The sequence below is a fragment of the Streptomyces antnestii genome (assembly GCF_004005495.1).
GTDB classification, from domain to species: Bacteria; Actinomycetota; Actinomycetes; order Streptomycetales; family Streptomycetaceae; genus Streptomyces; species Streptomyces antnestii.
Window position 1 is genome coordinate 803500 of sequence record NZ_RZYA01000001.1, and the last position, 115343, is coordinate 918842.

The 115343-nt window shown below is 70.7% G+C and carries 90 protein-coding genes, 1 tRNA gene, 1 pseudogene and 1 riboswitch (2 of these 93 only partly in view); of the genes and pseudogenes, 66 read left to right on the forward strand and 26 right to left on the reverse strand.

Annotation, left to right across the window (positions count from 1 at the left end; translation table 11 throughout):
* From EOT10_RS03420 to EOT10_RS03435, 4 genes are all read left to right on the forward strand, one after another.
* On the forward strand, positions 1-979 hold the end of the coding sequence (locus EOT10_RS03420; protein WP_127826504.1) for a Xaa-Pro dipeptidyl-peptidase. 986 nt of this gene lie to the left of the window's left edge; the window shows 979 of its 1965 coding nt (coding positions 987-1965); its start codon lies off the left edge, out of view; it ends in the stop codon at positions 977-979.
* Positions 979-2259: a M14 family metallopeptidase gene (locus EOT10_RS03425; protein ID WP_127826505.1), complete on the forward strand. Its 1281-nt coding sequence runs from the start codon at positions 979-981 to the stop codon at positions 2257-2259. The genes EOT10_RS03420 and EOT10_RS03425 overlap by 1 nt, the downstream gene beginning before the upstream one ends.
* Before the next feature lie 129 nt (positions 2260-2388).
* Positions 2389-3414 carry an oxidoreductase gene (locus EOT10_RS03430; RefSeq protein ID WP_127826746.1) on the forward strand — a complete coding sequence of 342 codons (1026 nt, stop codon included), beginning with the start codon at positions 2389-2391 and terminating at the stop codon, positions 3412-3414.
* 50 nt (positions 3415-3464) lie between these two features.
* Entirely contained in the window at positions 3465-5108 is a 1644-nt protein-coding gene (locus EOT10_RS03435; RefSeq protein WP_127826506.1) for an ABC-F family ATP-binding cassette domain-containing protein, read from the forward strand.
* A 572-nt stretch (positions 5109-5680) separates the two neighbouring features.
* Here the strand turns inward: EOT10_RS03435 and EOT10_RS03440 are convergent.
* The 3 genes from EOT10_RS03440 to EOT10_RS03450 all read right to left on the reverse strand — a co-directional run bounded on the left by EOT10_RS03440 (position 5681) and on the right by EOT10_RS03450 (position 10023).
* The gene (locus tag EOT10_RS03440) at positions 5681-8161 is read right to left on the reverse strand and encodes a Tex family protein (protein ID WP_127826507.1); all 2481 of its coding nucleotides are present in this window, start codon (positions 8159-8161) and stop codon (positions 5681-5683) included.
* 98 nt (positions 8162-8259) lie between these two features.
* Entirely contained in the window at positions 8260-9135 is an 876-nt protein-coding gene (locus tag EOT10_RS03445) for an SCO6745 family protein (protein ID WP_127826508.1), read from the reverse strand.
* Positions 9136-9264: 129 nt separating this feature from the next.
* On the reverse strand, positions 9265-10023 hold the full coding sequence (locus tag EOT10_RS03450) for an enoyl-CoA hydratase/isomerase family protein (RefSeq protein ID WP_127826509.1): 759 nt from the start codon (positions 10021-10023) through the stop codon (positions 9265-9267).
* Positions 10024-10230: 207 nt separating this feature from the next.
* On the opposite strand from EOT10_RS03450, the gene EOT10_RS03455 reads away from it, so the two are divergent.
* A complete protein-coding gene (locus EOT10_RS03455; RefSeq protein WP_389853442.1) occupies positions 10231-10740 on the forward strand; it encodes an ATP-binding protein in 510 nt (169 codons plus the stop codon).
* A gap of 9 nt (positions 10741-10749) precedes the next feature.
* On the opposite strand, the gene idi is transcribed toward EOT10_RS03455, so the two are convergent.
* From idi to galE, 4 genes are all read right to left on the reverse strand, one after another.
* Positions 10750-11343 carry an isopentenyl-diphosphate Delta-isomerase gene (idi, locus tag EOT10_RS03460; RefSeq protein ID WP_127826510.1) on the reverse strand — a complete coding sequence of 198 codons (594 nt, stop codon included), beginning with the start codon at positions 11341-11343 and terminating at the stop codon, positions 10750-10752.
* Between the two features lie 117 nt (positions 11344-11460).
* Positions 11461-12000 carry a GNAT family N-acetyltransferase gene (locus EOT10_RS03465; RefSeq protein WP_127826511.1) on the reverse strand — a complete coding sequence of 180 codons (540 nt, stop codon included), beginning with the start codon at positions 11998-12000 and terminating at the stop codon, positions 11461-11463.
* Positions 12001-12034: 34 nt separating this feature from the next.
* Positions 12035-12970: a cation diffusion facilitator family transporter gene (locus tag EOT10_RS03470; protein ID WP_127826512.1), complete on the reverse strand. Its 936-nt coding sequence runs from the start codon at positions 12968-12970 to the stop codon at positions 12035-12037.
* A gap of 168 nt (positions 12971-13138) precedes the next feature.
* A complete protein-coding gene (galE, locus tag EOT10_RS03475; protein WP_127826513.1) occupies positions 13139-14122 on the reverse strand; it encodes a UDP-glucose 4-epimerase GalE in 984 nt (327 codons plus the stop codon).
* A gap of 278 nt (positions 14123-14400) precedes the next feature.
* On the opposite strand from galE, the gene EOT10_RS03480 reads away from it, so the two are divergent.
* The 20 genes from EOT10_RS03480 to EOT10_RS41065 all read left to right on the forward strand — a co-directional run bounded on the left by EOT10_RS03480 (position 14401) and on the right by EOT10_RS41065 (position 35689).
* Positions 14401-16233 carry a DUF5941 domain-containing protein gene (locus tag EOT10_RS03480; protein WP_127826514.1) on the forward strand — a complete coding sequence of 611 codons (1833 nt, stop codon included), beginning with the start codon at positions 14401-14403 and terminating at the stop codon, positions 16231-16233.
* Entirely contained in the window at positions 16230-16982 is a 753-nt protein-coding gene (locus EOT10_RS03485; protein WP_127826515.1) for a phosphocholine cytidylyltransferase family protein, read from the forward strand. The genes EOT10_RS03480 and EOT10_RS03485 overlap by 4 nt, the downstream gene beginning before the upstream one ends.
* Entirely contained in the window at positions 16970-18034 is a 1065-nt protein-coding gene (locus tag EOT10_RS03490; protein WP_127826516.1) for an iron-containing alcohol dehydrogenase family protein, read from the forward strand. Before EOT10_RS03485 ends, EOT10_RS03490 begins: the two co-directional genes overlap by 13 nt.
* Positions 18012-18791, forward strand: coding sequence for a CDP-alcohol phosphatidyltransferase family protein (locus EOT10_RS03495; protein ID WP_127826517.1), 780 nt, complete (start codon positions 18012-18014; stop codon positions 18789-18791). The genes EOT10_RS03490 and EOT10_RS03495 overlap by 23 nt, the downstream gene beginning before the upstream one ends.
* The gene (locus EOT10_RS03500) at positions 18788-19672 is read left to right on the forward strand and encodes a glycosyltransferase family 2 protein (RefSeq protein WP_127826518.1); all 885 of its coding nucleotides are present in this window, start codon (positions 18788-18790) and stop codon (positions 19670-19672) included. Before EOT10_RS03495 ends, EOT10_RS03500 begins: the two co-directional genes overlap by 4 nt.
* A gap of 96 nt (positions 19673-19768) precedes the next feature.
* Positions 19769-20698 carry an ABC transporter permease gene (locus tag EOT10_RS03505; protein ID WP_127826519.1) on the forward strand — a complete coding sequence of 310 codons (930 nt, stop codon included), beginning with the start codon at positions 19769-19771 and terminating at the stop codon, positions 20696-20698.
* 4 nt (positions 20699-20702) lie between these two features.
* Positions 20703-21479: an ABC transporter ATP-binding protein gene (locus EOT10_RS03510; protein ID WP_127826748.1), complete on the forward strand. Its 777-nt coding sequence runs from the start codon at positions 20703-20705 to the stop codon at positions 21477-21479.
* 433 nt (positions 21480-21912) lie between these two features.
* Positions 21913-22815: a squalene synthase HpnC gene (gene hpnC / locus EOT10_RS03515; RefSeq protein ID WP_127826520.1), complete on the forward strand. Its 903-nt coding sequence runs from the start codon at positions 21913-21915 to the stop codon at positions 22813-22815.
* Positions 22812-23762 (forward strand): presqualene diphosphate synthase HpnD, encoded by a 951-nt coding sequence (gene hpnD, locus EOT10_RS03520; RefSeq protein ID WP_189491039.1) that lies wholly within the window; start codon positions 22812-22814, stop codon positions 23760-23762. The genes hpnC and hpnD overlap by 4 nt, the downstream gene beginning before the upstream one ends.
* Positions 23762-23911: a DUF6380 family protein gene (locus tag EOT10_RS43040; RefSeq protein ID WP_431313249.1), complete on the forward strand. Its 150-nt coding sequence runs from the start codon at positions 23762-23764 to the stop codon at positions 23909-23911. Before hpnD ends, EOT10_RS43040 begins: the two co-directional genes overlap by 1 nt.
* Before the next feature lie 11 nt (positions 23912-23922).
* Entirely contained in the window at positions 23923-25320 is a 1398-nt protein-coding gene (gene hpnE, locus EOT10_RS03525; RefSeq protein ID WP_127826749.1) for a hydroxysqualene dehydroxylase HpnE, read from the forward strand.
* Entirely contained in the window at positions 25317-26447 is a 1131-nt protein-coding gene (locus EOT10_RS03530; RefSeq protein ID WP_127826522.1) for a polyprenyl synthetase family protein, read from the forward strand. Before hpnE ends, EOT10_RS03530 begins: the two co-directional genes overlap by 4 nt.
* Positions 26448-26582: 135 nt before the next feature.
* Positions 26583-28592, forward strand: coding sequence for a squalene--hopene cyclase (gene shc, locus EOT10_RS03535; RefSeq protein ID WP_127826523.1), 2010 nt, complete (start codon positions 26583-26585; stop codon positions 28590-28592).
* Positions 28592-29251 carry a phosphorylase family protein gene (locus EOT10_RS03540; RefSeq protein WP_127826524.1) on the forward strand — a complete coding sequence of 220 codons (660 nt, stop codon included), beginning with the start codon at positions 28592-28594 and terminating at the stop codon, positions 29249-29251. Before shc ends, EOT10_RS03540 begins: the two co-directional genes overlap by 1 nt.
* Positions 29252-29256: 5 nt before the next feature.
* Positions 29257-30279, forward strand: coding sequence for an adenosyl-hopene transferase HpnH (gene hpnH, locus EOT10_RS03545; protein WP_127826525.1), 1023 nt, complete (start codon positions 29257-29259; stop codon positions 30277-30279).
* A gap of 5 nt (positions 30280-30284) precedes the next feature.
* Entirely contained in the window at positions 30285-31451 is a 1167-nt protein-coding gene (gene ispG / locus EOT10_RS03550; protein WP_127826526.1) for a flavodoxin-dependent (E)-4-hydroxy-3-methylbut-2-enyl-diphosphate synthase, read from the forward strand.
* A gap of 25 nt (positions 31452-31476) precedes the next feature.
* Complete coding sequence (dxs, locus tag EOT10_RS03555; RefSeq protein ID WP_127826527.1) at positions 31477-33399, forward strand: 1-deoxy-D-xylulose-5-phosphate synthase; 1923 nt, start codon at positions 31477-31479, stop codon at positions 33397-33399.
* The gene (locus EOT10_RS03560) at positions 33396-34781 is read left to right on the forward strand and encodes an aspartate aminotransferase family protein (protein ID WP_127826528.1); all 1386 of its coding nucleotides are present in this window, start codon (positions 33396-33398) and stop codon (positions 34779-34781) included. Before dxs ends, EOT10_RS03560 begins: the two co-directional genes overlap by 4 nt.
* A 78-nt stretch (positions 34782-34859) precedes the next feature.
* On the forward strand, positions 34860-35522 hold the full coding sequence (locus tag EOT10_RS03565) for a helix-turn-helix domain-containing protein (RefSeq protein ID WP_127826529.1): 663 nt from the start codon (positions 34860-34862) through the stop codon (positions 35520-35522).
* A complete protein-coding gene (locus EOT10_RS41065) occupies positions 35519-35689 on the forward strand; it encodes a DUF6126 family protein (RefSeq protein WP_189491046.1) in 171 nt (56 codons plus the stop codon). Before EOT10_RS03565 ends, EOT10_RS41065 begins: the two co-directional genes overlap by 4 nt.
* Positions 35690-35726: 37 nt before the next feature.
* On the opposite strand, the gene EOT10_RS03570 is transcribed toward EOT10_RS41065, so the two are convergent.
* Positions 35727-36524 (reverse strand): tyrosine-protein phosphatase, encoded by a 798-nt coding sequence (locus EOT10_RS03570; protein ID WP_127826530.1) that lies wholly within the window; start codon positions 36522-36524, stop codon positions 35727-35729.
* A 446-nt stretch (positions 36525-36970) separates the two neighbouring features.
* Positions 36971-37135, forward strand: a riboswitch (cyclic di-AMP (ydaO/yuaA leader).
* Between the two features lie 4 nt (positions 37136-37139).
* Between EOT10_RS03570 and EOT10_RS03575 the strand changes: the two genes are divergently transcribed.
* Positions 37140-37898, forward strand: coding sequence for a M23 family metallopeptidase (locus EOT10_RS03575; protein ID WP_127826531.1), 759 nt, complete (start codon positions 37140-37142; stop codon positions 37896-37898).
* Positions 37899-38080: 182 nt separating this feature from the next.
* Positions 38081-38872 carry an SGNH/GDSL hydrolase family protein gene (locus tag EOT10_RS03580; RefSeq protein WP_127826532.1) on the forward strand — a complete coding sequence of 264 codons (792 nt, stop codon included), beginning with the start codon at positions 38081-38083 and terminating at the stop codon, positions 38870-38872.
* A 293-nt stretch (positions 38873-39165) separates the two neighbouring features.
* On the opposite strand, the gene EOT10_RS03585 is transcribed toward EOT10_RS03580, so the two are convergent.
* A complete protein-coding gene (locus EOT10_RS03585) occupies positions 39166-39786 on the reverse strand; it encodes a TetR/AcrR family transcriptional regulator (RefSeq protein ID WP_127826533.1) in 621 nt (206 codons plus the stop codon).
* A gap of 239 nt (positions 39787-40025) precedes the next feature.
* Here EOT10_RS03585 and EOT10_RS03590 point away from each other — a divergent pair, with 239 nt between their 5' ends.
* On the forward strand, positions 40026-41603 hold the full coding sequence (locus EOT10_RS03590) for an APC family permease (protein ID WP_127826534.1): 1578 nt from the start codon (positions 40026-40028) through the stop codon (positions 41601-41603).
* 66 nt (positions 41604-41669) lie between these two features.
* On the opposite strand, the gene EOT10_RS03595 is transcribed toward EOT10_RS03590, so the two are convergent.
* The 5 genes from EOT10_RS03595 to EOT10_RS03615 form a co-directional block, all read right to left on the reverse strand.
* Positions 41670-42080, reverse strand: a complete 411-nt coding sequence (locus EOT10_RS03595) for a cytidine/deoxycytidylate deaminase family protein (protein ID WP_127826535.1) — start codon at positions 42078-42080, stop codon at positions 41670-41672.
* 150 nt (positions 42081-42230) lie between these two features.
* Complete coding sequence (locus EOT10_RS03600; RefSeq protein ID WP_223280731.1) at positions 42231-44348, reverse strand: acetate--CoA ligase family protein; 2118 nt, start codon at positions 44346-44348, stop codon at positions 42231-42233.
* Positions 44345-45532, reverse strand: coding sequence for a glutamate dehydrogenase (locus tag EOT10_RS03605; RefSeq protein ID WP_127826536.1), 1188 nt, complete (start codon positions 45530-45532; stop codon positions 44345-44347). The genes EOT10_RS03600 and EOT10_RS03605 overlap by 4 nt, the downstream gene beginning before the upstream one ends.
* Entirely contained in the window at positions 45529-47142 is a 1614-nt protein-coding gene (locus tag EOT10_RS03610; RefSeq protein WP_189491049.1) for a 5-guanidino-2-oxopentanoate decarboxylase, read from the reverse strand. The genes EOT10_RS03605 and EOT10_RS03610 overlap by 4 nt, the downstream gene beginning before the upstream one ends.
* An 11-nt stretch (positions 47143-47153) precedes the next feature.
* Complete coding sequence (locus EOT10_RS03615) at positions 47154-48311, reverse strand: acyl-CoA dehydrogenase family protein (protein WP_127826538.1); 1158 nt, start codon at positions 48309-48311, stop codon at positions 47154-47156.
* Between the two features lie 284 nt (positions 48312-48595).
* Here EOT10_RS03615 and EOT10_RS03620 point away from each other — a divergent pair, with 284 nt between their 5' ends.
* From EOT10_RS03620 to EOT10_RS03645, 6 genes are all read left to right on the forward strand, one after another.
* On the forward strand, positions 48596-49807 hold the full coding sequence (locus EOT10_RS03620) for an MBL fold metallo-hydrolase (RefSeq protein WP_127826539.1): 1212 nt from the start codon (positions 48596-48598) through the stop codon (positions 49805-49807).
* Positions 49808-50097: 290 nt separating this feature from the next.
* Positions 50098-50349 carry a hypothetical protein gene (locus EOT10_RS03625; protein ID WP_189491052.1) on the forward strand — a complete coding sequence of 84 codons (252 nt, stop codon included), beginning with the start codon at positions 50098-50100 and terminating at the stop codon, positions 50347-50349.
* A gap of 404 nt (positions 50350-50753) precedes the next feature.
* Positions 50754-52640 (forward strand): sensor histidine kinase, encoded by a 1887-nt coding sequence (locus EOT10_RS03630; RefSeq protein WP_431313250.1) that lies wholly within the window; start codon positions 50754-50756, stop codon positions 52638-52640.
* 144 nt (positions 52641-52784) lie between these two features.
* Positions 52785-53219 (forward strand): roadblock/LC7 domain-containing protein, encoded by a 435-nt coding sequence (locus EOT10_RS03635; RefSeq protein ID WP_127826541.1) that lies wholly within the window; start codon positions 52785-52787, stop codon positions 53217-53219.
* Between the two features lie 2 nt (positions 53220-53221).
* Positions 53222-53593 (forward strand): DUF742 domain-containing protein, encoded by a 372-nt coding sequence (locus EOT10_RS03640; protein ID WP_127826542.1) that lies wholly within the window; start codon positions 53222-53224, stop codon positions 53591-53593.
* Positions 53571-54167, forward strand: a complete 597-nt coding sequence (locus tag EOT10_RS03645) for a GTP-binding protein (protein WP_127826543.1) — start codon at positions 53571-53573, stop codon at positions 54165-54167. Before EOT10_RS03640 ends, EOT10_RS03645 begins: the two co-directional genes overlap by 23 nt.
* Positions 54168-54184: 17 nt before the next feature.
* Here EOT10_RS03645 and EOT10_RS03650 read toward each other — a convergent pair whose 3' ends face one another.
* From EOT10_RS03650 to EOT10_RS03670, 5 genes are all read right to left on the reverse strand, one after another.
* A complete protein-coding gene (locus EOT10_RS03650; protein WP_127826544.1) occupies positions 54185-56128 on the reverse strand; it encodes a DUF2264 domain-containing protein in 1944 nt (647 codons plus the stop codon).
* A 95-nt stretch (positions 56129-56223) separates the two neighbouring features.
* Positions 56224-58647: a polysaccharide lyase 8 family protein gene (locus EOT10_RS03655; protein ID WP_127826545.1), complete on the reverse strand. Its 2424-nt coding sequence runs from the start codon at positions 58645-58647 to the stop codon at positions 56224-56226.
* Positions 58648-58677: 30 nt separating this feature from the next.
* A complete protein-coding gene (locus tag EOT10_RS03660; RefSeq protein ID WP_189491055.1) occupies positions 58678-60024 on the reverse strand; it encodes a M60 family metallopeptidase in 1347 nt (448 codons plus the stop codon).
* A gap of 184 nt (positions 60025-60208) precedes the next feature.
* A complete protein-coding gene (locus EOT10_RS03665) occupies positions 60209-61303 on the reverse strand; it encodes a LacI family DNA-binding transcriptional regulator (RefSeq protein ID WP_127826547.1) in 1095 nt (364 codons plus the stop codon).
* Between the two features lie 95 nt (positions 61304-61398).
* The gene (locus tag EOT10_RS03670; RefSeq protein WP_127826548.1) at positions 61399-62469 is read right to left on the reverse strand and encodes a hydroxyacid dehydrogenase; all 1071 of its coding nucleotides are present in this window, start codon (positions 62467-62469) and stop codon (positions 61399-61401) included.
* Positions 62470-62684: 215 nt separating this feature from the next.
* On the opposite strand from EOT10_RS03670, the gene EOT10_RS03675 reads away from it, so the two are divergent.
* From EOT10_RS03675 to EOT10_RS03715, 9 genes and pseudogenes are all read left to right on the forward strand, one after another.
* Positions 62685-63641 (forward strand): ABC transporter permease, encoded by a 957-nt coding sequence (locus EOT10_RS03675; RefSeq protein WP_223280732.1) that lies wholly within the window; start codon positions 62685-62687, stop codon positions 63639-63641.
* A 94-nt stretch (positions 63642-63735) separates the two neighbouring features.
* Complete coding sequence (locus tag EOT10_RS03680; protein WP_127826751.1) at positions 63736-64596, forward strand: carbohydrate ABC transporter permease; 861 nt, start codon at positions 63736-63738, stop codon at positions 64594-64596.
* A 64-nt stretch (positions 64597-64660) separates the two neighbouring features.
* Entirely contained in the window at positions 64661-66334 is a 1674-nt protein-coding gene (locus EOT10_RS03685; protein WP_127826549.1) for an extracellular solute-binding protein, read from the forward strand.
* On the forward strand, positions 66331-67773 hold the full coding sequence (locus EOT10_RS03690) for a M1 family metallopeptidase (protein WP_127826550.1): 1443 nt from the start codon (positions 66331-66333) through the stop codon (positions 67771-67773). Before EOT10_RS03685 ends, EOT10_RS03690 begins: the two co-directional genes overlap by 4 nt.
* 8 nt (positions 67774-67781) lie before the next feature.
* Entirely contained in the window at positions 67782-70001 is a 2220-nt protein-coding gene (locus EOT10_RS03695) for a galactose-binding domain-containing protein (RefSeq protein ID WP_223280733.1), read from the forward strand.
* 50 nt (positions 70002-70051) lie between these two features.
* A pseudogene (locus EOT10_RS03700) lies at positions 70052-71262 on the forward strand (Gfo/Idh/MocA family protein).
* Between the two features lie 161 nt (positions 71263-71423).
* Positions 71424-72452: an L-threonine 3-dehydrogenase gene (gene tdh, locus EOT10_RS03705; protein ID WP_127826551.1), complete on the forward strand. Its 1029-nt coding sequence runs from the start codon at positions 71424-71426 to the stop codon at positions 72450-72452.
* A gap of 51 nt (positions 72453-72503) precedes the next feature.
* Positions 72504-73718: a glycine C-acetyltransferase gene (locus tag EOT10_RS03710; RefSeq protein ID WP_127826552.1), complete on the forward strand. Its 1215-nt coding sequence runs from the start codon at positions 72504-72506 to the stop codon at positions 73716-73718.
* 43 nt (positions 73719-73761) lie between these two features.
* Complete coding sequence (locus EOT10_RS03715) at positions 73762-74664, forward strand: LysR family transcriptional regulator (protein WP_127826553.1); 903 nt, start codon at positions 73762-73764, stop codon at positions 74662-74664.
* A gap of 18 nt (positions 74665-74682) precedes the next feature.
* On the opposite strand, the gene EOT10_RS03720 is transcribed toward EOT10_RS03715, so the two are convergent.
* On the reverse strand, positions 74683-75696 hold the full coding sequence (locus tag EOT10_RS03720) for a LacI family DNA-binding transcriptional regulator (RefSeq protein ID WP_127826754.1): 1014 nt from the start codon (positions 75694-75696) through the stop codon (positions 74683-74685).
* A gap of 256 nt (positions 75697-75952) precedes the next feature.
* On the opposite strand from EOT10_RS03720, the gene EOT10_RS03725 reads away from it, so the two are divergent.
* The 3 genes from EOT10_RS03725 to EOT10_RS03735 all read left to right on the forward strand — a co-directional run bounded on the left by EOT10_RS03725 (position 75953) and on the right by EOT10_RS03735 (position 78852).
* The gene (locus EOT10_RS03725; protein WP_431313251.1) at positions 75953-76834 is read left to right on the forward strand and encodes an ABC transporter permease; all 882 of its coding nucleotides are present in this window, start codon (positions 75953-75955) and stop codon (positions 76832-76834) included.
* 72 nt (positions 76835-76906) lie between these two features.
* Entirely contained in the window at positions 76907-77935 is a 1029-nt protein-coding gene (locus EOT10_RS03730; RefSeq protein WP_127826555.1) for an ABC transporter substrate-binding protein, read from the forward strand.
* 41 nt (positions 77936-77976) lie between these two features.
* Positions 77977-78852, forward strand: a complete 876-nt coding sequence (locus EOT10_RS03735; RefSeq protein ID WP_127826556.1) for an ABC transporter ATP-binding protein — start codon at positions 77977-77979, stop codon at positions 78850-78852.
* Between the two features lie 135 nt (positions 78853-78987).
* Here EOT10_RS03735 and EOT10_RS03740 read toward each other — a convergent pair whose 3' ends face one another.
* A complete protein-coding gene (locus EOT10_RS03740; protein ID WP_127826557.1) occupies positions 78988-79833 on the reverse strand; it encodes a sugar phosphate isomerase/epimerase family protein in 846 nt (281 codons plus the stop codon).
* Between the two features lie 84 nt (positions 79834-79917).
* Positions 79918-83442 carry a ThuA domain-containing protein gene (locus EOT10_RS03745; protein WP_127826558.1) on the reverse strand — a complete coding sequence of 1175 codons (3525 nt, stop codon included), beginning with the start codon at positions 83440-83442 and terminating at the stop codon, positions 79918-79920.
* Between the two features lie 261 nt (positions 83443-83703).
* Between EOT10_RS03745 and EOT10_RS03750 the strand changes: the two genes are divergently transcribed.
* Positions 83704-84063: an MmcQ/YjbR family DNA-binding protein gene (locus EOT10_RS03750; protein ID WP_127826559.1), complete on the forward strand. Its 360-nt coding sequence runs from the start codon at positions 83704-83706 to the stop codon at positions 84061-84063.
* 354 nt (positions 84064-84417) lie between these two features.
* Positions 84418-85701 (forward strand): MFS transporter, encoded by a 1284-nt coding sequence (locus EOT10_RS03755; RefSeq protein WP_127826560.1) that lies wholly within the window; start codon positions 84418-84420, stop codon positions 85699-85701.
* On the opposite strand, the gene EOT10_RS03760 is transcribed toward EOT10_RS03755, so the two are convergent.
* Together EOT10_RS03760 and EOT10_RS03765 are read right to left on the reverse strand one after the other, a co-directional pair.
* On the reverse strand, positions 85667-86581 hold the full coding sequence (locus EOT10_RS03760; RefSeq protein WP_127826561.1) for a transketolase family protein: 915 nt from the start codon (positions 86579-86581) through the stop codon (positions 85667-85669). The genes EOT10_RS03755 and EOT10_RS03760 overlap by 35 nt on opposite strands.
* Before the next feature lie 98 nt (positions 86582-86679).
* A complete protein-coding gene (locus tag EOT10_RS03765; RefSeq protein WP_127826562.1) occupies positions 86680-87393 on the reverse strand; it encodes a thiamine pyrophosphate-dependent enzyme in 714 nt (237 codons plus the stop codon).
* A gap of 150 nt (positions 87394-87543) precedes the next feature.
* On the opposite strand from EOT10_RS03765, the gene EOT10_RS03770 reads away from it, so the two are divergent.
* Both EOT10_RS03770 and EOT10_RS41070 read left to right on the forward strand, forming a co-directional pair.
* Positions 87544-87617: transfer RNA gene (locus EOT10_RS03770), tRNA-Pro, on the forward strand.
* A 521-nt stretch (positions 87618-88138) separates the two neighbouring features.
* Positions 88139-88453, forward strand: a complete 315-nt coding sequence (locus tag EOT10_RS41070; protein ID WP_189491058.1) for a hypothetical protein — start codon at positions 88139-88141, stop codon at positions 88451-88453.
* A gap of 538 nt (positions 88454-88991) precedes the next feature.
* Here the strand turns inward: EOT10_RS41070 and EOT10_RS03780 are convergent.
* A complete protein-coding gene (locus EOT10_RS03780) occupies positions 88992-89474 on the reverse strand; it encodes a type I restriction enzyme endonuclease domain-containing protein (RefSeq protein WP_127826563.1) in 483 nt (160 codons plus the stop codon).
* Positions 89475-89519: 45 nt separating this feature from the next.
* Between EOT10_RS03780 and EOT10_RS03785 the strand changes: the two genes are divergently transcribed.
* The 13 genes from EOT10_RS03785 to EOT10_RS03845 all read left to right on the forward strand — a co-directional run bounded on the left by EOT10_RS03785 (position 89520) and on the right by EOT10_RS03845 (position 102812).
* Positions 89520-90809, forward strand: a complete 1290-nt coding sequence (locus EOT10_RS03785; RefSeq protein ID WP_223280735.1) for a TadA family conjugal transfer-associated ATPase — start codon at positions 89520-89522, stop codon at positions 90807-90809.
* Positions 90806-91672, forward strand: coding sequence for a type II secretion system F family protein (locus EOT10_RS03790; RefSeq protein WP_127826564.1), 867 nt, complete (start codon positions 90806-90808; stop codon positions 91670-91672). Before EOT10_RS03785 ends, EOT10_RS03790 begins: the two co-directional genes overlap by 4 nt.
* Positions 91672-92571 (forward strand): type II secretion system F family protein, encoded by a 900-nt coding sequence (locus EOT10_RS03795; protein WP_189491069.1) that lies wholly within the window; start codon positions 91672-91674, stop codon positions 92569-92571. Before EOT10_RS03790 ends, EOT10_RS03795 begins: the two co-directional genes overlap by 1 nt.
* Positions 92572-92608: 37 nt before the next feature.
* Positions 92609-92794 (forward strand): hypothetical protein, encoded by a 186-nt coding sequence (locus tag EOT10_RS03800; protein WP_127826756.1) that lies wholly within the window; start codon positions 92609-92611, stop codon positions 92792-92794.
* On the forward strand, positions 92787-93197 hold the full coding sequence (locus EOT10_RS03805) for a TadE family protein (protein ID WP_223280737.1): 411 nt from the start codon (positions 92787-92789) through the stop codon (positions 93195-93197). The genes EOT10_RS03800 and EOT10_RS03805 overlap by 8 nt, the downstream gene beginning before the upstream one ends.
* Before the next feature lie 10 nt (positions 93198-93207).
* A complete protein-coding gene (locus EOT10_RS03810; protein ID WP_127826567.1) occupies positions 93208-93624 on the forward strand; it encodes a TadE/TadG family type IV pilus assembly protein in 417 nt (138 codons plus the stop codon).
* Positions 93621-94079, forward strand: coding sequence for a pilus assembly protein TadG-related protein (locus EOT10_RS03815; protein WP_127826568.1), 459 nt, complete (start codon positions 93621-93623; stop codon positions 94077-94079). Before EOT10_RS03810 ends, EOT10_RS03815 begins: the two co-directional genes overlap by 4 nt.
* A gap of 260 nt (positions 94080-94339) precedes the next feature.
* On the forward strand, positions 94340-96763 hold the full coding sequence (locus EOT10_RS03820; protein WP_189491072.1) for a BTAD domain-containing putative transcriptional regulator: 2424 nt from the start codon (positions 94340-94342) through the stop codon (positions 96761-96763).
* Positions 96764-97414: 651 nt separating this feature from the next.
* Entirely contained in the window at positions 97415-97762 is a 348-nt protein-coding gene (locus EOT10_RS03825; protein ID WP_127826570.1) for a hypothetical protein, read from the forward strand.
* A 339-nt stretch (positions 97763-98101) separates the two neighbouring features.
* A complete protein-coding gene (locus EOT10_RS03830; RefSeq protein ID WP_127826757.1) occupies positions 98102-99172 on the forward strand; it encodes an AAA family ATPase in 1071 nt (356 codons plus the stop codon).
* A gap of 102 nt (positions 99173-99274) precedes the next feature.
* Positions 99275-101116, forward strand: a complete 1842-nt coding sequence (locus tag EOT10_RS03835; RefSeq protein WP_127826571.1) for a VWA domain-containing protein — start codon at positions 99275-99277, stop codon at positions 101114-101116.
* A 93-nt stretch (positions 101117-101209) separates the two neighbouring features.
* Complete coding sequence (locus EOT10_RS03840) at positions 101210-101686, forward strand: hypothetical protein (protein WP_127826572.1); 477 nt, start codon at positions 101210-101212, stop codon at positions 101684-101686.
* A gap of 628 nt (positions 101687-102314) precedes the next feature.
* Complete coding sequence (locus EOT10_RS03845; protein ID WP_127826573.1) at positions 102315-102812, forward strand: hypothetical protein; 498 nt, start codon at positions 102315-102317, stop codon at positions 102810-102812.
* 156 nt (positions 102813-102968) lie between these two features.
* Here EOT10_RS03845 and EOT10_RS03850 read toward each other — a convergent pair whose 3' ends face one another.
* Positions 102969-104693, reverse strand: a complete 1725-nt coding sequence (locus tag EOT10_RS03850) for a stealth family protein (RefSeq protein WP_127826574.1) — start codon at positions 104691-104693, stop codon at positions 102969-102971.
* Positions 104694-105527: 834 nt separating this feature from the next.
* On the opposite strand from EOT10_RS03850, the gene EOT10_RS03855 reads away from it, so the two are divergent.
* The 3 genes from EOT10_RS03855 to EOT10_RS03865 form a co-directional block, all read left to right on the forward strand.
* Complete coding sequence (locus tag EOT10_RS03855; RefSeq protein ID WP_223280739.1) at positions 105528-107090, forward strand: integrin alpha; 1563 nt, start codon at positions 105528-105530, stop codon at positions 107088-107090.
* Between the two features lie 8 nt (positions 107091-107098).
* A complete protein-coding gene (locus EOT10_RS03860; protein ID WP_223280740.1) occupies positions 107099-110788 on the forward strand; it encodes a LamG-like jellyroll fold domain-containing protein in 3690 nt (1229 codons plus the stop codon).
* 127 nt (positions 110789-110915) lie between these two features.
* Positions 110916-115343, forward strand: the 5' portion of a protein-coding gene (locus EOT10_RS03865; RefSeq protein ID WP_127826575.1) for a polymorphic toxin-type HINT domain-containing protein. Its footprint extends 2385 nt past the window's final position; the window shows 4428 of its 6813 coding nt (coding positions 1-4428); the start codon lies at positions 110916-110918; its stop codon lies beyond the right edge, outside the window.

Here is a 115343-nt window from a genome sequence, read left to right on the forward strand (position 1 = left end):
CAAGATCTGGCTCTCGCAGACCGGCCACGTCGACCCGTTCGACTTCCGCCGCGCCGCCTGGGTCGACACCCTGCACCGCTGGTTCGACCATGAGCTCCTCGGCTACGACAACGGCGTGGACCGCGAGCCGATGGCCGACATCGAGCGCACCCCCGACCACTGGACCACCGACCGCGTCTGGCCGCCCCGCCCCACCGACACCGTGCGCCTGAACCCCGGCAAGGGCAGTGCGGCCGGCGTCGGCACCCTCGGCCTGAAGCAGGGCTCGGGCACCGAGACGTTCACCGACGACCCCAAGCTGAGCGAGACCGACTGGGCCGCGCAGATCGACAAGTCGACGCCCGACAAGGCCGGCTTCATCAGCAAGCCGCTCGGCAAGGACCTGCGCCTGTCCGGCTCGTCGAAGGTCACCGTCACCGCGACCCCGTCGACCACCACCGCCCACCTCTCGGCCGTACTCGTCGACCTGGGCCCGGCCACCATCCGTGACTACGCCGCCGACGGCGAGGGCATCACGACGCTCACCGACCGCACCTGCTGGGGCGCCAGCACCGCCGGGGACAGCTCCTGCTTCAAGCGGACCGAGGCCAAGACCGCCGACGTGAACTCCACCGTGTTCAGCCGCGGTTGGGCCGACCTCGGCAACTACGCCTCCGACCGCACGGGCCGGCCGCTCACCCCGGGCAAGCCCTACACCATCACCGTCGACCTGGCCCCCAGCGACCACGTCGTCCCGGCCGGCCACCGCCTCGCGCTGATCGTCGCGGGCACCGACAAGGACCTCATCGACCCGCCGAACACCACACCGACTCTCGCGCTGGACCTCTCGCGTACCGTCGCGCGCGTACCGCTCGTCGGCGGCGCCGACGCCTTCGCGGCCGCGACGTCCGGCTCGGGCAAGGCCACCCCCCGCGCCACCGCACCCGACGGCGTCAGCTCGCTGCGCCCGTCCCGTCCGATCCCGGGAGGAACCCCCTGATGATTCCGCGCCCACGCACCCTCGCCCTCGCGGCGACGGCGGCAGCGCTCGCCGCGCCGCTGCTCACCGCCCCGGCCCAGGCCTCCGCGACGGTGCCCCGCACCGGGTTCGAGCAGAGCCACGGTGCGCACTGGACCACACAGCCCGAGGAGCAGGACTTCCTCGCGGCGGTCGACAAGGCGAGCGACCGCGTCTCCGTGGAGAAGGCCGGAACCACCAAGCAGGGCAGGCCCGTTCAGCTCGTCCGCATCGGCGAGCACCGGACCCCGAACACCGTGCTGCTCATCTGCAGCCAGCACGGCAACGAACCGTCCGGCCGCGAGGCCTGTCTCACCACGATCCGCGACCTCGCCTACGCCAAGGACAGCAAGACACAGACCTTCCTGTCCCGCACCACCCTGCTCGTCGTCCCCACCGCCAACCCCGACGGCCGCGCCGCCAACACCCGCGGCAACTCCGACGGCATCGACATCAACCGCGACCACATCGCCCTGGACACCGCCGAGGCGCGGGCGATGGCGGCCGTCATCCGTGACAACCGGCCCGACGTCATCTACGACCTCCACGAGTACGGCGCCACACCCAAGTACTACGACAAGGACCTCTTCGACCTCTGGCCGCGCAACCTCAACACCGACGCCAAGGTCCACGACGAGGCGCAGACCCTCTCGGAGAAGTACGTCCGCCCCGCCGCCAACACGGGCGGGTACTCGACCGGCACGTACGGCATCTGGACCGACCCGGTGACCGGCGAGCCCGTCAAGCAGACCGCGGGCGACGGGCAGGAGCGGATCCTGCGCAACGTCTCCGGTGTGAAGCACGCGGTCGGACTCCTCATCGAGAGCCGCGTCGACGCGCAGACAGCAGCGGAGAAGGCGGATCCGGCACTGAACAACCGGCGCCGTGTCTCCTCCCAACTCTCCGCGCTCGGCGGTCTGTTCACGTTCACCGACGAGCAGCGCGGCCGTATCGAGGCGGCCACCGGCGCGGCCCGCGCGGTGGGTTACCGCGACAGCGGGCCGGTCTACGTCGGCGGCGCGGACAACGACCCCGCCGAGCCCTCGGAGATCATCCAGAACCCGCCGTGCGGCTACCGCCTCGACGCGGCCCAGTACGCGTCGGTGGCGGACAAGCTGGCGCTGCACGGGATCACCGTACGCAAGGAGGGAGACGGGGCGTTCGTGCCGCTGCGCCAGTCCGAGCGGGCGCTCGTGACACTGCTCCTCGACGCGCGTGCTCCGTACCACCTCGTCGAGGGGGCACCCGAAACCACCTGCTGAACCGGTAGTCCCTGGTGCGACGTTCGGGAGGCGGCGAGTCCGGCCGCCTCCCGGGCGCAGCCCGGGCGGACGGCGGCGGAACGCGTCATGCCGCGCTCCCCTCAGGTCTCCGGTGGGAACACCCAGGACATGTCTGCCGAGTACGCGACCTTCGGCCTGGCACCGGCCATGCGCGCCGGTGGAGTTCTCACGAACGGTGACCACCAGGTCCACCGGGAGTTCCTGGACATCATCGTGAACGGCTCGCCGCTGCTGTTCCAGCTCTCCGACCTCGACGCCGTCTCCCCGCCGGCCTCCGACATCCCGCCCGCCATCTTCACCGCCCACGTCCGCAGCCTGCTCCTGGAGGCGGACGCGCCGCTGCCCGACGGCCGTTACGCCATCTACGGGTGCCCCGAGTGCGAGGGCATCGAATGCGGCGTCGTCACCGCGGTCATCGAGGCGGACGGGCCGGACGTCATCTGGCGGGACTTCGCCTGGCAGACCGGCGAACGCGCCGACCTGGACCTCAACGGCCACCACGGCATCGGCCCCCTGCGCTTCCGCGGCGCCGAGTACCGCGAGACCCTGCGGCCGCTGCTCGACGCCGCCGCCGAGCCCGCGCCCGCCCGCCGCGTCCTCCTCATCGGCGCCCGCGTCGCCGTCCTCGCCAAGCTCGCCGCCGCCCTGCGCACCATCGGCATCGGCGCCGAGATCACCCACGACGCGGCTGGAGTGCCGCCGGAGGAGCTGCGCACCTACGGCGCGGTCGCCTTCGGCCGCGCGGTCGGCGACGCGGACCGGGCCGCGGTGCGCACACAGTTCGAGCGCGCGGGCGCCGAGACCGCCTACGTGGACGGGCTCGCCCCGATCATCCCGCTCCTCGTCGCCCGGACAGAGAGCGCCCTGGACCGCCGTGACACCCGGCAGCGCCGCCTCACCGGGCTCGTCGCCGCCGACGGGGAGGCCGGCCTCGACGTCACCTCCACCTGCCGGGTCCGCCTCACCGCGTACCGCCTCGACCGGCTCCACCGCAGCCACGCCCAGGACGTCTTAGACGCCGTGCTCGAACCCGGCCGGCACCGCATTCCGCTCGACCCGAAGGCCATCAGGGGCGAGTCCTTCGTCGTCGCCCGCACCACGGGGAGCGTCCTGGTCGCGCCCGTGGCGAGGTGACGGGCGGCAGGTGCCCACCGTCCCGGGCGATCGCTAGGATCGACGACCTGATGACTGCCACTCTCGTTGCCAAGAACCTCGCCGCCGGGCACGGCGACCGGTCCCTGTTCTCCGGGCTCGACCTCGTGGTCGCGCCCGGCGACGTGATCGGGCTCGTCGGCGCCAACGGCGCGGGCAAGTCCACCCTCCTCAAGCTGCTCGCCGGCCTCGACACGCCCGAGCAGGGCGAACTGCGGCTCTCGCCGCCCGGCGCCACCGTGGGGCACCTGCCCCAGGAGCCGGAACGCCGGCCCGGCGAGACCGTGCGCGAATTCCTCGCCCGCCGCACCGGCGTCGACGCCGCACAGCGCGCCATGGACGAAGCCACCCAGGCCCTCGTCGACGGGGCGCCGGGCGCCGACGACGCGTACTCCGTGAGCCTGGAGCGCTGGCTCGACCTCGGCGGCGCCGACCTCGACGAACGCGCCGAGGAGATCACCGACTCCCTCGGCCTCGGAGTCGGCCTCGACCAGACGATGACCTCGCTCTCCGGCGGCCAGGCGGCCCGCGCGGGCCTCGCCTCCCTCCTGCTCTCCCGCTACGACGTGTTCCTCCTCGACGAGCCCACGAACGACCTCGACCTCGACGGCCTGGAGCGCCTGGAGGCGTTCGTGCGCGGCCTGCGCGCGGGCACGGTCGTCGTCAGCCACGACCGCGAGTTCCTGACCCGTACCGTCACCAAGGTCCTCGAACTCGACCTCGCCCAGCAGGAGATCAACCTGTACGGCGGCGGCTACGAGGCATACCTGGAGGAGCGCGACGTCGCCCGCCGGCACGCGCGCGAGGAGTTCGACGAGTACGCCGACAAGAAGGCCGCCCTCGAAGGGCGCGCCCAGATGCAGCGCGGCTGGATGGACAAGGGCGTCAAGAACGCCCGCCGCAAGGCGACGGACAACGACAAGATCGGCCGCAAGTTCCGCAGCGAGTCCAGCGAGAAGCAGGCCGCGAAGGCCCGGCAGACGCAGCGCATGATCGAACGGCTCGACGTCGTGGACGAGCCGCGCAAGGAGTGGGAGCTGCGCATGGAGATCGCGGCGGCGCCGCGCTCCGGTTCCGTCGTCGCCACGCTGCGCGACGCGGAGGTGCGGCGCGGCGACTTCACGCTCGGTCCGGTCTCGCTCCAGATCGACTGGGCGGACCGCGTCGCGATCACCGGGGCCAACGGCGCGGGGAAGTCGACCCTGCTCGGCGCGCTTCTCGGCCGGGTGCCGCTGGACTCGGGGCACGCGACGCTCGGCTCGGGTGTCGTCGTCGGCGAGGTCGACCAGGCGCGGGCCCTGTTCCACGGGTCGGAGTCGCTGCTCGACGCGTTCTGCGCGGCCGTGCCGGACACGGAGCCGGCCGAGGTACGCACGCTGCTCGCGAAGTTCGGCCTGAAGGCCGATCACGTCCTGCGGTCCGCGGTCACCCTGTCGCCGGGCGAGCGCACGCGCGCGGCGCTCGCACTGCTCCAGGGCCGGGGCGTCAACCTGCTCGTCCTGGACGAACCGACCAACCACCTCGACCTGCCCGCGATCGAACAGCTGGAGTCGGCACTCGACTCCTACGAGGGCACGCTCCTCCTCGTCACCCACGACCGCCGCATGCTGGACGCGGTCAGAACACAGCGCCGCCTGGAACTCGCGGAGGGCAAGGTGACGGAACTGTCACCGTGAGGTGCGGGGCCTGCACTGACGCGCGCTGAGTGTGCTGACGTGGGCCGCCTGCGCTGACGTGCGGCCTGCGCCGGCGCGCGCGGCCCGTGGTCGGTCGGTGCCGACGTGTGCGGCCCGGCCCGTGGTCGGTCGGCGCCGACGTGGGCTGACTGCGTCGGCGTGTGCCGCGTGTGGTGAGGCGTGCCGCCCGTACCGAGGTATGCGGCCTGCGCCGACGTGGGCCGCCCGTGGGGATATGTGATCCCGTGCTGAAGTGTGCGGCGGCATGCGCTGACTGTGCTGATGTGGGCCGCTTGCGCTGAGGTGTGGCCTGCGCCGGCGCGTGCGGCCCGTGGTCGGTCGGTGCCCGACGTGTGCTGCCTGCGCCGGCGTGTGCCGCTCGTACTGAGGTGCGCGGCCTGCGCCGACGTGGGCCGCCCGTGGGGATATGTGACCCGTGCCGAAGCGTGCGGAGGCCTGCGCCGACGTGGGCCCGCGCATGCCGGCGTGCCTGGTCCGTACTGACGCCCGCCGCAGGCGCACGTGCCGCCCGGGGCCGGTCACCTGCGTGGTGACCGGCCCCGGGCCGCGCGTCAGCGGCCCTTCGGGTCGAGCAGGCCCGCGCGCCGCAGCGCGTCCGCCATCTCGCTGTTCGCGGGCGCCGGCGCGGAGACGCCACCCCGACGCTGCCCCTGCGACTGCTGCCGCTGGCCCTGACTCTGGCCTTGGCCCCGACCTTGTCCCTGACCCTGCTGGCGTCGGCCCTGGCCGCCCTGCGCCTGGCCGCCCTGACCCTGCTGGCGCTGCTGCCCCCGCTGCTGCGGCGGGCGGCCGCCGCGCTCCTTGCGGCCACCACCCCCCGCACCCGGCTCGCCCGGCACCGCCTCGTCGTCGAGACGCAGCGTCAGCGAGACCCGCTTGCGCGGGATGTCCACGTCGAGGACCTTCACCTTGACGATGTCACCCGGCTTCACGACGTCCCGCGGGTCCTTCACGAACGTCTTCGACATCGCGGACACGTGCACGAGCCCGTCCTGGTGCACGCCCACGTCCACGAACGCGCCGAACGCCGCCACGTTCGTCACGACCCCCTCGAGGATCATCCCGGAGGCCAGGTCGGAGATCTTCTCGACGCCGTCCTTGAAGGTCGCCGTCTTGAACGCGGGCCGCGGGTCGCGCCCCGGCTTCTCCAGCTCCCTCAGGATGTCCGTCACCGTCGGCAGACCGAACTTGTCGTCCACGAACTCGGCCGGCCGCAGCGACTTCAGCGCCGCCGCGTTCCCGATGAGCGAGGCGACCTCACCGCCCGTCGACTTCACCATGCGCCGCACCACGGGATACGCCTCAGGGTGCACGGACGACGCGTCCAGCGGGTCGTCGCCGCCGCGGATCCGCAGGAAGCCCGCGCACTGCTCGTACGCCTTCGGGCCGAGCCTGGCCACGTCCTTGAGGCCCTTGCGGGACGTGAACGGCCCGTTCGCGTCGCGGTGCGCCACGATGTTCTCCGCGAGGCCGGAGCCGATGCCGGACACCCGGGCGAGCAGGGGAGCGGACGCCGTGTTCACGTCCACGCCCACGCCGTTCACACAGTCCTCGACGACCGCGTCCAGGGAGCGCGACAGCTTCACCTCGGACAGGTCGTGCTGGTACTGGCCGACGCCGATCGACTTCGGGTCGATCTTCACCAGCTCCGCGAGCGGGTCCTGGAGGCGGCGGGCGATCGACACGGCGCCGCGCAGCGACACATCCATGTCGGGCAGCTCCTGCGAGGCGAACGCCGACGCCGAGTACACCGACGCGCCCGCCTCCGACACCATCACCTTGGTGAGGTTCAACTCCGGGTGCTTCACGATCAGTTCACCGGCGAGCTTGTCCGTCTCGCGGGACGCCGTACCGTTCCCGATCGCGATCAGGTCGACCTTGTGCTCCTGCGCGAGGCGGGCCAGCTTGGCCAGCGCCTCGTCCCACCGGTTCGCCGGCACGTGCGGGTGGATGACGTCCGTCGCCACGACCTTGCCCGTCGCGTCGACGACGGCGACCTTCACACCCGTACGGAAACCGGGGTCGAGGCCGAGCGTCGCGCGCGTGCCCGCCGGGGCGGCGAGCAGCAGGTCCCGCAGGTTCGCCGCGAAGACCTGCACGGCCTCGTCCTCGGCGGTGGTGCGCAGCCGGAGCCGCAGGTCGAGGCCGAGGTGCACCAGGATGCGGGTCCGCCAGGCCCAGCGCACCGTGTCGGACAGCCACTTGTCCCCGGGCCGCCCCTGGTTCCTGATCGCGAACCGGTCCGCGACGATCGCCTCGTAGGAAGAAGGCCCGTCGGTGGGCTCCTCCGGCTCCAGGGTGAGGTCGAGGATCTCCTCCTTCTCGCCGCGGAGCATCGCGAGGATCCGGTGGGAGGGCAGCGCGGTGAACGGCTCCGCGAAGTCGAAGTAGTCGGCGAACTTCGCGCCCGCCTCCTCCTTGCCCGCGCGGACCTTGGCGGCCAGCTGACCGCGGCCCCACATGCGCTCACGCAGCTCGCCGATCAGGTCGGCGTCCTCGGAGAAGCGCTCGGTGAGGATGGCGCGGGCGCCGTCGAGCGCGGCCTGCGCGTCCGCGACGCCCTTGTCGGCGTCGACGAACGCGGCCGCCGCGGCCGCCGGTTCCACCGTCGGGTCGCCGAGCAGCCCCTCCGCCAGCGGCTCGAGGCCCGCCTCGCGCGCGATCTGCGCCTTCGTGCGGCGCTTCGGCTTGAACGGCAGGTAGATGTCCTCGAGGCGCGCCTTCGTCTCGGCCGCGTTGATCTGCGCCGCCAACTCGTCGGTCAGCTTGCCCTGCTCCCGCACGGAGTCGAGGATCGCCGCGCGCCGCTCCTCCAGCTCCCGCAGGTAGCGCAGCCGCTCCTCGAGCGTGCGCAGCTGCGCGTCGTCGAGCATCTCGGTCGCTTCCTTGCGGTAGCGCGCGATGAACGGGACCGTCGAACCGCCGTCGAGCAGCTCGACGGCGGCCGTCACCTGCCGCTCCCGTACGCCGAGCTCCTCGGCAATCCTGCCTTCGATGGACCCCGTGATGGGACCTGCGCTGGGTGTTGCCACGATGCCGTACCGCCTTCTCAACTGAGGGTGCGCGGCAATTGTGGCAGGTGGTGCCGACAACCGGGGGGAGCCCGCCGGACCGGCGGCCGGGGCGCCGCTCAGGCGGCCTTGCCGATGAGATCGGCCGGGAACGCGCCCGCGGCCAGGGCGGTGCCGATGAAGCCCGTCGCCAGCTCGGTGAGCCGGGCCACGCCCGACTCGCCCAGGTGCGCGTACGGCTCCCGGTCGAGGCGGTCCGTCTCGGCCTCCAGGTCGCGGCGCAGCGCGACCCCCAGCTCGGTCAGCTCGCCCGCCGCGTCCAGCACCTTGCGCTCCCGCAGCCGGTCGGCGGCGGCGTCGAACTCCTCGGGCGTCCAGCCGCGCGTGGCGAGCAGCCACTTCGGGGCCATGCCCTTCCCGGTCGCCACGTGGCTCACCAGCGCCTCTACGGGGTCGAGGTCAGCGGCGAGCAGCGCGGCCAGGTGCCCGTCGCCGCGGTGCTCGCGCAGCAGCGTGGCGGCGTGCCAGTAGGCGAGGTGGGGCTCCTCGGGCACGGGCAGATCGGCGTGGGCGGCGTACAGCGGCCGGGCGTGGCGCGTGCAGGCCTCGGTGGCCCGCAGCGCGAGACCGGCGGCCTCGGCCATCTCCGGGGAGGCCAGGATCTCGTCGCCCAGGAGCCGGCGCAGCGTCGCGTCGACGGCACGCGCGCGTGCCGCGAGGACGGTCTCCGGGGAGGCCGTCCGCCATACGGCGGGCACGTGCCGGGCGACGAGCTCGTGCTTGAAGTTGTAGAACGTCGCCGTCACGGTGCCCGCGCCGACGGCCCCCATCGCCGCCGCACGGGCCGCGAAGTAGGCCGCGCTCCGGTCGGTGATCCCGACGGCGGCCAGCTCCTTGCCCAGGTCGGGCGAGAAGTAGTGCGTCGAGTGGAACGGGTTGAGCACGTTGTGACAGTGACGGGCGGCACGCGCGCCGGACGGCGAGGCAGTAGTCATACGGGTACGTTACCGACTGGTTGGTACGTACGGGAACCCGCGTACGGGAACCCGCGGCCGGGAACCCGTACCGGACACGAAGGCCGCCCGCGCGCCGGAGGTCGCCCGCCGGCCCGTAGGCCCGCCGCCTCAGCCCGACGTGGTCCACGTGAAGCTCGGCTTCCTGCGCTCCAGGAACGCGGCGACGCCCTCGGCGGTGTCGCCGCTCGTGCGCGCCTGCTCGGCCCAGTGCGCGGCCCGCTCCACGCGCCCGTCGGCGAACTCCTTCGCCGCCGCCTGCGTCAGCTGCGAACGCTCCCCGAGGATCCGCGCGAACTCCCCGACGCGCTTGTCCAGTTCGTCCTCGGCCAGCACCTCGTCCACGAGCCCGGTCCGCAGGGCCCGCTCCGCGGCGATCAACTCACCCGAGAACAACAGGTACTTGGCCGTCGAGGGCCCCACCAGGGACGCGAGGCGCCGCGTCGAGCCCGCCGGGTACACGATCCCCAGCTTCGACGGGGTGATCCCGAACAGCGCGCTCTCGGCCGCGAAACGCAGGTCACAGGCCGCCGCGAGCTGACAGCCGCCGCCCACGCAGTACCCGCGCACCGCGGCAAGGGTGGGCTTGGCGAAGGCGGCGAGCGCCTCCTCGGCCGCGACCGCGAGATCCTGGGCCCGCGACCCCGCCTCGCCGAGCGTCGAGATGTCGGCGCCCGCACAGAACGTGCCGCCGGCCCCCGTCAGCACCAGCACCCGCACCGCCGGATCGGCGTCGAGCTCGGCGAGGAGGGGCGGCAGCGACCGCCACATGCCGTCCGTCATGGCGTTCCGTTTGGCGGCGTGGTCGATGACGACGGTGGCCACGCCGTCCGTGACCGAGTGCGTGAGCTGCGGCGGTGTGTGCGACATGCGCCGGATGCTATCCGCGGCCTCGAACACGCGATCAACGAGGCTCCCCAACACGTACAACCTGAAGAGCCATGGAAAACGGCACAAGAGCGGCAGGATCGGTCGCCCACCTGACATCGTCATTCGTCAACGGTCAAAAAGCGTCGATAGTCGCCGACTTCTGGTCAGTGATGCGGTCCGGACCAGTGGATTCCCAACACTCGGTGCGTGGTGACAATCGAGCGCAAGGGCGGCGACCGGACGATGAGCGGCCAGGGGGGCGAGCCCCCCGATCAGCCATCGGGCGGTCCGCTGCCGTACGAGGGGGTCTGGCGCTTCACGGCGCAGGCCGTCGACGCGTCGGTGCCGCAGGCCCGGCACGCCGTCCGCGACCTGCTGTTCCGCCAGGGCGTACCGGCCTCGGACGACCTGGTCCAGGGACTCCTGCTCATCGTCTCCGAGCTGGTCACCAACGCCGTACGGCACGCGGCCCTGCTCTCACCCGTCCTCGCGGTCGAGGTCGCCGTGGGCGCCGAGTGGGTGCGGGTCTCCGTCGAGGACGAGCACCCCTACCGCCCGACCGCCCTGGAAGCCACCGACGGGCAGACCGGCGGGCGCGGACTCCTCCTCGTGCGGGAGGTCACCCGCGAGGCGGGCGGGGTGTGCGACGTCGAGCACACCGCGAGCGGGGGCAAGGTGATCTGGGCCGCCCTGCCCCTCAAACCCGCGGACGCCTGAGCCGGCCGGTCACCAGCCCGCGTTCGGCCCCGTCAGTTCCCTGACCGCGGGCCGCGCCGCGTCGAGCACGGTCATGAACCACGCCGAGAACGGGTCCCGGGCGTGCCGCGCGGCCAGCTCGTCCGCCGTCACGAACGCGGTCTCGCCCACCTCGGAGGCATCCGGGCGCAGCGGCGCCTGGACCATCCCCACGAACAGGTGGTTGAACTCCTGCTCCACCAGGCCCGATGCCGGATCCGGGTGGTTGTAGCGCACCGTCCCCGCCTCCGCGAGCAGCGAGGGCGAGACCCCCAGCTCCTCGTACGTCCTGCGGGCCGCCGCGGCGAACGGCGCCTCGCCCGGGTACGGGTGCCCGCAGCACGTGTTCGACCACACGCCGGGGGAGTGGTACTTGCCGAGAGCACGCTGCTGGAGCAGCAGCCGGCCCTGTTCGTCGAAGAGGAACACGGAGAACGCTCTGTGCAGCTGTCCGGGCGCCTGATGAGCGGAGAGCTTCTCCGCCGTGCCGATCGTCCTGCCGTCCTCGTCCACGAGTTCCAGCAAGATCGCTTCTCCGGTGCCGTTCGACGAACTGTTCGCCGCGGTGGCAGGTGTGGTCGGCATACCCATCCTTCGCTTCGGTCCTCGAACCCCAAGTCTGCCGTACGGGGCAGACAGTCCCGGCACTTGGCGGCACCGCCCGCATGTCCCGCCCGGGTGGCCGGGCAGGACACGCTCAGGTCAGACGCCGAAAGCGGCCGGGTAGGTGATCGTGCCCTGCGGAACCCGCCAGAAATCGTCCGCCGCGCCCAGGACGAGCGCCATCATCGCCTCGTCAGGCACCTCGAATCCGGCCCGGACGCCGTACCCGGAGGCGGGCACGAAGCCGAACCTCGAGTAGTAGTCCGGGTGCCCGAGCACGAGGACGAGCCGCTCCCCACGCGCGCGTGCCGCGTCGAGCACCGCGCGGACGACGGCCGAACCGGCGCCCGTGCCCTGGTGGCGCGGCAGCACCCCGACGGGGGCGAGGGCCGCCGCCGGTGAGCCGTCCACCAGGCAGCGGGTGACCAGCGCGTGCGCCGCCACCGTCCCGTCCGGCGCCTCGGCGACGTATGACAGGCCCGGCAGCCACGCGTCGGGGTCCGCCCGCAGTGCGTCCACCAGGTCGGCCTCCGCCACGGTCGGGAAGGCGGCGACATGCACGGCGTGCACGGCCGCGATGTCGGACGGCGCCTCGGGCCGCGTCGGCCAGTTGTCAGTGTTATCGGTGTTGTCGGTCAACGGATCGAACCTTTGGGTGATCTGAAAGGGGGCCTCAGTGGCAGAGCCTTGCCTCGTGTTCCGCGTGGCCGACCGGCTCCAGTTGGAATGTGCAGTGCTCGACGTCGAAGTGGACGCCGAGGCAGCCCTGGAGTTCGTGCAGCATCTTCTCGTGGCCGAGCGCGTTCAGCGTCTCCGAGCTGACGACCACGTGCGCGGACAGGACGGGCATGCCCGACGTGATCGTCCAGGCGTGCAGGTCGTGGACGTCCAGGACGCCGGGCAGCGCCACGATGTGCGCCCGCACGTCCGCCATGTCGACGTTCTTCGGAGCCGCTTCGAGCAGCACGTTGAGCGTCTCCCGCAGCAGCTTCACGGTCCTCGGGACGATCATCAGGCCGATCGCGATCGAGGCGATCGGGTCCGCGGCCTGCCAGCCGGTGGTCAGGATGACCGTCGCCGAGATGATCACGGCGACCGAGCCCAGCGCGTCCGCGGCCACCTCGAGGAAGGCCCCGCGGACGTTCAGGCTCTCCTTCTGGCCGCGCACCAGGACCGACAGCGAGATCATGTTCGCCACGAGGCCGATCACGCCGAAGACGATCGTCAGGCCGCCCTCGGTGTCGGCGGGCGTGATGAACCGCTGGATCGCCTCGACGAGCACGTAGCCGCCGACGCCGAGCAACAGGAGACAGTTGGCGAGGGCGGCCAGGATCTCGGCGCGTGCGAAGCCGAAGGTGCGCTGGTGGCTCGCGGGCCGGTTGGCGAAGTGGATGGCGAGGAGCGCCATGCCGAGACCGAGCGCGTCGGTCGCCATGTGGGCGGCGTCCGCGACCAGGGCGAGCGAGTCCGCGAGGACCCCGCCGACGATCTCGACCACCATCACGGTGAGCGTGATGCCGAGCGCGATGCGCAGCCGGCCCCGATGGGCCGCCGAGGCCGTTCCCGTTGTGGGCCCGTGGCTGTGCCCGTGATCGTGTCCGGCCCCCATGGAAACCGCCCTCCGTCCGTTCGTCGGCGCACAGCCCCCGTATGAGGCGCGCCCGCCCCCGCGATCACAGTGAACTACGGGGAGGGGGTATCTGCAAACACTGCACTGAACACCGTTGTCATGTGCCCTGACCTGCGCAAATGGGCGCAGGTCAGAGCGTCGCGAGGGTCACTTGGCGGCGGTCTCGGGGTGCCGCAGACGCCAGCCCGCCCACGCCGACTCGACCATCTCGCGCACCCCGCGCCGCGTCGACCAGCCGAGTTCCTTCGCCGCGAGTTCCGCGGAGGCCACCGCGCGCGGGGAGTCGCCCGGCCGGCGCGGTTCGACGACGGCCGCGCGCGGGTCCCCGGTGATCTCGGAGATCAGGTCGACGAGCTCGCGCACGGAGACGCCCGTGCCGGAGCCGATGTTCACGGTGAGGTCGCCCGTCGCGCCCGGCTCGGTGATCCGCCGCGCGGCCGCGAGGTGGGCCTCGGCGAGATCGGCGACGTGCAGATAGTCACGTATGCAGGTGCCGTCCGGCGTCGGGTAGTCGGTGCCGAAGATCCGGGGGGCCTCGCCGCGGCTCAGCCGGTCGAAGACCATCGGGATCACGTTGTAGACGCCGGTGTCCGCGAGCTCGGGGGAGGCGGCGCCCGCCACGTTGAAGTAGCGCAGGCACACGGTCGCCATGCCGTGCGCGCGGCCCGCCGCCCGCACCAGCCACTCGCCCGCCAGCTTCGTCTCGCCGTAGGGGCTCATCGGCGCGCAGGCCGTGGCCTCCGTGATGAGGTCCACATCCGGGTTGCCGTACACGGCCGCCGACGAGGAGAAGACGAAGCGCCGCACACCGGCCGCGGCGACCGTCTCCAGGAGCACCGCGAGGCCGCCCAGGTTGTCGCGGTAGTAGAGCTCGGGCCGCTCCACGGACTCGCCGACCTGCTTGCGTGCCGCGAGATGCACCACACCGGTCACCGCGTGCTCCGCGCAGACCCGCTTCACCAGCTCGGGGTTCAGGGCCGACCCCCTGACCAGCTCGATCCCCTCCGGCAGCCGCTCGGCCACCCCGGTCGAGACGTCGTCGAGGACGACCAGGTCCTCCCCGGCACCGGCCATCGCCCGCGCCACGTGCGCTCCGATATATCCCGCTCCACCAGTGATCAGCCATGTCATGGTCGACCACCCTAGGGGGCGGGCTCCCCGGGCGAGGCGGGCGAGGCGGGCGAGGCGGGCGCGGTTTGTGGGCCGGGGCCTTGATCGACAATGATGGCCGGGGCGGTCGTGCAGACGCAGACCGCTCTTATCGGGCCGTAAACGGGCGGTGAACGTCCGCTTCTCATCATCCGATAGCCTCTGCCGACGTGCCGCCCGGCCGCTCTCGGCCCGAGGCGCCCCCACCACGCCTGTGCCCCGTCGCGCCGGTGTGCAGGCAATCCAAGGAGTGAGTTCGTCTGTCGACCGCCATCGTCACCGGCCAGCCGGTACCCGGGTCGTCGCTCGAGGGCGATCTGCGGGCACTCGGCTTCGACGTGCGGCTCGCCCCGGACGCAGCGCAGGCGGGGGCGGCGCTCGCCGCGGTCCCGGCCGGGCAGCGGGTCGCGCTCGTCGACGCGGGCTTCGTGGGCCACGTCCACTCCCTGCGCCTCGGCCTGACCGACCCCCGCTTCCCCGCCTCTGCCGTCCCGGGCGCGCTCACCGTGCAGCCCGCGGGCCGCGAGGCGCTGACCGGCGCCCTGCGGGACACCGCCACCGGCCCGTCCGCGGCGGACTCCGCCGCTCCGGCCGGCACGCTGACCGGTGCCCTCGCCGACCGCGTCGCCGAGCGCCTGACCGCCTCCGGCACCGACGTGCACCGGCCCGAGCTCGGTGAGCTCGTCGCCGCCGTGCCCACCGACCCGCAGGCCCGCAACGAGGCCCGGCAGGCAGTCGCCGCCGTCGACGACGAGGCGATCCGGCTGCGTACGGCGGTCAAGGCCCGTGACGGGTTCTTCACGACCTACTGCATCAGCCCGTACTCCCGCTACATCGCCCGCTGGTGCGCCCGGCGCGGTCTCACCCCGAACCAGGTGACGACCGCCTCACTGCTCACCGCGCTGATCGCGGCGGGCTGCGCGGCCACCGGCACCCGCCCCGGCTTCGTCGCCGCCGGCCTGCTGCTCCTCTTCTCCTTCGTCCTCGACTGCACGGACGGGCAGCTCGCCCGCTACTCGCTGCAGTACTCGACGCTCGGCGCCTGGCTCGACGCGACCTTCGACCGGGCCAAGGAGTACGCCTACTACGCGGGCCTCGCGCTCGGCGCCGCCAACGCGAGCGGCGGCCATGACGACGTGTGGGCGCTCGCGCTCGGCGCGATGGTCCTGCAGACCTGCCGCCACGTCGTGGACTTCTCCTTCAATGAGGCGAATCACGACGCGACCGCCAACACCAGCCCCACCGCCGCCCTCTCCGACAAGCTCGACAGCGTCGGGTGGACGGTCTGGGTGCGCCGGATGATAGTTCTGCCGATCGGCGAACGCTGGGCCCTGATCGCGGTGCTCACCGCGCTGACCACGCCGCGCGTCACGTTCATCGTCCTGCTGATCGGCTGCGCCCTCGCGGCGACGTACACCACGGCCGGCCGCGTCCTGCGCTCGCTGACCCGCCGGGCAACCCGCACCGACCGGGCCGCGCAGGCCCTCGCGGACCTCTGCGACAGCGGTCCGCTCACCGACCTCCTGCGGCGCGCGGTCCGCGGTGTGCCTCGTCACACGGCCCCCGCCCTCGCCGCGCTCGGCGCCCTGGTTCTCGTACTCGCCACGGCCCTGTCCGGCTACGGCAGCTGGTGGCCCGTCCTCGGCGCCGGCGTCTACGCGCTGACCTCCGCCGCGGCCGTCGCGCGCCCCCTCAAGGGCCCCCTCGACTGGCTCGTCCCGCCCGTCTTCCGCGCCGCCGAATACGGCACGATCCTGCTGATCGCCGCGAAAGCGGACGTAAACGGAGCGTTGCCGGCAGCTTTCGGACTGGTGGCGGCGGTCGCCTACCATCACTACGACACGGTGTACCGCATCCGCGGTGGCACCGGCGCGCCCCCGCACTGGCTGGTCCGGGCGATCGGCGGGCACGAGGGCAGGACGCTGGTGGTCACGCTGATCGCCGCGCTGCTCACCGACACAGATTTCCCTGTCGCGCTCACGGTCTGTGCCGTGGCCGTGGCACTGCTGGTGCTCGCCGAGAGCATCCGCTTCTGGGTCACCGCCCATAAACGCGGTGCACCCGCCGTACACGATGAAGGAGAACCCGCATGATCGGCCTCGTGCTGGCGGCCGGCGCCGGACGGCGTCTGCGTCCCTACACCGACACCCTGCCCAAGGCCCTCGTGCCGGTGGGGCCCGAGGGTGACGAGGAGAGCATCACGGTCCTGGACCTGACCCTCGGCAACTTCGCCGAGATCGGTCTGACCGAGGTCGCGATCATCGTCGGGTACCGCAAGGAAGCCGTCTACGAGCGCCGTGAGGCGCTGGAGCAGAAGTACGGCCTCAAGATCACCCTGATCGACAACGACAAGGCCGAGGAGTGGAACAACGCCTACTCCCTGTGGTGCGGCCGTGACGCGATCAAGCACTCGGTGATCCTCGCCAACGGCGACACCGTGCACCCCGTCTCCGTCGAGAAGACCCTGCTCGCCGCCCGCGGCGACGGCAAGAAGATCATCCTCGCCCTCGACACGGTGAAGGACCTCGCCGACGAGGAGATGAAGGTCGTCGTCGGCCCCGAGGGCGGCATGACGAAGATCACCAAGCTGATGGACCCGGCCGAGGCGACCGGTGAGTACATCGGCGTCACGCTCATCGAGGGCGAGGCCGCCGACGAGCTCGCCGACGCGCTGCAGACCGTCTTCGAGGCCGACCCGCAGCAGTTCTACGAGCACGGCTACCAGGAGCTCGTGAACCGCGGCTTCCGCATCGACGTCGCCCCCATCGGCGAGGTGAAGTGGGTCGAGATCGACAACCACGACGACCTCGCCAAGGGCAGGAAGATCGCATGCCAGTACTGACCCGGCTCATGCCGAGCCCGGTTGTCGTCGACATCCGGGCCGGCGCGCTGGACGATCTGGCCGCGATTCTCACCGACCAGCGCATCGCCCCCACGGGCAAGCTCGCGTTCGCGATCAGCGGCGGCTCCGGCAAGGCGCTCATGGAGCGCTTCGCGCCGGCCTTCCCCGACGCGGACTGGTTCGACGACGCCGACGGCACGATCGACGGCGCCGTCAAGCTCGCCGACTCGATCAAGAAGGCCGGCCGCTACGACGCGGTGGTCTCGCTCGGCGGCGGCAAGGTCGTCGACTGCGCGAAGTACGCGGCGGCCCGCGTGGGCCTGCCGCTCGTGGCCGTCGCCACGAACCTCGCGCACGACGGTCTGTGCTCGCCGGTCGCCACTCTGGACAACGACGCCGGCCGTGGCTCGTACGGTGTGCCGAACCCGATCGGCGTGGTCATCGACCTGGACGTCATCCGGGATGCCCCCGTCCGGTTCGTCCGGGCCGGCATCGGCGATGTCATCTGCAAGATCTCCGCCGTCGCGGACTGGGAGCTCTCGCACAAGGTCAACGGCGAGCAGGTCGACGGCCTGGCCGCCGCCATGGCCCGCCAGGCGGCCCACGCGGTGCTGCGGCACCCGGGCGGCGTCGGCGACGACGACTTCCTCAGCGTGCTCGCCGAGTCGCTGGTGATGTGCGGTCTCGCGATGTCCGTGGCCGGGGACTCGAGGCCCGCCTCGGGCGCCTGCCACGAGATCTGCCACGCCTTCGACCTGCTCTTCCCCAAGCGCAACGCGCAGCACGGAGAGCAGTGCGGGTTCGGCGGGGCGTTCGCCACGTTCCTGCGCGGTGACCTCGACACCGCCAAGGAGATGGTCGCGACGCTGCGCCGGCACGGCCTTCCGGTCCTCGCGGAGGAGATGGGCTACAGCAACCAGGACCTGGTGGACGCGGTGCTCTTCGCCCCGCAGACCCGCCCCGGCCGCTACACCATCCTCGAACACCTCGACCTCGACGCCGACCAGATCAGGGACGCATACGCGAACTATGCAAAAGCCATCGGTAGCTGAACTCCGGCCGGTCGTTCACCCCGCGGGTGTGAAGGACCGGCGGAGTGGCGAGCACTGGGGCGGGCGGCTCTACATGCGCGAGATCTCGCTGCGTGTCGACCGCCACCTCGTGAACACCAGGGTCAGCCCCAACCAGCTGACCTACCTGATGACCGTGTGCGGTGTCCTCGCGGCCCCCGCACTGCTGGTCCCGGGTGTCTGGGGCGCCGTCCTCGGGGTCGTCGCGGTCCAGCTGTACCTGCTGCTCGACTGCGTCGACGGCGAGATCGCCCGGTGGCGCAAGCAGTACTCGCTCGCCGGGGTCTGGATGGACCGTGTCGGCGCGTACCTGACCGACGCCGCGGTCCTCGTCGGCTTCGGTCTGCGCGCCGCCGACCTGTGGGGCAGCGGCCGGATCGACTGGCTGTGGGCCTTCCTCGGCACGCTCGCCGCGCTCGGCGCCATCCTGATCAAGGCCGAGACGGACCTGGTCGGCGTGGCCCGCCACCAGACCGGCAAGCCCCCGGTCCAAGAGTCCGCGTCCGAGATCCGCGCCTCCGGCATGGCGCTGGCCCGCAAGGCCGCCGCCGCGCTGAAGTTCCACCGCCTCATCCTCGGCATCGAGGCCTCGCTGCTGATCCTGGTCCTCGCGATCGTCGACCAGATCCGGGGCGACCTGTTCTTCACGCGCCTCGGCGTCGCGGTCCTGGCCGGCATCGCGCTGCTCCAGACGGTGCTGCACCTGGTGTCCATCCTCGCTTCGAGCAGGCTCAAGTGAGTACGCCGATGAAGGTCGGCGCGGTGATCATCACCATGGGCAACCGCCCCGAGGAGCTGCGCGCCCTCCTCGACTCCGTCGCCAAGCAGGACGGCGACCGGGTCGAGGTGGTCGTGGTCGGCAACGGCTCCCCGGTCCCCGACGTCCCCGCCGGGGTCCGCACCGTCGAGCTGCCCGAGAACCTGGGCATCCCGGGCGGCCGCAACGTCGGCATCGAGGCCTTCGGGCCCGGGGGATCCGACGTGGACGTGCTGCTCTTCCTCGACGACGACGGACTCCTGCCGAACACCGACACCGCACAGCTGTGCCGCGAGGCCTTCGGGGCGGACCCGGAGCTCGGCATCATCAGCTTCCGGATCGCTGACCCGGAAACCGGTGTCACCCAGCGCCGCCACGTACCCAGGCTGCGCGCGGCCGACCCGATGCGCTCCTCGCGCGTCACGACGTTCCTCGGCGGCGCCAACGCGGTGCGCACCAAGGTCATCGAGCAGGTCGGCGGCCTGCCCGACGAGTTCTTCTACGCCCATGAGGAGACCGACCTCGCGTGGCGTGCCCTCGACGCGGGCTGGCTGATCGACTACCGGGCGGACATGGTCCTGCACCACCCGACCACGGCTCCCTCCCGGCACGCGGTCTACCACCGCATGGTCGCCAGGAACCGGGTCTGGCTCGCGCGACGCAACCTGCCCGCGCTCCTCGTGCCCGTCTACCTCGGCGTCTGGCTGCTCCTCACGCTGGCCCGCCGCCCCTCGGGACCCGCGCTGAAGGCCTGGTTCGGCGGGTTCAGGGAGGGCTGGACAAGCCCGTGCGGACCCCGGCGTCCCATGAAGTGGCGTACGGTGTGGCGCTTGACCCGACTGGGCCGGCCTCCGATCATCTGACAAGCTCGTGTCCGTGAGCATGCGGCCCGTACCCCGGTCCCTGGCTCCTGCCATGCCCGACCAGGCTGCGCACTTTGAAGACGAAAGTTTCCACTAGTGAGTGAGACAACGCATGACGGCGGTGTCGCGGTGACCGCGCGCCCGTCGCCCGATGACGGGCTCTCCCCGGCCGACCTGGCCGCCAAGTACGGTCTGACCGTCAGCGGCGCCAGGCCCGGCCTGTCCGAGTACGTCCGCCAGCTGTGGGGGCGGCGTCACTTCATCCTCGCCTTCTCGCAGGCGAAGCTCACCGCCCAGTACAGCCAGGCCAAGCTCGGCCAGCTCTGGCAGGTGGCGACGCCGCTCCTGAACGCGCTCGTCTACTACTTGATCTTCGGCCTGATCCTGGGTGCCGACCGGGGCATGGGCAAGGAGGTCTACATCCCGTTCCTGGTGACGGGGGTCTTCGTCTTCACGTTCACGCAGTCCTCGGTGATGGCGGGCGTCCGGGCGATCTCCGGCAACCTCGGCCTGGTGCGGGCGCTGCACTTCCCCCGCGCGTCGCTGCCCGTCTCGTTCGCGCTCCAGCAGCTCCAGCAGCTGCTGTTCTCGATGATCGTGCTGCTGCTCGTGGCGGTGGCCTTCGGCAGCTACCCGAGCCTCGCCTGGCTGCTGGTCATCCCGGCCCTGGCGCTGCAGTTCCTCTTCAACGTCGGCCTCGCGCTGATCATGGCGCGAGCCGGGTCCAAGACCCCGGACCTCGCGCAGCTGATGCCGTTCGTCATGCGGACGTGGATGTACGCGTCGGGCGTCATGTTCTCCATCCCGATCATGCTCAAGGGCAAGCCAGGGTGGATCGCGGACGCGCTGCAGTGGAACCCGGCGGCCATCTACATGGACCTGATGCGCTACGCCCTCATCGACGGCTACCCCCGCGAGAACCTGCCGCCGCACGTGTGGGCGGTCGCGCTCGGTTGGGCCGTCCTCGTCGCGGTCGGCGGCTTCGTGTACTTCTGGAAGGCTGAGGAGCGCTACGGCCGTGGCTGACGACATGAACAACGCCTCCGAGGCGCACATCCCCACCGTCATCGCCGACGGCCTGCACATCGTCTACCGCGTCAACGGCGCCAAGACGGGCAAGGGCAGCGCCACCTCCGCCCTGAGCCGCATCGTCAGGCGCGGCGACGAGCGCGGCGTCCGCAAGGTGCACGCCGTCAAGGGCGTCACCTTCACCGCCTACCGCGGCGAGGCGATCGGCCTGATCGGCTCGAACGGGTCGGGCAAGTCGACCCTGCTGCGCGCCATCGCCGGGCTTCTGCCGGCGGAGAGGGGCAAGGTCTACACCGACGGCCAGCCCTCGCTCCTCGGGGTGAACGCGGCGCTGATGAACGACCTGACGGGCGAGCGGAACGTCATACTCGGCGGGCTCGCGATGGGCATGTCCCGCGAGCAGATCCGGGAGCGCTACCAGGAGATCGTCGACTTCTCGGGCATCAACGAGAAGGGCGACTTCATCACGCTCCCGATGCGCACCTACTCCTCCGGCATGGCGGCCCGTCTGCGCTTCTCCATCGCGGCGGCCAAGGACCACGACGTCCTGATGATCGACGAGGCCCTGGCGACCGGCGACCGCAAGTTCCAGAAGCGCTCCGAGGCCCGCATCCGCGAGCTGCGCAAGGAGGCCGGCACGGTCTTCCTGGTCAGCCACAACAACAAGTCGATCCGGGACACCTGCGACCGGGTCCTGTGGCTGGAGCGCGGCGAGCTGCGCATGGACGGTCCGACAGCCGAGGTGCTCAAGGAGTACGAGAAGTTCACGGGTAAGTAGCGGGGGCCCGGGGAGTCCCGGGCAACCCTTCCCACCCGTTCCTGCGTCTCAAGGCCCCGCCGGGCTCTCTTCGGCGGGGCCTTGAGACGCGTGTAGGTGACAATTGATTCGGGCCGGAGGTCAAGCGGAGGTCAACTTCCTTGCCCGCAGGGAATCTTGACGCCGGGCGGCGTGTTGTGGTGATCCGCGGAACACCCCGACGGGGCGGGGTCGGTTGTACGACGTAAGCTGTACCGGTGCCGATTCGCGGCAAAGGGGCGATAATGCGCGACACTCCGACTCAGGGGTTGGTATGTCGCGCGCAAGGCTGGGCGGCGTGTCCGAAATGGGATGTTTTGGGTCAGCAGTGTAGAACGGGAGATGTGACGGCAATGGCTATGGAAACTCTCCAGCTCCACGATGCTTTCGCCGTCCTCGTACCGGGCAGCGCGTGGTGACAGGGCCCTCTGGAGCGCCCGCCGGATCCCCGGCCGGGGCGACACTCGACAAGGCCGCCGACGAGAACTTTCCGGTGGCCCCCTTCTTCCTGCCCCGCGCCTGGCGCGACGACCTCATGGCGATCTACGGCTACGCCCGCCTGGTCGACGACATCGGCGACGGAGACCTCGCTCCGGGCGGCGCGGACGCCCGTCTCCTCGGCGTGTCACCCGAACGGACCGACGACCGCCTCGCGGTTCTCGACGCCTTCGAGGCCGACCTTCACCGCGTGTTCGACTCGACGCCGCACCACCCCCTCCTGCGCGCCCTCCAGCCCACCGTGCGCCGCCGCGGCCTCACCCCCGAACCCTTCCTCGGCCTCATCCAGGCCAACCGCCAGGACCAGCTCGTCACGCGCTACGAGACGTACGACGACCTCCTGGCCTACTGCGAGCTCTCCGCCAACCCGGTCGGCCGCCTCGTCCTCGCGATCACCGGCACCGCGACCCCCGAGCGCATCCGCCTCTCGGACGCCGTCTGTACCGGCCTGCAGATCGTCGAACACCTCCAGGACGTCGGCGAGGACCTGCGCCAGGGCCGCGTCTATCTGCCGGCCGAGGACATGAAACAGTTCCATGTCCAGGAGTCCGATCTCGCCGCACCAACGGCGGGCGCATCGGTGCGCGCCCTGGTCGCGTTCGAGGCCGAACGCGCCCTCGGTCTCCTGAATGAAGGCACCCCCCTCGTGGGTAGCGTCCACGGCAGGCTGAAACTGCTGCTTGCCGGGTTCGTGGCAGGGGGGAAGGCGGCGGTCACCGCGATCGCCGGGGTGTCGTACGACGTACTTCCTGGACCGCCCAAGCCCACCAAGCTCCGGTTGCTGCGCGAGGTGGGAGCGACTCTGCGAGGAGAGGGGTGAGCCGGACCGTGGAGTCAGATCAGCACGTGTCGGCAGCGGTGCTCGCCGCGTACAGCTACTGCGAGACCGTCACCGGACAGCAGGCCCGTAACTTCGCCTACGGCATCAGGCTGCTGCCGACGGCCAAGCGGCGCGCCATGTCGGCGGTGTACGCGTTCTCGCGCCGCGTCGACGACATCGGCGACGGAGCGCTGCCGCCCGGGACCAAGGCCGAGCGGCTGGACGAGACGAGGGCGCTGCTCGCCCGCGTCCGCGACGGCGACGTGGCCGAGGACGACACAGACCCGGTGGGCGTCGCCCTCGCGGACGCCGCGCGCCAGTTCCCGATCCCGCTCGGCGGCCTCGACGAACTCATCGACGGCGTCCTCATGGACCTGCGCGGCGAGACGTACGAGACCTGGGACGACCTCAAGGTCTACTGCCGCTGCGTGGCGGGCGCCATCGGCCGCGTCTCGCTGGGCGTCTTCGGCACCGAACCCGGCGCGCGCGGCGCCGAGCGCGCCTCCGAGTACGCCGACACGCTCGGGCTCGCGCTCCAGCTCACCAACATCCTGCGTGACGTACGGGAGGACGCGGCGGACGGCCGCACCTACCTGCCCGCCGACGACCTCGCCAAGTTCGGCTGCTCGGCGGGGTTCGACGCCCCGACACCGCCGCCGGGCTCCGACTTCGCGGGCCTCGTGCACTTCGAGGTGCGCCGCGCCCGCGCCCTGTTCGCCGAGGGCTACCGGCTCCTGCCGCTGCTCGACCGGCGCAGCGGCGCGTGCGTCGCCGCCATGGCCGGCATCTACCGGCGCCTCCTCGACCGCATCGAACGCGATCCCGAGGCCGTCCTGCGCGGCCGCGTCTCCCTGCCCGGGCGCGAGAAGGCCTACGTCGCCGTGCGCGGCCTGTCCGGCCTCGACACCCGCAGCGTTTCCCGGCAGTCCCTCAGGAGGCGTGCCTGATGAGCATCCCTGACAGAGCGGTCCCCACGGACGGGAGCCGGCGGGCAACCCTCTGCCACGACGCGGCGTCACTGACTTCAGCGGCCTGCCGTGTGCGTTTCAACCATCACGCGCACACCGACGACGCGACCGGAGGGGAGGGCGCATGAGCACCGGGAACATGCGGCCGGAAGGAGCGGGCGCGGACACCGGCGGCTCCGGGCGGCAGAGCGCGGTCGTCGTCGGCGGAGGGCTCGCCGGAACCACCGCCGCCCTCGCGCTCGCCGACGCGGGCCTCGACGTCACCCTGCTCGAAGGACGCCCCCGGCTGGGCGGTCTCGCCTTCTCCTTCAAGCGCGGCGACCTCACCGTCGACAACGGCCAGCACGTGTACCTGCGCTGCTGCACCGCCTACCGCTGGTTCCTCGACCGCATCGACGCCACGGAACTCTCGCCCCTCCAGGACCGCCTCGACGTCCCCGTCCTCGACGCCGACCGGAACCGCCTCGGCCGGCTGCGCCGCACCGCGCTGCCCGTGCCGCTGCACCTCGCCGCGAGCCTCGCCACGTACCCGCATCTCTCGCTCGCCGAGCGCGCCAAGGTGGGGCGTGCCGCACTGGCCCTCAAGGGGCTCGACCCGGCCGACCCGGCCCTGGACGACCGGGACTTCGGCAGCTGGCTGGCCGAGCACGGCCAGTCACCGCGTGCCGTCGATGCCCTGTGGGACCTCGTGGGCGTCGCCACCCTGAACGCCGTCGCCGGAGAGTCCTCGCTGGGGCTCGCCGCCATGGTGTTCAAGACCGGGCTGCTGTCCGAACCGGGCGCGGCCGACATCGGCTGGGCGCGCGTCCCCCTCGGTGAACTCCACGACACCTTCGCCCGCAAGGCGCTCGACTCCGCGGGCGTACGCACCGAACTCCGTGCACGCGTCACCTCCATCTCCCCTACGGAGAACGGACGTTGGAGCGTGGAGGTTCCCGGGGAGCGGATCGTGGCCGACGCGGTCGTCCTCGCCGTACCCCAGCGCGAGACGTACGACCTGCTGCCCGACGGCGCCCTCGACGACGCCGAACGGCTGCTCGCCATCGGGACCGCCCCGATCCTCAACCTGCACGTCGTCTACGACCGCAAGGTCCTCAAGCGGCCCTTCTTCACGGCCCTCGGCTCGCCGGTGCAGTGGGTCTTCGACCGGACCGACGCCTCGGGTCTCACCGAGGGACAGTACCTCGCGGTGTCCCAGTCGGCCGCGCAGGACGAGATCGACGAGCCCGTCGCCGTACTGCGTGAGCGCTACCTGCCGGAGTTCGAGCGGCTGCTGCCCGCCGCCCGGGGCGCGAAGGTCCTCGACTTCTTCGTCACCCGGGAGCGCACGGCGACCTTCGCTCCGGCCCCCGGCGTCGGCGCCCTGCGGCCCACGGCCCGCACCAACGCCCCCGGCCTGTACCTGGCCGGCGCGTGGACCGCCACCGGGTGGCCCGCGACCATGGAAAGCGCGGTACGCAGCGGTGTCAGCGCCGCCGACGCCGCACTTGCCGCACTCGACCGCCCACGCGGTCATCTGTTCCGGGAGGCGGCATGAAGCTCGATCTCCAGGGGGCGGACCATCCGGCCCCCGGCGACGCAACAAAAGGAGACCCTGTGCCCGCTGTGCCCTCGGCCCAACCGGCCGCCGACGCGGTGGACGTGACCGCGCTGCTCGAGCGCGGCCGGACCCTGGCCACCCCGGTGCTGCGGGCCGCCGTGGACCGCCTCGCACCCCCGATGGACACCGTCGCCGCCTATCACTTCGGCTGGATCGACGCCCAGGGCAACCCCGCCGACGGTGACGGCGGCAAGGCCGTACGGCCCGCGCTCGCCGTCCTGTCCGCCCAGGTCCCGGGCGCGGCACCCGAGGTGGGCGTGCCCGGCGCGGTCGCCGTCGAGCTGGTGCACAACTTCTCGCTGCTGCACGACGACCTGATGGACGGCGACGAACAGCGCCGTCACCGGGACACCGTGTGGAAGGTGCACGGCCCGGCGCAGGCCATCCTCGTCGGCGACGCCCTCTTCGCCCTCGCCAACGAGGTGCTGCTCGAACTCGGCACCGTCGAGGCAGGCCGCGCCACGCGCCGCCTGACCGCCGCCTCGCGCGCCCTCATCGACGGCCAGGCGCAGGACATCAGCTACGAGCACCGCGAGCGGGTCACCGTCGAGGAGTGCCTGGAGATGGAGGGCAACAAGACCGGCGCCCTCCTCGCCTGCGCCTCCTCCATCGGCGCCGTGCTCGGCGGCGTCGACGACCGGACCGCGGACCAGCTGGAGAAGTACGGCTACCACCTCGGTCTCGCCTTCCAGGCCGTCGACGACCTGCTCGGCATCTGGGGCGACCCGGAGGCCACCGGCAAGCAGACCTGGAGCGATCTGCGCCAGCGCAAGAAGTCCCTGCCCGTCGTCGCCGCGCTCGCCGCGGGCGGCCCCGCGTCCGAGCGGCTGGGCGAACTCCTCGCCGCCGACGCCAAGAGCAACGACTTCGACAGCTTCTCCGAAGAGGAGTTCGCGGCCCGCGCCGCCCTCATCGAGGAGGCGGGCGGCCGCGACTGGACCGCCGAGGAGGCGCGCCGGCAGTACGCCGTCGCCATCGAGGCCCTGGACTCCGTCCAGATGCCGGACCACGTGCGGGCGCAGTTCGTCGCGCTCGCGGACTTCGTCGTCGTACGAAAGAGATGATCATTATCGCCGGTATATGCGCCTCTTCTGGGGGGTGACCCCCAGACCCCCAGCGCAGTCGCCGGCCGGTGTCCATCCAGGGCATCGGCCGACGGCGGACCCAGCAGAGATCGAGCACTGCACGAAGGGGAAGCCATGACAGCGACGACCGACGGAAGCAGCGGAGCGGCAGCTCCCGGCGCGACCTCGGCCACCACTGCCCAATTGACCGACACGAGCCCCGGGGCGGCCGGGACGCACGACGCCGCCACCCGCGCCGTCCAGCGCGCCACGGACTTCCTGCTCGCCCGGCAGGACGCCCAGGGCTGGTGGAAGGGCGACCTCGACACGAACGTCACGATGGACGCCGAGGATCTGCTGCTGCGCCAGTTCCTGGGGATCCGCGACGAGGCGACCACCCGCGCCGCCGGGCTCTTCATCCGCGGCGAACAGCGCGACGACGGCGCCTGGGCCACGTTCCACGGCGGCCCGGGCGAACTCTCCACCACCATCGAGGCGTACGTCGCCCTGCGCCTCGCCGGGGACGCCCCCGACGAGCCGCACATGGCGAAGGCCTCCGCCTGGATCCGGGAGCGGGGCGGCATCGCGGCGGCCCGCGTGTTCACCCGTATCTGGCTGGCCCTGTTCGGCTGGTGGAAGTGGGACGACCTGCCCGAACTCCCGCCGGAGCTCATCTACTTCCCGAGGTGGATGCCGCTCAACATCTACGACTTCGGCTGCTGGGCCCGGCAGACCATCGTGCCTCTCACGGTCGTCTCCGCGAAGCGCCCGGTGCGGCCCGCGCCCTTCCCGCTCGACGAGCTCCACACCGACGCGAGGAACCCGAACCCCGCCAAGCCGCTTGCCCCGGTGGCGAGTTGGGACGGGGCCTTCGAGCGGCTCGACAAGGCGATGCACCTGTACCGCAAGGTCGCGCCCCGCAGGCTGCGCAGGGCGGCCATGAACACCGCCGCCCGCTGGATCATCGAACGTCAGGAGAAGGACGGCTGCTGGGGCGGCATCCAGCCCCCGGCCGTGTACTCCGTCATCGCCCTCCATCTGCTCGGATACGACCTCGAACACCCGGTGATGAAGGCGGGGTTGGAGTCGCTCGACCGGTTCGCCGTGTGGCGGGAGGACGGGGCCCGGATGATCGAGGCCTGCCAGTCTCCCGTGTGGGACACCTGTCTCGCGGTCATCGCCCTCGCCGACGCGGGGCTGCCCGCCGACCACCCGGGGCTCGTCAAGGCCGCCGAGTGGATGCTCCGGGAGCAGATCGACCGGCCCGGCGACTGGTCCGTCCGAAGGCCCCAACTCGCCTCGGGCGGCTGGGCGTTCGAGTTCCACAACGACAACTACCCCGACATCGACGACACCGCAGAGGTCGTCCTCGCTCTGCGCCGCGTCCGTCACCCGGACATCGCGCGCATGGAGAAGGCCATCGAGCGGGGCGTGCGCTGGAACCTCGGCATGCAGTCGAAGAACGGCGCCTGGGCCGCGTTCGACGTCGACAACACCAGCCCGTTCCCGAACCGGCTGCCGTTCTGCGACTTCGGCGAGGTCATCGACCCCCCGTCCGCCGACGTCACCGGGCACGTGGTGGAGATGCTCGCCGTCGAGGGCCTGTCGCACGACCCGCGCACCCGGCGCGGCATCGAGTGGCTGCTCGCCGAACAGGAGCCGAACGGCGCCTGGTTCGGCCGCTGGGGCGTCAACTACATCTACGGCACCGGGTCGGTGCTGCCCGCCCTGACCGCCGCAGGGCTTGCCCCCTCGCACCCGGCGATCCGCCGGGCCGTCGCCTGGCTCGAATCCGTCCAGAACGACGACGGCGGCTGGGGCGAGGACCTGCGCTCCTACCGCTACGAGGACTGGAAGGGCCACGGCGCCTCCACCGCCTCGCAGACCGGCTGGGCGCTGATGGCGCTCCTGTCGGCGGGGGAGCGGGACTCAAAGGCCGTCGAGCGCGGCGTCGCCTGGCTGGCCGGGACACAGCTCGCGGACGGTACCTGGGACGAGCCGTACTTCACCGGCACCGGCTTCCCCTGGGACTTCTCCATCAACTACCACCTCTACCGCCACGTCTTCCCGCTCACCGCACTGGGCCGGTACGTCCAAGGGGAGCCGTTCTCCGACCGGGCGTCCCTGCCGGGCAAGGGGAGCTGATGGCCGAAACCCCGGCGGCCCCGCGCCCGCCGGAGCCCGTCCCGCTGCTGGTCGCCTGCGCGCTCGGCATCGAGCACCTCGCCCTGCGCACCGGCGTCCGCACGGGGGCACCGGCCCCCGTGACCGTGCTGCGGACGGGCATGGGCCCCAAGGCGGCCGAGCGGTCCGTGGTCCGGGTCCTCGAAGGGCCCGAGCTGCTCGACGCGGCGGTCGTCGCGACCGGCTTCTGCGCCGGCCTCGCCCCCGGGATGCACCCCGGGGACCTGGTCGTCGCCGAGGAGACCCGCGACCCGTACGGCTCCACGCCGTGCACCGGCACGGAACTCCTCGTGAAGGAGCTGGTCAGGGCGGTGCCGGGCCGGACCGTGCACACCGGTCCGCTGACCGGCTCCGACCATGTCGTCCGCGGTCACGAGCGCGGTGACCTGCTCGCGACCGGCGCGATCGCGGTGGACATGGAGTCCGCCGCCACGCTGCGCGCGGCCACCGCGCGGGGCCCGCGTCCGGTTGCGGCCGTACGGGTGGTCGTGGACGCTCCAGAACATGAACTCGTCCGAATCAGCACGGTGCGCGGTGGAATATCTGCTTTCCGTGTTCTTCGTGCCGTACTTCCCGCATTTTTCGAATGGCACCGTTCTTTGCTGCTCCCCCGGAGGTGAGCCAGATGGCCATGCCGCTTCGTCAGTCCATCAAGGTAGCGACGTACCTCTTTGAACAGAAGCTCCGCAAGCGTGAGAAGTTCCCGCTCATCGTCGAACTGGAGCCGCTGTACGCCTGCAACCTCAAGTGCGAGGGCTGCGGGAAGATCCAGCACCCGGCAGGGGTGCTCAAGCAGCGGATGCCCGTGGCGCAGGCCGTGGGCGCCGTCCTGGAGTCCGGCGCGCCGATGGTGTCCATCGCCGGCGGCGAGCCCCTGATGCACCCCCAGATCGACGAGATCGTGCGCCAGCTGGTGGCGAGGAAGAAGTACGTCTTCCTCTGCACGAACGCGCTGCTGCTGCGCAAGAAGATGGACAAGTTCACGCCCTCGCCGTACTTCGCCTTCACGGTGCACATCGACGGGATGCGCGAGCGCCACGACGAGTCGGTCGCCAAGGAAGGCGTCTTCGACGAGGCGGTGGAGGCGATCAAGGAGGCCAAGAAGCGGGGCTTCCGGGTCACCACGAACTCGACCTTCTTCAACACGGACACCCCGCAGAACATCATCGAGGTCCTGAACTACCTCAACGACGACCTCGAGGTCGACGAGATGATGCTGTCGCCCGCCTACGCCTACGAGAAGGCGCCCGACCAGGAGCACTTCCTGGGCGTCGAGCAGACCCGCGAGCTCTTCAAGAAGGCCTTCGCGGGCGGGAACCGGCGGCGCTGGCGCCTCAACCACTCCCCGCTGTTCCTCGACTTCCTCGAGGGCAAGATCGACTTCCCGTGCACCGCGTGGGCGATCCCGAACTACTCGCTCTTCGGCTGGCAGAAGCCCTGCTACCTGATGGCGGACGGGTACGTCACCACGTACAAGGACCTCATCGAGAAGACCGACTGGGACGCCTATGGGCGCGGCAAGGACGAGCGCTGCAACAACTGCATGGCGCACTGCGGTTACGAGCCGACGGCCGTCCTCGCCACGATGGGCTCGCTGAAGGAGTCCCTCCGCGCCGCTCGCGAGACCGTCTCCGGGAATCGGGGCTGACGGCCATGGCCTCCGGAGAGCCCGTCTCACTGGGGCTCCCTTCGCTTCCGGTCCGACCGATCGCCGACCGCAGGACGAGTCGGCTGATCCACGTCGGGCCGGTGGCCGTGGGGGGCGGAGCGCCGGTGTCCGTGCAGTCGATGACGACGACGCGGACCTCGGACGTAGGGGCCACGCTGCAGCAGATCGCCGAGCTCACGGCGTCCGGCTGCCAGATCGTCCGGGTGGCGTGTCCGACGCAGGACGACGCCGACGCGCTCGCCGTCATCGCGAAGAAGTCGCAGATCCCCGTGATCGCGGACATCCACTTCCAGCCGAAGTACGTGTTCGCGGCCATCGACGCGGGATGTGCGGCGGTCCGTGTGAACCCGGGCAACATCAAGCAGTTCGACGACAAGGTCAAGGAGATCGCGCGCGCCGCGAAGGACGCGGGCACCCCGATCCGTATCGGCGTGAACGCGGGCTCGCTCGACGCGCGGCTCCTGAAGAAGTACGGGAGGGCGACGCCCGAGGCGCTCGTCGAGTCGGCGCTGTGGGAGGCGTCCCTCTTCGAGGAGCACGGCTTCGGCGACATCAAGATCTCGGTCAAGCACAACGACCCGGTCGTGATGGTGAACGCGTACCGGCAGCTCGCCGCCGCCTGTGACTATCCGCTGCACCTGGGGGTGACGGAGGCGGGGCCGGCGTTCCAGGGCACCGTCAAGTCGGCTGTCGCCTTCGGGGCGTTGCTCAGCGAGGGGATCGGCGACACCATCCGGGTCTCGCTGTCCGCGCCGCCCGTCGAGGAGGTCAAGGTCGGCACCCAGATCCTGGAGTCGCTCGGCCTGCGGCAGCGGCGCCTGGAGATCGTGTCGTGCCCGTCCTGCGGGCGGGCGCAGGTCGACGTCTACAAGCTGGCCGACGAGGTCACCGCGGGGCTCGACGGCATGGAGGTGCCGCTACGGGTCGCCGTCATGGGATGTGTGGTCAACGGGCCCGGAGAGGCGCGCGAGGCGGATCTCGGCGTCGCGTCGGGCAACGGCAAGGGCCAGATCTTCGTCAAGGGCGAGGTCATCAAGACCGTCCCCGAGTCGAAGATCGTCGAGACCCTCATCGAAGAGGCGATGAAGATCGCCGAGCAGATGGAGAAGGACGGCGTGGCCTCAGGGGCGCCGGACGTCACCGTGAGCTGAGAACAACCGGAGAGGGGGCCCGAGCGTGACAATCTTGGAGAGTATCCGGGGGCCGCGCGACCTGAAGGCGCTGAGCGAGGAACAGCTCGCCGAACTGGCGGCGGAGATCAGGGAGTTCCTGATCCACGCGGTCGCGAGGACCGGCGGACACCTGGGACCCAACCTGGGGGTGGTGGAGCTCTCCATCGCCCTGCACCGGGTCTTCGAGTCGCCGGTCGACCGCATCCTGTGGGACACCGGCCACCAGAGCTACGTACACAAGATGTTGACGGGACGTCAGGACTTCTCGAAGCTGCGCGGCAAGGGCGGCCTGTCCGGCTATCCCTCGCGCGAGGAGTCCGAGCACGACGTCATCGAGAACAGCCACGCGTCCACCGCGCTCGGCTGGGCCGACGGTCTCGCCAAGGCCCGGCAGGTCCTGGGGGAGCGGGGCCACGTCGTCGCCGTCATCGGCGACGGGGCACTCACCGGCGGCATGGCGTGGGAGGCGCTCAACAACATCGCCGCCGCCAAGGACCGCCCCCTGATCATCGTCGTCAACGACAACGAACGGTCGTACGCGCCCACCATCGGCGGCCTCGCCAACCACCTGGCCACCCTGCGCACCACCGACAGCTACGAGAAGGTCCTCGCCTGGGGCAAGGACGTCCTCCTGCGCACCCCCGTCGTCGGCCACACGGTGTACGAGTCCCTGCACGGCGCCAAGAAGGGCTTCAAGGACGCCTTCGCGCCGCAGGGCATGTTCGAGGACCTCGGGCTCAAGTACGTCGGGCCCATCGACGGGCACGACCTCGGCGCGGTCCAGTCGGCGCTGCGCCGCGCGAAACGGTTCCACGGCCCGGTGCTCGTGCACTGCCTCACGGAGAAGGGCCGCGGCTACGAGCCCGCCCTCGCGGACGAGGCCGACCGGTTCCACAGCGTCGGCGTGATGGACCCGCTCACCTGCGAGCCGCTCGCGCCGTCCAACGGCCCTTCCTGGACCTCGGTGTTCGGCGACGAGATCGTCCGGATCGGGCGGGAGCGGGAGGACGTCGTCGCGATCACCGCGGCGATGCTGGACCCCGTCGGACTCACCAGGTTCGCCGAGGAGTTCCCGCAGCGGGTGTGGGACGTGGGGATCGCCGAGCAGCACGCGGCGGTCTCGGCGGCCGGACTCGCCACGGGCGGCCTCCACCCCGTGGTCGCCGTCTACGCCACGTTCCTCAACCGTGCCTTCGACCAGCTCCTCATGGACGTCGCGCTGCACAAGTGCGGGGTGACCTTCGTCCTCGACCGGGCGGGCGTGACCGGCGTCGACGGCGCCTCCCACAACGGCATGTGGGACATGTCCGTGCTCCAGGTCGTGCCGGGCCTGCGCATCGCCGCACCGCGCGACGCCGAGCAACTGCGGCTGCAGCTGCGGGAAGCGGTGACGGTGGACGACGCGCCGACCGTGCTGCGCTTCCCGAAGGAGTCGGCCGGACCCGAGATCCCGGCGGTCGACCGGATCGGCGGCCTCGACGTACTGCGCCGCGCCGACGCCGCCGATGACGCGGACGTCCTCCTCGTCTCCGTCGGCGTGATGGCGCCGGTCTGCCTCCAGGTAGCCGAACTCCTGGAGGCGCGCGGCATCTACTGCACCGTCGTGGACCCCCGTTGGGTCAAGCCCGTCGACCCGGACCTCGCGCCGCTCGCCGCGCGGCACCGCCTGGTCGCCGTCGTCGAGGACAACAGCCGGGCGGCCGGCGTCGGAGCCGCCGTGGCGCTGGCTCTCGGCGAGGCCGAAGTCGACGTGCCCGTACGGCGGTTCGGGATCCCCGAGCAGTTCCTCGCGCACGCCAAGCGCGGCGAGGTGCTCGCCGACATCGGACTCACGCCCGTCGAGATCGCCGGGCGGATCGGTTCCAGCATGGCCCTGAAGGCCGAGACCGCGGCCGTTGTGGCCGCCAGGGAGAGCGACGACGTATGAGCAAGGACTTCGATCTCGGCAGGCTCCTGGCCGAGCGAGGCGCCGAGCGCTACGAGCTGCACGCGAAGTACCTGAACCACCAGCTCCCGCGCATGCTGCACACCATCGGCTTCGACAAGGTCTACGAACGCGCCGAAGGGGCGTACTTCTGGGACGAGGACGGCAACGACTACCTGGACATGCTCGCCGGGTTCGGTGTGATGGGACTCGGCCGGCACCACCCCGTCGTCCGCAAGGCCCTGCACGACGTCCTCGACGCCTCGCTCGCCGACCTCACCCGCTTCGACTGCCAGCCGCTGCCCGGCCTCCTCGCCGAGAAGCTGCTCACGCACAGCCCGCACCTGGACCGGGTCTTCTTCGGCAACAGCGGCACCGAAGCGGTCGAGACGGCGCTGAAGTTCGCCCGGTACGCGACGGGCAGGACCAGGATCCTGTACTGCGGGCACGCCTTCCACGGCCTGACCACCGGATCCCTGTCCGTGAACGGCGAGTCCGGGTTCCGGGACGGCTTCGCTCCGCTCCTGCCGGACACGGCGGTGCCGCTCGGCGACCTCGACGCCCTGCGGGCCGAACTCGCGAAGGGTGACGTGGCCGCGCTGATCGTCGAGCCGATCCAGGGCAAGGGCGTCCACGCGGCGCCGCCCGGCTATCTGCGTGCCGCCCAGGAACTGCTGCACCGCCACAAGGCGCTGCTCATCGCGGACGAGGTGCAGACCGGCCTCGGCCGGACCGGCGACTTCTACGCCTACCAGCACGAGGACGGCGTCGAACCCGACCTCGTGTGCGTGGCGAAGGCGCTCTCCGGCGGCTATGTGCCCGTCGGCGCGACGCTCGGCAAGGACTGGATCTTCAAGAAGGTCTACTCGTCCATGGACCGGGTCCTCGTGCACTCGGCCAGCTTCGGCTCGAACGCGCAGGCCATGGCCGCGGGGCTGGCCGTCCTGTCCGTGATGGAGGACGAGCAGGTCGTCGCGAACGCCCGGGCGACCGGCGAGCTCCTGAAGTCCCGCCTCGCCGCCCTGGTCGACCGCTACGAGCTGCTGAGCGACGTGCGTGGCCGTGGCCTGATGATCGGCATCGAGTTCGGGCGGCCGAGCTCGCTGAAGCTGCGCAGCCGCTGGACGATGCTGCAGGCCGCGCGCAAGGGGCTCTTCGCGCAGATGGTCGTCGTACCGCTGCTCCAGAAGCACCGGATCCTCACCCAGGTCTCCGGCGACCATCTGGAGGTCATCAAGCTCATCCCGCCGCTGACCATCGGGGAGCGCGAGGTGGACCGCTTCGTCGAGGCGTTCACCGCCGTCATGGACGACGCGCACTCGGGCGGCGGGCTGATGTGGGACTTCGGCAAGACGCTCGTGAAGCAGGCGGTCGCCAACCGCTGAGTTCTTTAAACAAGGTGAGACTTTGCCTCTGGGGCAAGAAATTTGCCCCAGAGGTACGGCTCTGGCTCAATCGACGGTATGAGCCCCGCACTGCCGGAGCCGGCTCCGGCCTCCACCGAGCCCGGCCCGGAACCCGTCGAGCTGCCCGCCGTCGCGCCACAGCTGCGTGACCTGCGCCGCCGCGCCGCCCTCACTCTGGAGGCCGCCGCCCGTGCCGCCGGGCTCTCGCCCGCCCATCTCTCCCGCCTGGAGACGGGGCGCCGTCAGCCCTCGCTCCCGATGCTGCTCGCCCTCGCCCGCACCTACGGTACGACGGTCTCCGAGCTCCTGGGCGAGACGCCCGCCGACCGGGACGCGGTCGTGCGCTCCGGCGACATGGAGGCCACCGAGGCGGGCGGCTGGATCTACCGGCAGGCGGGTTCCCCCGGGCGCGGCATGCAGGCGTTGCGCGTGCACGTGCCGTACGGCGCCCAGGGCGACATCGTGCGGGTCCACCCCGGTGAGGAGTGGCTGTACGTCCTCGAAGGGCGGCTGCGGCTGCGGCTCGGGGACACCGCGTACGCCCTCGAACCGGGGGACAGCGCGCACTTCGACTCGCTGACCCCGCACCGGATCGCCGCCGCCGACCACGGCGGCGCCGAGCTCCTCTTCGTACACACCCTGCTGCAGAGCCCGTCCGCCGCGCTGTGTCTCGGCCCGGCGGCGGGCGGCGGCGAACCGGCCAAGGGAGGACCGCGATGAGCGCGGAGACCGACGACGTGACCGAGCCCGGGCGGCCCGCCCGCCGTGACCTGGAGGAGAAGCTGCCGCGCGGCATCTGGGTGCGCCTGCTCGTCTACGTCTTCGCCGGGCACATCGTCGCGGGCTTCCTCTACCTGCTGTTCACGCTGGGGGCGTCGCACGGGTGACGCCGTATTCCCCGGCAGCTCAGTATTCCCCGGCAGCTCAGTCGAGGAGGTGCTCGCGCAGCCGCTCACGCTCGGCCGGGGTCAGCCCGAGGCCCTCGGTCAGGTAGCGGTCGGTGGAGCCCCAGGTCTCCTCGACCGTCTCGAAGGCGGCCGCCAGATAGCTGGCGCGGGCGTCGAACAGGGGGCTGAGGAGTTCCATGACCTCGGGCGACATCGCGTCCTCCGAGGCGCTGGAGCGGTGCACCTTGTAGCGGCGGTGCGCGGCGTTCGACTCCAGGTAGTCCGCCTCGATGGCGTCGCGCTCGACACCCAGGGCCAGCAGGGTGACCGCTATCGAGAGGCCCGCGCGGTCCTTGCCCGCCGCACAGTGCATGAGCGCGGGCACGCTGTCCTCGGCCATGGCGTGCAGGACGTGGCTGTGCTCGGCCGTCCGCTCCTTGATGATCGTCCGGTACGAGGTGATCATGCGGTCCGCGGCCTGGCCCTCGGACAGGGCGGCGCGCAGCTCGTCGATCTCGCCGTCGCGGACCATCTTCCAGAACTCGGAGCCGTCCGCCGGGTCGGTCAGCGGCAGGTTCACGTTCCGCACGCCGGGCAGCGTGACGTCGGGGCCTTCGAGGCGCTGGTCGGCGGCGTTGCGGAAGTCGAAGATCGTGTGCAGCCCGAGCGAGGCGAGGAACGCGGCGTCCTCCTGCGTGGCGTGCGCGAGGTGACCGCTGCGGAACAGCACGCCCTGCTTGACCCGACGGCCGTCCACGGTCGGGAGGCCGCCCACATCGCGGAAGTTGCGCACTCCGGCCAACTCGGGCTCGGTGGACGGGACCTGCTGCGTCACGGGGGCTCCTCCCGGTCGGCCGCGGCGCTGTTCGCCTGCGGGCTTCGTCGACGATACGACATGGATTCCAGGGGCAACCATCTGTGACGGGGCGGGACGGGACGGCGAAGACGGAGTGGCAGTTGCATGCGTAATGACCGAAATAAGCCAGTAAGGCGCTAGATAGGATATCTGCCCCAAGTCGCCATGAAATGTGGGGACATGCTGGTCGATAGGTGACCAGCTTCATAGCCGTGACCGTGCGTGGCGGAGGGGCCGAGCGGATTTCCCGCAGGTATCGCAGTTGCAAAGATCGTAAATCCACGGAGCGTGACGGCCTCGCCCGGAAAGGATCAACAAAGGATCAAGGAAGGGGCTGTTCAGCGGGTTTGGCGCCTTGTTCTGGCGCTCCCCGCTCGCTTACGTTCGCCGCAATCCGGACGGAACGCCTAATCCTGCCGCCGACCGGAATCCGAACACCGATCCGTGCCGGCAGGAGTGGGGGACCCAGGTGGTACGCCGTTTCCGGGAAACCGGTCGCGGCTCGGGGTGAAGCCGTGCCCGAAAGGGGCGCGGCCGGGCATCTCCAGCCCGAACCCGACAGCTCACCTCGCAGGCGACGGAGAGGAATCCCCCATGCCCGCGAAGGGTAAGCACCGCCGTCCGAAGTCCCTGGGCCTCGCCCGCTCGATCGCCATCGTCGGCGCCGGCGGTGCCGTGCTCGCACTGCCGCTGATCGGTGCCGCCGGCGCCCACGCCGCGACTCCTGCGGCCGCCTCCGCCACGGTCAAGACCTACTCCGTGAAGGCCGGGGACACCCTGGCGAAGATCGCGAGGGACCAGCACCTCGGCGGCGGCTGGCAGAAGCTCTACTCCGACAACCGCTCGGTCATCGGCGCCGACCCGTCGGCCCTCAAGCCCGGCCTGAAGCTGACGCTCGGCGCGCAGGCCGCCGCGCCCAAGACCGCCACGAAGGCCGCGGCCTCCACCGGTTACGGGCTGCCCGTGCAGGGCGCCGCCATCGGCACCGCCTACAAGACCCCGGGCGCCATGTGGTCCAGCGGCTACCACACGGGCGTCGACTTCGTCGTCCCGTCGGGCACCCCGATCAAGGCCATCGCCGCGGGCACCGTCGTCTCCGCCGGCCTCGACGGCGCGTACGGCAACGAGGTCGTCATCCAGCACGCCGACGGCAAGTACTCGCAGTACGCCCACATGACGTCCCTGTCCGTCTCCGCCGGGCAGACCGTGACCGGGGGCCAGCAGATAGGCCTCTCCGGCGCGACCGGCAACGTCACCGGACCGCACCTGCACTTCGAGATCCGCACCACCCCGTACTACGGCTCGGACGTGGACCCGGTCGCGTACCTCAAGCAGCACGGCGTCTCCGTCTGACCCCGGCGGCGTGACATGAAGGGGCGGGTCCGGTTCCGGGCCCGCCCCTTCGGCGTGCCACCCCCCCCGTAGCCCTGCCGTATTCCTGGAATACCGAAACTGACCAGGTGGTCTATATCACCGCCCGTCAACCCCTCCCTACGGTCGCGTAGGTCACATCGCAGGGTGAAGGATGTGTGGTCGTGGCAAACGAATCGAGATCACTCAGCGGCGGCACGATTCGGTCCTACGCGGCGGTGGGGGACAGCTTCACCGAAGGCGTCGGGGACCCCGGTCCCGACGGCACCTTCGTGGGCTGGGCCGACCGTCTCGCCGTCCTCCTGGACGACCGGACCCCCGAGCACACCTTCCGGTACGCGAACCTCGCCGTGCGTGGCAAACTCCTCGACCAGATCGTGGAGGACCAGCTCCCGCGCGCCCTGGAGCTCGCCCCCGACCTGGTGACCTTCGCCGCCGGCGGCAACGACATCATCCGGCCCGGCACCGACCCCGACGACGTCGCGGAACGCTTCGAGAAGGCCGTGGCCAAGCTGACCTCCGCCGTCGGCACCGTCATGGTCACCACCGGCTTCGACACCCGCGACGTCCCGGTCCTCAAGCATCTCCGCGGCAAGATCGCGACGTACAACGGACATGTGCGCGCCGTCGCCGACCGCTACGGGTGCCCGGTGCTCGACCTGTGGTCCCTCAAGACGGTCCAGGACCGCCGCGCCTGGGACGACGACCGGCTGCACCTCTCGCCCGAGGGGCACACGCGGGTCGCGCTGCGGGCGGGGCTGGCGCTCGGCGTCGAGGTGCCGGCCGACCCGGACCAGCCGTGGCCGCCGCAGCCGCCGCGCGGCACGCTCGAGGTGCGGCGCGACGACATCCACTGGGCGCGCGAGTTCCTGGTGCCGTGGATCGGCCGACGGCTGCGGGGAGAGTCGTCGGGGGACCACGTGGCGGCGAAGCGGCCCGACCTGCTGCCGCTCTGACGTTGCGCGCGGCGCCGGTGGCCGGGTGCGCCGGTGGCCGGGTGTGTCGGTGCCGCGTGAGGCGTTTGCCGGGTGTGCCGGTGCCGGGTGCGCCGGTCTGCCGGGTGTGTCGGTGCCGCGTGAGGCGTCTGCCGGGTGTGCTGGTGCCGCGTGACACGTCTGCGTAAGGCGTCTGCCGTGTGAGGCGTCTGCGTGAGGCGTCTTGTGGGGGAGCCTGCCCTTGGGTGGCTCCCCTTCGGCGTGTCCCGGCCGGGTCCGTCAGCCGTGTCAGCCCGTCGGCCCGTGTCGGCCCGTCAGGCCGTCGCCGCCGTCAGGTCGTCGCGCTCCAGGCCCAGCTCGCGGGCCAGCGCGTCATCCACCCACTGCTGCATGCGCACCCGTGACACCGTCCCCGTGTACGCGGTCATCTGCACCGCGAGGCCGTCGAGGAGCGCCGTCAGGCGCAGTGCCGCACCGGCCGGGTCCGGGCAGTGGAACTCGCCCGCGGCCACACCCTCGGAGACGACCTCGGCGAGCGCCGCCTTCCACTGCTTGTCCAGATCGCGGGTGACGTCCCGCAGCGCGGGTTCGCGCAGGGCCGCGGCCCACCCCTCGATCCACAGCCGCCAGCCCTTGGCCTGCCCGGTCGGCGCGTACCAGCGCACCGCCGAACGCAGCCGGCGCAGGGCCGTCGTCCGCTTGCCGAGCAGCTTGCGCAGGTGTGCCAGGTCGCCCTCGGCGGCGTGCGCGAACGCGGCGGCGACCAGCTTCTCCTTGGTCGAGAAGTGGTACAGGACCAGCGCGTTGCTCACCCCGAGCGCGGCGGCCACGTCGGCGATGCGCACGGCTGCCACGCCGCGCGCCTCGATCTGTTCGATGGCGGCCCGCAGCAGCTCTTCGCGCCGCTCGGCCACGCTCAACCGGACTCTTGCCACGCGGTAACCCTACACACGGGGTGCGCCGTGCGGTGCCCGGCGGCGAAGCCCGTGAAACCGGCCCGTGCACGACTCTTGACAGTGCCCGGTGGCGGCCGTCACAGTCTCGCTTACTGACTGGCTGTTCAGTCAATAGCTGATCGGGAGACCGGTCGAAGGCCGGCCGAGAGCCGACCGGAGAACCGTTCGCGAGAAGCAGCGTCGAGCCCCGTGCCCCGCCGTGCAGCAGGAGTATCCCCGTGACCCAAGCGCCGCCGATACCGCCGACCGAGCCGCCCGCGACGGGCGCACCCGACCAGCCCGACCTGCCCGACCTGTCCGAGGGCTGGGGTGAACAGCGTTCCCGGCTCAAGAAGGACCTGCGCAGGCTGGACGTGCTGTTCTTCCTGATCTGCACCCTCGTCGGACTCGACACCATCGGGTCCGTCGCCGCGCAGGGCCCCCAGGGCATCACCTGGATGGCGATCCTCGCCCTGGTGTTCTTCCTCCCCTACGGGCTGCTCGTGGCCGAACTGGGCTCCGCCTTCCCCGTGCAGGGCGGCCCCTACGTGTGGACGCGCCTGGCGTTCGGACGGCTCGTCGCCGGAGTGAACCAGCTCCTCTACTGGATCTCCAACCCCGTCTGGGTGGGCGGCAGCCTGTGCATCATCGCGCTCACGACGTGGGAGGAGTTCTTCACCCCGCTGCCCGGCTTCTGGAAGTACGCGGCCGGCCTCGTCTTCATCTGGGGCGGCGCGCTCGCCGTCGTGCAGTCCGTGCGGATCGGCAAGTGGGTGCCGATCGCGGGCGCCGTCGCCCGGATCGTGCTGCTCGGCTTCTTCCTCGTCTCCGTCGTGGTGTTCGCCGCCGAGCACGGCGTACACGCCCTGCCCGCGGGCGAGTTCGTCCCGACGTACGTCGGCTTCGTGGGGCTTGTCCCCGTCCTGATCTTCAACTACGTGGGCTTCGAACTGCCGAGCTCCGCGGCCGAGGAGATGACGAACCCGCGGCGCGACATCCCGCTCTCCATCCTGCGCTCCGGCCTCGCCTCCGTCGTCCTGTACGGCGGCCCGATCCTCGGCATCCTGTTCGTGCTGCCCGCCAAGGAGATCGGCAGCCTCGGCGGCTTCATCGACGCCTGCAAGGCCGTGTTCACGGTCTACGGCGGGTCGGTCGCCGCCGACGGCACAGTCACCCTCACCGGCCTCGGCTCCGTCTTCGGCGGGGTCGCCGCGGCGGGCCTCATCATCGGCCTGCTCACCTCGGGCGTCACCTGGGCCATGGGCGCCCACCGCGCGCAGGCCGTCGCCTGCGCGGACGGCGCGGGCCCGGCCTGGCTCGGCAAGATCTCCGAGAAGCACGGCACCCCGGTCCGGGTGAACCTGCTCTCGGCGGTCCTCGGCTCGATCCTGTTCGTGGTCGCCCTCAACCTCACGGACGGCAACGGCGAGAAGTACTTCGCCGCGGGCCTCGGCCTGACCATCTGCACCACGTTCATCTCGTACGTCATCACCTTCCCCAGCCTCGCGGTCCTGCGCCGCAAGTACCCGGACACGCCGCGCCCGTACGCGGTCCCGGGCGGACGCCTCGGCACATGGATCGTGAGCGCCCTCGCCACCGGGCTCGTGGCGTTCACCGTGGTCGTCCTGATCTGGCCGGGCTTCGGCGTCGGCTGGTTCGGCTCGGCGGGCAACGCGGCCGACTCGCTGCCCGCGTCGTTCGCCGGCGAGCGCGCGCAGTACACCCTCAGCCAGGTGGTGCCCCTGCTGCTCTTCGTGGGGATCGGGCTCGTCTTCTACGCGATGGGCGCCAAGACGCGCCGCCGCGTGGGCGAGTAGCGGGCGGACGCAGGACACACGAAGAGGGCCTTCCCCGGGGTGGGGGAGGCCCTCTCGGCGTGTTCGCTACCCGTCGAGCTGGTGGTCGTGCCAGACGTAGCTCTCGGGGAGCAGGTCCCCGACGGGGACGGCCCGCAGGCGCTCGCCCGTGCCGACGATGACCTTCAGGGCGGGGAAGTAGTCGAGCAGCGCCTGACGGCACCGGCCGCACGGGGGAATGACACCCCGGTCGCGGTCGCCCACCGCCACCATCGTCTCCAGCTCGTACGCGCCCTGCGCCGCCGCCGCGCCGATGACGACCAGTTCGGCGCAGGGGCCGCCGGTGAAGTGGTAGGCGTTCACCGCGGTGATGATCCGGCCGTCGCCGGCCCGGGCCGCGGCGGCCACGGTGTGGTTGTCCCCGCGGCAGCGCGTGCGCGCGACATGGGCCGCGGCCTCCACGAGTTCGTGGTCGACGGGGTGGGGGTGGGTGGTCATGACCTCTGCCTTCGTCGGGATGCGGGCGATGCGGGTGCCCGGCGGACATCTCGCGCCGGGCAACGGCGAAGCGCCGCCCGGGACAGATCCCGGGCGGCGCGTCACATCGGCACGGAGACTAATCGGCACAGAGACTAATCGGCACAGAGGCTAGTCGCGTTCGCGGAGCACCCCGTGCGCGTCCAGGGCGATCGCTCCGCCCGGGTGCACGAGCAGGGGGTTGACCTCCAGTTCGGTCAGCTCGGGGTGGTCGACGGCCGCTCGGGCGACCGCGCACACGGCGGCGGCCGCCGCGTCCAGATGAACTCCGGGCGCGCCCCGCCAGCCCGTCAGCAAGGGGGCGTGACGCAGCCCCATGAGCAGGGCACGCGCGCGTGCGGGGGTGAGGGGCGCGAGGGCCAGTGCCGTGTCGGCGAGCAGTTCGGCGGTCACCCCTCCGACGCCGACCATGACGACGGGCCCGAACGACGGGTCGCGCCGCACACCGACGATCAGTTCGTGCCCGTACGGCGGTGTGGCCATCGCCTCCACGGCGTAGCGGTCCGCGCCCGTCGCCGCCTTCATGCGGGCGAACGCGGCCCGCAGGGCGTCGGCGTCGCCGAGCGACAGGGCGACACCGCCCGCCTCGGTCTTGTGGGCGAGCCCCATCGCCTTGAGGACGACGGGGTAGCCCGTCCGGAGCTCCGCCGCCTCGACGGCACCGTCCGCGTCGGTCACGAACTCGGCGGCGGGGAAGGCGAGTCCGTAGGACGCGAGCAGTTCGCGCACGTGCTCGTACCCGCCGTCCGTCAGCGCGTACGTCGCCGGGGCCTCCTGTGTTTCCTGCGGGAGGAGTGGCCGACCGGCGACGCGGGCGGACGCCGCGAGGGCGGTGGCGGCCTGCTCGATGCGCTCATAGACGGGCACACCGCGCTGCCGTAGGACGGACAGGGCGGGGGTGTCGCGGGCCATCGTGTGCACCACGAGGGCGCGTCCGGAGTCGACCGCGGCGTCCGCGAGGGCGTGCGCGACCTCGCACTCGCGGTCCGCCTGGGCCGGGTTGGCGGTCGCGTAGTCGCCGAAATAGCCCGTGAGGACGACGGCGTCGGCGTCGCCCGAGCGCAGCAAAGTGCCCGCCACGCGCGCGTAGTTGCCGAGGTCGGCCTCGCCCGCGCCCGCCAGGTCCACCGGGTTGGCGCACCCCGCGCCGCCCGGCAGCTGCTCCGCCACCGCCTCGCGCGTCCCGGCCGCGAACGCGGGGACGTCGATGCCCTGGGCGGCGAACGCGTCGGCGGCGAGGGCGCCCTGGCCCCCGCTGTCCCCGACCACGGCGACGCTGCGGGGACGAGGTGACGCCCCGGCCGCGTGCCCCGCACTCCGGTGGCGTACGCCCTCCGCGAGCAGGTACACGGCCGTGTCCACCAGTTCGCCCGCGGTGTCGAGGAGCAGGGCGCCGGCGTCGCGGCACACCGCCTCGACGGTGGCGCGGGCGCTCACCAGGGCGCCGGTGTGGGACGCGGCGGCGCGCCCGGACGCCGCGCTGCGGCCCACGGTCAGGAGCAGGACGGGTTTCCCGGCGGCGTGCGCGGCCGCCAGGACCCGCGCGAGGCGCCGGCCGTCGCGGAAGTCCTCGATGTACGCGGCGAGTGCCCGGGTCGGGCCGTGCGCGATCAGTGACTCCAGGGCGTCCGCCGCGTCGATGTCCCGCTGGTTGCCCAGCGACACGAACCGGGAGAAGCCCTGCCCGGCGCGCGCGAGGAGACGGCCGATCTCCAGGGCGAGGTTGCCGCTCTGGGACACGAGACCGAGGCCGCCCGAGGGGAACTCACCCCAGCTGAGCCGCAGTTCACTGGTCGTGTCCACCACGCCCATGCAGTTCGGGCCGAGCAGCCGGGCTCCGTGCGCCGTGACCAGGTCGGCGAGGGCGCGCTCCTCGTCGGCGGTGGCACCGCCCGACGTGATCACGGTGAAGCACCGGGCGCCCGCCGCGAGACCGTCCGTGACCACCGGCCGCACATGGCGCGGCGGCACGGCGACGACGACGTGGTCGGGCGGTACGGGCAGCGAGGCCAGATCCGGCCGGAACGGTTCACCGTCCAGGCTGCCCCCACGGTGGTTGACCAGGTGGACGGCGCGGCGCCCGCGGCCCGACAGAGCCCCCGACGCCAGCCAGTAACCCCACTTCTCGGGGTTGTCCGACGCCCCGACGACCGCGACCGACCGGGGATCGAAGAGCGCGTCGAGCCCCACGCGCGCGTGCGTACCGGTGCCCGGCAGCCGGGTCGTCACCTGTACCACCCGAACCGCTCCGCGATCACCGGAAGACGGTCCGCGACGATCGCGTGCGCGGCGGCCCTCGGCGTCGTCCCGTCCGCCTCGGCCCGCGCCAGCATCTGGTCGATCAGCGCCCGCATGGAACGCCGCGTGTACGCGAACGCCTCGTCCGCGTCGGCGCCGATGTCCCCGAAGAGGGTCCACCACCACCACGCGTTCGTACCGGAGTTGACGACGACGTCGGGCAGGACGGTGATGCCGCGCGCGGCGAGGAGTTCCTCCGCGTCGGGCAGGACGGGCATGTTGGCGGCCTCGACGATCCAGCGCGCGGTGATCCGCTTCTGGTTCGCCGCGTCCACCGCGTACGACACGGCGGCGGGCACGAGCACCTCGGCCTCCGCCGACAGCCAGGCGTCGCCCGGCAGTTCGCGGTCGCCCTCGCGCAGCGCCGAGCGGTCCACGGTCCCGTAGGTGTCACGGGCGGCGAGAAGAGCCTCCACGTCCAGGCCCTCGGGGTTGGCGACGGTCCCCTTCACGTCGGCGACCGCCACGACCTTCAGGCCTGCGCGCGACAGGAACCGGGCGGTCGCCCCGCCCATCGTGCCCAGACCCTGCACGGAGACGCGGGTGCCCTCGTACGGCACCCCCGCCCGGTCGAGAGCCGCAAGCACCGACTCGGCGACACCGCAGCCGCCCACGAGCTCGTCCAGGCCGATGCCGTCGACGTCGACCGCGAAGGCGTCCGCGAGGCGCTTGCGCGCCTCCGCCTCGTCGTCGAGCAGCGGGTACACGGCCTGGATGGACGAGACGAGCCCGGCCTCCTCCGCCGCCCGGTCGACGAGGTCCTGGGTGAGCCCCAGGTCCTCACCCGTCGTCCAGAACGACTCGATGTAGGGCCGCATGGCGCGCAGGTACCGCACCAGGACGCCGTACGCCTCAGGGTCCTGCGGGTCGCAGTCGATGCCGCCCTTGGCGCCGCCGAGCGGGATGTACCGGCCCTGCGGGTTGTAGTGCAGGGCCTCCTTCATCGTCATGCCGCGCGCGAGGCCGGTGACCTCGTCGAGCGTGCATCCCCGGCGCATCCGGAGACCGCCGCTGGACACACCGCGCACCAGACGGTCGACGACGAGGTAGCCGTTCCTGCCGGTGACGTGGTCCGTCCAGGAGACGGACATCAGGGGAGTGGCGGGCGCGGTCATGCGGTCTCCTCGGGGACGGTGATCAGGGTGGGTCCTGGGGTGGCCAGGGCGCGGGTCAGGAGCGCGGCGAGTTCGCCGGGGGAGTGCGCGACGGCGCCCCTGCCCCCGAAGGCCCGCGCGAGGCCGGGCAGGTCCACGCGCGCGTGGTCGACGGCCTCCGGCGTGTCGCCGCGCGCCACCATCTCGTCGCGGATCTCGCCGTACCCGCCGTTGTCGAACACGACGACGGGCAGCGGGAGTTGGAGCTGCGCGGCGGTGGCCAGCTCCTGTACGGAGAACTGGAGCCCGCCGTCCCCGCTGAGCGCGACCACCTGCCGGTCGGGGCAGGCGGCCTTGGCGCCGATCGCGGCGGGCAGGGCGTAGCCGAGCGTGCCGAATCCCGTGGGGTGCAGATAGCGGCCCTCGGGGCCGACCGGCAGATGCGGGATCGCGCCGTAGTAGCAGCACTGCGCGCTGTCGGAGGTGAGCACGGCATCGGCCGCGAGGACGCTCCGGATCGCTTCGAGGTACGGCACCCAACGGGCGTCACGCGCGCGTGTCTCGTCGTCGCGGGCGGTGCGCACGGTGGCCGTGGTGCGGGTGGCCTCGTCCGTGGACGCGGGCCCCGGCACCTTCGCGAGCCGCTCCCGCAGCGCCGTCATCGTGGCCCCCGCGTCGCCGACCAGCGCGATGTCCGCGGGGAGGCCCGCGTACATCTGTGCCGGGTCGACGTCCACGCGGACGAGCCGGCCGTCGAGCGCGGGCGGCGCGGACCACAGGTCGGACTCGGCGAGCTCCGTGCCGACGGCGAGTACGACATCGCGGTCCGCCAGCCACTTCTGCACGGCGGGGCTGTGCAGCGACACGCCGAGGGACAGCGGGTGACGTTCGTCGACGATGCCCTTGCCGTTCGCGGTGGTCGCCACCGGAGCGCCCAACTGCTCGGCCAGCGAACGGCATTGCTCGGCCGCGCCACGCGCGCCGCCGCCCAGCACAAGGCCGGGCCGTACGGCGCCGGCGAGCAGCGCGGCCGCCGCGTCGAGCGACGCGCCGTCCGCCGCGCGGGGCGCGACGGCGGGCGCGAGCCGTACGGGCCCCGCGGGCTCCGCCGCCTCCAGGAGGTCGAGCGGCACCTCGATGTGCACGGGGCGCGGACGCTCCGTACGGAACAGGCTGAACGCCCGCGCGACCGCCGCCCCGATCTCCTCCACCGACGACACCCGGTGGCTGAACGCCGCGACGTTGCGCAGCGCCTCCGTCTGGCTGCGCATCTCGTGCAGCAGGCCCGTCGACTGGCGCGGATGGCGCAGCGGCATGCCCGGCGACACCACGAGCAGCGGCACGCTGTCCGAGTACGCCTGCCCCACGGCGGCGGCGATGTTCAGGAGAGCGGGACCCGTCGTCGTGATCGCCACCCCGGGATCGCCCGTCACGCGCGCGTAGGCGTCGGCCGCGTACCCGGCACCCTGCTCGTGACGCGGCGCGACATGCGTGATGCCGTACGCCGCGAGGTGCCGGTAGATCTCCAGGTTGTGGGTCCCTGGAATACCGAACGCGGTGGAGACCCCGTGGGCGGCGAGCGCCCGCACGAGCGCCTCGCCGCCGGTCGATGTCTGCGTCTCGTGAGCCACGATCTCCCGGGTCACAGCGACCTCGAGATGACCAGGCGCATGATGTCGGAGGTGCCTTCCTCGATCTCCTCCAGCTTGGCGTCCCGCATCCACTGCTCGACCGGGAACTCCCGCGAGTAGCCCCAGCCGCCCAGGGTCTGCACGGCCGCCCATGTGCAGTACGCAGCCGTCTCCGAAGCGGTCAGTTTGGCCATGGCCGCCTCGGCGGTCGCGTCGAGGCCCGCGTCGATCCGCTTGGCCGCCCGCCACGTCATCAGCCGCGCCTGCTCGATCCGCGTCCGCATGTCCGCGAGCCGGAACGCCACGGCCTGGTGCTCGATGATCGGCTTGCCGAACTGCACGCGCTCGCGTGCGTAGTCACGCGCGTACTCGTACGCGGCCCGCGCCACACCCGTGGCGGCCGCGCCCAGGACGGCGCGCGAGATGTCGAACGTCCGCATGAGGCCGACGAAGCCCTGCCCCTCGTCGCCGAGCCGGTCGGCGTCCGGGACGAACACGTCGGAGAAGAACATCTCGCGGCACACGATCGCGCGCTGGCCCATCTTGCGCATCGGCTCACCGAAGGTGAGCCCCTCGGCGCCCTTGCGCAGCAGGAACGCCGTGACACCGCGCGAGCGCTGCGAGGGGTCGGTCTTGGCGAACACGACGTACTGGTCCGCCTCGCCCGCGTTCGAGATCCAGGCCTTCTGGCCGTTGAGGAGGTAGCCGCCCTCGGTGCGTGTCGCCGTCGTCACGATGGACGCCGCGTCGGACCCGGAGCCCGGCTCGGTGGTCGCGAGCGAGGTCATCGGGGTGTCGGCCCCGGCCAGCGGCGTCAGCCACGTGCGCTTCTGCTCCTCGGTGCCCAGCTCCATGACGGGGTCGGCGAAGAACCCGTTCGAGCAGAGCAGATTGCCGATGCCCAGGTCGCCCACGCACAGCTCCTCCTGCACGAGGACCTGCGTGAACACGTCGGTGAACCCGCCGCCCCCGTACTCCTCGGGCAGCATGAAGCCCGTGATGCCGACCTTGGCGGCCGCGCGCCACAGGTCCCAGGGCGTCTCCACGTCCGCCTCGTCGACGGCGCGTCCGCGGGGCCGGATCTCCTCACGCGCGAACGTCCTCGTGAGGTCGATGATGTCGCGCTGTTCCGGCGTGAGGGGAACCAGCTCGACGGGGAGCTCTGACACGGTGCCTCCTGAAACTGACGGGCTGTGCCCGGCGTCGGGACCTGACGGTGCCGACCGGCCGGCCGCGGAACCAATTACTGAATCGCCAGTCAGTATCGGAGCCCGTGAAGACCCGTGTCAACGGACCCGCTACTGAATGCTGGATCAGTTTTGGGCGGGCCGGGCGCAGGCGGGTGGGCCGGGGGGATCCCGTGTGCCGAGGTCCCGCACCGGGCACTGTCGGTGGGGGCGCACATAATGGAATCCCTGATCGGGATTCCCCGATCGATCCACAGGGAGGCGCTGTGTCACGTTCTCTGAGTTCCCGGCTTCGCCCGCTGCGGCCGGCCGCGTTCGGCGCGGACCCGGCGGGAGAGCGGCTCGCGCGGATCCTGAGCTCGCCGAACTTCGAGGACGGCAGCTTCCAGAACCCGGTGGGCGCCCGCACGAGACCCGCGGGTTCCATGATCGAGTTCGCGAAGGTCTTCCTGGCCAAGGAGGGCCGCGTCCGCCGGGCACCCATGGGTATCGTCCCCGTGCACCCCACGACGCTCGCCGACCTCGCCAAGCCCCCGGTCAGCGGCCTGCGGCTCACCTGGATGGGGCATTCCAGCGTCCTCGCCGAGATCGACGGCCGCCGTGTGCTCTTCGACCCCGTCTGGGGCGAGCGCTGCTCACCGTTCTCCTTCGCGGGCCCCAAGCGGCTGCACCCCGTACCGCTGCCGCTCGCCGCGCTCGGCCCGGTGGACGTCGTCGTGATCTCCCACGACCACTACGACCATCTGGACCTGCCCACGATCCAGGCGCTGGCGGACACGGACACGCTGTTCGCGGTGCCGCTCGGCGTCGGCGCCCACCTGGAGCACTGGGGCGTCCCCGCGGACCGCCTCCGCGAGCTCGACTGGCACGAGTCCACGCAGGTGGCGGGCCTGACGCTGACGGCGACCCCCGCACGCCACTTCTGCGGCCGCGGCCTGCGCAACGAGCAGCACACCCTGTGGGCGTCCTGGGTCGTCGCGGGCCCCGAGCACCGCGTCTATCACAGTGGTGACACCGGCTATTTCCCCGGCTTCAAGGACATCGGCGCCGAGCACGGGCCGTTCGACGCGACGATGATGCAGATCGGTGCGTACAGCGACTTCTGGCCCGACATCCACATGCGCCCGGAGGAGGGCATGCGCGCCCACCTCGACCTCCAGGGCGGACCGGGCGGCGGTCCCATGCTGCCGATCCACTGGGGCACCTTCAATCTGGCCCCGCACCCGTGGGCGGAGCCCGGCGAGGGCACCCTCTCCGCGGCGCGGCAGGCGGGCGCCGGGATCGCGCTCCCCTGCCCGGGCGAGCCCTTCGAACCCGCGGCGGAGACGCTGCCCGCGCAGCCGTGGTGGCGCGGCGTCGCCACGCGGCCGGAGGGCGGATGGCCGGAGACGACGGACCGTACGACCGGCACAGCACCCGGCGACGCCGCGTCCACGGAATCGGGCTCCGGCGAACAGGAGGCTGTGCCGGCGGTGTAGGTAGGGGCGGGGCGGGGGTGTAGGGGGACCGCTGAGGCGGGTGCGTGATGCCCCGCCCGTAGCGCCGCCGATTTCACCGAGGCCGGGCTTGTGTATCTGCTCAAGGCCGGCCATCTCACTTGTGGCGGATGGACCCGGGGTTGCCGGGGGTGGGCCGAAGCATTCTGGGTGCGGGTCGACCGACCCCCAGATCCGGCAGACACCTTCTCCTGAGAGTCGACCGGACCGGGCAGTCCACCGATGCGGGTGTGCTTGTTCCCGCGCGGTCCGATCGAGCGGGAGAGCTACCGGTGAACGGTGACTACGCCGTCGAGGACTTCTTCAAGCGCGACGGCGGCCGCTACGGCCGGGTGAACTGGCCCGCCGTGCTCTGCTGCCTGGCCGGTGTCGCCGTGCAGAGCCCGTTCATGATCAGCGGGACCGGCCGGACCACCTACAGCGGCCCGATCGCCAAGGCGCTCGGCAACACCGACCTCTCCTTCGGCGCCGGCCTGCTCGTCGTCTCGCCGCTGCGCTCGATGCTGCCGGGCGCCACGACGTAGGAACACCTGTACCCATGGGCAGTTGAGGTGCCGGACCTGTTATCGGTCTGTCGTACGAAGCCTCATACCAGAGCGGGATCTCCGGCGCCGGACTTTGGCAACTGCCCACCGCATGTGAGGCCTCCCCGACTACCGTGTGTGCTCGCTGAGCAACGCAGCGACGGCATTCTGACCCGCTCCCGGCAGGGAGCGCGATGCCGCCTGCCCGCGTCGCGCCGACCCGCAGGAGCCCCCACGTACGAGGACGCCGAATGTCTCACCTTCGCCCACCGGCCGCCCGCCCAGACCGCCGAGAGGGCGGTCGGCACGGCAGGCCGGGCGGCCGGTCCGTCCCCCCGCAGCCCGAGACCCACATACGGCCCCAGCTTCTGCGCCTAGCCGTACTGCCCCCGCTCGCCGTCGCGTTGAGCGCCAGCGCCGCGGTGCTCTTCACCGTCCGCTCCACGGGCGCCCGCCCCGGACTCGCCCTGTGGGCCGTCCTCGCCGGCGCCTGCCTCGTCACCCTCGCCGGCATCGTGATCGCGGCCGTCGCCGCCGACCGCGCCGCCAGGTCCGTACGGGACCGGGTCGGCGTCCTGCGCCGCGCGAGCGCCCGTGGGCAGAGCGAACTGCGCGGCCTCGTCGAGCAGTTGCGCAAGGGAGAGGGCCCGCCGCCCCGCAGGACACCGCCCCCGGTCGCCCCGGACGGCGACGAGTTCGACCAGCTCGCCGCGGACCTCACCCGCGCCCAGGACGTGGCCGTCACCGCCGTCGTCCAGGCGTCCCAGCTCTCCAGCCACGCGGGCAGCGAACAGAAGGTCGAGGTCTTCGTCAATCTGGCCCGGCGCCTGCAGTCCCTCGTACACCGCGAGATCTCGATCCTCGACGAACTCGAGAACGACGTCGAGGACCCCGACCTCCTCAAGGGCCTGTTCCACGTCGACCACCTCGCCACCCGGATCCGCCGGCACGCCGAGAACCTGGCCGTGCTCGGCGGCGCCGTCTCCCGGCGCCAGTGGAGCCGCCCGGTCTCGATGACCGAGGTGATGCGCTCCGCCATAGCCGAGGTCGAACAGTACGCGCGGGTCAAGCTCGTCCCGCCGGTCGACGGCACCCTGCGCGGGCACGCCGTCGCCGACTGCATCCACCTGCTCGCCGAACTCGTCGAGAACGCCACCGTGTTCTCCGCCCCGCACACCCAAGTCCTGCTGCGCGCCAACATCGTGACGTCCGGGCTCGCCATCGAGGTCGAGGACCGCGGCCTCGGTATGCCCGTCCCCGAGCAGAACAAGATGAACACCCTGCTCGCCGACCCGGACCAGGTCAACGTCGCGAGCCTCCTCCAGGACGGTCGCATCGGCCTCTTCGTCGTCTCGCAACTCGCCCGCCGGCACGGCATCACCGTCCGCCTCCAGAGCAATATCTACGGCGGTGTGCAGGCGGTCCTCGTCGTGCCGCAGAGCCTGCTCGGCGGCGACGAGAACGAGCCGGCGCCCAAGGCGCGGGGCGCCGAGTCCGCGACGGACGACAGCGCGCAGAGCATGCACCAGCGGCACCAGGCGCACGAGCGGCGGCTCTCCCAGCACCACGGCCGTCCGGGCCGCCCGCACGAACTCGAACAGCAGCCCGCGCAGCCAGTCCAGGCCCACCTGACCGAGCAGGCCCACCTGACCCACCAGGCGCCGCGCGAGCCCGAGCCGCAGGTCCAGCTCCACGAGGCGCAGCGACAGGCGCCCCCGGCCGCGGACGTGCCGCCCGTCTCGCGTGCCCCGCACGGCGGCGTGGCCGTCGTCCCGCGGCAGCCCGGCAGTGGCGCCTCGGACGGCGTGCGCCCCCTGGCGCCCACCGGGACCGCGCCGCCCCTCCCGCTGCGTACGGCCAGGGACGAGCGCCGGACACCCGCCGACGCGCTGCCCGGCATCCGGGCCGAGGACCGGCAGGCTCCCCGCGAACCCACACCCCTCCCGCCGACCCCGGCGGGCGGTGCCGTGCGCGGCACCATGGGGCGGCCCCAACTCCCCAAGAGGCGCGTCCAGGAGCACCTGGCACCGCAGTTGCGGGGTGGCCCGGTGCCGCGGCCGGAGTATCCGGAGGACGAGGTGCCCGTCGTCCACGACCCCGGTCTGATGGCGGCGTTCCAGCGCGGCATCGGCCTCGCGGAAGCGGCCGAGGCGCGGGACCTGACGCTCGGGATGCGGGACACGGCGGACTCGGGTCCGGCCCACGAATCCGGGCCCCACGAATTCCGTGCCCACGAATCCGGGTCCTACGAATCCGGCGCCCCGGACGACGGGAGCGAGCCGGCCGGATGACCTTCACCCGCCCCTCCCGAAAACCCACGCCCCCGCACCGAGCAGCTGAGTTCACGCCCCCGCACCACCCCCTGCCCCCGCACCACTTCACGCGCCCCCCGCAGTCCACGTACCCCCAGCAGTCCACCAAGGAGTCGATCCCCCATGGCGAGCGATGTGCCGACGGGTCATGTGTCCGATCTCGACTGGCTGATGAGCGGCCTCGTCCAGCGTGTGCCGCACACCCGCAGCGCCGTGCTCCTCTCCTCCGACGGACTGGTCAAGTCCGTCCACGGCCTCGACGCCGACAGCGCCGACCACATGGCGGCCCTGGCGTCCGGCCTGTACTCCCTCGGCCGCAGCGCGGGCGTCCGGTTCGGGGACGGGGGTGAGGTCCGGCAGGTCGTCGTGGAGCTGGACTCCACCCTGCTGTTCGTCTCCACGGCGGGCTCCGGCACCTGTCTCGCGGTGCTCGCCGGGCGTGAGGCCGACGCCGCGGTGCTCGGCTACGAGATGGCCATGCTGGTCAAGAGCGTGCGCCCGTACCTGATGACCGCACCCCGCCAGCACGCGGACCGGCCCACGGCGATGAGGAACTGAGCATGACGGCCCCGCAGGACGGGCCGTGGCTGGACGACGCGGCCGGCCGTCTCGTCCGCCCGTACACCGTGAGCGACGGGCGGACCCGGCCGACCACTTCGCTGGACCTCCTGTCGCTGGTGATGGCCACGGGGGCCACCCCCCTCGGCTACCTGGGTCCAGAGCACAGCGAGGCGCTCAAACTGTGTGCCCACCCCACATCGGTCGCGGAACTCGCGGCCCATCTGAAACTCCCCGCCGCCGTCACGAAGGTCCTGCTGTCCGACCTCGTCGACTGCGGGGCGATCACCACCAAGCCCCCCACGTTCCACGACAACCCCACTGACCGGTCCCTACTGGAGGCAGTGCTCGATGGACTACGACGACAGCTCTGAAGCCTTCCCGACCGCACTGAAGATCCTGGTCGCGGGCGGTTTCGGTGTCGGCAAGACGACTTTCGTCGGAGCGGTCAGCGAGATCGCGCCGCTCAGTACGGAGGAGCTGCTCACCACGGTCAGTGAGGCCACCGACGACCTCGAAGGCATCGAGAACAAGGTCGAGACGACGGTGGCGATGGACTTCGGGCGGATCACCCTGGACCCGGAACACGTGCTGTATCTGTTCGGCACGCCCGGGCAGGAGCGCTTCTGGTTCATGTGGGACGAGCTCTCCGAAGGGGCGCTCGGTGCGGTGATCCTCGCGGACACCCGGCGCCTTGAGGACTGCTTCGCGGCCGTCGACTTCTTCGAGGAGCGCGGCATGGGGTTCATCGTGGCCGTCAACGAGTTCGACGGTTCCTACCGCTACGACCCCGAGGAGGTGCGGGCGGCCATAGACCTGGACCCGCAGGTGCCCGTCGTGCGGTGCGACGCGCGGATCTCCAGCTCGGGGATCCAGACGCTCCTCACCCTCGTCAGGCACCTCCTGGCCCACGCCCCGGCCCAGACGACGTACGGGGCCCACACGTGACGACGCGCGAGGCGGCGTCAGACGGTGACCGTCCCGCCGTCGGGGAACGTGATCCGGACCTGCTTGCCCTCCCCGCCCTCCCCGCCCGTCCCGCCGTCCAGGGGGGCCGCCTCGCATGAGATCGAGTCGCGCAGCGCCTGCGGATGCACGACGTCACGGGTCAGGACCGCGAGGGTGACGTGGACGCTGGGCCCGCCGGGGTGGCCGGTCGAGCGGAGGAACGGCGTCGCGGAGTGCGGGCCGTAGGCGTTGGCCTCGACCTCGCGGGCGACGCCGGACTCCTCGTCCCAGCCGTGCAGCGCCACGACCGCGCTCGTCACCCCGGACTCCGTGCGCGTGAGGGCCCAGCCGGGGCCCTGCTCGGCGTGGACGCTGGTCTCGTCGGCGACCGCGTATCCGCCCTCGCGCACCGTCACACCCGCCGGCGCCTGCACCCGGTGGACGCGGATCTCCCACGGCCCGTGCAGCACGGTCGTCGACTCGATCGGGAACTCTGCGTCATGTCCCGGGAGTTGGGCATGGTGACGGGACGAGGCTACGCGTCCCTCGCAGGTGAGGGGGTGGATGCGGCACCGGCGCGACGCCGTGCCGTCCGGCGCGAGGAGAGCCACATGGTTGTCGACGTTCCGGTCCCAGGCGTGCGGGGCCGCCTCGGGCGCCGTGGCCGTGGAGTACGCGAGCTTCGCGTAGTGCGGGTCGTCGGTGGCGGGGCCTTCGAGTGGGTTGTGGTCGCTGCCGTGGTTGATGAGCCGCACGATGCCGTCGTGGGGCGTGCCGTGCAGCAGCCAGCCCGGCGCGGGCAGGGCCGTGTACTGCGCGGACTTCGCAGCCTTCTCGACGGGCAGCTGCGCCTCGCGGGCGGTCCACACGGGATGGTCGGAGGGCAGCAGCAGCCCGAGGAATCCCTTGCTCGCCCAGTACGGCGAGGCGGGGCCCGAGTACGCCTGCGTGGTGGGCAGGAACGTCCCGTACCAGCCGAGCGGCAGCAGACCGCGCTCGTCGGGGACGCCCCGCTCCACGAAGTGCCGTGCCGTGCCCGACGCCAGGCGGCGGGTGAGTCCCGGCTCCAGCGGGGTGCAGTCCGCGAGCGCGCCCATCCAGACGGGCGCCGTGGCGGCGAACCGGTACGTCAGTGAGCGGCCCTGGTGGACGGGTGCCCCGTCGGCGCCGAAGAAGTGCGGGTAGGTGGTGAGGAACTGCGACAGGCGCTCGCGGTAGACCTTCGCGCGCCCGCCGTCGCCGTCCGGGCCGGTCATGCGTGCCCACAGGAGCGGGTACAGGTGCATGGCCCAGCCGATGTAGTAGTCGAAGTTGCGTCCGTCGCCGTCGGTGTACCAGCCGTCCCCGACGTACCAGTCCTCGATCCGGTCGAGGCCGCCGTCGATGTCCGCCTGGCTGTACGGGGCGCCGACCGAGGCGAGGAACTGCTCGGACACCACCTGGAACAGACGCCAGTTGTTGTCCCAGGTGCGGCCGCCGACGAACCCGGAGAACCAGTCCACGATCCGCTCCTGGACCCGGGAGTCCAGCTTGTCCCAGATCCAGGGGCGGGTCTCGTGCAGTCCGATGGCGATGGACGCGGCCTCGACCATCTGCTGGGAGCAGTCGGTGAGTTCGGGCCACGCCTCGCCGCCCCGGCCCGTGCCGCGACCGCGGTCGGTGCCGGTTGTCAGACCCTCCGCGTAGCGTTCTACGAGTCGGGGATCCACGTCCCCGCCCGCTCCCGCTATCCGGAAGGAGGCGAGCAGGAATGACCGCGCGAATCCCTCGAGTCCGTCCGACACGACCCCCGACCAGCTGGTCCGCCCCGGCAGCCGGTACTGCGCGAAGCCGGGCGTCGCGTACGGGACGAGCGCCTCCAGCTGCCGGTCGGCGAGCGCCTCCCAGTGGGCGCGTGTCCAGCCCGTGAGCGGGGACAGGACACGGTCGGTGGGCGGCAGCGAGAGATGCGGTGCGGGCATGGGCTCGTGTTGCTCCTTGTTCGGAAATGGTGGGTCGGGGTGACCCTATGCGCGCCCGGGGCGCGCGTCGACGGTCGGAACGGAGGGATCCGGGCTCACGCCAGTTCCGCCGTGTGCGTATGCCCGCGAGAGCCCGCGACGTTCACGGTCAGGACGGGACGGCGGCCCGTGGTGACCGTGACCGTGTCGTCGGCGCGGGTCACCGTGCTGACGGGGAAGGGGAGTTCGACGGTCAGCGTGGACCCGGTGCGCCCGGGGTCGGCCACGGCGACGGAGATGCCTTCGTCGCGCCGCTGGACCAGGACGGTGCCCGGACCGGACGACGTGAGTCCGCCGGCGCTGCCAGGACCCCAGAAGTGCGCGGCGACGAGCCCGAGACGGCGCACCTCGACGGCCTGCACCGTGGCGTCGTTGGCCACGATCCGCACGGGCCGCGAGTGCGCCCACGCCCCGGTCGCCGCGGCGCTCGCACCCGGCAGGAGCACATAGGCGTACGAGGAGTCGGTGGGGGAGGAACCGTGGTCGTGCCACAGCGTGACGTAGCGGCGGGTGACCGGCACGCTGTCGCCGCCGGTGTCCGCACCGGAGTTGAGGTCGCCCCACTTCCCGGTGCGTTCCTCGCGCAGGGCCCGCAGCGGGACGCCGCCCGGACCGCGCCCCGGATAGTCGGGGAACACGTAGCCACCGGTGCCGTCCAGGTGCGCCCAGCCGCAGTCGGTCAGGGACGCGGACCAGCCCTGCTCCTCGGGCTGCCGCTCCCCGTCGACCAGGAACGCGGGCGTACCGTCCGCGTGCAGGTTGCGGTTCTCGACGACGGTCTCGATCGTGCGGCCGTCGCTCGCGGTGATGCCCGTGCCGAGCGCGACGACCGCGTTGTCCAGGCAGAACCACGCCTTGCGGGCGCGCAGGGTGCTGCCGTCGGCGATCAGCTCCATCGCGGACGCGCCATAGCGGCCCTGGAGCACGGCGCCACCCGCCACGGCGTTCTTGGGGCGGAACGTGCTGGTGCCGGCGGCCGTCCCCAGGTCGGCACGCGCACGTGTGTCCACCGTCGTGCCCGGCAGCCGGTGCGGGTCGACGGTCGGCCAGAAGCCGTCACCGAACTGGCCGAGGTCGTCACCGTCGTACAGATAGGCCATGCCGTCGCCGGTGTACCAGCCGTGCAGGTTCTCCCCGTTGCCCGCCTCGTACGCGGAGATGCGCTTCGAGGAGAGCGACAGGGCGAGCGCCCAGCCGGGCCGCCGGTGCACCACGCGGTCCATGTCGGCGAACGCGAAGTGGCCGGTGAGCCGTTCGGCCGCCGGGATCGCGTCGTCCTCCAGGACGGCCTTCGCACGGGCGAGGGCGGGGACACCGATGAGGCCCGTGTACGGGTTGGCCTTGTTGCGGCTGATCCACCCCTTGGCGAGCGCGCGCCAGCGCTCGGCGTACGGGGCGGGGGCGCCAGCGGCGAGCTGGAGGATGTTGGTGACGGTGACGGCACCGTCGTTGTAGTCGCGGGCCCTTTCGCGGGAGATGGCGCGCCCGCGCAGGGCGTCCATCATCAGCCCGTCGAACAGGACGGGCGAGAACGACCGCTCCACCGCCTCGTACAGCACCGACACCTTCAGGTCGGTCACGGCCCAGTCGGACCCGGCGAGCAGCGCGATCAACTGCCCCGCGCTGCCCAGCAGGATGCTGCCGTACGTGCCCGTGTAGGCGACGTAGTCGTGCTGGATGAACGAGCCGTCCTCGTAGAAACCGTCGCCGCTTCTGACATACGTGAAGAGGCTGCGCTTCCCGCTGTCCCGGACGTCCGAGAGACCGTCGCGGGCCAGCGCGACCGTCGCCGCGTCCCGGGCGAGCAGCCCGCGCAGGGCGACGATGACGGCCTTGTCGGCACGGTTCGCGCCGGTCTCGGAGAGGGAGGGCGAGTTGGTGCGGCGGTCGGGGTTGGGGCAGAACTTCGCGACGGTCGCGACATAGCGCGCGATGTCCGCGGCCGGCAGCTTCGCCCGCAGGAGGACGCAGGTGTCCATCAGGGCCCGGGGCGCGCCGATCTCCCAGAACCACCAGTTGCCCGACTCGCCGCGCGCCGGGTTGTAGCCGGTGGTGCCCAGGAAGCGGAGCGCCTCGGCGAGGGTGTCCACCACCTCGGTACTGCCGGTCAGCGAGGTGCCCGGAGTGGCCCAGGCGGTGGCCAGGGTGCGCACCCGGGTGTAGCTCTGCCCGAAGTTCCCGGGGTCCGACGCGGGGGAGAGGTCGGCCCACAGGGCCTTCCTGCCGGCGCTCCGGTCGAGGTCCTTCCACCAGGCGGCCGCCTGCGCGTCGAGGGCTCCGACGGCGGCGGCGAAGTCCGGGTCGGCGGTGTCGAACGCGCCGCCGGTGAGCTGCTGTTCTGCGCGCGCGAGCAAAGTGTCGAACGCGTCCGCGTCGGCCGCCTCGGCCGCCGTTGCGATGCCCGCCGGTGCGACGCCCGCGATCAGCGGGAGCGCGGTCGCGCCCGCGAGGGCCAGGGTCTGTCTGCGAGTGAGGTCCATGAGCGGTGGGTCCCCTCCGGGTCAGTCTGCTCAGTCGGTCAGGGTGGCCGGTTCGACGGACGGCTTCGGCAGCTGGAGCGCCGCGATCTCGGCCCGTCCGGTGGCGTCGATGGGGAAGGCCCAGTCCCGGATGAAGAACTCCGTGAGGTCGTGGCCCGAGACCCGGCTCGCGTAGGTGGAGAGGGCGCGGTACCGCTTCGCGGTCTCCGTGTAGTCGGACTGCGGGTTCTCCTCGCGCACCAGGCGGTGCATGCGCGGCCAGAAGTCGTCACCGAACGCCAGCTCCAACTGCCGCAGCGGCACGAGCTTCTCGTAACTGCCGAAGGACTTCTCGTACGTGAGCCCGGCCGTGCCGAACTTGGCGCGCGCGGACTGGAAGGGGTTGAGCCCGGTCTTCGGGTCGACGGTCAGCAGGTTGGACCGCTGGCCGAGCGCGCGCTGCACGGCGAGTGAGTAGATGTTGACCGTGACCTCGGTCAGACCGGTCGGCTTGTACGCCATCTGCTGATGCAGGTGGCCGAGTTCGTGGTAGAGCCCCCAGCCCCGGGTGCGCAGCGCGTCGACGGTGGTGGCGCGGTCGAGATAGGCGCGCGGGAAGCCGTTGTAGCCGTGTGTGGCGTAGGCGCCGACGCCGGACGGGACGACCGACACCTCGGTGAAGTGATAGCCGCCCGCCTTGGGCCGGTGCACCGGCTTCGAGCTGTCGAGACCGCTGATGTCCGACTCGGCGTCGATGATCTGCTCGACGAGCCGCAGCAGGGCCGCGTGGTCCTGGTCCCGGTACTGGAGTGCGCCGTCGCGCGTCAGCGTCATGATCGTGCGCGGCCCCTGAAGCTCGACCACCGGGATGTCGGTGAGCGTGTCCAACTGCCTCTGGTAGTCGGCCTCGGAGGACTGGCCGAGCGCGAAGACCGGCATGGCGGTGGCGCCCGACTTGAACTTCACGGCGGCGCGCTCGCCGTCGCCTTCGAGGGAGAAGTAGACGGGACCGCCGTGCGGGTCGGTGACCGTGTTGGCGCCGGGCTTCAGCGGATAGCTGCGGGGTTCCTTCAGCGTGCCGTAGTAGTCCCACCGACCGATCCACAGCGTGGGGACCAGGTCGTCGTAGGGCAGCACGTCGAGGCGGAGCGCGGTTTCGGCGGGGACGTACTGCCCCGTCGGCTGGAACTCGGTGGCGCGCAGGGCCTGTCCGAGGCGGAGGCGCTCCGTCTCGGCGCCGGGGCGCGCGGTGAGGGAGACGGTGACACCGCTCTCGGCGTGCGCGGTACCGGTGCCGAGGAGGGCGGTGGCTCCCGCGCCGGCCAGGGTGGCGAGCACCGCGCGACGGGAGAAGGCCGAGGCGGCGGCGTCGGAACCGGCCGAGGCGGTGAAGGGCATACGGGCAGGGCGCATCCAGAGACTCCCATGGGGATCAACGACATCGGAGTGATGAGCGAGCTGCGCGCCAGCATGTAAGCGTTTGCTATGCCGCCGCAAGAGGTCTAGTCATGTTTCTGCCTGTTACTACGACTTTCGCGTCCGTCACCACGCCGGGGCGTCTGTCACCACGCTGGAGCGTTCGTCACCGCCGCTTGCGCCCGGCGGCGCGCGGCGGCGCCACCGAGTCCCGAACGACCAGGTGCGTACCCAGGCGGAGCGTCCCCGTCGTCGGGGCGCGCCAGTCGTCCTCGTCCCCGCCGGACAGGGCGACGCGCACGGCCTGCCGGCCCATCTCCTCCAGCGGGATGTGCACGGTCGTGAGGCGTGGCCGCAGCTCCTGCGCCACGGGCACGTCGTCGTAGCCGACCAGGGAGACGTCCTGCGGCACCCGGAGACCGGCCTCCTCCAGGGCCTGGGCCGCGCCCGCCGCGACGATGTCGTTGGCGGCGAAGACGGCAGTGAAGTCCAGCCCGTCACCCAGCAGTTCCGCCATCCTGCGGTGGCCGAACTGACGGCTGAACGCGCCGGGCTGTACGAGCTCGGGGTCGCGCGGAAGCCCGCGCTGCTCCAGGGCGCGCCGGTGCCCGGCGATGCGTTCCTTGGTGGTCGAGAGCCCCGGCGGCCCGCCCAGGTACAGGATCCGTTCATGGCCCTCGGACAGCAGGTGGTCGGTGATCGCGAAGGCGCCGCCCTCGTTGTCGTACTCGACCCCGACCGTAGGCGCGTCCTTGCCGAGCGAGGGGCGCCCGCACAGGACCAGCTTCGATCCGCCGGCGTCCAGCTCGCGGGCGCGGCGCACGAGCTCCGCACGATAGGTCCGGTCGGCGACGCTGCCACCGACGAGGATCACGGCGTCGGCCCGCCGCTCGTGCATCAGCTCGATGAAGGCCAGCTCGCGCTGCGGATCGCCCTGGGTGCTGCAGACCAGGCAGAGCCGGCCGCCGGCGGTCGCCTCACGTTCCACCCCGCGCGCGATGTAGGCGTAGAAGGGGTCCACCACGTCGCTGATGATGATGCCGACGGTGCGCCCGGAGGCGCCGGCCAGCGCGCGGGCATGGGCGTTGACCACATAGCCCAGCTCGCGCATGGCCTCCTCGACGCGCTCGCGGGTGGCGGCCGCGACCGGGTAGTTGCGGTTCATCACGCGGGACACGGTCGCCGTCGACACGCCCGCGAGGCGTGCCACGTCCACGACGGTCGCGCGGCGTCCGTTCGCCGTCGGGCCCTGCCGGGACATCGGGACCTCCCCCTGGTCATCCTGTTCGTCGGTCTGCGCGGCGGGTCCTGGGACCCTGCCGTGGGCAGAGCCTATGGCGTCCGTGGACCCCGCGCTCACGCGATCCGCTCCAGTTCCTCCAGGAGCACCGGATGGTTGAGCGGCACCCCGCGCGCGTAGCGGGCGAGTTCGTCGACGGCGAGGGCGCCGAGCCGCCCCACCTCGTTGCCCTGGGCGCCCGCCATGTGCGGCGTGATGAACACGTTGGGCAGGTCCCACAGGGGGTGGCCGGGCGGCAGCGGCTCGGGGTCCGTGACGTCGAGGACGGCGTCGATCCGGCCGCTGACCAGGTGCCCGGTCAGGGCTTCGGTGTCGACGAGGGGGCCGCGCGCCGTGTTGATCAGCAGGGCGCCCGGGCGCATCAGGGCGATGCGCCGCTCGTCGAGGAGGTGGTGGGTCAGCGGTGTTGAGGGCGCGTGCAGGGTCACCACGTCGCTGGTGGCGACGAGGGTGTCGAGGTCGGTGCGGGTGGCGCCGAGCAGTTCGGCCTCGGCGTCGCTCACGTACGGGTCGTGGAGCAGCACGTCGGCGTCGATGGAGCGCAGCAGCTGGATGACGCGGCGGCCGGTCCGGGAGGCGCCGACGACGCCGACGGTGATGCCGTGGGTGCCGAGCCAGTGGTGGCGGTCGAGGTCGGCCGCCGTGCGGTGGGTGCGGCGTGAGCGGAAGAGGTGGGCGAGCGGGAAGGCCCGCTTGGCGCCCATGATGATCGCCGCGAGGGTGAACTCCGCGACGGGTACGGCGTTGGCGGCGGCGGCCGAGGAGACCGCGATGCCGCGGCCGTACGCCTCGGGGGTCAGGAACGTCTTGACCGTGCCCGCCGAGTGGATCACCGCGCGCAGGCGCGGCGCCCGGTCGAGGACGCCGGTGTCGATGGGCGGGCAGCCCCAGCCGGTCAGCAGGACCTCGCACTCGGCGAGGGCGGCCACCGCCTCGGGACTGGTGAACTCGGCGACCACCTGCGGCGGCCGGATGTCGGCGGCCTCTTCGAGGCGGAGCCGTACCGCGGGCGGGAAGACGTCGTCGAGCAGCCCCGCGTCCATGGCCAGGACGGTACGGGGTCTGCGTGGGGGCCGTGTGGAGCCGGTGGAGTCGGCCTGGGCCGGCGACTCGTCAGTGGTACGCACCCTGCCTCCGGACAGTAAACGTGTTCTATGAGGTCACCGCACGCTAGGGATCACGAGGGGGGAGCGTCAAGCGTGCCCACCCCGACCCCCACACCACTTACCGCGCTATAGCGCCAAATAGCTGTCACGATCGGGCAGTTGAAAAACCCGCATCAACCCGGGTGTTGCCCAGACCTATTGACGCGAGGGGTAACCGATTACTAACTTGCCGCCCCATGGCTGACACAACGCCCTCCCCGCCGCAGGCCGTTCACCGCCTCTCGCTGGGGCAGCGGCTCAAGCGGGACAAGGTCATGCTGCTGCTGACCCTGCCGGGCCTGCTCTACTTCGTCGTCTTCCACTACGTGCCGCTGCTCGGCTACGTGGTGGCGTTCCAGGACTACCAGCCGTACCTGGGCTACCTGCACAGCGCCTGGGCCGGCGTCTCGAACTTCACGTCCGCCTTCACCGACCCCGCCTTCTGGTCGGCGACCGGCAACACGCTGAAGATCGCGCTGGTCCAGCTCGTGTTCTTCTTCCCGGTCCCCATCGCCCTCGCGCTGCTGCTCAACAGCATCGTCAGCGACAAGGTCCGCCGCTTCGTGCAGAGCGTCGTCTATCTGCCGCACTTCATCGGCTGGGTCATCATCGTCTCGATCTTCCAGCAGATCCTCGGCGGCGCCGGCGTCCTGCCCGACCTGCTCGGCCAACTCGGCCTGCCGCGCTACGACATGACGACCGACCCGGCCGCCTTCCCCTGGCTCCTCACCCTCCAGACGGCCTGGAAGGACGCGGGCTGGGGCACGATCATCATGCTCGCCGCGCTCCTCAACATCGACCGCGGCCTGTACGAGGCGTCCGCCATCGACGGAGCCGGGCGCGCACGCCGCCTGTGGCACGTCACGCTCCCCGGCATCTCCCCGGTGATCATCCTGCTCCTGATCCTCAACCTGGGCCAGATCCTCTCCGTCGGCTTCGAACAGATCCTGCTCCAGCGCGACGCGGTCGGCCCCGGCTCCGGTGAAGTCCTTGACACCTACGTGTACTTCCACGGGATCAAGAACAACGACTGGGGCACGTCGGCCGCTGTGGGCCTCGTCAAGGCGGTCATCGGCACCGTCCTCGTCCTCGGCGCGAACAAGTTCGCCCACCGGCTCGGCCACGAAGGGGTGTACCGCGGTGCTGACCGCTGAGACGCAGACGGCTGCCACCACGCGCCGCCGCATCCGCAAGCCGGCCGCCCCGGCCGCATCCGGCACCAGGGTGACCGACGGGCGCCCGCCCTGGCTGGAGAAGCCCACCCGAACCGGCCTGTTCCTCAAGGGACTTGTGCTGTTCCTCGTCGTCGCGGCGGTCGCCTACCCGCTGCTCGGCGTCATCGGCACGAGCTTCGCCTCGCAGTCCGACATCATCCGCAGCCCCGGCCTGGTTCTGTGGCCCGACCACCCGACGCTCGACGCGTACCGGACCGTGTTCAGCGGCGGCGTCGTCACGCACGCCCTGCTCATCTCCGTCGGCGTGACCCTCGTGGGAACGGCGACCAGCGTCCTCGTCACCATCGGCATGGCCTACGGCCTCTCGCGCCGCGAGGTCACCGGATCCCGCTTCATCCTGATGACGGCCCTGTTCACGATGCTCTTCGACCCGGGCATCATCCCCAAGTTCCTCACCGTCAAGGAGCTCGGCCTCTACAACACCCTGGCCTCGCTGGTCATGCCCACCCTGGTCAGCGCGTTCAACCTGGTCGTCCTGCGCTCCTTCTTCATGAACCTGCCCGAGGAGCTCTACGACGCCGCGAAGGTGGACGGCGCGGGCGACCTCCGCACCCTCGTACGGATCGTGCTCCCGCTGTCGAAGGCCGTCATCGCCGTGATCAGCCTGTTCTACGCGGTGACGTACTGGAACGCCTTCTTCAACGCGATGCTCTACCTGAGCGACAACGACAAGTGGCCGCTCTCGATGGTGCTGCGCACCTTCGTCCTCCAGGGCCAGTCCCTCGAAGGTGCCTCCGCCGGCGAGGCGCTCGCGCCCCAGCAGGCCGTACAGATGGCCGTCCTCGTCATCGCCGTCGTACCGATCCTGTGCGTCTACCCCTTCCTGCAGCGCTACTTCACCAAGGGCGTGCTCACCGGCGCCATCAAGGGCTGACGCCGCACAGTCCCCTCTCGCACCCCCCCGCGCTCATGTCCCCTCCCTCACCGAGGAGTTCCCCGTGTCGCGCTCCACCCCCATCAACCGCAGAACTCTCCTGCGGACCTCCCTGGGCCTCGGCCTCGGGCTCGCCGCGAGCCCGCTGCTCACCGCGTGCGGCGACGGCGGCGCGGCGGAGAAGTCCGCCGCCAAGAGCCGGCAGGTGCTGCCGTCCACCGTCACCGCCAACAGCGTCAAGGCCGACCTGCCCGGCACCGCCGACGGTGTGCCCAACGCCTTCTTCAGCTACCCCGCCACCCCGGCCCGCTCCGTCCAGGGCAGCCCCCTCAAGGGCGCGAAGCCGGTCAGGGCGATGACGGAGACCTACGCTCCGCCCGCGCCGGGCCGGTCCAGGAACGCCGCCTGGCAGGCGATCGAGAAACGGCTCGGCGGCACGGTCGACATCACGGCCGTGCCCGCCGACGACTACCCCACGAAGTTCTCGACGATGGTCGCCAGCGGTGACCTCGCCGATGTCTTCATGTACCCGGAGACGGGAGGCGTCGACCACAAGGCGTCCTTCCTCGCCTCCGAATGCGCCGACCTGACACCGTTCCTGTCCGGCGACAAGGTCAAGGCGTACCCGAACCTCGCGGCGATCCCCGCCATCGCCTGGCAGCAAGCCCTGTACGGCGACAAGCTGTACGGCGTCCCGATCACGCGCTACGGCACCGCGGGCGCCGGGTTCTACCGGCACGACCTGTTCAAGGAGGTCGGGGTCGACAGCCTCGACCAGATCACCGACCTGGACCGCTTCTTCGAGGTCTGCAAGGAGCTGACGCAGCCGAAGAAGAAGCAGTACGCGATCATCGCGGGCGCCACCACCATGCTCGCCATGTCGGCCGGCGCGCCCTACTTCTGGTCGATGGACAAGAAGACCGGCAAGTTCACCGCCGACCTGGAGACCGACGAGTACCGCTCGGCCGTCGAGATGGCGGCCAAGCTCTACAAGGCCGGCTGCTACTACCCCGGCACCCTCGCCATGTCCGGCGCCCAGAAGGCCCAGTACACGGACCTCTTCAAGAACGGCAAGGGCGCGTACGTCTCCGACGGCATGCCGGCCTACCTGCAACCCGCGACCGGCTACGTCGACGCGATGGCCGCCATCGACAAGAGCTTCGACGTCCGCCCCTTCGTGCCGGTCGGCAAGAACGCCGTGGCCCACCCCGACAACGCCACGCTCAGCGAGTCGTACGTGCAGAAGGCCCCCAAGGAGCGCGTCGAGGAGATCCTGCGCCTCCTCGATTTCATCGCGGCCCCGTTCGGGACCGAGGAGTTCACCCTCATCAACTACGGCGTCGAGGGCACCGACCACAAGCGCGACGCCAAGGGCAACCCCGTCCTCACCGACCGCGGCAGCCAGGACATCGGCGTCCCGTGGGGCAAGCTCGCCTCCGGCACCCCGGCGATCTTCTCGACCACGTCCAAGGACGCCGTCGGCTACGTCCACGAGGCGTACACGAAGCTGATCCCGATGCTCATCAAGGCCGACTTCCTCGACTACACATCCCCCACCTGGGACTCGAAGGGGTACGGCAGCCTCTACACGATCAAGCTCGACGGCCTCAAGGACATCATCTCCGGCCGCAAGTCCATGAAGGACTACGACGCCCTGGTCAAGGACTACCTGGCCAAGGGCGGCGAGCAGGCCCGCTCCGAATTCGAGGAAGCCGCCCAGAAGGGAACCGGCAAGTGACCCGCACCGTACGCGCCGCGATCGCCACGGCCGCCGCCCTGGCGGTCGTCGCCCTCGCCGCCCCCGCGCAGGCCCACCCGTTCGACCCGAAGCCCGGCTCCGACGGCGTCGGCGACCCGCTCTTCCCGACGCTCGGCAACGGCGGCTACGACGTACGCCACTACGACCTGTCCTTCGGCTTCACGCCCGTGACCTACGACTTCACCGGCACGATGAAGATCAGCGCGAAGGCCACCCAGGACCTCTCGTCCTTCAACCTCGACATCGACTCGCTGGCCATCGAGTCGGTGAAGGTCGACGGCGAGGACGCGGGCTTCGCCGTCTCGCCCGGCAAGAGCGGCCAGGAGCTGACGGTCACCCCGGCCGGCGGCCTGCACGACAACACGCCCTTCGAGGTCGCCGTCACCTACCACGGCAACGGAAAGACGAAGCCCATAAGCGCCCCCGGCTGGCGCTACATGAGCGACGGCGGATTCGCCTCCGCCGCGCAGTCGTCCCGCGCCGACACGTTCGCCCCCGTCAACGACACCACGATGGACAAGGCGACCTGGACGTTCCACCTCACGGCCCCCGACGGCTGGACGCCGGGCGCCAACGGCACCCTGACCGGCACACGTCCCGCGGGCGAGGGGAGGACCACCTCCGACTTCCGCCTCAATGTGCCCATGGCCTCCGAGCTCCTCGGCATCTCCGTGGAGAAGCAGACCGTTCTGACGGGCGAGGGCCCGCACGGCGTGCGGCTGCGCCACTACGTCCCCGAGGACCAGGTCGCCACGTACCGGCCGATCGTCGAGCAGACCGGCGACCAGATCGCGTGGCTGGAGAAGACCCTCGGGGTGCGCTTCCCCTTCGACACGTACGGGATGCAGATCGTCCGGGACGGCTACAGCGACGCGCTGGAGAACCAGACCCTGTCGTTGTTCGGGCCGGGCTGGTTCAAGAACGCCTCCACGTCCACGACGTACACGAACGTCATGGTCCACGAGATGACCCACCAGTGGTTCGGCGACTCGGTCACGCCCACCACCTGGCAGAGCGCCTGGCTGAACGAGGGCCCCGCCGTCTACTACGCGGCCCTCTGGGCCGACCAGCAGGGCACCGCCTCCATGGAGGACAAGATGAGGACCGCGTACGGCAAGCTCGACGCCGTACGCAAGACCGACGGGCCGCCCGGACTGCCCACCGCGCTCGGTGGGTTCAACATCTACGACGGGGCCGCCGTCACCCTGTACGCCCTCAACCAGCAGGTCGGCCAGGACCGGTTCGACGCGATCATGAAGTCCTGGCTCACCAAGCACCGGCACGCCAACGCCGACTCCCAGGACTTCATCGACAACGCGGTGAACGTCACGCACGACCCGTCGCTGCGGCCCTTCCTGGAGGACTGGCTGTTCAGCAAGGACAACCCGCCCATGCCCGGCCACCCCGACTGGAGCTGACGCCGACCGTGAACAGAACCCGCATCGCCGTCGCCCTCGCCGCGACCGCCGCCCTCCTGTCCACCGCCCCCGTCGCGCAGGCCGACGCGGGAGCCCGTGTCCTGTACGCGTCCCCGGACGGATCGGGCACCGCCTGCGCACCCGGCAACCCCTGCTCCCTCGAAGGCGCCCGGGACCTCGCCCGGACCGTCGACGGGCGTGACGTCCGCATCGAACTCGCCGACGGCACCTACGCGTTGAGCAGATCCCTGGAACTCGGTGCCGCCGACTCCGGGCGCGACGGGCACACCGTCACCTGGACCGCGGCGCCCGACGCCCACCCCGTCCTGTCCGGTGGCCGCCGGCTGAAGGGCTGGGAAGCCGGCGCGGACGGCACCTACACCACACACGTCCCCGACGGGATCACCCCGCGCCAGCTCTTCGTCGACGGCGCACGGGCCGTGCGTGCCCGAGGCGAGTCCTGCGCCGCCTCCATGTGCGACGCCACCAAGACCGGCATGACTGGCGCCAAGGCCACCGGCATCGCGAACTGGGCCCGCCCCACCGACGCAGAGGCCGTCATCAGCGTCCGCTGGCGCAACTACCACTGCCGCATCGAATCCGTCACCGGCGACATCATGACGTTCGCCCAGCCCTGCTGGACCAACTCCGCGTCCGGCACGAACCGTACGGGCCCCGCCTGGGACTCCACCACCGTCGACTCGTCGCGCTACTCGAAGGTCGCCTACTTCGAGAACGCACCCGAACTCCTCGACAAGCCGGGCGAGTTCGTCTGGAACTCGGACGCCCGCACCCTCACGTACCTGCCGCGCCAGGGCGAGGACATGAAGCACGTCAAGGCCTACACGCCGGTCACCGAGCGGCTCCTCGTCCTCGACGGCGCCCACGACGTGAACATCGAGGGCATCGGCTTCCAGTACGCCGCCTGGCGCCAGCCGTCCACCGACGAAGGTTACGCCGGTATGCAGGCGGGACTCACCCTCACCGGCGCGACGGGCCCCGTCGACCACGCGGGCCGCTACTACACCAAGCCCGCCGCCGCCCTCACCGTACGTGGTGGCCACCATGTGACCGTGGACCAGGCCGACTTCACGCACCTCGGCGGCGCCGGCGTCATCTTCGAGGCGGGCACCAAGGACTCGGGCGTCACCCACTCCCGCTTCACCGACCTGTCCTCCGGAGCCGCCTGCATCGGCGACACCGAGCCCATGCCGGCCGCCGAACTCGCGGGCGAGCGCAACACGGTGGCGTACAACACCATCCGTCACACCGGGGTGGAGTTCACCGACTCCGTCGGCATCTGGGCCGGTTACGAGGCCGAGCTCACCGTCGACCACAACACCCTGGAGGAGCTGCCCTACTCGGGGATCTCCGTCGGCTGGGGCTGGAACCAGCCCGAGTCGCAGAAGTCCGTCCTGCGCGACAACAAGATCACCGGCAACCGCATGAACAACGTCATGCGCGTCGAGAACGACATGCACGACGGCGGCGCCATCTACACCCAGGGCTCCCAGCCCGGCACCGTCATCTCCGGCAACTACATCAACCGCAGCGCCTTCGGCAACACCGAGCGCGACGGCAACGGCATCTACCTCGACGAGCAGTCCAGCCACATCCGCGTGACGGGCAACGTCCTCACCCGCATGGGCTACAAGTGGGTGTCCAACTGGGCCGGTTACGGCATCGACAACCTCGCCACCGGCAACTGGACCGACACCGCGGCACCGGCTCTCGCCGGCCGGGGCTCCGCGATGACCGACAACCGGACCGGGCTCGACCGGCTCCCCGACGAGGCGCTCAAGGTGGCCGCCGCCGCGGGCGCCGGCGAGCACGGCACCGTCGAACAGCTGCGCCCCGACCTGGCCCGCACCGGCACCGTCTCCCAGTCCTCCACGGACGGCACCGCCACGGCAGCCCTCGCCATCGACGGCGACACCAACACCGACACCCGTACCCTCTCCGAGCCCGGCGCCTGGTGGCAGGTAGACCTCGGCTCCGCGCAGCACGTCGGACAGGTCGAGATCTGGAACAACAGCTCCATGACCACCGCCGGCTTCGACCTCCAGCTGTCCCGCACCGCGGACTTCGCCGACGCCACCACCGTCCACGTCCCGGGCAAGGCCATGCGGCCCACCGTCCTGGACACCGACACAGAGGCCCGCTACGTACGGATCAAGCTCACCGGAACGGGACGCGTGGCACTCGCGCACGTCCTGGTCCACCCGTGATCCCGTAACCCCGCAGTCTCTTCAACTCCCGTACAAGCAAGGGAACTTCCATGACCGACCTCCGTCTCGGCGTCCTCGGCCACGGCCTGCGCGGATCGCTCGCGCGCACCGCCCACCGGCCAGGAGCGGGCGCACGTGTCGTCGCCCTCGCGGACCACGACTCCGCGGCGCGGACGGAGGCGGCCCTGGCCTTCCCCGGCGCCCTGATCTCCACCGACCACCGCAAGGTGATCGACGACCCGGACGTCGAAGCCGTTCTCGTCCTCACCCCGACCACACCCACGCCGACATCGCCCGCGAGGCCCTGGAGGCGGGCAAGCCCGTCTTCGTCGAGAAACCCCTCGACATCACCGTCGAGCGCTGCGACGCCCTCCTGCGCACCTCGTACGAGACCGGAACCCGGCTCTACGTGGGCCACAACATGCGCCACATGCCCGTCGTCCGCCTGATGCGCGACATCATCGCCCGCGGCGACATCGGCGAGGTCAAGACCGTCTGGGTACGGCACTTCGTCGGCTACGGAGGCGACTGGTACTTCAAGGACTGGCACGCCGAACGCCGGTACACCACCGGACTCCTGCTCCAGAAGGCCGCCCACGACATCGACGTGCTGCACTGGCTCGCCGGCGGCTGCACCCGCCACGTCCAGGCTCTCGGCGACCTCATGGTCTACGGCGACAACCCGCACCGCCGCGCACCGGGCGAGCCCAAGCCCGACGACTGGTACACCAAGGAAGGCCACTGGCCGCCACACACCCAGCGCGGCCTCAACCCCGTCATCGACGTCGAGGACGTCTCGATGATGAACATGCGTCTCGACAACGGGGTTCTGGCCGCCTACCAGCAGTGCCACTTCACCCCCGACTACTGGCGCAACTACACCGTCATCGGCGACGCCGGCCGCCTGGAGAACTTCGGCGACGGACCCGGGGGAGCCGTCAAGGTCTGGAACACCCGCCGCTCCACCTACCGCGCCGAACCCGACGCCACGTACCCGGTCCCGGACGCCGAGGACAACGCCGGGCACGGCGGCGCCGACCCGCTGCTGATCGACGAGTTCCTCCGCTTCGTGCGCGAGGGCGGCACCACCGACACCTCGCCGGTCGCCGCCCGTATGGCGGTCGCGGTGGGCGTACGGGCGACCGAGTCGCTGCGGGACGGCGGCACCCCGCGCGACATCCCGCCGCTCGACCCCGAGCTGGTCGACTGGTTCGAGCGCGGCCAGACATCCAGCGGTCAGACACTCCGCGGCGAGGCCTGAAGGAAACCTGCGGCGGCGCTTAAGAAATCCTCGATGGACCCGGGGCGCCGCGGTACGGAAGAGTCCGGGGTGGCGGCCGGCTGACCGCCACCTCCACTCACTCTTCCCCGTGTGCGGGCCGCTGCGCGCTGCCCGCACACGCGACGACAGGAGCCGAGCCGTTGAAGGCGCTGGTCAAGGAGAAGGCCGAACCGGGACTCTGGCTGACGGACGTGCCCGAGCCGTCCATCGGCCCCGGTGACGTGCTGATCAAGGTGCTGCGCACCGGGATCTGCGGCACCGACCTGCACATCCGTAACTGGGACGGCTGGGCGCAGTCCACCATCCAGGCCCCCCTCGTCGTCGGCCACGAGTTCGTCGGCGAGGTCGTCGAGACCGGCCGTGACGTCGTGGACATCACCGCCGGCGACCGCGTCAGCGGCGAGGGCCACCTCGTCTGCGGCAAGTGCCGCAACTGCCTCGCGGGCCGTCGCCACCTGTGCCGCTCCACGGTCGGCCTCGGCGTCGGCCGCGACGGCGCGTTCGCCGAGTACGTGGCCCTGCCCGCCGGCAACGTGTGGGTGCACCGCGTGCCCGTCGACCTCGACATCGCCGCGATCTTCGACCCGTTCGGCAACGCCGTGCACACGGCCCTGTCGTTCCCGCTGGTCGGCGAGGACGTCCTGATCACCGGCGCCGGACCCATCGGCCTGATGGCCGCCGCCGTCGCCCGGCACGCCGGCGCCCGCAACGTCGTCGTCACCGACGTCAGCGAGGAGCGTCTCGACCTGGCCCGCAAGATCGGCGTCAGCCTCGCCCTGAACGTCGCCGAGTCGACCATCGCCGAGGGCCAGCGCTCGCTCGGCCTGCGCGAGGGCTTCGACGTCGGCCTGGAGATGTCGGGCAACCCCCGCGCCATGCGCGACATGCTGGCCAACATGACCCACGGCGGCAAGATCGCCATGCTCGGCCTGCCCGCCGAGGAGTTCGCCGTCGACTGGTCCCGGATCGTCACCTCGATGATCACGATCAAGGGCATCTACGGTCGCGAGATGTTCGAGACCTGGTACGCGATGTCGGTCCTCCTGGAGGCGGGCCTCGACCTCGCTCCGGTGATCACGGGCCGCTACAACCATCGCGACTTCGAGGCCGCCTTCGACGACGCGGCGAGCGGCCGCGGCGGCAAGGTAATCCTCGACTGGAGCGCGTGACCGGTCCTCCCTGCCCTCTCTGAACTCCTCACCCCTCTAAGGACTTTCGGCATGTTCGACAACGTACGCGAAGACCTCCAGGCCACCCTCGACGAGATCTCCGCCGCGGGCCTGCACAAGCCCGAGCGGGTCATCGGGACCCCGCAGTCCGCGACAGTCGCCGTCACCGCGGGCGGCCGTCCCGGCGAGGTGCTCAACTTCTGCGCGAACAACTACCTCGGCCTCGCCGACCACCCCGAGGTCGTCGCGGCCGGTCACGCGGCGCTCGACCGCTGGGGCTACGGGATGGCCTCCGTCCGCTTCATCTGCGGCACCCAGGAGGTCCACAAGGAGCTGGAGGCGCGCCTGTCCGCGTTCCTCGGCCAGGAGGACACGATCCTCTACTCCTCCTGCTTCGACGCCAACGGCGGCGTCTTCGAGACCCTCCTCGGCGAGCAGGACGCCGTCATCTCCGACGCGCTCAACCACGCCTCGATCATCGACGGCATCCGCCTGTCCAAGGCCAAGCGCTTCCGCTACGCCAACCGCGACATGGCCGACCTGGAGACCCAGCTCAAGGCGGCCGGTGACGCCCGCCGCAAGCTGATCGTCACCGACGGCGTCTTCTCGATGGACGGCTACGTCGCCCCGCTCGACGAGATCTGCGACCTGGCCGAGCGCTACGACACCATGGTCATGGTCGACGACTCGCACGCCGTCGGCTTCGTCGGCCCCGGCGGCCGCGGCACCCCCGAACTGCACGGCGTGATGGACCGCGTCGACATCATCACCGGCACCCTCGGCAAGGCCCTCGGCGGCGCCTCCGGCGGTTACGTCGCGGCCCGCGCCGAGATCGTCGCCCTGCTGCGCCAGCGCTCGCGCCCGTACCTCTTCTCCAACAGCCTCGCCCCGGTGATCGCCGCCGCGTCGCTCAAGGTCCTCGACCTCCTGGAGTCGGCGGGCGAGCTGCGCGAGCGGCTCAACGCCAACACGGCGCTCTTCCGCACCCGCATGACCGAGGAAGGCTTCGACATCCTCCCCGGCGACCACGCCATCGCCCCGGTCATGATCGGCGACGCGTCCGTCGCCGGCCGCATGGCGGAGCTGCTTCTGGAGCGCGGCGTGTACGTGATCGGCTTCTCGTACCCGGTCGTCCCGCAGGGCCAGGCCCGCATCCGTGTCCAGCTGTCCGCGGCGCACTCCACGGACGACGTGAACCGGGCCGTGGACGCGTTCGTCGCGGCGCGCGCCGAGCTCGACACCGAGTCCGCGGACGCGACAAGCTGACCCGGTTCCGGACAACGGCGACACATTTGGGAGAATCGGTCGCATGATCGAAGCGCGGCGGCTGCACATCCTCCGTGCGGTGGCCGACCACCGCACCGTGACGGCGGCTGCCGCCGCGCTGTATCTGACCCCGTCGGCGGTCTCCCAGCAGCTGACGGCCCTGGAGCAGGAGACCGGCCACCGGCTCGTCGAGCGGGGCTCCAAGGGCGTACGGCTCACTCCGGCCGGCGAGATCCTGCTCACGCACACGAACGCGGTCCTCGCCCAGCTGGAGCGGGCGGAGGCCGAGCTGGCCGCGTACAGCTCGGGGGCGGCCGGCACGGTCACCGTCGCCGCGTTCGCCACCGGCATCGGCCTGGTCGTCGGCCCGGCCCTGGCGCGCCTCGCGCAGAGCGCGCCCGGCATCAGGATCCGGGTCCAGGACGCCGAGGGCGACGCGAGCCTGCCGATGGTCCTCGACCGGCAGGTCGACGTCGCGGTCGCCGTCGAGTACCGCGGTGCGCCCGGCGCGGACGACGCCCGCCTCACGCGCGTACCGCTGTACGCGGAGCCGTTCGACGCGGTGCTGCCCGCCACGCACCGGCTCGCGGCGGCGGACCGGGTGCCGCTCGCGGAGCTGGCCAAGGACACCTGGATCGGCCCGTTCCCGGGCAACCCGTGCCACGACGTGGTCGTCCTGGCCTGCGAGCACGCCGGGTTCCAGCCGCAGCTCGAACACTCCTCGGACGACTTCCGCGCGGTCGTCGCCCTCGCCTCGGCGGGCGCGGGCGTCGCCCTCGTCCCGCGCTCGGCCCTGCGCGGCATGGACCTCTCGGACGCCGTCGTCCGCCCGGTCGACGGCGTGGCCCCCACCCGCCGGGTCTTCGCGGCCGTCCGCTGCGGAGCGGAACAGCATCCGCTGATCAGGCCGGTCCTCGACGCGCTCGGCGACGTGGCGGCGGGGTAGTACGCCCGCCGGCGTGGTTCACCCCACCGCCGCCGTGCTCGCCCGCACCCGCACCTCGCCCACGATCCGCTCCACCCGCGAGCGCGGCCCCCGGGGTTCCCGTAACGCCAGATCGAGAGCGGCCCGGCCCATGCCCGTCAGCGGGAGCGCCACCGTCGTCAGGGGCGGAGTGAGTTCGCGGACGAGCGGGATGTCGTCGAAGCCCGCGAGCGAGATGTCCTCGGGGACGCGCAGACCGTGGTCGCGGAAGGCGGCGAGCGCCCCGACGGCCATCACGTCGGTGACCGCGAAGACGCACGTCGGCCGGGGCCCGCGGCGCAGCAGTTCGCTCGCCGCCTCGTAACCGCCGTCCCGCGTGAAGGCGCCCTCGACGACCCGCCCGTCGGCGAGGCGCACCCCGGCCTCGGCGAGCCCCTGCCGGAACCCGGCGAGCCGGTCCGCGACGGTCGTCAGGCGGCCCGGCCCGGAGAGCACGCCGAACTGCCGGTGGCCGAGGGCGAGCAGGGCCCGAGCGAGCGCCGCCGCCCCCGCCCGGTTCTCCGGAAGGACGGTGTCGACGCGCAGGCTGCGGTGCCGGCTCACGACGGCGACCCGGCCGCCGCCCCGCAGATAGGGCGTGAGTTCGGCGTCCAGCGCGCGCTCCCACGCGGGATCCTGGAACCCCGACCCGATGAGCAGAACGGCGCGCGCCCTCTGCGCCCGCAGCATCGAGAGGTACGCGATCTCGCGCTCGGGCGCGCGGAAGGTGCTGGCCAGCATCACGAGCACGCCCCGCTCGGCCGCGCTCGCCATGATGCCGCTCGCGATGGCCGCGAAGTACGGGTCGGCGACGTCGTGGCAGATGACGCCCACCGTGTTGTTCGAGGCGCTCGCGAGGGCCTGCGCATGGGCGTTGGGGATGTAGCCGAGCTCGTCGGCCGCGGCCCGTACCCGGCGCAGCAGCTCGTCGCGGACGCGGGTCGTGCCGTTCAGGGCGCGGGAGGCGGTGGCGGGGGAGACCCCCGCGGTGCGGGCGACGGCGTCGAGTGTCACGTGGGGTACTTGCGGGTGCCGGTGCGGTTCGCTCACTCTGCCCCCTCGGATTCCGGTGATGACACCGGTCGCAGGAAACTTCGGAACGGCCTATTGACCCTGTGCCGCGCGAGTCATTAGCGTGGCGGACATGGTATCAGAAAGCGCTTTCTGAAAGCGATTTCCCGGCCTGATTCGCCTATTTTCCAGCCTAGTTATCGCCCGGTCTCAACCTCATCCCCGCCCAGTTCCCTTTCAACTCCCGCAACTGCTCCGGATGCACGAGGAGTTCACCGTGAGTCAGAGCGCACTGCGCACAACCCCCGTTGAAACAGCGGGAGTTGCCGACCGGCAGGCACCCCGTCTGCACCGGCGTGCCGCGGACGTGGCCGAGCGGAGCTGGCGCCCGGTCGCGCTGCTCGTCGTCTGTTTCGCCGCCTGGTGGCTGATCGCCGCGACGGAACTGGTCCAGCCCTATCTGGTGCCCTCGCCGGGCCGCACCCTCGACGTCATCCTCGACAAGCCGGACTACCTCTGGCAGCACACCTGGGTGACCACGTACGAGACGCTGCTCGGCTTCGTCATCGCCGTCGCCGTCGGCATCTTCTCCGCCGTGGTCATGGTGTACTCGTCGACCGTCGAGAAGACCCTCTACCCCATCCTCCTCTTCGCCCAGGTCGTCCCGAAGATCGCGATCGCGCCGCTGTTCGTGGTCTGGCTCGGCTTCGGCATCGCGCCGAAGATCCTCATCGCCGTACTCATCGCGTTCTTCCCGGTCGTCATCTCGATGGTGACCGGACTCAAGGCCGTCGACCCCGAGATGCTCCAGCTCTCCGCGACGATGGGCGCGAGCCCCTGGCAGACCTTCCGGAAGATCCGCTTCCCGGCCTCCCTGCCGCACCTGTTCTCCGGTCTCAAGGTCGCCGTCACGCTCGCCGTCACCGGCGCTGTCGTCGGTGAATTCGTGGGCGCCAACGAGGGGTTGGGCTATGTCATCCTTCAGGCCAACGGCAACCTCGACACCCCGATGCTCTTCGCGGGCCTGCTCGTCATGTCGTTGATCGGTGTCGTCCTGTTCGTCCTCGTCGAGATCGCCGAGAAGGTGTTCCTGCCGTGGCACGCGAGCCGCCGCGACGTGGCGGCGACCACGGCGTACTGACCTCCGGCACCTCCAGTACCGCGTACCGCAGTACCCCGGCACCACCCACCACCGCCGCGAGAAGGGCCGCCCATGCACGCGCGCAGACTCCTGACCGGACTCGTCCCCCTGACGCTCGTCGCCCTGACGGCGACGGCCTGCGGCGACGGCTCCGGCTCGACGACGACCAGTGACTCGGGCAAGAAGCTCGACAAGGTCACGCTGACGCTCAACTGGTACCCGTACGGCGAGCACGCGCCGTTCTACTACGGCAAGAAGCAGAAGATCTTCGAGAAGCACGGCATCGACCTGGAGATCCGCGCCGGACAGGGCTCGCAGAAGACCGTGCAGGCCACGGGCGCGGGCCAGACCGACTTCGGCTGGGCCGACACCCCGGCGGTGCTCGCGGGCGTCGACCAGGGCGTCAACGTGAAGAGCCTGGGCGTCTTCCTCCAGACGACGCCCGCGTCCGTGCAGTCGTTCGCCGGCCAGAACATCAAGTCGCCGGCCGACCTCAAGGGCAGGACCATCGCGGGCACGGCGGGCGACGCGCTCTCCAAGACGTTCCCCATCTTCCTGAAGAAGAACGGCCTCGCCGAGTCGGACGTCAAGGTCCAGAACACCGACCCCGCCGGCAAGATCGCCGCCGTCATGTCCGGAAAGACCGACGCCCTGCTCGGGTACGCCAGCGACCAGGGCCCCACCATGCAGGACAAGGCCAAGAAGGACGTCTCGTACCTCCGCTTCTCCGACCACGGCCTCAACTTCTACTCGAACGGCCTCATCGCGGGCTCCAAGACCCTTCAGGGCAGGGGCGATCTGGCCAAGCGCATGGTCCAGGCCGTCAGCGAGTCCTGGTCCGCCGCCGAGAACAGCCCCGCGCCCGCCGTCGCCTCCATGAAGGGCGCCTCCGAGCAACTCCCGCCGGAGAACGTGCTGTCCGAGCAGTTCAAGACCACCCTGACCCTTCTGCACACGGACGCGACCCAGGGCAAGGCCCCCGGCGCCAACACCGACGCCGACTGGCAGCAGACCATCGACGTCTTCGCCCAGGCCGGCCTCGTCAAGAGCCCCAAGCCGGTGGCGGAGTACTGGGATTCGGCCGACGGGATCAAGGGCTGAGCACCCGTCCCGACCGGCCCGGCCACAAGGAGAGCCGCACCATGCCCAAGGACGCGACACTGAAGACGGACGCGACCCTGAAGAAGGACGCGACACTGAAGAAGGCCGACGGCGCGACCGGCGACACCAACCACACCGGCCACACCGGGACCGCGGTACGCGCGGCGGACGTCGACGTCCGCTTCCGCACCAAGAAGAAGGACGTCACCGCCCTCACCGACGTCTCGCTCGACGTCGCGGCCGGCGAGTTCGTCGCCATCGTCGGACCGTCCGGCTGCGGCAAGTCCACCCTCCTCAAGCTCGTCGCGGGCCTCCTCACCCCCTCGTCCGGCGAGGTCAGCCTCTACGGCGAGCGCGTGCGCGGCCCACGCCACGACATCGGATACGTGTTCCAGCGCGCGGCCCTCCTGGAGTGGCGCTCCGCGCGGCGCAACATCCTCCTCCAGGCGGAGATGCGCGGCATGCCCGCCACCCAGGCACGCGCGCGTGCCGACGAGTTGATCCGGATGACCGGCCTGACGGGCTTCGAGGACGCGTATCCGCACGAGCTGTCGGGCGGCATGCAGCAACGCGTCGCCCTGTGCCGGGCGCTGCTGCACGAGCCGCCCGTGCTCCTCATGGACGAGCCGTTCGGGGCGCTCGACGCGCTCACGCGCGAGCAGCTCAACGTCGAGATGAACCGCATCTGGCGGCAGACCCGCACCACCGTCCTCCTGGTGACCCACTCCATCGCGGAGGCCGTCTACCTCGCGGACCGCGTCGTCGTGATGAGCCCGCGCCCCGGCACCGTCACGGAGATCATCGACGTCGGCCTGCCCGCCGAACGGGACTACGCGCAGACCCTCGCGACCCCCGAGTTCCGTACGGCCACGGGCCGCATCCGCGAGCTCCTGGGAGCGGTCTCGGCCCACGACTGACCGCCCGCCGCGCGCACAGCAGGGCCCGCACGAACAGGGACCCCGTGCCCATGACAGGGACCCCGTACCCCGAGACGATCCTCGGGGTACGGGGTCCCATCCACGTGCCTACGTGCCTACTTGCCCACGTGCGGGTCAGTACCGCAGTGCCGCCAGGTAGGCGTAACTGTTGCGGGCCGTCGCGAACGGGTCCTTCGGGGTGTCGTGCTCCACCAGCCACTGCCGGACACCGCCGGTGTCCGCGTCCTCGAACATCGCGGCGAAGTCGAGCGTCCCCGACCCCACGTCGGCGAAGCTCCCGTCGGGCGCCATGTCCTTCACGTGCAGGGCCGGGAAGCGATGCGGATGCTCCACGAAGTAGGTCGCGGGATGGGCGCCGCCCTTCGTCGCCCAGTACACGTCCAGCTCGAAGGCGACCAGATGCGGATCGGTCTCGCGGACGAGGATGTCGTACAGGTTCTCCCCGCCCAGCACGTCATGGTCGCCGTCGTGGTTGTGGAACAGGACGGGCCCGAGGCCCGCCTCGCGCGACGCGGCGCCGATCCGGTTGAACTGCCGTGCCGCCTCCCGGTATCCGGCCACGCTGTGCATCGAACCCGGCAGGCTCGGCACGACCGGCCACTTCGCGCCCAGCGTGTGCAGATCCTCCAGCGCCTGCGGCAGGCCGGCGCCCGACAGCATCGTGTACGCCACGTGTTCGAGGACCGCGCGCAGCCCGGCTGTGTCGAGCATCCGCCGGATGTCCGCGGCCCCGTGCCCGTGCCGCCCGCTCACACCAACCGTCGCGTACCCGATCTCCGCGAGCTGCTCCACGGTGCCCGCGAAGTCCTTCGCGAGGACGTCACGCATCGTGTACAGGTGCATGCCGATGCCGCCGCGCGGGATGCGCCGCCGGTCCTCGGCCGACGCGGGCAGCGCCGTGGTGACGGCCGCCGCGAGCCCCAGCGACGTACCGAGAAAGGCCCTTCGGGTGGTTCCCATGCCGGTGCTTCTCAGGCCGGTGCTTCGCAGGACGGTGTTTCTCACGCCGGTGTTACTCATGTTGGTGGTTCTCATGCCCACTCCTCACTTCACCGTGATCCGGACCGCGCCGGTGGTCGTGTCGCCCTTGTCGTCGGTGACGGTCAGATGCGCCGTGTACGCACCCGCGCGCGCGTACGCGTGCTGGGCGGTGGCGCTCTCCGTACCGGTCGCCTTGACGTTGTCCCCGAAGTCCCAGTGGTACGAGGCCGCGGTACGGCCCTTCGGGAGCTGCACCGCGCCCTGGAGCGCGACCGTGAGTGGCGGGGCCCCGCTCTCCGGTGTCGCGGTCACCGTCACCTCGGCGCCCGCCCGCTTCTCCACGCCGGGCCCGTTGAAGTGCAGCCAGTCGACTGCGAACAGGTCGGCCTTGTCGGCGCTCCACTGCGGGTTGGTGAAGACGGCGTAGAGCGTGAACGTGCCGTCGTAGTCCGCCAGTTCGGTGGTGGGGGACACCACGTTGCCCCAGCCACCCGTGTTCGGGACCGACACCTTGCCGAGCAGTTCCCCAGTGGGGGAGCCCGCGCGGAACTCGATGTCGCCGCCGATCCCGCCCGACGCGGCACCCACCGTCACCGAGTCGACCCCCTTCAGATGCACGGGGTCGAAGGACACCCAGTCGCCGTCCTCGATCTCCGTGAGCCGCTTGCCGCCCGACGCGTCCGCGCGGCTCGCGACCACGGCGCCGTCGTGCGCGCCACCGGTCTTCGTGAAGTGCTCGGCCTCACGGAAGGACGTACGCAGCGAGAGCGACGCGGACCCCGTCAGCGCGGGCACCCCGTCCGCCCCGCCCTTGTCCTCGTACTGGGCGCTGATGCCGTAGTAGAGGTTCTGGCCGGGACCGTGGCTGTCCCCGGCGTCCGTCACGATCTCTCCCGCGCATCCCGTGTAGTTGTCCAGCGGATGCAGATGGGAGTCATGTCCGAGCTGCGACTGGACGACGACGCGCGAGCAGTCGACCGGCCGGCCGTCCTCCCGGTCCGCCACCTTGATCCTGAACGGGATGGTGTCGCCGAAGCTGAACGTCCCGCCGTTCGGCGGCTGTTGGATCGTCACCTCGGGCCGGGTGTTGCCCACGGTGATGTCTCGGACGGCGTGACCGCTGAGCCCGGTCGGGCCGGTCACGGTCAGGCGCGCCGTGAACACACCGTTCTTCTGGTAGGTGTGCTCCGGGTTCGCCTCGGTCGAGTCGGTGGTGCCGTCCCCGTCGAAGTCCCAGGCGTACGTGACCGGTTTGCCGTCGGGCAGGCCCGAGCCCTCGCTGGAGAACGTGACGGCGAGCGGCGCCTGCCCGCTGTCCGGCGCCGCGGCGGCCCGCGCGTCCGGGAGACGGCCGTCGGCGACGTAGTCGATCCGGTAGATCCCGGACCCCTCGTTGCTGCCGCCGCGCCCCGTACCGCTGCCGAGCCCGAAGTCGATGACGTACAGGGACCCGTCGGGACCGAAGTCCGCGTCGAAGGGCTGGTTCCACTTCATGTCGGGGAACACGGAGTTGATGGACTGGACATCGCCCGCCCTGGCCGGCGCGAACCGCGGGTCCGTGAACGTCTGGTCCTTCTCCTGGATCGAGAAGGTCTTGAACCACTGCCGCGTCAGCTCGAAGTTGAACCACTTCCCGTCGAAGTACTCAGGGAACTTGGTCCTGTTCGGATTGGCCGGGTCGTAGGCGTACACGGGACCGCTCATCGGGCCACCGCCCCCGGTACCGAGCTCGGGGAACTCCTTCGACGCCGAGTACGCGTACCAGACCGTCGCCGCGTGCGCGGGCGGCAGGTCGCGCAGGCCGGTGTTGTTCGGTGAGTCGTTCACGAGGTGGCCGCAGTCGAACTTCGCCCCGGACTTCTGTGTCGCGAAGTCGTAGTCGTTGAACGGGGTGTTGTCGCCGACGCAGTACGGCCAGCCGTAGTTCCCCGCCTTGGTGATGCGGTTGAACTCGACGGTCCCCTCGGGCCCCCGGTCCGCGACCGCGTTACGGGCGTCGGGACCGTAGTCGCCGACGAGCAGCGCCCCGCTGACGGGATCGGTCGTGATCCGGAACGGGTTCCGCATCCCCATCGCGTACACCTCGGGGCGCGTCTTGTCCGTCCCCGGCGCGAACAGGTTCCCCTCGGGAATCCCGTACGTGCCGTCGGCCTTCGGCGTGATCCGGAGCACCTTGCCGCGCAGGTCGTTCGTGTTGCCGGCGGTGCCCTGCGCGTCCCAGGCGCGGCGCCCTTCACGCTCGTCGATGGGGTTGAAACCGTCGGAGGCGAACGGGTCGGTGTTGTCGCCCGTCGCGATGTAGAGGTCACCCTTGTTGTCGAACGCGATGGAGCCCGCCATATGGGAGTTGGCGCGCCCCTCGCCCCGCCAGGTGGGGATGGAGAGGAGCCGCTTCTCCGAAGCCGGATCGACTTTTCCGCCCACCTCCGTGAACCGCGACAGATTGATCCGCTTCTCGGTCTTGTCGGAGTTCAGCAGATAGAGCCAGTGGTTGTCCCGGAACCGCGGGTCGAGCGCGAGCCCCAGCAGACCGTCCGACTGACTCGTCATCTCGGGTGTGTAGTCGAGGTCGAGCGCCGTGGTGACCTTCAGCGTCTCCTGATCGATGATCTTCAGCTTGCCGGTGCGCTGGATGAAGAAGACGCGCCGGTCCGGCGCGACGGCCAGCTCGAACGGGTCCGCGAGGTCGGAGGTGGCGAGCGGGGTGCGCTGGAAACTGCCCGTCTTCGTCGCCGAGCAGTCCCCCGGCTTGTCGCCGGCCGCCCACTGGATGCCGCCGAGGATGTGCTGGAGGAACCCGGGCTCCTGGAAGGCCGACGCGGCGTGCCCGCCCGCGGTGTACCAGGACCGGCCGCCGTCGTAGTTCTGGCACCACGACCACGGGTGGTCGACACCCTCGTCCAGGCCCGTGACACCGTCCCGCACCTTGATCTGCGCGAGCGTGTGCACCTTCCCGGTGGGATTGGTGCGCCAGTTGTACCACTCCTCCGTGCGCTCCCAGAGCTCCGGAAGCCCCTTCGTGGAGGGGTGCGCGTGGTCGAGGACCTTGATCCGGCCCGTCTGCACGGCGGGATGCTGGTCGAAGATCGCCCCGACGAGCCCCTCGTACCAGCCCCAGTCCCGCTCGCTGGCCGACGCGGCGTGCAACCCGACCCAGCCGCCGCCCCCGCGCACGTACTTCTGCAGGGCCGAGCGCTGGGAGGCGTCGAGCAGATCGCCCTTCTCCGGCGTCGAGTCGGTGTTGTTGAAGACGATCGCCTTGAAGCGGGCGAGGTTCTCGTCGGTGAACGCGGTGGCGTCGTCGGTCGCCTCGACCTCGAAGCCGTTCTCACTGCCGAGCTTCTTGATCGCGTCGATGCCCGCCGGGATCGAGTCGTGGGCGTAGTTCGTGACCTTGGAGAAGACGAGCACGCGGTACGAGGCGGCGGCCTCGGCCGCCGCGCGGGGCGGGGCGGCGAGCCCGAGCCCGACGACGAGGGCGAGAAGGGAGACGAGGGCGAGGAGGCCGGTCCTGGGCGAGCAGGGACGATGTCGTCTTCGTGCGGCGGGGGGAGGGGGAGGGGACGTGGCTGGACTCGTAGAACTCATGGCGCTCCCTGGGCGGTGGGCCGGTGGCTTGTGACCGATGGCCGGCTGCGGGCGTGCGGTGAGTGCTGCGGGAATGCCGGAGCGCTTGGACGTATCGGTTTTAGAAAGCGCTTTCCCGACGGCGTCGTTCAGCGTAGGTTCCGGGAAGGAAGGGGTCAATGGGTCGGAACCGGCAATAGGCGCCGCGGGGTACGGGAGTTGACGGGCTCGCGAGTCGTCTCCGACCGGCGATTGTCAGTGGGTTTGGTTACGGTTCGTTCCATGTCAGACGCCGACGACGTACGTTCCATCGCACTCGCCCTGCCGGAGGTGACGGAGAAGATCGCCTGGAGCATGCCGACGTTCCGGGTCGCGGGGAAGATGTTCGCCACGCTGCCCGAGGAGGAGACGTCCCTCGCGGTGCGCTGCCCCAAGGAGGAGCGGGACGAACTGGTCCTCGCGGAGCCCAGGAAGTTCTGGATCGCCGACCACGAGGCGGCTTTCGCGTGGGTGCGGGTGAGGCTCGCCGCGCTGGACGACACGGAGGAGCTGCGTGACATCCTCACCGACTCCTGGCGCCAGGCGGCTCCGGGCCGACTACTGGACGCCCACCCGGAGTTGGGGCCTCCGGAAGCTGGATAGGGGTGGGGGAGCGGTACGGGCAGGAGGGCCCGGACAGGGCCCGGATATTCAGGGGGCGATGTGCGTGCAGCGTGAAATGATCCGGCGGGGCTAGGGAGAGCGGCGCCGCGAGGGGCACCGCGTTGCCGGGGAGGGGTAGGAGCGGGAATGGACGGTCTACCGGCGGAGGGGCGAGGCGGGTCGGAGGAGCGGGATGTGCGTGCCGCACCGGATGTGCGTGCCGCGCCGGACGCGTCAGACGTGCTTGGCGCACGGGACGTGCCTGCCGCACCAGTCGCATCGGGTGCGCGGGACGCAGCGGGCGTACCATCCGCGACGGAGCACCGCACACAGCCCTCGACCTCGACCTCGACCTTGCCCTCGTCCTCGACCTCGTCCTCGATCTGGTCGCGGGACTTCGGGCTGTTCTTCGCGGCGCGGGCCGTGGCCAAGCTGGGCGACACGATGCTGCCCGTGGCGCTCGCCGCGGGCCTGCTGGAGCACGGTTACGGCGCGGGCGCCGTAGGACTGGCGATGGCCGCATCCGTGGCCTGCTTCGCGGGACTCGTCATCTTCGGCGGCGTCTTCGCGGACCGTTTCAGCACCCGGCTCCTGATGATCGGCGCCGACGTCACGCGCCTCGTCACCCAGTCCCTGGCCGCGGTCATGTTCTTCACCGGGCACGTGGTGCTGTGGGAGATCTGCGTCATCGGCGCGGTGAACGGCGCGGCGTCCGCCCTCTTCCAGCCGGGCGTCGCCAGCACGGTCCCGCGCCTCGCCGCCGACGTACAGGCGGCGAACGGCGCGATACGCGTGGCCGAGTCCGTGGCACAGCTCGCGGGCCCGGCCGTCGCCGGCATGCTCGTCGCGTTCGCGTCACCCGGCGTCGTCTTCGCGTCCCACGCGGGAACGTACGGACTGAGCGCCCTGTGCCTGCTGCTGCTCCGGCTGCCCCCGGCCCCGGCGGGCGCGGAGGCGAGCCACGGCAGCGGTTTCCGGGCCGATCTCGTCGAGGGCTGGCGGGAGTTCAGGTCCCGCACGTGGCTGTGGGGCGTCATCGCGATCTGGTGCGTCCTGATGATCGCGGCCTGGGGCCCGGCCGTCCCGCTCATCGCCACACAGGTCGTCCAGGAACACGGCCCGCGCGCCTACGGCCTGGTCAACTCCGCGCTCGGCCTCGGCACGGTCATCGGCGGAGTCTTCGCCCTACGACTGCGCCCCCGCCGCATGCTGCGCGCCGGCGCCGTCGCCCTCTTCGGCTTCAGCCTGTTCCCGGCGACGGTGGGCGCGGGGCTCAGCGTGGAGGGGATGGCGGCGGGCGCGATCGTCGCGGGCGCCGGCATGTCGTTCTGGGGCGTCATGTGGGCGACGAGCATCCAGACCCAGGTCCCGCGCGACGTCCTCAACCGCATCCACGCCTACGACGTCGCCGGCTCCCTCGCGATGACACCGGTCGGCCAGGCCCTCGCCGGACCCGCCGCCGGCGTCTTCGGCACCCGGCACGTACTGCTCGCCGGTGGCGTCACGACCGTCCTGGTCGCGGCGTCCCTGCTGGCCGTCCCCGCGATCCGCGGCCTGGTACGGGTCGACAGCATGCCGGGCCGGAAGGCTGTCGCGGCGCCCGCTAGCCGCGAACCGGCGCGCCCAGGAAGCCGCTGATCCGCTCCCGCAGAGAGGCGGGGTCGAGGCCGTGCGCGGCCACGTGCTCCTCGATCTGCCCGTACCGGCGCAGCTCACGGCGGCCCACGCCGAGCCCCAGCACCCGGTGCGGCAGGTCGGCGAGGGCGTCGTTCGCGACAGCGGTCGACGTACCGGCCAGATACGGCTCGACGAGCACCACGTCGGCGGCGTCCGCCACCCCCGCGGCGCGGCGCAGGGCGACGGAGTCGAAGGGCCGCACGGTCGTGGCGTACAGCACGGTGACATCGAGGCCCTCGGTGGCGGCGAGTACGGCGTCGAGCATGGGCCCGACCGCGACCACGACACCACCCCGGCCTTCGCGGACGGTCAGGAAGCGCTCTCCGTCAACGGCGAGGGCGTCCCTGTTCGACTGCTCGGAGAGCCGGACGTAGACCCGGTCGTCGCCGGCGCCGACGGCATGCCGCAGCAGCGTCTCGGCCTCGTCGGGGTGCCCCGGCACGTGCACCGTCCAGCCGTCGAGAGTGTCGAGCAGTGCGACGTCACCGGGCGCCATGTGCGTGAACCCGCCCGACGGCCAGTCGAACGACGCGGCGGCGCTCACCAGAACCCCGCCCACGTCCTGGTGCCCGAAGTCCAGCTTGACCTGCTCGAAGGGCCTCTCCACCAGGAAACTGGCGAAGGTGTGTATGACGGGCCGCATCCCGGTCAGCGCGAGCCCGGCCCCTGTCCCGATGAGCAGCTGCTCCCTGATGCCGACGTTGATCACCCGGTCCGGGTGCTTACGCTCCGTCTCCACGAAACGGTCCCTGCCGATCTCCGCGAGAACGACGGCGACCCGGGGGTCCTCGTCAAGAAGCTGGGAGACGACGGGGGCGAACCGATCACGCATGGTGTCCATGACGCGGATGTCCTTCCAACGAAAACGGAACAGAACAGAACAAAGAGGTGCAAGCCGGAGTGGGCGAGCGGAGCGGAAGGGTTGGGGGTAGCCAGGGCTCAACCGCTCTTCGGCTCGACGCGGGCGACGATCGCGTGCGGGCGTCCGGGGTGGGGCGCGGTGAACGCCTCGTACAGGGCGGAGTGATCGCGGCCGTCGACGGTCACGGCGGACCAGCCGGCCGCCTCGAAACGGGCGGCGATCCCGCCGGGCCGGGCGTGGCTGGCGGAGGAATTGTCGACGACGACGGTGTGGAGCCGGTCGAGGGCGGCGGGCCCGGCGAAGGCGATGGCCTCGTGGTTACTGCCCTCGTCCAGCTCGGCGTCACCGATGAGGGTCCAGACGGCGGGCTCCGTGAGCCCCTGCGCCCGCAGCCCGAGGGCGGTCCCGACGGCGATGGGCAGCCCGTGCCCCAGGGACCCGCTGGCGATCTCGACACCGGGGACGAGCACGCGGTCCGGGTGATGCCCGAGAGGTGAGTCGTAGGACCCGAAGCCGGGCAGCCACTCCAGGGGCACGAACCCCTTCGCGGCGAGTACCGCGTAGTAGGCCATGGGCCCGTGCCCCTTCGACAGCAGGAACCGGTCGCGTCCGGGATCTTCCAGGGCGCCGGGCGCCACCCGGAGCACCCGGTCGTAGAGGACCCACAGCACATCGAGGGTGGAGGTGGCGGCGGGCCCGTGCTTCTCGTCGCCGGTCATGAGACCCATGAGGCCGGGAAGGTCTTCGTAGGAGTAGGTACGTTCCGCGGTACGCGCCGCTGTCGTCGTCATGACAAGAAGCGTGCAACCTCAAGTCGACTTGAGGTCAACAGGCATCTGCGGCACCGCTGCCGCGGATAAGGGGTGAGCGACCACGGCCCCGAGTGCGGTATGGTTTCCGTGCGCGTTCGGCCAAGGGGAAACCCCAGGTCAGACGAGCACCGGGACGTGGCGCAGCTTGGTAGCGCACTTGACTGGGGGTCAAGGGGTCGCAGGTTCAAATCCTGTCGTCCCGACAGTTCGAACGTTTCGAACGTCGCAGGTGAAGGGCCGTTTTCATAACGGCCCTTTTTCTGTTCCCGGGCCCGCTCCCTGGGAGCAATGGGAGGGAGCACGCTCCCTCCCAGTCCCCTTAACGATTTGCTCCCACTCGGGCCGCTGCGCACATATTCGATTTCTTGCCCACGCGTTCACATCCGTGTCCGTTTTGTGACCGCCGGCTTCCCGTCGTTCGGGGGGTCTTATGGGTATGAGCTTCCGCTCTTCGGGCAGGTCACGCTCACTCCCTGTGGGAGCGGGGCTGGGAGCGGCGTTCCCATAACCGGGGTCGACGGTATGGGGCCATGCGAAATCTTGGCCCCATGTCCGATTTTGGCTGGGTGGTATGCCGGTTTCCGGTGGTGGCGGTTAGTGGACGTATTGAGATGTTGAACGCGGGCGTGAGCGGTTCGACGACCTTCGGGGACGTAGGTGGCAGGGGAGTCGAATTTAAGTCTGGTCGTGGCCAAGGGCGGTGGTTCCCCGCACTGAGTGGACAGTGGCCGCGCATCATGCCGTAGGCGCCGAAGGTAGGAGGGACGGCTGGCCGTCGCCCTGGCGCAAGACCAAGATCGGTGATCTCGCCAAGGAAGCAGAGTCCAAGATGCTGGAGTGGCTCGTTGTTCTGGCTCGATGCTTCCGCCTGCAGGAGGCGATCGCTGTGCTCGAACTCGACCGGGTGCCGGACGCGTCTCTGGGGGAGTTGGACGGGCATCGCCTCGGGCTGAAGGCTGCCCAGCAGGACCGGTTGGAACTCATCTCACGTAGCACAGCGCTTAATGGCCCGCGTTATTGCGGCCGCTGGCACGGCTAACACGACGGTGCTGCTGTACCCGACCAGGTCCCGGGACGTGGCGTATTCGAGCAGCCAGATCGGGATCGCCGTCGTTGACTTTCATCGGCTGTTTCGGGTAGAGCGAGGCCGACAGTCATTGGAGGCGAGACGACGGGCGGACACGGCCACGGAGGTGTGACAAGGCGCTCGGGACGGGAGCAGACGGCGTCGATGCCGCCAGGCGCTTCGGCAGCGAGACCCTCGACCGGGCCAAGTCGGCGACGGGCAAGCTCTCCAGCCGATCGCCGAGCGAACGCTCCGTCGGCGCGGGGACGAAGAGGAACGCGGCGACGAAGGCTGAATGAGAAACGGCTTCCTCGACGCAGGGAGACATGCGCTGACGGTTGGCCGGTCGCTGATGGAGGCCGGCGGCTTCAGGCCCCAATTGCACCCTCAATTGCGATGAGCCTCGAACCTGGAACCCCCCTGCTCCTGGAATAGAGGCGACGATCCGCCGCCTCGGCAGGGGATGCTCCCGCCGAGGCGGAACGGTGGCCCAGGGATGTTGGAGTCAGTATCAGCTGTCCGGGACGCCGGTTGTGGACCATTCGTCGGCGAAGTGCTCCATCTGCTTCAGGACCAGGTCGACAGCCTCCGCGCGCCTGTCCGGCGGGTAGCCGCGGCGGGCCAGCAGGCGCTTGATGGCGCTGCGAAGGCCGGCGCGGACCGGCTCGCGGGCGATCCAGTCCGGCTTGAGCTTCTTCTGGACCTCCGCGACGAGGTCACGGGCGATGCTCGCCAGGATCTCGTCACCCATGAGTTCCTGAGCCGTGCCGTGCTCGGCCACGGCGTCGTAGAAGGCGAGCTCGCGCCAGTTCAGCGGCGGCTCGAACTTCTCACCGCGCCTGGCGTCCTCAACCACCTCCTTGGCCATCTCGACCAGTTTGGCGATCAGTTCGGCACTTGTGTACTGCTGCCGCGTGTACCGGATCATGAGGTCCTGCAGGCGGTCGGAGAAGGCCGTGCGGCGGACGATGTTGTGACGCGTGACCTCACGCATCTTCTAGGGCGGGACGCAATGAGGGACCACGGCCGCGCTGCCGACATGTTCCGGGAGAACATCGCCGCGACCCTGACGGGTTTCGCGCACTCCCGCAGCGAGGCCGGACTGCCGGTGCAGAGCAGTGGTGAACGGCGCACCCTGGCCAGGAAGCTGCTCGCTGATGAGATCGCCTCCCACAACCAGGGCCGGCTCCGCGTGGGTCAGTCAGCGTTGAGTGACGGCGAACGGGAGGCACTGGAGCGCTCGGTGATGGAGGCGCTGTTCGGACTCGGTTCCCTCCAGGAACTGCTGGAAGACGACCGGATCGAGAACATCCAGATCAACGGTGCGGACCAGGTCTTCGTCCGCTACGCCGACGGAACCGAAGAACAGCGCGCCCCCGTGGCCACTTCCGATGGTGAACTCGTCGATCTCGTAAGGCAGATCGCGGCTCGCTCGGGCCTGGAGGAACGGCGCTTCGATCGCGGGTCGCCGAGCCTGAATGTGTGCCTGCCGGACGGTTCACGCTTGTTCGCGGTGATGGCGCTGTCGCACCGGGTGGGTCTGACGATCCGCCGGCATCGCTTCAAGCGCGTGTCCATGGATGACCTGGTCGACCGCCTCGGCGTCTGCGACCGGCCCCTGGCTGCGTTCTTGACGGCGCTGGTGCGGGCTCGGAAGAACATCATCATCGGCGGCGGCACCAACGTCGGCAAGACCACCCTCGCCCGCGGCCTGGCCTCGGTCATTCCCGCCTGCGAGCGGCTGGTGACCATCGAGGACACCTTCGAGCTCGGGCTCCACCAGGACACCCTCGCGCATCCGAACGTCATGGCGCTGCAGGCCCGCGAGGCGAACCTGGAGGGCGAGGGCGCTGTCGACCAGGCGGAGCTGGTGCGCTGGGGACTGCGGATGTCCCCGGACCGGGTGATCGTCGGGGAGATCCGGGGGCCGGAGGTCGTGCCGATGTGCAATGCCATGAGCCAGGGCAACGACGGCTCGCTCTCCACGATCCATGCTTCCACCTCACGCGGGGTGTTCACGAAACTCGCCGCGTACGCAGCCCAGTCACCGGAGCGGCTGTCGTTGGAGACGACAAACCTGCTGGTCGCCTCGGCCGTGCACTTCGTGGTGCATGTCGGCTGGGCCACGGACGGGCAGCGGGTCATCGACTCGATCCGCGAGGTCGTGGACGCGGACGGCACCCACATCGTCTCCAACGAGGTCTACAAACCCGGCCTGGGCGGGCGCGCTGTGCCCAGTGCACCGGTGCGTACCGAGACTCTCGACGAGTTGGTCGATGCCGGCCTGGACACGGCTTGCCTGCGCGGCGAGCGATGGAGGAGGACATGACCCACGGAGCGCTCATCGGCCTGTTGTGGGGAGCGGGACTCGCCCTCTCGCTGTGGCTGACCGTGTACGGCGTCATGCCGCGCCAGGGCGGCCGGCGCACTGTGCGACGGTGGCGGCTGCCACCGAAGGCGAGCGGGCGGAAGTGGCTGGCAGCGGCGGTGGCCGCAGCCCTGACCGTGGCGCTCACGGGCTGGCCGGTCGCCGGGCTGCTCACGGTGGTGGGCGTGCTGACCCTGCCGCGGCTGCTGGGACGAGATCGCGATGCAGCGGCCCGCACTGCCAGGCTGGAAGCCGTCGCGGTCTGGGCGGAGATGCTGCGCGACACGCTGTCCGCGGCCGCTGGACTGGAACAGGCAATCCTTGCCACAGCCCCCGTCGCCCCACCCGCCTTGCGCGAAGAGACGGCCCGCCTGGCGGCACGCATCGACGACGGACAGCCCTTGGGTCAGGCGCTGCGAACCTTTGCCGACGAGGTGGACGACGCAACCTGCGACATGGTCACAGCCGCACTCGTCATGGCTGCCGAACGACAAGCCCGCCAACTAGCCGGACTTCTCGGCCAGTTGGGCTCAGCGACTCGGGAACAGGTGACCATGCGGCTGAAGACCGAGGCCGGGCGCGGGCGAGTGCGGACCTCGGTGCGCGTCATCACGGGCACGACGCTGGGCATGGCCGCAGGACTGATCGTCCTCAACCGCCCCTACCTGAATCCGTACGCCAGCGTTCAGGGCCAGTTCGTCCTGGGGCTGGTGGGAGGCCTGTTCGCTGTTGCGTTTTGGTGGCTGATGAAGATTGCCGCGGTGGTGGAGGAGCCCCGGGTCCTCAAAGACGCACGCAGCACGGTTGGGGAGGCGGGGGTTTGATGACAGTGATCCTGCTCGGGCTCGGACTCGGCGGCTTCCTGGCGCTGACCGTGTACGGCATCAACCCGCCCCGCCCGTCCCTCGCCGACACCCTGACCCGACTCGGCACGCCCATCACTGCAGCGTTTGAGCCGGTCTCGGCGGACACAGGAGAGGGCTGGGCGTCACGCCTTGGGTGGCGGGCCGTGCCGGCGCTGAAGGCCCTCGGTCTGCCCACCCGGAGCCTGCGCGACGATCTAGCGGTCGCAGACGTCCCGGTCGAGCGTTTCCTGGCCGAGAAGACTGGCGCCTTCCTCGCCGGTCTCCTCGCGCCGAGCGTCGCCTCACTCCTGCTGTGGGCGCTCACTGGCAGTGGACTTGGCATGCAGTCGACGGTTCTCGGCTCGCTACTGACGGGGACGGTGCTGTTCTTCACCCCGGACCTGTCGGTTCGGTCCGAGGCCCAGCGGCGCCGCAAGGAACTGCGCCACACCCTGTCCGTGTTCCTCAACCTCGTGGTCATCGCCCTGGCGGGCGGCGCCGGCATCCACCAGGCCCTCTCGGACGCTGGAACCAACCCGCACGGATGGGGAGCGGCCCAACTACGCCGCGCCCTGACCGCCTCGGAGGTCGGGCGGACCAACGTATGGCACGAACTGGGCGCACTCGGGGCCCGCACCGGGGTGCGGGAACTGGCGGAACTCGCGGCGACGGTCTCGCTCGCCGGCAGCGAAGGCGCCAAGATCCGCGTCTCACTGGAGGCGAAGGCCGCCGCAATGCGCACCCGCAGCCTGGCCGAATCCGACGGCGCCGCCCAGTCCGCCACCGAACGGATGTCACTGCCCGTCGTCGTCCTCTTCGCAGGCTTCCTCGTCTTCATCGGCTACCCGGCCCTGCAGAACGTTCTCGCCGGGCTGTAGGCCACAAACACTCACTAGAACGGAGCTTGCCGTGAACATGCGCCCGATCGCCATCCGCACCCGCGCCTGGTGGCGACGCGCCAGAACAGGGATGGCCCAGGATGCGGGGTACTCCACCGAGACCGTCATCGTCACCGCCCTGCTGGTCATCATGACCCTCGCGGTCATCGGCGTCATCGCCGCCAAAGTGACCGCCAAGGTGGGCGGGATCGACCTTGGCTAGAAGAAGCCGACCACCGCGCACGAAACGGCCGGCGGACCGTGGGGCTGCGAGTACCGAGCTGGTACTCGTGGTGCCGTTGCTCATGACCCTGCTGCTGTTCATCGTGCAGTTCGCTCTCGCCCTGCACGCCCAGCACATCGCCCAGACGGCCGCCTCGCGCGCCCTGGCAGCGGCCCGGGCCCAGGACTCCACTGCCGCGGCCGGCAACACTCGCGCGGCGGCCACACTGCGCCTGCTGGGCGGGGCGGTGCTCAAGCATCCAACGGTGAAGATCAGCCGCGGAACGGAGGGTTTGGCGGTGAACGTGGAGGGTGAGGTCGTCGAGGTCGTACCGGGTGTGCATCTGCGGGTGGCCGGGAACGCCGCGGGGCCGACCGAGAAATGGGTGGTACAGACAGGGTGACCGGATGCGCATGACCACTCAATTACACCGGCCACGCGATAGCGGGTCGGCGACGACCGAACTCGTGTTAGTGACACCCCTGTTGATCCTGCTGGCGCTGGTCGCCGTCGCCTTCGGCAAGCTCGTCGGCGCGCGCCTGGACGCCGACGAAGCCGCCCACCAGGCAGCCCGCGCCGCCACCCTGGCGCGCTCCGCCGACGCCGCCAAGGCTGAGGCCAGCGGGGCGACCACGCGCAGCCTGACCGGGGCCGGCTCCTCATGCACCGGCCCCCGCGTCACTCCCGAACTGGGCGACTTCACCCCGGGGGGTGTGGTGCGGGTGACAGTGACGTGCCGCGTCGTCCTCGACGTGCCAGGCATGCGCAACGTCGATGTCACGGAATCGGCCGCCTCCGTAGTGGATCTATATAGGGGAGTAGACCCATGAGACACAGAAAGCAACGCGGTGCGGCGATCAGCGACTCGGGGCAGGTCACCGCAGTCGTCGTCGTAGCGGTGGCCGGACTGTTCCTCTTCGCCGGGCTCGTCATCGACGGCGGCCTCGCCCTGGCCGGGAAGGTACGCGCCGCCGACACCGCGCAAGAGGCAGCACGCGCCGCCTGCCAGCAAGTCGACCTCGACTACCTGCGCGCCACCCACCGCACGAGACTCCATGTACGCGAGGCCGGCGCGGTGGCACGCGCACGCGTGGCCGCGGTCGGTGACACCGCCCGCGTGCAGGTGCGAGAGGACCAGGTTCAGGTCAGCGTCACCCACGTCCAAAGGAGCCAAGTCCTCTCTCTGGTCGGCGTAGACCGGCTCACTACCACGGCATCCGCGACCGCCCACATCGAACTCGGCACCACCACCCCCTGGCATCAGGGCACAGAAGGAGCGCCTTGATGCCACGACCGACCCCGGCTCACCACACCCCGCACCGGCTAACCGCCGCCGCACGTCTCCTCGCCTCCGCCAGCGCGCTCACCGGCGCCCTGGCGGGCGTTCCGTACGTTCTCCTTACCGCTGTCGGCGCGCCCTGGCCCAGCCAGGCCACCTCGCTCAACGACCTCCTCACGCGGCTCGGGCAACCGATCAGCGACCCCTTCGTCCTCCAGGCCCTCGCCCTCGTGGGGTGGGCCTGCTGGGCGTACTTCACCGCTACCATGCTGCGCGAAGCAAGCTGGCTGACGCGGCGCCTGCCCGCGCTCGCCCGGGATGCGACGCTCCTTCGGCGCCACACCGCCACGCTGCCCGCCCACCGGGCCGCCGCCGCACTCCTCGTCGGCACCCTGCTCATCGCCTTGATCGGCGTCTGGCGCCTGCCTGCCGCGCACGCCACCGTCCCTACCGCGAGCCCCGCCGCGGCACCGGTTGCGACCACCGCGCCCCTGCATGTGACACCCGCGCGGGTCGCTGAGCCCGCGCACGCCACCTACATCGTGCAACCCGGTGACACCCTGTGGGACATCGCCGAGCAGCACCTCGGCGACCCCCTGAGCTGGCCGAAGATCTACCAACTCAGCTGCTCCATCAGGCAATCCGACGGCGCGCTACTCGCCGACCCTGACCACATCCAACCGGGCTGGCGACTGCATCTACCCGTCCACAACGCGCCCTCACCGCACCCGCCGCAGCCGTCCACAGAGACCCCCGCACCGCCCCCACGCACATCGACTCCGGCCCCTGAGCCCGAGGAACACCAGACTCCGGGCCGCGGTGAACACGAAGACGAGCAGCGGCAGACGGACCGTCAGCAGCAGGAACGCCGCCCGGCCCAGGAACATCGCCCGGTCACCATCCCGCTGGGCGCCGCCTCCGCGATCGGCGTCACTACCGCGGCGGGTATCGCAGCCGCCCTCGGCTTTGCCCGATGGCACGCCACGCGCCGCCGGACACCCCGCCTCGACTCCCTCGCCATGCCCCTGGAGGACGACGACCTTCAGCTGGGCGATGCACTGCACCGCAGCAACCAAGCCTCTCTGGCCAACCGCGCCACCCGTCACCACAACCCCGACGTTCTCGCGCGGCGCACGGCACCGGCCGACCCGGGCCAGCCGGGCACGGTCACGATCGCCGAACGCGCCGGCCGGGAAGTACGCATCGACGCTCTCGCCGTACCCGGCGGCGTCCACCTGGACGGGCCAGGCGCCGAGGACGCTGCCCGACACCTGCTCATCGCCATCGCCTCCGCCGCCCAACGGCTGCGTCCCGCCCCACCCTGCGTACAACTGCTCACAGACGCGGACACCGTACGCCGACTCCTGGCCGGCACCGATGTATCGGTCCCGGCCTGGACAGTGACGAGCGACATCGCCGCAGCCGTCGAGGTCGCTGAGCACGCGCTACTGGAGCACGCCCGTCACGAACAGCGCCTGGACACTGAGGTGTTGGAACACGGCGCGCCGGCCCTCCACGTATTGCTCGTGGACGGCCAGAGGCATGGAGAGGACGAAGGCCGGCTGCGGGCGCTGGCCGCACGAGCCGGAGCTGGCCAGCTCGCCGTCGTCACCCTTGGAGGCTGGCGCGACGCTGCGCAGCAGCGACTCGCGATCGCCGACGACGGCACCGCTACCGGTCCGCTCACCGCCCTGAACGACGTCACGATGTTCCTCCTCGCCCCCGAGACAGCCCACGAACTTGTCCAAGGGCTGCTGGCAGCCCACGGGCACCCCGCCGGCTCACCCGACGCCACCGACGCACAGGATCCCGAGCCAGAACCCACCACGGAACCGCAGCGCCCCGATAAGCCGCGGCCCAGCCGCAAGTCTCCAGCCCCTGCCTCTGTGCAGGAGGCCGGGCCGTTTGGCCCGGTGCGCTTGGTTCTCCTCGGTGGATTCAAACTCCTCGTCCACGGCAAGGAATGCAAACTCGCAGACACCAGGAAAGAAGAGACCCGCGAATTCATCGCTCTTCTCGCCGCCCATCCAGGTGGCCTGCGCGGCGAAGAAATCGCGGAGAAGATGCAACTCGCCGACGACCCGACCGAAATGAAAGCGGACCTTGAAAACCTGCGGCGTGCCGCCCGACGAGTCTTCCGCAGTGCCACCGGCAAAAAGGAAGTCGCCTTCGTTACCCTCAGCGGGCCCATCCACCGCCTTGACCCGCAATACATTTCCACGGACGTCACAGCGTTCACCAAAGCCCTCACAGCGGCCACCCGCGCCGACTCCCCGCACGAACGCGCCACAGCCCTCCAACGCGCGACCGCCCTCTACACCGGGCAGCTGTGCGACGGCGCCGATTACCTGTGGGCCCAGGGCCTCCGGATTGCCCTGCATCGCCGCGCCGTTGATGCCCTGATGCTGCTTGCCGAGCACACCGCGCAACAGTCCGCCGATCCCGAACCCGCCCTCGCCCTGCTCAACCAGGCCGCCGACCTCGATCCCGAAAACGAACGTGTCTACCGGCGCATCATCAAGCTCCAGATCACCGTGGGCCGTGACGATGCCGCTCACCGCACCCTGGCCCTGCTCACGGACCGTCTCGCCTCCATCGACGCCTCGCCGGAACCCGCCACCCTCGCACTTCTCAACCGGGCCCCGCCCACGCGCCGGACCGCAGCAGGCGGCACACCAATCAGACGGTGAAGTCCTCCGACTCGTCCTGACCCACGTCCTGCCACCGGGATCCATCCCGCCGTCCCGCTTGCACAGGAGCACCCCTACGGAGCATCCGCCCAGGCCACGGCCCGATCCGCCACCGCGGACCGGGCCAGCCTGCATATCGGTAGGAGAATCTGTCCCGATCTGCTGATACCGGCGGCCCAACCCCGTTTCCTCGGCATATGCAACTCACTGCCCCTTCGCACCTGTTGTCACCTCCCAGCCCTCATCAACCCCTTTCCCTTCTTCCTTCCTTGCCTGAAGGTTGCCGGCCCCTCGGCCGGGTGAGGCGGGTGCCCAGGCGTAGCCGGAGGCGCCCGCCGTGCCGCCGGGGCCGTGCCGCCGGGGCCGTGCCGCCGGGGCCGTGCCGCCGGGGCCGTGCCGCCGGGGCCGTGCCGCCGTTCGAGCGCGCGCTCGATTTTCCGGCGCCGCCGGCGCCGGTACGGGCCTTGATTTCGGTCGCCGGATCGCGGGGGCACGACAGGAAGCGTCGCGCGGCCCGGAATTCGCCATAATTAGCGTCGTGAATTCACGAGAATTCCAGCATTATCAAGCCTGAATACTGACTTCACTACACCCTCGTATCGAGCTATATTTAAATTGTTCCCGAAAAGGTGGGAACGGGAAAGGCTAAAAGTGCCCGGCGGAGGATTCTTCGAATGGGCGGACGAATGCGGAAAGGTGATTCGGGTGGGCGGGTATAAGGTGAATGCGGTCGAGCTGTGTCAGGCAGACGCACTGAACTGGATCGAGTTCGAAACGCTCGTGTGTCACGACGAGTGGGAAGACCTCGGTTTCGGCGAGTTCGGGGCCCGAGTGAAGTTCGGCGGAATTCTGGTGGCGGTCGAGAACGGTCACACCAGGGGCCGGGCCTGGTCCCGGGTCCGGGTGCGGGTCACCGCCCCGGTGACCGGCAAGCCCATCGAGATCACCTCGGTGCTCGGTGGGCACATCACGGTCACGCTGACCGACCTCGACGGCTGACCCCGGGCTTGGGCCCGCCGCGACCCTTGATTAACCCCCGCTGGGGTGCCGCGCGTAGCTGACACTCCACCCCGGCACGGCACCCCCACCACGCCTCGCAGTCCGCGCCTCGGCACCTCGATGCCCAAATCACCCCCACCCCCATCGCCAGCCCCTTGACGGACCCGCATGCCGGGCCCTCGGTGAGTGCTGGGCGAGCGAGGGCTGGCACGAATCCCCACCGATTTCTCCTTAAACCAGTGAGAGGAAGGCTTCGCCATGGCCGCAAGCACCCCTGCCCCCTCGACTTCCCCCTCCTCCGCACCGGGCAAGTCGCGCCCCGGTGAACTGCGGGCCCGGATCGCCGGGATCCTGGCGACCAGCCCGCAGGGTCGGTACACGGTGACCGAACTGGCCAAGCAGCTGGGGCATTCGGGCGGCGCGGTCGGCAACGCCTGCGAAACCCTCGTCACCCGGGGCGAGGCGGAGCGCCTCGGTGACAAGCCCCGTACCTACCGGGCGACTTCGGCCACGGCCGCCGCCGCACAGCACACCCCGGCCGCCTCACCGCTCAGCCCGCCCCGGCCCGCGCAGGCAGGTGCGGTCCCCGCCCCTGCACCGCCGCCGAGCGGGCGCCCCGGCCCGGTCACCCGGCCCAACGGGCAGCGCTACCACCCCAGGGCGCTGGCGAACCTGCCCGATGTGGAGGCGCTCCAGCGCCTGCGGGAGGCCAGCGTCCCGGTCCTCCTCTACGGGCCGCCGGGCACGGGGAAGACCTCCCTGATCGAGGCCGCCTTCGGGGACCTGCTCACGGTGGCGGGGGACGGGGACACCACGGTCGGCGACCTGATCGGGGAGTACACCCAGGATGACAAGGGCGGCTACGAGTTCATCTACGGCCCCCTCGTGACGGCCATGCAGGAGGGACGTGCCCTCCTCTTGGACGACGCGACCCTGATCTCCCCGAAAGTCCTGGCCGCCCTGTATCCGGCGATGGACGGGCGCAGGCAGATCCAGGTCAAGGCGCACAAGGGCGAGACGATCACGGCGGCCGAGGGGTTCTACGTGATCGCCGGGCACAACCCCGGCGTGCATGGCGCGGTCCTCACCGAGGCCCTCGCTTCCCGGTTCAGCATGCAGATCCAGGTCGGCTCCGACTACGACCTGGCCGCCTCCCTGAACATCAACCGCACAGCGGTACGGGTCGCCCGCAACCTCGCCACCCGCCAGGAGGCCGGAGAAGTCGGCTGGGCCCCGCAACTGCGCGAGTTGATCGCCTTCCAGAAGATCGCCGACGTACTCGGCACCGCCGTGGCCTTCGCCAACCTGGTCGGCATCGCACCCCTGGAAGACCGGGACACGGTCACCGAGATCGTCACCAAGGCCATCGGCAGCCCCATCACCGCCCTCGCCCTGGGCCGCCAGCTCTAACACCCCACCCCCGCCAGCCGGTTGCCGTACCGCCCCGGCGGTACGGCCCCGCTGCCCACCCACCCCGCCCCAGCCGCGCCGCAGTTTCGAAGGGACCCTGCCATGACCACGCTCGTCCCCGCTCACGTGCACCACCACCCGCCCGCCGTGACCGAGACGGAGGAGGCGCTCGCCCGCTGGGAGGACGACGGCGGCCCGCTGTATGACCCCGTGCCGCGCCCGGATGCCGCCGAGTGGTTGCGGATCTCGGCGGAACTGACCGAGCGGCTGCCCGAACTGGCCGGACGCGAAGACATCCTGGTGACCTGCGCCCCAGGCACCCTTTCCGGGGCCCCCGCCGCCTACTTTCCCGCCACCGCGAACCTCGAGATCGACGAGGCCCTGTTCACCCCGCACCGCCCCCGCACTCTGCACCCGCAACGGGCGGGGGACGAGGACCGCTACCCGGTGGCCTGGGGCGCGATGATCCACGAGGCCGCGCACGCAGCGCACTCCCGCTGGCTCACCCCCACCGTGCCGCGAGGCACAGCTCAGCGCGCGGCAGCCGAAATGCTGGAGGAATCCCGCGCCGAGGCGGCCCACCTCGCGCGCCGCCCCGACGACCGACGCTTTCTGCGCGCCACGGTGCACACGGTGCTGATGGCCGACATGATGGCCAACGCCCCAGCAGACCGGTGGCAGGCCGCCTTCGCGGCTGGGTTGCTGCTCGCCCGCCGCGATGCCGGAATCCTCGACCCGGACGAGAGCGAACCGGTCGAGACGGCGGTCACCGCGATCCTCGGCCCCGACCTCCTCGCCCAGCTCGCCGCGATCTGGAAGGCCGCACATGCCACGGCCGACGACGACACCGAGGCGATGCTCGCCCACGGCCAGGCCTGGTGTCAGGCCCTCGGCCAACAGCCTCAGGCCCCCGAACCACCCCTGATCCCCGGCGGCAGCGGGCCGGACGGCGGGGACGGCGCGTTGACCGAGGCGGTCGGTCAGACGGTTCGCGCGGTGCGCCGCAACGAACAAGCTCAGGCCGCCGCACGCCAACACGCCGATGCCGCACGCCACAACCGAGCACGGACCAAGGCCGAACACGCCGAGCAGCAGCGGCAGGCAACCCAGATCGCCGGGCAGGTGTTCGCGCCGGGCGCCCGACCGGTGCTGCCCGGCAGGCGCCCGGATAAACGCAGGAAGCTGCGCACTCCGGTGACCGGTACCCGCACCCCCACCGGGGCGGAGAGGGCGGCGGCCGGGCGCCTGGCCCGCGCCCTGCGGACGGCCGCCTACCGCGAACGCACCGCCATCATCACCGCCTCGGCGGCGCCTCCGGGCCGGTTGAACATGCGCCAGGCCCTGGCCCGCGACGCCCAGCAGGCCGCCGGAGCCGTACCCAGTGCCACCCCCTGGATCCACACCCAACGCAAGCACACCCCCACCCCGCCCCTCCGGGTCGCCATCGCGGTGGACGTATCCGGCTCCATGGGCGCGGCAGCCGGGCCGATCGCCTCGGCCGCCTGGATCCTCGCCCGTGCCACCGCCCTCACCGACCCCGACTCCCGCAGCGCCACCGTCGCCTACGACCGCGCCCTGACCGCGATCACCGCCCCCGGCCGCACCCCGGCCCGGGTCACCGAATTCGAGGCGACCGGCGGCGCCCACCGCCTCGCCGAAGCCATCGACGCCCTCACCGCCGGACTCGGCCTGGACCACCCCGGAGCGGGCCGCCTCCTGGTGATCGCCTCCGACGGCCACTACAACCCCGATGAAGCCGCCAGCGCCGCCGCGCGCATCACCGCCCTGCGCACAGCCAGGTGTGCGGTCCTCTGGCTTGCCTTCGCCCCCGGCGCCCGCCCCCTGGAGGGCGCCACCTTCCTCGAACTCACCGACCCCGCCCAGGCCGCCGCCGCAATCTCAACGGCCGCGAGCACCGCCCTCACCACCGCAAACCGCGCCTGACCACACCCCCGGGATCCATGGGCCGCGCACCTGCCAGGCGGGCGGCCCCATCCCCAATCACCGCACGGACTCACACAAGGGAGCACCCCTGCCATGACCTCGATCACCGAACGCGCCCACGCCGCCGCCGTGTTCATCCGCCACAACATGGCCGTCAGCCCGCACGGCCGCTACCGGGGCGAGGAACACGCCCGCACCGCCATCCGCCTGGCCGCGCTGCTCGGACTCGGCCTGGACCAGATCACCACCGAACCCGACTGGCGCCGTCGCCGCACCACACCCGGCGAGCCGGTACTGGCCACCGCCACCTGCCCCGACACGGGAGAGAAGTACCGCTTCCTGCTCCGCTACCCGGTCTACGAAGACGAGCCCTTCGAGCTGCTCGGTCCCTGCCCGGCATGCACAGGCGACGTCCCGGCCGCGACGGTCCGCCACCTCGCCGACCTCGGCGACCACCTGGCGCGCGGCCCCCTCCAGATCGCCGACTGCGACCGGCAGGACGGCGCCCCCGACACCTTCGACCGCGACCAGGGCCACATCGACAACTGCCGCTACGGCGAACAGCTCTAACGCCGTCCCGCACACCCCGGAACACGAAAGGGCAACCGCCATGACCAACCCGCCCAGCCGCCAACGCGGCACTGCCAAGACCGCTCCGCCCAGCACGAGTCCGCAGCCCGCCGGCCCGGTGGGCCCCGGCGAGCAGGCCGTACGGGATCTCCTGGGCCCCGATGCTCACCAGCGACTGCACGCCCAAGCCCAGGGCGACAGCCTTCACCATGCAATGGCCCAACTGGTCCTGGAAACCGCCCGGGAGGCCGACCGACTCCACGGCCGCCTCCGACTGCAGGCCGCCTACTCCCGCGACCGCCTCATCGAAGCCCTCAACGACCGCCGCACAACAGCCTTCATCCCGGTCACCGGACTGCTGGGCCCATGCGGGCACAGCACCGACCTCCTTGCAGCGCGTTGCGCTCAGCAGCTGAGCTCAGTCTCGCCCTCGACGCCTACTGCACCACCCACCCGACCACTTCCTGAAAACCTTGCATACCGTGCCCCGGGTGCCCGGATGGGCCCGGGGTGCGGCACCCGCGCCGCGACCCGGGACCCCTCACCCCTGCCTCGTTCGGCACCGGATCATCTCAGCGCACCCCGAAACCCCGCTGCTGCCCTCATCCTCCCGGAAGGAACGCCAGCCATGCCCCGAATCCATCTGCCGCTCCACTACCGCAACGCAGCGCATCGGATCCTCGCCCAAGCCCACATCCTGCTCGCCGCCGCGGGGCAGCAGGCCACTCGCCTCGAGGACGTACTTGTGCAGGCCGCTGCCGGCATCGAGGATGCTGAACTCTTAGACGGCGTTCCGCAGTCGCGAAGGCGGGCGGTGAAGGAGGCGGCCCGGTGCCTGCTGCTGTGCGCCGACACGGACCACCCCGCCCGGCTCACCGACACCGGCCTACTCGGTCATCTCACCGCGCTCGATCAACTCCCGTCCGCCGAGCGCACCACGCTGGTGGCGGAGGCCGTCCTCCGTACCGAGACCTGCCCCGTCGCCACCCTGAACCTGTCGCACCCCACGATCCCGGACCCGGAGCCGACTCTACGGCGCCGCGCTACACACCGCTGCCCCTGCGCGTGTGCCACGGGTGGGTTCTGCGGCGGCTGCGGCCACGCGGGCTGCACAGGACGGCGATGACCGGGCGCCTCCTCAGAGCTGCGCTCCATGCCGAACGCCCCGGATTACCGACTCCATCGCCGATGCGGACGGATACCAGCTATGGAGGGGCATGGCGCCGTGCAGAGTACGGGGCTGCCGTTGGTCTCGTGGCCATCGATGCGTGGGCCAGGTTGGTCAACCTTCGAATCGGCTGGGGAAGGGGAAGTACGACTCGAGAAAGGTGCGGAGCTCGGTGGTGATGCGTTCCTGCTCGGATTCTGGGGTGTTGACGTCGTTGAGGCAGAAGAAGTCATAGCGTCTGGTGCGGGCCAGTTCGGCGAGCCCGGCGGACGCGTCCGGGTGCGCGACATCGATGTAGCGCAGGTTGTACTTGCCTGGCACGGCCCGGCCGGTGAGGTAGGCGTGGTGGTGGTGCAGGGACGCCGTCATCGCGATGTCCGTCACGGATCGGAAGCGCGAGCTGCTGGTGCGCGCCACGTCCTCGGCGAAGCGCTCCTCGGCTTCCTCCATGACGGCGCGGATCTGCGGTTGGGGAGTGTGCATGAACTTGTTCGTGGTGAATCGCCCGTGAGCGTCGAACAGCAGCCTTCGTACGTTCTTGCCGGCTGAGTTGGGTGCGGGCTCGTCGGGGTGGGGCTCGCCGAGGCCGAGTTGGAAGGGTGAGAAGGGGATCTTCGCCACGCCGTTGCCGTGGAAGAAGTGTCCGGCCGTGACGGGACGGCCGAGAAAGAAGTCGTCGTTGAAGTACAGATATCGCTCGGACAGGCCGGTGATGTGGTGCAACTGTGTCTCGACGGCGTGCGAGTTGAACACCGGGAGTGCGGTGGGATCGGCGAAGATGTCCTTGTGGTCGACGATCTGGATACCGGCGGCTGCCGGGTTCAGCCAGGCAGGCGTCTGTCCGTCGGTGACGACGTAGACGTTGCGAACAAACGGGGCATACATGTCGAGCGACCGCAGGGAGTACTTCAGCTCGTCGTGACTGGTGTATCGGGAGGCGCCGGTCTCGCGGGCGTGGATTCGCGGTTTGCCCACGCGGTATGACTCCCTTCTGGCTCGCAGTTCGGGGTCGGAGCCGTCCACCCAGGTGTAGACGACATCGATGGGGAAGTCGACGGTGTCCATGCGTGGTTGGAGGAAGTCGGCGTAGGTGGGGTGTTCGCGGCCGGCTACTTTGCGCGCGGCCGGTACGCGCGCGGCTTTGGGCAGCACGTCGGTGACGGAGTTGAGGCGCGGGGCGACCAGCGAGTCCGCCAGCACCTCCTGCGGGGGCTGGGTTCGCAGTGTGACCGCTAGCTCGGAGCCCATAACCTTCGCGCCGTCATGCCAGAACTCCACGTCGCAGCCGAAACCCAGATCGGCGAGCAACTGGCCGTCCGGGCCGAGCAGCAGCTCGCCGAAGCGGATTGTGTCCTGGCGTTTGAGGTCCTTGGGCAGTGCTCCGTCCGCGTACAGCACGGCGTCCTGGGGCAGCGGATCGCTGCCTGGTCTCATCGCGTACAGCGGGCTGGAGCCGTACATCTGGCGCAGCGCGACCAGTAGTCGCTTGCGGTCGCCGTGACGCATGCCCACGACGTGGCGGGTGCGCGAGCGGCCGGGGACAAGGAAGTACTCGATCCCGGAGTGCTCCAGTGCGTCGCTCACCAGCTCCAGGTTGTGGGCGGAGGCGCCGGCCGCGGTGAAGGTGTGCACCACCCGTCCGTAGAGCGTGCGGCCCTCGACGGTCACCGTCCGCACATCGCCATCGGACTCCAGCAGGGCGCACCGCCGTGCTGCGATCTGCTCCTGGCGTTTGCGTTCCGCGGCTGCGGCCTGAGCGCTGGCGCGCCGCCCGGCGCGCTCGTTGCGTATCCGAGCGGGCAGCATGCGCTCTCCGAGCGCTTGGATGCGTGGGGGCATGAATGCTCTACCTGATCTTTTGTCGTGAATACGCCGGTTACGCAACGTGGGGTGGGCGGCGCAGGAGTCTGGCTGAGGTTCAGGGCGACCTGACTGTCCGATGAGGAGCTGGCTCTCGGGATTGCAGCCAACCTTCGGGGCGTTCATTTTGAGCCACTCGGAGACCGGAATGGGTACATCTGTCCAGTTCGGCCGGTGCGTCGAAATTTGGCCATTCGGAGACTGCGAATGCGGCGTACCCCTTGCCGCAAGGTGCCTTGGGTGGCTGGATTTTGCGGAATTTCTAGGACGGATATCCCTCGCGGGTGGGGGATATTCGTGGCTCGCCAAATGGGCCGATTCACCTCTACCGGCCACATCGGTTGCGCCGTCGCGTGAGGGGTGGCGAACCGGCCGACCGGTCACGCAAACCACCAGGTCATCGAACAGGTGCTTCACAGGTTCTTCATGCTCGACACCTCTGAAACTGAGTCCGATTCATCACGTTTTGCCACTCGCCTCACGTAGTGGGCTGGATTGCTGCAGGTGGACGTGCCCACGTTCCAAACTCCCCGAGGGGGGCAAGGTAAAGAAACTATGAAGCCTGGTTAACGTCCCGTCAAGCTTCAGGTGAACGGTTTTGCCCGACTTGACGACTATTTAAGTGGAAGGTGCTAATCCAGTTCTTTGGGGGATTTGGGTAAACGCTTGACATGTGGCTATTCCCGCTGGCTAGGTTTGCGGCCGCTCGGGTGTGCGGGTAGGTGCGGATTCTTTAATTTCGCTCTGCATGTACGCGAGTGAATCGATAAAACGGAATACGAGGGGTGGGGTGGGGTACTCATGCTCAGACGCATGAGCGTGGCCGGATTGGCCGCGGGGGCAGCAATGGTTCTCGTGGCGACCGGAGGGCTGGTTTCGGCGGGGCACTCGGCGGCTGCGGCAACCGCGTGCACCGGAGGAACCGCAACGGACTTCAACGGCGACGGCGTCACGGACACCGTCGCCAGTGATCCGTACGCGACCGTGAACGGCGCAGTGCGGGCCGGGCTGGTCCGGGTCGTGCTGGGCGGCGGCAAGGGGGTCTTCGAGATCTCCCAGGCCACCAGCGGGATGACCGCTACGCCGGAGCGCGGCGACCAGTTCGGGGCCTCGCGCACCGCATACGACGCCGATGGCGACGGCTGCACGGACCTGGTGGTGGGCGCACCATATGAGGACGTGACGAAGGATGGTGCCGATCTGCACGATGCCGGCGCGATCTACGTCATCCACGGCACGCCCACGGGCATCGGCACCGGCTCGGCCATCGAGAGCTACACCCAGGCCCAGTTCGACCCGAACACGGTGACCGAGGAATACGACCGCTTCGGCTTCGCCCTGCAGTCCGGCACCACCTCAACCAGCCTTCCATACCTGGTCATCGGCGCGCCCGGGGAGAACGTCACCAGCGGAGGCAAGGACTACGCCGACGCCGGCTGTATCCACTACATGCAGGGCACGACCAAGACCACCGCCAACCAGGACGACGCCGGGGTCCCCGGAATCGTCGAGGCCCACGACCGGTTCGGCTACTCGCTCACCGGAACGAACCGCTTCTTCGCGGTAGGAGCCCCCGGCGAGACCATCGGCACCGACGCCTCGTTCGCCGGCGCAGTGACGGTGTTCAACCACACCATCGCCAGTGGTGTGCCCACCGCGCTGGTGGGCCTGGACCAGGCGGAGGCCGGGGTGGGTTTGGCCGGCACGGCGGAGCCCAACGACCAGTTCGGCACGTCGATCGACATGACGAACTTCCGCCCCAGTGGCCAGACGTACAACTCGGATGCCCTGCTGGCAGTCGGTACGCCGACGGAGTCGGTCGGCACGGTGACCGACTCCGGCGCCGTGTCGGTGATCCGGATCCAGCCCTCGGGTACCTACACAGAACTGGCGGCGATCGATGCTTCCGCCGACGGGGTCGACGGGTTCCCGACGAAGGGCGACTTCTTCGGCCAGAGGGTAGCTATTGCCAACACTGACACCTCGGTGGTGAGCAGCGATGCCACCATCCGCCTTGCGGTGGGCATCCCGGGGCGCGACGTCGCGGGGGTGAAGGACGCCGGAGTCGTGCAGATCCTGCGCCCCCTGGACGTCTCGATCGGCGCCAACGACAAGATCATCACCCGGGCGGTGAGCGGCAGTGTTCTGCCTGGAACCGCAACCGCACGCGACTACACCGGCATCAGCCTGACCGCTGGGACCACCAACCTCTATGTCGGCGTGCCTTACAGCAAGGCATCAGACACCCCCAAGGGCGCTCTCTACAGCATCCCGTGGACGGACATCACCGGATCCACCACGACGGGTACCACCACGTTCAAGCCGGGCGCAGGGGGGATTCCTGACGCGGGAACCTCCTTCGGCGTGGTCGGGTGACGGGCGACATGGCAAGAGAGAAGAACCCCAACATGAAGTGCCATGCGCTCGGCAACCGCAGACAGCGCCGCGCCGCCGTCATCGCCACTACCCTCACCGCGCTCCTGGCCACCGGCCTCGGTGTCGTCCCCGGCCTCGGCGCCGCGCCCCAGCCAGCGGCCGCCGCGACGCGCGACCCGCAGACGGCAGCCGGTACGGCGGAAGCCCAGACCAAGGCCGCCAAGTCCGGGAAGAAGGTGGAAGTACTCGCACTGCGCGACGAGCGCAGCACCACCGTCGCCAACCCGAACGGCACCTTCACCACCACCGAATACGTCCAGCCCATCCGTACCCGCAAGGACGGCAAATGGACGGACATCGACACCACACTCGTCAAGCAGCGCAACGGAACCTTCGCACCGAAGGCTGCCCTGACGGCCATGACCTTCTCCGGCGGAGGTGACAAGACCTTTGCCGGGATCGAGAAGGACGGCCGCTCCCTTTCCCTGGACTGGCCGCACAAACTGCCCAAGCCGAAGATCGACGGGGCCACCGCGACATACGCGAATGTCCTGCAAGGCGTCGACCTCCGAGTCACCGCCAGCGCCGAGGGCTTCTCGCATGTCCTGGTCGTCAAGAACGCGAAGGCCGCCGCGAACCCCGAACTTGGCCGGCTCGAACTCCCGGTGGACACTGGCTCCGTCAAGCTGAAGAAAACGCAAGACGGTGGTCTGCAGGCTCAGGACAGCGGCGGCGGGGGCACGGTCTTCGAGGCGCCCCAGCCGATGATGTGGGACTCCAGCCACACGAGCCAGACGCCGGACTCGGCGACCCCCGCACCCTCCGCATCCCCGTCAACTCCCGCGGACGCCGGGACCGGGACGGACGGCGCGGTGACGCCGCCGGACGGCGCCCAGGTCTCCGATGTTGCAGTGGACACGGCCCGTGACACGGTGACACTGACCCCTGACGCCGCCCTCCTCAAGGGCAAGGACACGGTCTACCCGGTCTACATCGACCCCGTGTACAAGACCGCGAACAGCACTGGCTGGACCATGGTGTCCTCTTACTACTCCTCCTCGGAGTTCTGGAAGTTCAGTGACGACGAGGGCGTCGGTCGCTGCCCCGCGGACGTGTCCTACCGCTGCACCAGCAGCAGTGACGTCAAGCGGCAGTTCTTCGCGATCCCCACGGGGACCTTCGAAGACAAGCACATCGTCAAGGCTGAGTTCGCGGTCACGATGGTGCACACCTACAGCACCTCCGCACGCGAGGTGCAGCTGGGCCGGGTCAACTCGAGCGGGGCGAGCGCCATCAGCTCCTCGACGAACTGGGGCAACCAGCCCTCCCTGAAGGACGCCATCACCTCGCAGTCGCCCACCAATCCGGCAGGCTCCTGCACGTCCACGAACCAAAACGTCCGCTTCAACGTCGCGAACACGGTCCAGAAGGCCGCGGACAGCGGCTGGGACACCACGACGTTCCGCCTCAAGGCCGGCGACGAAGGCGACTACTCCTACTGGAAGCGGTTCTGCGGCAACGCCCATCTCGAAGTCACCTACAACCGGCCGCCCCTGCAGCCGGACATGGATGACCTGCAGATGACGCCGGGCGGATCGTGCGAGTACGGCAACGCGATCGACCACGCCGTTTCCGACCCCCCTAAGCTGTCCGCTTTCATCAAGGACTACGACCACCGGGACATCGGCAGCAACTCGGAGACTCTGCAGGCTCAGTTCCACGTGTTCTGGACGGTCGGCAGCACGACGTACGACAAGTACACACTGTCGAAGAAGATAGATACAACCGACGCCTCGAAGAGCGGCCAGACCGGTGGCGCCCACTTCACGTACACCGTGGGCACCAACTCCCTGGACGACCCGAACGACGCGAGCTACACGATTCCGCAGAACGTGACCATCGGCTGGGCGGTACGTGGCTCCGACGGTGAGTCGTGGGGGCCCTGGAGTCTCGAAGGAACGGCCACGCGCTGCGAGTTCATCTATGACTCCACGAGACCGAAGGCCACGGTGATCACCTCGGCCCAGTACCCGAATGACGATGTCTGGCATGCGGGCATCGGAGACTACGGCAGCTTCACTCTCGATTCCCCGTCAGCTGATGTGGTGAGGTACGAGTATCGCTTCAAGGGCGATGAGAAGGGAACGTGGAGATCAGTCGACGCTGAATCCCCAGGTGGTCCGGCCACGGTCCGATGGATGCCGCCGGACGAGGGGCCGATGTATGTGCAGGCCCAGGCCATCGACGCCGCCGGTAACCCGCAGAGGGCCTACACCTCATATGTCTTCCTCGTCAGTGACGGACGCGCGCCGGCTGCCGGATGGACGCTCGGTGACGCCAAGGGTTCGGCCACCGCTGCCGGCATGGGCGGCGCTCCCGCCGCAACACCTGGTTCCGGTGTGACCTTCGGCGATGCGGGACCTCTTGGCCCCACCGACACCTCCGCCACCCTCGACGGCAGCGCGAACGCCTACCTGGACGCCGGCCAGCCCGCAGTCGACACCAGCGGCACGTTCTCGGTGAGCGCCTGGGTCAACCTGCCCGCGCGCCCCACCGACGACGTCACCATCGTCAGCCAGGACGGCACGGCCAGCCCCGGCTTCGACCTCGGCTACGACGTGGACACGGCGTCCTGGACGTTCCGCACCCCGTTCAGCGACATGGAGTCGATGGGGTCATGGAAGGTGTCCGGCGCCACCGCGGTGCCGGGCAGTTGGACCCACCTCATCGGCGTGTACGACAACGAGTTGGGCACACTCAGCCTCTTCGTCAACGGTGACCTGATCAAGGAAGACGTCCAAAAACGCCGCACCAAGTGGAACGCGACAGGCAGCCTCCAGATCGGCCGCAAGCTCTCCCTGGACGGCTACACCAGCAACTTCAAGGGCAGCATCGCGGACGTCAAGGTCTACGACCGCGTGGTCCCGGAAGCCGAGGGCCAGGAACTCGGCGGGGTCTCCGCGAGCCAACTCGCCTACTGGCAGGTCGACAGCGCCACCAGCGGGGTCTCCCCCGAGGACGCCGCAGGCACCGGCCTGACCCTGGGCGGAGGCGCAGCGATCTACCTGCCGGACGACTCGTGCGACCCGGCGGCGGACCCGGACTGTGTACCCCCGGCCGAACCTCTGTGGGGTGACGGGCACCTGGCCCTGAACGGCACCGATGCCTACGCCACCCGCGCGGCCGGACTTCTGTCCAAGGAGGACAGCTTCACGCTCACCGCCCGAGCCCGCCTCGCGTCCGCGGGGTCGGCCAAGGACCAGACGGCCCTGTCCCTGGCGGGCACGAACGGCAGCGCCGTCACCGTGAAGTACCTGGCCTCCGCCAACCGCTGGCAGCTGGCGGTCACCGACAAGGACGGGGCCGGCTCGACCACATCGGCGATCAACGCCGCCGCGGTCGTTCCCAGCAGCGCGGGCGACGGCGATCACCTGGCCCTGGTCTACTCGGCGGTCTTCGGCGACGTGCTGCTGTACGTCAACGGCACCCTGGCCGCCCATGAGCCGTGGGACAACACGTGGGACTTCACCACCGCCTCGCTGCAGGTCGGCCGGAGCCTGAGCGGCTCCGCCGCATCCGGCTACTTCTCCGGCGCGGTCGACGAACTGCGGATGTACCGCGGGGCGCTGGACGCGAGCATCGTGCCCACGGTCGCGGTGCTGCCGGCGGGCTCGAGCATCGAGGAGACCGTCACCTGACGGTCTGAGGCAGGGGCGGGCGCCCCGCAACGCGAGTCCACACGACTCGGGTCGCGGGGGCCCGCCCCTCTTCCCGTTCCACCAATCCACCTTTCCTTCATCAACCATCTCTCCCTACGGAGTTGTCATGCGCTCGCCCTACCGATCCCGGTGGCGCATCCCGGCCCGGAGCACTGTGCTCGGGCTAGGTGTCGCCCTGGCTGTCGGCCTGTTGCCGCAATACGCGCCACAGGCCGCGGCCAAGGATGGCGGTCTGACCAGACCTGCCACGCAGAAGAACCTGGACGATCCCGTCCACGGCAAGAACGCCAAGGCCCGCACGTACGGGAAATCGGACCCGGCCGAGAAGGCCGCAGTGAAGTCCGCGGCCTCCAGCCGGCACTGGCCCAAGGCCGACGCCGACGAGGTCACCCTCGGCAAGAAGCCCGCCAAGGTCGACGGGCTCCCGGTCAAGGTCGCGGCCACCGGCAAGACCAGCCCCGCCTCCGTGCGCGTGGCCGTGCTCGACCGGAAGAAGACCAAGGCCGCCAAGGTCGACGGCACCCTGCTCACCGTGGCCCGCGCCGACGGCGACACGAAGACCGGGCCGGTCCAAGTCACCCTCGACTACGCGGACTTCGCCGACGCCTACGGCGGCAGCTACGGGTCCCGTCTGCGACTGGTCCAGTACCCCGCGTGTGTCCTGACCACCCCGCACAAGAAGGGCTGCTCCACGCCCAAGCCGCTCAGGGGCAGCAATGACGCGGCCGCGCAGACCCTGACAGCCAAGGTGACCGCTGCTGCGGACACTTCCGGCACGTCCACCCAGCTCGGCACAGAGGCCGATGCCGCGGACGAGGCGGCCTCCTCGGCCACGGTGCTTGCGGCCACCGCCGGAGCCTCGGGCGACCAGGGCAACTTCGGGGCCACGTCCCTGAAGGCCTCGTCGGAGTGGAGCGTGTCCAACTCCTCGGGCGCGTTCAACTGGTCATACCCGATCACCGCCCCGCCCGTCCCCGGCAGCCTGGCCCCCACCGTCGCCCTCGGCTACAGCTCCCAGTCCATCGACGGGCAGACCGCGACCACCAACAACCAGGGCTCCTGGGCCGGCCAGGGCTTCTCCTACGAGCCCGGCTACATCGAGCGCCGATACAAGCCGTGCGCAGACGACGGCCAGGCCAGCAACCTGGGCGACCAGTGCTGGGGCACCGACAACGCCACCATCTCCCTGGCCGGCGGCGCCTCCGGCGAACTGATCAAGGACGACTCCACCGGCGAGTGGCGCGTCAGCTCCGACGACTTCAGTAAGGTCGAGAAGCTCACCGGTACCACCAACGGCGACAACAACGGAGAACACTGGAAGGTCACCTCCACCGACGGCACCCAGTACTTCTTCGGCCTCAACCAGCTCCCCGGATACGCCACCGGTAACGAGCAGACCAGCTCCACCTGGACCGTCCCGGTCTACGGCGACGACTCGGGCGAGCCCTGCTACGACGCGACGTTCGCGAACGCCTTCTGCACCCAGGCCTGGCGCTGGAATCTCGACTACGTCGTGGACGCCCACGGCAACGCCATGTCCTACTTCTACAACAAGGAAACCAACTACTACACACAGGGCCTGAAGACCGAGGAGAACGGCAAGGCCTACACCCGCGGCGGCTACCTCAAGCGCATCGACTACGGCCAGCGCGCCGGCACCGTGTACAGCACGAAGCCGTCCGCCCGCGTCAACTTCACCACGGCCGAGCGCTGCATCGGCGCCCTGACCGACTGCTCCACCGCCGCGCTCACCGACGCCACTGCAGCCGACTGGCCCGATGTCCCCTGGGACAGCAACTGCGCGGCCAGCACCAAGTGCCCCGGGCAGAACTCTCCGACGTTCTGGACCCGCAAGAAACTCTCCAAGATCACCACGCAGATCCGTACCGGCGACGCCACGTATGAGGACGTCGACTCCTGGACGCTGAAGCACAACTTCACCGACAACGGTGACGGCTCCAAGTCTCTGTGGCTCGACTCCATCGACCACACGGGTCTCGTCGGCACCGACGTCGCCGTCCCCTCCGTGAAGCTGTACGGCAAGCAGCTGGCCAACCGCGTGGACGTGGCCGGCGACAACATCCAGCCCTTCATACGCTTCCGGATGTCGGCCGTGGAGAGCGAGTCCGGCAGCGTCCTGTCCGTCAACTACGCCGCCACGGACTGCACTTCCACGAACCTGCCCACTCCCGGCAAGTCCACGGCCCGCTGCTACCCGGTCAAGTGGAACCCGCCTGGCGTGACCGACCCGATCACCGACTGGTTCCACAAGTACGTGGTGTCCTCCGTGGTCGAAACCGACCTGGTCGGCGGCAGCCCCGACCAGGTCACCTCCTACACCTACCTTGGCAACGCGGGCTGGCGAAAGAATAAGCCCGACGGACTGACCAAAGCCGAGTACCTCACCTGGGGCGACTGGCGTGGCTATGGCAAGGTACGTGTCGAGACCTCCGACGGCACCAACAGCGCCTCCAACACCAAGACCGAGCACGTCTTCTTCCAGGGCCTGGACGGCGACGTCAACCCCGACGGCGGCACCAAGACATCATCGGTGACCGACTCCAACGGCGTCAGCTACCCCGACTCCGACTGGAAGTCAGGCTTCGAGCTGGAAACCACGACCTACGACGGCACCAAGGTCGTCCAGAAGTCGATCAATACGGTCTGGACCAAGGTCACATCCACCAACGCCGCGAGCTGGGGCACGGACTACGCCCGCTACGTCAGCCCCCTGCGCACGGACAACTACGAGGCCCTCGCAGCGGGCGGCTGGCGCCGGTCGGCCTCCACCAATACCTATGACACGACGACCGGCCGCGTCACCCAGGTCGCGGACGTCGGCGATACCACCGTCGCCGACAACCAGTGCACGCGCACCGAGTACGCGGACAACGCGACCAAGCACATGTACAGCTTTGTCTCCCGGGTGGAGACGGTCAAAGTGGACTGCGGCGTCACTCCCGACCGGTCCAAGGACGTCATCTCCGACGACCTCACTCTCTACGACGGTGCGACCGTCCTGGGAACCGCCCCCACCCTGGGCAACCCCACCGCCATCAAGCGGCTCGCCTCGCACGACGGCCTGATCCCCACCTACCAGACCGTCTCAAACACCACGTACGACGAGTTCGGCCGCCCCTTGTCGGTCAGGGATGCCGCCGGAACGCCGAAGAACATCGTCTACACCGACACCTACGGCCTGGCCACCGCCAAGACCGAGACCAACACCCTCGGCTGGACAACCAAGACCGAGTACGCCCCCGAATGGGGCCAGGTCGACGCACAGATCGACGTGAACGGAAAGCGCACCGACCTCGCCTACGACGCCCTGGGCCGCCTCACCTCGGTCTGGCTCCCCGACCGCCCCAAAGCGTCCAATTTCTCCGCCTCGCTGAAGTACACGTACGGCATCCGCACCACCGCCCCCAACTACGTCCTCACCCAGAAGATCGAGAACAGCGGCACCACGTACGGCAGCGAGTACACGCTGTACGACGGCCTGCTGCGCCCGCGCCAGGTGCAGACGGACGGCCAGGGCGGCGGCCGCATGATCGCCGATACGTACTACGACGGCTCCGGCCGCATCGTGAAGACCAACGACACCTACTACGCCAGCGGTGCTCCGAGCTCGACGCTCTTCCAGCCGCTCAACGCCGACATCGACGCGCAGACGGTGACGGAGTTCGACGGTGACGGCCGCACCACGGCCTCCATCTTCAAGGTCGCCGGCACGGAGAAGTACCGCACCACCTACACCTACGGCGGCGACCGGGTCCACATGGATCCGCCGGCCGGACAGACCGCCACGACCACGATCACGGACGTCCAGGACCGCACGGTCGAACTGCGCCAGTATAAGGGGGACACCCCGCTGCCCTCGGGTACGGCCGCGGACTACATCGCGACCAAGTACGGCTACACGCCGTCTGGCCAACTCGCCAAGGTCACCGACAACAGCGGCAACATCTGGTCGTACGAATACGACCAGCGCGGCCGCAAGACCAAGGCCATCGACCCGGACACGGGCACGTCGACCTTCGGCTACGACGACCTGGACCGCCAAACGTCGGGCACCGACTCGCGCTCGAACACCACGACCACCGACTACGACGCCCTGGGCCGGGCGATCGCTACCTGGCAGGGCGCGGCCGGCACGGGCACCAAGCTGTCGGTGACGAAGTACGACACGGTCGTCAAGGGCGAGCTGTACGGCGTCTACACCTACAAGGACGGCGCGGTCCACGACTCGGTGACCTACCCGGTCCTGGATGCGGACAACGACTACAAGCCGACCTCGACGAAGTACTACCTGTCCCCGACGGCCGAACCGGAACTGGGCGGAACGTACGAGTTCAACACCCAGTACAACGCGGACGGCACGGTCCAGGGACAGAACTTCCCCGCAGCGGGCGGTCTTTCGGCCGAGGCGGTGTCGTACCAGTACGACTCACTGCAGCGCCCGACCGCACTGAACAGCTCACTCGGCGGCGGCAGCTACGTCTCCAAGACGGCCTACTCACCGACCAACCAGCTC

Coding starts and splice junctions, on each gene's coding strand:
- EOT10_RS03765 (WP_127826562.1), bottom strand. CDS start 87,393: ATGACGACGACAGCGGCGCGTACCGCGGAACGTACCTACTCCTACGAA.
- EOT10_RS03725 (WP_431313251.1), top strand. CDS start 75,953: ATGCACGAGGAGTTCACCGTGAGTCAGAGCGCACTGCGCACAACCCCC.
- idi (WP_127826510.1), bottom strand. CDS start 11,343: ATGCCGACCACACCTGCCACCGCGGCGAACAGTTCGTCGAACGGCACC.
- EOT10_RS03840 (WP_127826572.1), top strand. CDS start 101,210: ATGACCTCGATCACCGAACGCGCCCACGCCGCCGCCGTGTTCATCCGC.
- EOT10_RS03760 (WP_127826561.1), bottom strand. CDS start 86,581: ATGGACACCATGCGTGATCGGTTCGCCCCCGTCGTCTCCCAGCTTCTT.
- EOT10_RS03710 (WP_127826552.1), top strand. CDS start 72,504: ATGTTCGACAACGTACGCGAAGACCTCCAGGCCACCCTCGACGAGATC.
- EOT10_RS03530 (WP_127826522.1), top strand. CDS start 25,317: ATGAAGCTCGATCTCCAGGGGGCGGACCATCCGGCCCCCGGCGACGCA.
- EOT10_RS03665 (WP_127826547.1), bottom strand. CDS start 61,303: ATGTCCCGGCAGGGCCCGACGGCGAACGGACGCCGCGCGACCGTCGTG.
- EOT10_RS03745 (WP_127826558.1), bottom strand. CDS start 83,442: ATGAGTTCTACGAGTCCAGCCACGTCCCCTCCCCCTCCCCCCGCCGCA.
- EOT10_RS03470 (WP_127826512.1), bottom strand. CDS start 12,970: ATGGGGGCCGGACACGATCACGGGCACAGCCACGGGCCCACAACGGGA.
- EOT10_RS03635 (WP_127826541.1), top strand. CDS start 52,785: ATGGCGAGCGATGTGCCGACGGGTCATGTGTCCGATCTCGACTGGCTG.
- EOT10_RS03845 (WP_127826573.1), top strand. CDS start 102,315: ATGCCCCGAATCCATCTGCCGCTCCACTACCGCAACGCAGCGCATCGG.
- EOT10_RS03565 (WP_127826529.1), top strand. CDS start 34,860: ATGAGCCCCGCACTGCCGGAGCCGGCTCCGGCCTCCACCGAGCCCGGC.
- EOT10_RS03835 (WP_127826571.1), top strand. CDS start 99,275: ATGACCACGCTCGTCCCCGCTCACGTGCACCACCACCCGCCCGCCGTG.
- EOT10_RS03430 (WP_127826746.1), top strand. CDS start 2,389: ATGTCTGCCGAGTACGCGACCTTCGGCCTGGCACCGGCCATGCGCGCC.
- EOT10_RS03645 (WP_127826543.1), top strand. CDS start 53,571: ATGGACTACGACGACAGCTCTGAAGCCTTCCCGACCGCACTGAAGATC.
- EOT10_RS03495 (WP_127826517.1), top strand. CDS start 18,012: ATGCAAAAGCCATCGGTAGCTGAACTCCGGCCGGTCGTTCACCCCGCG.
- galE (WP_127826513.1), bottom strand. CDS start 14,122: ATGACATGGCTGATCACTGGTGGAGCGGGATATATCGGAGCGCACGTG.
- EOT10_RS03795 (WP_189491069.1), top strand. CDS start 91,672: ATGACAGTGATCCTGCTCGGGCTCGGACTCGGCGGCTTCCTGGCGCTG.
- EOT10_RS03595 (WP_127826535.1), bottom strand. CDS start 42,080: ATGACCACCCACCCCCACCCCGTCGACCACGAACTCGTGGAGGCCGCG.
- EOT10_RS03660 (WP_189491055.1), bottom strand. CDS start 60,024: ATGCCCTTCACCGCCTCGGCCGGTTCCGACGCCGCCGCCTCGGCCTTC.
- EOT10_RS03560 (WP_127826528.1), top strand. CDS start 33,396: ATGAGCAAGGACTTCGATCTCGGCAGGCTCCTGGCCGAGCGAGGCGCC.
- EOT10_RS03540 (WP_127826524.1), top strand. CDS start 28,592: ATGGCCGAAACCCCGGCGGCCCCGCGCCCGCCGGAGCCCGTCCCGCTG.
- ispG (WP_127826526.1), top strand. CDS start 30,285: ATGGCCTCCGGAGAGCCCGTCTCACTGGGGCTCCCTTCGCTTCCGGTC.
- EOT10_RS03650 (WP_127826544.1), bottom strand. CDS start 56,128: ATGCCCGCACCGCATCTCTCGCTGCCGCCCACCGACCGTGTCCTGTCC.
- EOT10_RS03490 (WP_127826516.1), top strand. CDS start 16,970: ATGCCAGTACTGACCCGGCTCATGCCGAGCCCGGTTGTCGTCGACATC.
- EOT10_RS03575 (WP_127826531.1), top strand. CDS start 37,140: ATGCCCGCGAAGGGTAAGCACCGCCGTCCGAAGTCCCTGGGCCTCGCC.
- EOT10_RS03425 (WP_127826505.1), top strand. CDS start 979: ATGATTCCGCGCCCACGCACCCTCGCCCTCGCGGCGACGGCGGCAGCG.
- EOT10_RS03450 (WP_127826509.1), bottom strand. CDS start 10,023: ATGTCGCACACACCGCCGCAGCTCACGCACTCGGTCACGGACGGCGTG.
- EOT10_RS03740 (WP_127826557.1), bottom strand. CDS start 79,833: ATGGGAACCACCCGAAGGGCCTTTCTCGGTACGTCGCTGGGGCTCGCG.
- EOT10_RS03445 (WP_127826508.1), bottom strand. CDS start 9,135: ATGACTACTGCCTCGCCGTCCGGCGCGCGTGCCGCCCGTCACTGTCAC.
- EOT10_RS03850 (WP_127826574.1), bottom strand. CDS start 104,693: ATGCCCCCACGCATCCAAGCGCTCGGAGAGCGCATGCTGCCCGCTCGG.
- EOT10_RS03435 (WP_127826506.1), top strand. CDS start 3,465: ATGACTGCCACTCTCGTTGCCAAGAACCTCGCCGCCGGGCACGGCGAC.
- EOT10_RS03815 (WP_127826568.1), top strand. CDS start 93,621: ATGAGACACAGAAAGCAACGCGGTGCGGCGATCAGCGACTCGGGGCAG.
- EOT10_RS03750 (WP_127826559.1), top strand. CDS start 83,704: ATGTCAGACGCCGACGACGTACGTTCCATCGCACTCGCCCTGCCGGAG.
- EOT10_RS03655 (WP_127826545.1), bottom strand. CDS start 58,647: ATGGACCTCACTCGCAGACAGACCCTGGCCCTCGCGGGCGCGACCGCG.
- EOT10_RS03790 (WP_127826564.1), top strand. CDS start 90,806: ATGACCCACGGAGCGCTCATCGGCCTGTTGTGGGGAGCGGGACTCGCC.
- EOT10_RS03510 (WP_127826748.1), top strand. CDS start 20,703: ATGAACAACGCCTCCGAGGCGCACATCCCCACCGTCATCGCCGACGGC.
- shc (WP_127826523.1), top strand. CDS start 26,583: ATGACAGCGACGACCGACGGAAGCAGCGGAGCGGCAGCTCCCGGCGCG.
- EOT10_RS03860 (WP_223280740.1), top strand. CDS start 107,099: ATGGCAAGAGAGAAGAACCCCAACATGAAGTGCCATGCGCTCGGCAAC.
- EOT10_RS03735 (WP_127826556.1), top strand. CDS start 77,977: ATGCCCAAGGACGCGACACTGAAGACGGACGCGACCCTGAAGAAGGAC.
- EOT10_RS03800 (WP_127826756.1), top strand. CDS start 92,609: ATGCGCCCGATCGCCATCCGCACCCGCGCCTGGTGGCGACGCGCCAGA.
- EOT10_RS03855 (WP_223280739.1), top strand. CDS start 105,528: ATGAGCGTGGCCGGATTGGCCGCGGGGGCAGCAATGGTTCTCGTGGCG.
- EOT10_RS03485 (WP_127826515.1), top strand. CDS start 16,230: ATGATCGGCCTCGTGCTGGCGGCCGGCGCCGGACGGCGTCTGCGTCCC.
- EOT10_RS03820 (WP_189491072.1), top strand. CDS start 94,340: ATGCTGCGCGAAGCAAGCTGGCTGACGCGGCGCCTGCCCGCGCTCGCC.
- EOT10_RS03640 (WP_127826542.1), top strand. CDS start 53,222: ATGACGGCCCCGCAGGACGGGCCGTGGCTGGACGACGCGGCCGGCCGT.
- EOT10_RS41065 (WP_189491046.1), top strand. CDS start 35,519: ATGAGCGCGGAGACCGACGACGTGACCGAGCCCGGGCGGCCCGCCCGC.
- EOT10_RS03730 (WP_127826555.1), top strand. CDS start 76,907: ATGCACGCGCGCAGACTCCTGACCGGACTCGTCCCCCTGACGCTCGTC.
- EOT10_RS03810 (WP_127826567.1), top strand. CDS start 93,208: ATGACCACTCAATTACACCGGCCACGCGATAGCGGGTCGGCGACGACC.
- EOT10_RS03605 (WP_127826536.1), bottom strand. CDS start 45,532: ATGACCGCGCCCGCCACTCCCCTGATGTCCGTCTCCTGGACGGACCAC.
- EOT10_RS03785 (WP_223280735.1), top strand. CDS start 89,520: ATGTTCCGGGAGAACATCGCCGCGACCCTGACGGGTTTCGCGCACTCC.
- hpnH (WP_127826525.1), top strand. CDS start 29,257: ATGGCCATGCCGCTTCGTCAGTCCATCAAGGTAGCGACGTACCTCTTT.
- hpnE (WP_127826749.1), top strand. CDS start 23,923: ATGCGGCCGGAAGGAGCGGGCGCGGACACCGGCGGCTCCGGGCGGCAG.
- EOT10_RS43040 (WP_431313249.1), top strand. CDS start 23,762: ATGAGCATCCCTGACAGAGCGGTCCCCACGGACGGGAGCCGGCGGGCA.
- EOT10_RS03675 (WP_223280732.1), top strand. CDS start 62,685: ATGGCTGACACAACGCCCTCCCCGCCGCAGGCCGTTCACCGCCTCTCG.
- EOT10_RS03715 (WP_127826553.1), top strand. CDS start 73,762: ATGATCGAAGCGCGGCGGCTGCACATCCTCCGTGCGGTGGCCGACCAC.
- EOT10_RS03780 (WP_127826563.1), bottom strand. CDS start 89,474: ATGCGTGAGGTCACGCGTCACAACATCGTCCGCCGCACGGCCTTCTCC.